The organism is Mesorhizobium humile (assembly GCF_033977215.1).
GTDB lineage: Bacteria > Pseudomonadota > Alphaproteobacteria > Rhizobiales > Rhizobiaceae > Mesorhizobium > Mesorhizobium humile.
This window is the reverse complement of the sequence record NZ_JAVIIV010000001.1, coordinates 110,080-222,665: the sequence shown is the minus strand read 5'-3', so window position 1 is coordinate 222,665 and position 112,586 is coordinate 110,080. Positions and strand designations below refer to the sequence as shown.

Sequence of the window (112,586 nt, the reverse complement as noted above, 5' to 3'; positions counted from 1 at the left end):
AGCGCCGACCCAGTCAGGCTACCTTTGCTGCCGATGTTACAGATCACCCGGCGCCTATGCAGCAGTTGCGCCGTCGTTTAGCCTAAGCTCATCAATGGGAGGCTCCGATGACGTCCACCTTCACCGTCCATGCGGCATCCGGTTACGAGCAGCTCATGGGGCGCTGGAGCCGCAGGCTCGCGCCCAAGTTCATCGACTTCGCCGGTCTGGCCGGTGGCGAAAAAATCCTCGATGTCGGCTGCGGCACCGGCAGCCTGACCTTCGAGCTGGCAAAATCGGCCGATCTTGCCGAGATCCAGGCCATCGACTTTTCGCCGGTGTTCGTCGAGGCGGCTAAGGAGAAAAACAGCGATCCGCGCGTCACCATCAGCCAGGCCGACGCCACGGCGCTGCCTTTCCCGGACAACGCATTCGACCGCGCGCTGGCGCTGCTGGTGCTGCACTTCGTGCCGGAGGCCGACAAGGCGGTGGCCGAGATGCGCCGCGTCGTGCGACCGGGAGGCGTGATCGCGGCCGTGGTCTGGGATCACTATGGCGGCATGACCGGCATGCGCATGATGATCGATACAGTGGCGGCGCTCAGCGAAAGCGGGCGCCAGATGCGCAGCCGCTATTGCTTCCAGCCGATGATGCAGCCGGGCGAGATGAAGCGGGCCTTTGCCGAGCAAGGCCTGGCCGACGTCAGCGAAGCCGAATTGATGATCCGCATGGATTACCAGAATTTCGACGACTTCTGGGCGCCGATCGGCGCTGGGGAAGGCCCGCTCGGCAGATATATGACATTGGATGCCACCGAGCGGGACCGCATCGAGGCCGCCGTCCGCGATGCCTATCAGGCCGGCCGGCCCGACGGCCCGCGATCCTTCGCCAATGTCGCCTGGGCCTGTCGCGGCATCGTGCCCTGAAATCCACGTCGAGTGTGCGGCGCACTGCATCGCGAAGCCGGCAAAGCGTCAGTTGCCGGCGGCCGAGGCATTGATCTCCCAGCCGTCGACCCATACCTGCCGCAGCCGGTCGCCCTCACCCTTGAACCACTGGCCCGCCGGCCGGCAGTCTTCGATACGGTCGCTGCGGAAATTGCGGATCGCCTGACGCAATTCGCACCAGGCGACGATGTTGGCGGTCTCGGCATAGTAGATCAGCGCGACCGGACGGATGATGCGGTCTGTCGCCCGTCCCGACTCATCGCGATAGGAAAGGTCGAGCTTCTCCTCGTCGCGAATGGCGCGGCGGACCAGCGCAAGATCGACAGCGGCGGCTGACGGCGGCGCAAAGCCCCAGGCATGGATTGCGTTGGCATCGAGGGTCTGCCGCAAAGGCGGCGGCACGGCGCCGGCGATCTTGGCGCCGACGCGCTTCGCGGCCTGCTTGAGCTCGTCGTCGCCGGTGCGTTCAAGCAGCGCCAGCGACAGCACGATCGCTTCCATCTCCTCGATGGAAAACATCAGCGGCGGCAGGTCGAAGCCGGGGCGCAGGATGTAGCCGATGCCGCGCTCGCCCTCGATCGGGACGCGCATCGCCTGCAGCGCCGCAATATCGCGATAGACCGAGCGCACCGTCACCTCCAGTTGTCCGGCCATAGCGGCTGCGGTCACCGGCTTTCTGGCCAGACGCAGGATCTGGATGATTTCGAACAGGCGCGAAGCCTTGCGCATTTTTCCATCCGACCGAAACGCAACTGACACATCCCCGTCAGTTGGGGTGACCTATAGGGCCGCCTACCCGCTTGAAAATCAACAGATTCCTTTTTGCGCGAGCGGGTCATGCGACGGGCAACTGACATGAGCTATGCTGAAAACCTCTGGCTGTTCTTCGTGCTTCTGTTCGGCATCATCGCCGTGCCGGGCATGGACATGTTGTTCGTGCTCGCCAACGCGCTGACCGGCGGCAGCAACCGAGGCCTGGCGGCGACCGCCGGCATCATGCTGGGCGGCGCGGTGCATACGCTGAACGGGGCGATCGGCGTCGGCCTGCTCATGCATTTCGTGCCGATGCTGTTCACGCCGCTGCTGCTCGCCGGCGCCGCTTATATGGCCTATATCGGCATTTCGCTGATGCGCAGCTCGATCACCGTCGGCGACAACGGACCCGCGGGGAGCCGCTCGGCCTGGAAGGCCTTTCGGCAAGGCATGATCACCTGCCTGATCAATCCCAAGGCCTATCTCTTCATCCTTGCCGTCTATCCGCAATTCCTGAAGCCGGCTTACGGTCCGATCTGGATGCAGGCGACCATCATGGGATTGCTGACCGTCGCCACCCAGGCCGCGGTCTATGGCGGACTTGCCGTCACGGCCGGGCGCAGCCGGGGGCTGTTGGTCGACAATCCGCAAGCGACCATACTCGCAGGCCGCGCGGCGGGCTTGCTGCTGTTCGCGGTTTCGGTATTCACGGCCTGGGAAGGATTGAGGGCGGCGTGAGCGCCGCCCTCTCGATTTTGTTCAGGCCGCGCCCTGCCGGCTGGCGAGCAGCTCGCGCTTCACCGACCGGCGCCATTCGACGGCGCCGGCAAGGCCGTGCAGCACGGTCTCGGTGGTCGCCCAGTCGATGCAGCCGTCGGTGATGCTCTGGCCGTAGGTGAGCGGCTTGCCGGGCACGACATCCTGCCGGCCGGCGACGAGATTGCTCTCGATCATGACGCCGATGATGCGCTCGTCCCCCGCCGCCACCTGCCCCGCCACGTCATGCGCGACCTTGGGCTGGTTTTCAGGCTTCTTGGCGCTGTTGGCGTGGCTGACATCGATCATCAGCCGCGGCGCAACACCAATGCGGCCGAGCTCGGCAGCCGCGGCCTCGACGCTTGCCGCATCGTAGTTCGGCGTGATGCCGCCGCGCAGGATGACGTGGCAATCCTCATTGCCGGTGGTCGCCGCGATGGCGCTGCGGCCGTCCTTGGTCACCGCCATGAAATGATGCGGCTGGGCGGCCGACTTCACGGCTTCGCCGGCGATCCGAAGATTGCCGTCGGTGCCGTTCTTGAAGCCGACCGGGCAGGAGAGACCCGAGGCCAGCTCGCGATGGATCTGGCTTTCGGTGGTGCGCGCGCCGATGGCGCCCCAGGCGACGAGGTCGGCGATGTATTGCGGCGTGGTCATGTCGAGGAATTCGGTCGCTGCCGGCAGGCCGAGATTGTTGACGGCCGACAAAACGTTGCGCGCCATGCGCAAGCCCTTGTCGATGTTGAAGCTGCCGTCGAGGTCGGGATCGTTGATGAGACCCTTCCAGCCGACCGTGGTGCGCGGCTTCTCAAAATAGACGCGCATGACGATCTCGAGCCGGTCGGCCAGGGCCTCGCGCAGCGCCGCCAGACGGCTGGCGTAGTCCACGGCGGCGACCGGATCGTGGATGGAACAAGGGCCGACGATGACTACCAGTCGATCGTCGGCCCCCGTGAGGATGGAATGGATGGCGTTGCGCGAAGCGGCAACGGTGCGTGTCGCCGTAAGCGAGCGCGGGATCTCGCGCATCACCTCGTCCGGCGTGCTCAGGACTTTGAGTTCTCTGACCCGAAGGTCGTCTGTGGTGGTCAACACGGCTTTCTGCTCCTGGTTAGGAGACCTGCCGGCTGAAACAAAAAAGCCGCCAGGTCTGGCGGCTTGTCGGATTTTGATCTGGAATTTTCAGATCGAGCGCAATCCTCCCGCCGCCAGCGAGCTACCGTAGCTAAAGTACCAAAACGAGGCGGTCAGGTGGATCATGCGGCTCATATAGTCGATGCGGAGATGTTTGTCACTCTCTCTTTGCTTGGCGCAATTCCGAACGGAAAACCGCTTCACACTTTTCCTGAAATTGCTCACTCGCCAATCACGCCAGCGATGTTCTGGTCGTAATCGACCAGCGAGCCGGTCATGACGCCAGCCTGAGGGCTGACCATATAGGTGATCAGCCGGGCAAGCTGGGCGGGCTTGACCAACTGGCCCATGGGCTGCGCGGCCTCGGCCTTTGCCAGCCAGTCGTCGGGCGCATCGTGCCACTTCTTCTGCACGATATCCTCGCCCTCGGTGTCCATCCAGCCGGGCAGCACGGCGTTGCAGCGGATGCGGTTCTTCCGGTAGGAGCTCGCGACATTCTTGGTCAGCGTCATCAGCGCGCCCTTGCTGGTCGAATAGGGCGTCAGGAAGGACTGGCCGGCGTGCGCCGACATCGACAGCACATTGACGATCGAGCCCGGCGCCTTGCGCTCAAGGAGATGCGCGACGAGGCCCTGCATGAGGAAGAACGGCCCGCGCACATTGGTGTCGAATATCTGGTCGAAAAGCTCTTCCGACGTCTCGACCAGCGATCCGCGCGCCGAGGTGGCGGCGGCATTGACCAGCGCGTTCAGCGTGCCGAAATGCTTGATCGCCGTCTCGACGGCACGCTTGCAGTCGGCAACCTTGGCGACATCGGCGCTGATGAAGATGGCGTCGACGCCACTCTTCTTGAGCACTGCAACCGCCTTGTCGCCCTTCTCCTGCGAGCGGCCGATCAGCGCCAGCGCGCGGCAGCCCTCATCCGCCAAGGCCTCGGCAACCGCGAAGCCGATGCCCTGCGCGCCGCCGGTGACGATGGCGCGCGTTTGTGAATTGCGACCGGCCAAACCGCTCATCGCTGTGCTCCTGTGTTTTTGACTACCAATGCATTTTCAAGATTCATTGAGGTTCCGATCGGTTGCCCGATGTCTTGCCGCAACGTCGTTAACTTGGTCGAAGCGTCCTCAACTTCGTCATCCTAGGGCGGAGCAGGAGCGGAGCTCCGTCGCGAAGACCCGAGGATCCATGCCGTGACCCGGCGGAAGAACCCGGCGGAGCAGAATTCTGCACCGTTAACACCGCTCCGATGTAACGGCATGGATCCTCGGGTCTGCGCGCGTCGCTTCGCTCCTGCTCCGCCCGTGGATGACGACCTGATAAGCGTTCCGGCTAATCGCCAACCGTTAGAGACAGACAATCCGACCGCCATCGAAATACCTGCCTCGTCGGGTCAATCGATACGGACGGTCTTGCCCGTCTTGGCCGATTTCAGCGCCGCGTCGGCCAGCTTCAGCGCGATCAGCCCGTCCTTGCCGCTCGGCGCCGCCTTCTTGCCCGCGGTTGCCGCGGCGATGAAGGAGGCGATCTCGTTGGCATAGGCGTCGATGTAGCGGGTCATGAAGAAGTCGTGCAGCGGCGGGCGGGTGTAGCCCTTGTCGTTGGCGAGCTCGATCGACACCGGCCGCTGGTTCTCGGCCGCGACCATGCCCTTGGAGCCATGCACCTCGATGCGCTGGTCATAGCCATAGGTGGCGCGGCGCGAATTGGAGATGACGGCCTGCTTGCCGGAGGCGGTTTCGAGGATGACGCTGACCGAGTCGAAATCGCCGGCTTCGCCAATCTTCTTGTCGACCAGCACCGAGGCGTGGGCGCTCACCGCAACCGGCTCCTCGCCGAGCAGGAAGCGCGCCATGTCGAAATCATGGATGGTCATATCGCGGAAAATGCCGCCGGACCTGGCGATGTAGTCGAGCGGCGGAGCGCCGGGATCGCGCGACGTGATGGTGACCATCTCGACCGTGCCGACGGCGCCGTCGTCGATCGCCTTGCGCACGGCGGCGAAATGCGGGTCGAAGCGGCGGTTGAAGCCGACCATCAGCGTGGCCTTGGTCTTCTCGACCACCGCCAGGCATTTTTCGACGCGCTTGACAGAGAGATCGATCGGCTTCTCGCAGAAGATCGCCTTGCCGGCCTTGGCAAAGCGCTCGATCAGATCGGCATGGGTGTCGGTCGGCGTGCAGATGATGACGGCGTCGATGTCCTCGGACTTCTCGATGGCATCGATGGTGCGCACCTCGGCGCCATAGGCGGAGGCCAGTTCCATCGCCGCTTTCTCGAAGGCATCCGCCACGGCGACCAGTTTGGCCTGCGGATTTGAGCCGACGGCGCGGGCATGCACCTTGCCGATGCGGCCGGCGCCGAGAAGAGCGAAGCGGAGTGTCATGGAATGTCCTTTGAGGGCGGTTCTGAAAGATGTCCGCGCCTTTTGGCGCGGATGATTGGTAATCCCGTCGCGGCGCCCGTCAGGCGGCCTGAAGCTCCGCCTGCCCGGTCTTGGCGCCGGTGATGTAGGCGACGATGTCGTTGCCGTCGGTGTCCTGCTTGCGCAGGTTGGCGACGATCTTGCCGCGGCGGAAGACGACGATGCGGTCGACCAGGTCGAACACCTGGCGCATGTTGTGGCTGACCAGGATCAGCGGCTCGCCGTTTTCCTTCAGCGTGCGGATGATGTTTTCGACCTGCGCCGTCTCCTGCACGCCGAGTGCCGCCGTCGGCTCGTCCATGATGATCAGCTTGGAGGCGAAGGTCGCGGTCCTGGCGATCGCCACGCACTGGCGCTGACCGCCGGACATGTGGCGGATGGTGCTGGAGAGGTTCGGGATCTTCACCGCCGTGCGGACAAGTGCCGCCTCCGTCGCCTTGCGCATCGCCTTGCGGTCGAGGATCGAAAAGGGCCCGAGATTGAAAAGCACCTTCTCGCGGCCGAGGAACAGGTTCGACGGCACGTCGAGATCGTCGGCCAGCGCGAGGTTCTGGAACACGGTCTCGATGCCCGCCTCGCGCGCCTCGATCGGGCCGGCGAAGTTCACTTCCTTGCCGTCGAACCAGATCTTGCCGTCTGTGCGCTGCTCGACGCCGGTGATCTGGCGCACGAAGGTCGATTTGCCGGCGCCGTTGTCGCCCATGATGGCAACATGCTCGCCCTTGCGCAGCTCGAAATTCGCCTCCTGCAGCGCGTGCACGCCGCCATAATGCTTGGTGAGGTTTTCGGTCTTCAGAACGATGTCGGACATGGTCAAGCTCCTATCGCGCGGCGGCGCTGGCGCCATTGATCGAGAACGACCGCGCCGACGATGATCACGCCCTTGACCATCTCCTGATAGTAGGCATCGAGGCGCAGGAAGGTGAAGCCGGAAATGATGACGCCGAAGATCAGCGAGCCGATCACGGTGCCGATGATCGAGCCGCGGCCGCCCGACAGCGAAACGCCGCCGATGACCGCCATGGCGATGGCGTCGAGCTCATACATCACGCCCATGCCGGATTGGGCGGTGAGGTTCTTGGAACAGAGCACCACTGCCGCGAGCGAGGCGAGGATGGCAGCGATGACGTAGACCAGCACCTTGTGGTTGGCGATCTTGATGCCCGACATGCGCGCGGCATCCTCGTTGGAGCCGATGGCGTAGCAGTGCTTGCCGTATTTGGTGTAGGTCAGGATCAGCTGGAACAGGATTGCCAGCGAAATGAAGATGACGACCGGCATCAGGCCCTTGCCGATTGCCGCGAAGCTTTCGGTCGGAAACGAGATCGGCTCGCCCTTGGACCACCACTTCGCTATGCCGCGCGCGGTGACCATCATGCCCAGCGTGGCGATGAAGGGCGGGATGCGCGTGTAGGCGATCAGCAGGCCGTTGACCAGGCCGGCGATGAGGCCGCAGCCTATCGCGACCAGCAACGGCACGATGACCGGAAGGTCGATCCAGCCATACGACAGGAACATGGCCTTGGGGTTGGGGTTGCCGTTGACCGTCGCCACCTGGGCGAAGCTCATGGCGATCATGGCGGTGGCTCCGACGACCGAGCCGGAGGACAGGTCGATGCCGCCGCAGATGATGACCTGCGTGACGCCGATGGCGATGATGCCGACAATCGACACCTGCAGGATGATGATCTGCAGGCGCTGCTCGTTGAAGATCGCGTCGACGTTCGGACGCGTGTTGAACAGAAAGCTGTCGCCGAGGAAGACCCGGCCAATCAGTTCGAACAGCCCTACCAGGATGACGAGCGCCAGGAGAACGTTGAACTCGGGCGGCCAAGGGCGCTTCTTGGCATCATAGGTGAGCCCACCAACGCCATGCGATGTCTGTGCCACGATTTTCTCCTCCTTGGGCCGCGTTCGCCCACCCGCCCGAGAGGGCGGGTGGAAGCGAGGAGCGGCACTGTTCTTCGTGTATCGGCTTCGGACGCCTGGTTCGGCCCGCCATCCTGAAGCGCCGCTCCTTATGAACCGGCCCGTGGCCTCAGTTCTTCTTCAGGAACTTGTCGATATTCGCCGGCGTGACGAGCTGGAACGGAATGTAGACCTTGTGGTCCACCTTCTCGCCCTTGGCGAGCTTCAGCGCCGCGTCGAGCGCGCCAGCACCCTGGCCGGCCGCATCCTGGAATACGGTCACCTTGAGGTCGCCTGCTTGCATCGAGGCCAACGCGTCCTGCGTGGCGTCGACGCCGCCGACGATCATGGTCTTCATGTCGATATTGGCGGCCTTCATCGCCTGGATGGCGCCGATGGCGCTTTCGTCGTTGTTGGCGATGACACCGTCGAACGGCTTGGCGGTCGACAGCCAGTTGGTCATCAGGTTCTGCGCCTGGTCGCGCTGCCAGTTCGAGGTCTGCTTGTCGATGATCTTGATGAAACTGCACTCCGGCGTGGCGATCACGTTGTCGATGTCCTTGGTCCGCTGCACCGCGGCCTGGTTGGAAAGCTCGCCCATGATCACATAGACATTGGCTTCCTTCTTGCCGGCTTCCTTGAAGAGGCGGCAGACTTCCTTGGTCTCGAGAGTGCCGGAATCGGCCTCGTTCGAAGCGACGAAGGCCTGGTTGTCCGGCAGCGAGTTGACGTTGACCGGCTCGCGGTTGACGTAGACCAGCGGGATCTTGGCAGCGGCGGCCGCGTCCGACATCGCCTGCGTGGCCGAGGTGTCGACCGGGTTTACGATGATGGCGTCGACGCCGGAGGCGGCGAAGTTCTTGATCTGGTCGAGTTGCTTGGCCACATCGTTCTGCGCGTCCTCGACCTGAAGCTCGACGCCGCTCATGCCCTTGGCCTGCGCGATCATGCCGTTGCGCAGCACGGTCAGGAAATTATCGTCGAAGCGCGCCATCGAGACGCCGATCTTGGCGGCGAAGGCGGATGAACACATCAGCGCCGAAAGCGCGACGCCCAAAAGCAGTTTCTTCATTTTATCTCTCCTCCACTTGGTGTCCGGCTGCACCCATTTTGAACCGGAATCCCCGGTTTGCCCGGGGAATCTCTCCCTGCGGCCATGCGGCGCTGCCAATTCGATGGAGCGCCTCGTCCTCCGTTCGAAACAGACGCTTCGGAACGAAAGAACCAAAAAGCCTAGCTAGTGAAATATTTATTCCATTTCGCTTGGAAACGTCAAGGGTGATTCCGACCGAGGCGGCCGGTTTTTCGATCACTATCGACGTGACGAAGACCATGATGGGCTGGAATCGCCGCAAACCGCCATGAAAGAATCCATCAGTCTGATGGATTCTTTCACATTGCTCCGGGGTCAGTTCCCAGACGCAGGGATTTTTGAAAGGTTGCCGTTTGTCTTGGTGCAAGATTTTTCGTTCATTTCCGTGAAATCAGCGCAAACGCCGGGGATTGGCTGAAGCCGCCCCAACCTCGTCATTCTATGGCGGAGCAAGGAGCGAAGCGACGCGGCGCAGACCATAGAATCCATGCCGTGACTTGGATGCGCCGCCACTGTGCAGAATTTTGCTCCGTTGCACGCCTTGGCCAAGGTAACGGCATGGATTCTAGGGTCTTCGCAACGGAGCTTCGCTCCTGCTCCGCCCTAGAATGACGATCGCGATGGGCGTTTCGGCCAATCTCCAAGGAATGCCGCCTGCCAACGCAAACAGAGCCGACCGATCAAAACCCCTGTGCTGGAGACCTAGATGTTTTCAGGCAGGTAGATGTCGAAGGGCAGGAAGGTCTGTCCGGGCGCATTGGCCGCGCCGCTTTCGATGGCATGCGCCATCAGCCCGACGAGTTCCCGGCAGAGCGCCGCGAGCGGCGTCGAGATCACCATGGTGAGGATGTTGTCGGCGAGCGCCGCGCGCGAGACGGCGTTGATCTCGTTGCAGATGACGACCGGCATCTCGGCCGGGCGCGCCGTCCTCAGCGCCGAGACGGCGCCTTCCATGCCACCGCCGGCGACGTAGCAACCGGCAAGATCGGGATGGCGCGCCAGAAGATCGAGCATGGCGTCATGCGTCACGTCATTGGCCTCGAGGTTGACCAGCGTCTCCATCACGGTGAAATCCGGCGCGTGCTCGCGGAAATAGGAGCGGAAGCCGATCTCACGCAGTTCATGGCCGTGGAAGCGGTGGCTGCCGACGAAGAGCGCGACCTTGCCCGGTTTCCTGGCCGCCTTGGCGATCATCCACGCGGCGCTGCGCCCGACCTTGCGGTTGTCGAGACCGACATAACCCTCACGGATGCCGGCGGCGAAATCAGACAGCAGCGAGAAGACCGGCTGCCCCCTCGCCTTCAGCGCCTCCACGACCGCCGTCAGCGTCGGGTGATCCGGGCCGACGACGGCGACGGCTCTCGATTTGGCCGCCAGTTTGCGCATCTGGTCGGCGATCTCATCGGGCGCCAGCGACGTGGCGAAGTCGATCGCAGCGGTGCCGCGGAAACGTTGCGACTGCGAAACCGCCAGCTCGAGCTCCCTGGCGAAATCGCCATAGAAGACATCATTGCCCCTCAGCAGCAGGAAACCGAGCCGGTATTCCGGCAATTCCTGGCGCATGCGCTGCTTGATCAGCCCGGCCGCATGATAGCCGATCTCGGTGGCCGCCTCGTAGACCCGGCGCGCCGTTTCCTCGCGCACCCGCAGGCGGCTGTTCAGCACTCTGTCGACGGTGGCGACGCTGACGCCCGAGACGCGCGCGAGATCGGTAATGGTCGGCCGCTTTGCCATGAATGCTCCATCGCTTATCCGGCTCAGGATAGCTCAATCTGATAGGAAATGATAGAAACTATCTTCCTGATGTTGAGACTATCATAGGCTGGCGGTATGTTGAGGTGGAAGCCGGCTATGGACGAGCCCGGACTTGCGGGAGCCGTTCGCCAGGCGCTGTTGGAGGAACCTCAATGACGGCCATGACGTCTTCGGCGGCGTCGCCGCGCGACTACAGCCTGACCGGCCGCGATGCAAAACGCGCGGTCGAGAACGGGCTGGCGGCGGCCGAGTGGTACCACACCGAGATCCCGCGCAAGCAGATGAAGGAGCTGATGCAGCGCTCCGACCAGCCGGCGATCCGCGACACCATCACCTGGCTGGCCGCCTTCATCGTCAGCGCCGCGGGCGGCATCTGGTTCTGGGGCAGCTGGTGGTGCGTGCCGTTCCTGTTCGTCTATGGCACGCTCTACGGCTCCTCGACCGATTCCCGCTGGCACGAATGCGGCCATGGCACGGCCTTCCGCACGCAGTGGATGAACGACGCCGTCTACCAGCTCGCCTGCTTCATGATCATGCGCAACCCGGTGACCTGGCGCTGGAGCCACACGCGCCACCATACCGATACCATCATCATCGGCCGCGACCCCGAGATCGCCGTCATGCGGCCGCCGGACCTTGCGCGCGTGGTGCTGAATTTCTTCGGCATTCTCGACGCCTGGCACGCGATGGTCGACATGGTGCGCAACGCCGCCGGCGTCATCAGCGCCGCCGAAAAAACATTCATTCCCGAGCAGGAGCAGCCGAAGGCGATCCGCGTGGCCCGCATATGGCTCGCCATCTACATCGCGACCATCGCCCTGGCCCTCTACCTGCACTCCTGGCTGCCACTGATGCTGATCGGCCTGCCCCGGCTCTATGGCGCCTGGCACCACGTCTTGACCGGCCTGCTGCAGCATGGCGGGCTTGCCGAGAACGTCACCGATCACCGGCTGAACAGCCGCACCGTTTACATGAATCCGATCAGCCGGTTCATCTACTGGAACATGAACTACCATGTGGAACATCACATGTTCCCGATGGTGCCCTATCATGCGCTGCCGAAGCTGCATGCGATGATCAAGCACGACCTGCCGGCGCCGACGCCTTCGATCCTGGCCGGCTATCGCGAGATGATCCCGGCCTTCCTGCGCCAGCTGCGCAACGAGGACTATTTCCTCAAGCGGGCGCTGCCGCCGACGGCGAAGCCCTATCGCGAGGAACTGCATAACGACATTCCGATGGCTGCCGCCGCGGAGTGAGGCCGAAGGAAATTCAAGGATATTCGCTGGAGGACGAGATGAGCGACTGGGTCGAGGCCTGCGCGGCCGGAGACATCGATGAAGAGGACGTGATGCGGTTCGACCATGCCGGCCACACCTTTGCCATCTACCGCAGCCCGGACGACGAATATTTCGCGACCGACGGCCTGTGCACGCATGAAAAGGTGCATCTGGCCGACGGGCTGGTGATGGACGACATCATCGAGTGCCCCAAGCACAATGGCCGCTTCAACTACAAGACCGGCGACGCGCGTGGCGCGCCGGTCTGCGTCAACCTCAAGACCTATCCGGTCAAGGTCGACGCCGGCAAAGTCCTGGTCCAGATCGGGTGACGACGATGGCGGGGATGCTGATCATCGGCGCCGGCGAATGCGGCGGCCGCGCCGCGCTGGCGCTGCGCGATCTCGGTTATGAAGGGCCGGTGACGCTGGTGGGCGACGAGCCGCATCTGCCTTATGAGCGGCCGCCGCTGTCGAAGGAAGCGATGACCGGCGAGGCGCCGGCCATCAAGGCGATCGCCAGCGACGCGCTCTTCGCGGAACGCTCGATCCGGCACATCCATTCCGTCCGGGCCGTCGCGATCGACCGCGCCGCGCATCTCGTGCAGCTGTCGGACGGATCCTCCCTTTCCTACGACAAGCTGCTGCTGGCGACCGGGTCCGTGCCGCGCAAGCTGCCGATGCCGGGCCTGGGCGGCCGCTGCGTCTATCTCAGGACCTTCAACGATGCTTTGGCCATCCGTGCGCATCTCAGCGCTGGCAACCGTGTCGCCATCATCGGCGGCGGGTTCATCGGTCTCGAGCTTGGCGCTGCGGCGCGCAGGCTTGGCGCCGCGGTCACGGTCATCGAGGCGCAGCCGCGCATCCTGATGCGCGGCGTGCCGGCCGAGATCGCCGAAATCATCCACAAGGCGCATGAAGCCGAAGGCGTGAAGGTCCTCACCGGCCAGGTCATCACGGCGATTGCCGATGACGGCAAGGAGGTTCGCATCGCGCTTGCCGACGGGCAGGAGGTCGTCGCCGATCTCGCGGTGATCGGCATCGGTGCGGTGCCAGTGACGGCGCTCGCCGCCGAGGCAGGACTTGCGGTCGACAACGGCATCGCCGTGGACGAACATTTGCGCAGCGCCGACCCGGATATCTTCGCCGCCGGCGATTGCTGTTCCTTCCCGCTTGCGGTCTATGGCGGGCGGCGGGTTCGGCTGGAAGCCTGGCGCAACGCGCAGGAGCAGGGCGCACTCGCCGCAAAGAACATGCTGGGCGCCAATGAGCCCCATGCCGCCGTGCCATGGTTCTGGTCCGATCAGTACGAGTTGACGCTGCAGATCGCCGGGCTGTCGGACGAAGGCCGCTCGACGGTGAGGCGCGATCTCGATGACGGCGCCTTCATCCTGTTCCACCTTGCCGAGGACGGCAGGCTGGTCGCGGCCAGCGGCATCGGCCCCGGCAATGCGGTGGCGCGCGATATCCGCCTGGCGGAAATGCTGATCGCCAAGCGGGCCTGCCCGGCGCCGGAGGCGCTCGGCTCGCAGGCGGTCAAGCTGAAGTCGCTGCTGGCGGCGTAAGCTGTCGCGCCAACTGTTGATCTCGGCGCTGCCCCTCGTCTGCCTGCAGGTATCTTCTCCCCGGCGTGACAATTGCATACGCGGTGCCAACATCTTGGAGATATCGTCAAAGGTCGACAGGGGGGCGCCGTGGGTAAGGCGGCGACCTATCCTTCGTCATTCTGGGGCGGAGCAAGCAGCGAAGCGACGCGCGCAGACCCTAGAATGACGAAGGAAAGGTTGGCGGGACAGCGCAAACACGGTTGAATTGAGCTCAAACCTGGCTTCCCTCCCTAAGCCTGACGCTCTAAAACAGCGCCTTCAGCTCATCCAGCTTGTCGTTGACCAGCCAGCCGTAATAGTTCTCTTCGGGCAGCTTTTCCGGTTCACCGGCAGCGCGGCGTTTTTCGTTCTCGGCCTTCAGCGCATAGGCGCGCTGCTCGGGGTTGCCGACATTGTAGAGCGTGGCGGTCAGGCCCGGATTTTTAGAGATGTCGAAGCCGGCGATGTTGCGGTAAGCGTCGATCGACTTCTTGATGGTGGCAGCGACGTAGGGCAGCGTCAGATCCGGGTCCATGATGGTCTTGTAGACCGTGTTGGGATCGCCGACGTCGAGCCTGGGCAGGCCCGAGACCTTGTGCACCAGGTCGCTCATCTGCAACGCCGTCAGCGGGTTCAACTGGCCGAGGCCGAAGGTCTGGCCGGCATAATAAGGCTGGAAGAAAGTGGCTCCGAAGCGGTCGTTGGGGAAATCCTCGCCGCCGACGGTCTTGCCGCGGAAGGAGCGGTTCCAGACCTGCTCGCGGCATTCCCAAAGGTCGTAGCTGTCGTCCGTGCCGGCGCATTTCTTGAATTCCGGCCGCTGGACGAAATCGCTGACATCCTCGCCGTCATAGGCAAAGGTGAGCTTGCTCGACAGATACGACATCGCCTTGACGTAATAGGTCTGCAGCCGGTCATAGGCGTCGACATTGTAGGTGTGCTCGCCGACGATGGCGCCGACGATATGCATAGGATCGATGCCGTAAGCCGCAGCCACCTTCCTGATCTTACCGCGCAGCTCGGCATCGTTCTGCAGCAGCGCGTAGACCTTGCGGTACTTGGCCTGGAAGGTGGTGTTGGTGGCCTGGGTGCGCCGGCTGGAGGCGCCCGGAATATCCGGCTGCACCGCGTTGCGGTTGCCCGGCGGCACCATGGTCGCGGCATCGGCGATCGCCACCGCCGCCGCCAGCGCAAGACCAACAAGGAGAAACAGGTACTTCTTCATTCGCCGCCGCCTTGGGGCGGCTCGGCTATCGCCGATCCACCCCAACCATTTGATTGAACGCAATTTCAGACGGAAAACCGCTTTCTTGAAATTGCTTTCGGAATGCGCGGCAACCTAGGTAAAGCGCCCGCCAGAGTCGAGAGAAGGCTGCCGACGGCGACCAAAAATGGTGGCCAGATGCTTCCATTTGGCCACACCTTGATGGTGTGCGCGTTTTTCGGGCCAGCTCGAAGGCCAGCCCGAAATCGGCACCAGGCTTAAAGGATGAACCGCGACAGGTCGGTGTTGCGCGACAGGTCGCCGACATGCTTCTCGACATAGGCGGCGTCGATGGTGACGGCGGTGCCATTGCGGTCCGGGGCGTCGTAGGAAATCTCGTCCAGCACGCGCTCCATCACGGTCTGCAGGCGCCGCGCGCCGATATTCTCGACGCTGGCATTGAGGTCGACGGCGATGCCGGCAAGCGAATCGATGGCGTCGTCGGTGAAGGTCAGCTCGACGCCTTCGGTCTTCATCAGCGCGATATACTGCTTGATGAGGCTCGCTTCCGTCTCGGTGAGGATGCGGATGAAATCCGCCTTCTCCAGCGCGCGCAGCTCGACACGGATCGGCAGGCGGCCCTGCAGCTCCGGCAAAAGGTCGGACGGCTTGGAGACGTGGAAGGCGCCCGAAGCTATGAACAGGATATGGTCGGTCTTGATCGGCCCATATTTGGTCGCAACCGTGGTGCCTTCGACCAGCGGCAGCAGGTCGCGCTGCACGCCTTCGCGTGACGGGCCGCCCGAAATGTCGCTCCTGGCCGCGATCTTGTCGATCTCGTCGAGGAAGACGATGCCGTCATTCTCGGCCGATTCCAGCGCCCTGCGCACCACCTCGTCCTGGTCCAGCAGCTTGTCGGACTCGTCATTGACCAAGAGCGCGTAGGAATCGCGCACCGTGGTCTTGCGGGTCTTGGTCTTGCGACCGCCCATCGCCTTCGACAGCATGTCGTTGATGTTGAGCACGCCGACATTGGCGCCCGGCATGCCGGGGATCTCGAAGCCGGGCATGCCGCCGGTGCCGGTGTCGGCCACCTCGATCTCGATCTCCTTGTCGTCGAGCTCGCCGTCGCGCAGCTTCTTGCGGAAGCTGTCGCGGGTGGCCGGGCTCGCCGTCTTGCCGACGAGGGCTTCCAGCACGCGTTCCTCGGCGTTGACCTGGGCGCGCGCGCCGACGTCCCCGCGCATTTTTTCGCGCGCCAGGCCGATGGCGACCTCGACGAGGTCGCGCACGATCTGCTCGACATCGCGGCCGACATAGCCGACCTCGGTGAACTTGGTGGCCTCCACCTTGACGAAGGGCGCGCCGGCCAGCCGCGCCAGGCGGCGCGAGATCTCGGTCTTGCCGACGCCGGTCGGGCCGATCATCAGGATGTTCTTCGGCATCACCTCTTCGCGCATCTGGCCTTCCAGCTGCTGGCGGCGCCAGCGGTTGCGCAAGGCGATCGCCACGGCGCGCTTGGCGTCCTTCTGGCCGATGATGAAGCGGTCGAGTTCCGAAACGATTTCGCGGGGAGAAAAGGTGCTCATAAGACTCAAATTCCACTCTGCCACTGCCTGATGGACTCGAACGGATGCAGCAGCATGATCACGTTGAGCGTCAGATTGTCCCGGATGATGTAGCCCGTGCCGAGCTCGAAGATGAGCGCCAGGGCCACGATCACCCATATAGGTAGCTTTCGCGCCATCACAAATCCCAGCGCCATGAACAGCGTGTCGGACACCGAGTTGATGATCGAATCGCCGTAATAGTTGAGCGAGATCGTGCCGGCGCGGTAGCGGTCGATGATGAAGGGGCTGTTTTCCAGGATCTCCCAGCCGCCCTCGATGAGGACGGCGAAAGCCAGCCTCAGCCCGACCGGCGAACGCGGAAACAGGAATGTCGCCAGCGCGTAGAACAGGAAGCCGTGGATGATATGCGAGAAGGTGTACCAGTCGGCGATGTGCTGGGAATTCTCCGAGCTGTTGACCACACCGTGCCAGAGTTTCACGTAGCCGCAGGTGCAGATCGGCGGATGGCCCATGCCGTAGAGCACGCCGGCCTGGAAAACGACCAGGGCGAGCACCAGCAGCAGGCCCATGCGCCAGCTGTCTTCGTAAGCGGAAAGCGTCTTGTCCCCTTCAGGCGCGATCATCCAGTCAGTCCCCCAGATTTTCGTCGTCGTCATCGGCGTCGACGGCCATCAGCACGACGTCCCCATATTGCGATTGCCTGCGGCCGATCGGCCTGAAGCCCGCCTTCTCATAGGCGCGGATGGCGCGGCCATTGTCGGGATGCGGATCGATGATGACACGCGGCGCGCCTTCCTCGAAAAGCTCCTCGACGAACTGGCGCACGATGGCCGAGCCATGGCCGATGCCGACCAGCTCCGGCGGACCGATCGTGAGGTCGATGCCCAGCGTGCCGAAGGGCTGGTCCGCATAGGGATGATCGTCCTCCATATGCGGATCGTAGCTCTGCAGGTAGGCGATCGGCCTGCCGTCCAGCTCGACGATCAGCGGCTCCACCGAGACCGAATCCATATGCTCTCTGATTTCGGCGATCTCCTTGCCGGGATCGTCCCACCACTGGGCGACATGCGGCTCGCGCAGCCACCGGGCAATCGTCGGCAAGTCTTCTTCGGTCACCGGCCGAAATTCGTAGCTATGTTCCTGATTGACCATGATCTCTTCCGAAAACCCGTGACCACTTTTCGGGATCATAGCCGCTCAAGCGGCATCGAGCGTTTCGACGACAAAATTGTTGTTGGTGTAGACGCAGATGTCGGACGCGATCTGCATGGCCTTGCGGGCGATCTCCTCGGCATCCTTGTCGGTGTCGATGAGGGCACGGGCCGCGGCCAGCGCGTAATTGCCGCCGGAGCCGATGGCCATGACGCCATGCTCGGGCTCCAGCACGTCGCCATTGCCGGTCAGCGCCAGCGAGACCGACTTGTCGGCGACCAGCATCATGGCTTCCAGGCGGCGCAGATAGCGGTCGGTGCGCCAGTCCTTGGCGAGCTCGACGCAGGCGCGCGTCAGCTGGTCGGGATATTGTTCGAGCTTGGCCTCAAGCCGCTCGAGCAGGGTGAAGGCGTCGGCGGTAGCGCCGGCGAAGCCGGCAATGACGCTGCCGCCCTTGCCGATGCGGCGTACCTTGCGGGCATTGCCCTTCATGATCGTCTGGCCGAGGCTGACCTGGCCGTCGCCGGCGATCACCACCTTGTTGCCCTTGCGCACGCTGATGATGGTCGTGGCGTGCATGGTGAGTTCATTCGACATTTTCTGCTCCGATTCGCGCTATCCCTTGAAGGCGATTGGCGCGGTACGAGTGAGTTTTGATCGGCCATATGTATGCATAGGGCGAACGATTGCAAACCGCCGTCCGGCAAGGGCGATAACGACCGGAATGGCAACTGGCAATCGCCGGATCATGCTGATAGAAGGCTCTCGTTTTCAAGCCCCCGGGGCTCCGAACGGGCAACAAGGACAGAGCGATGACGCGTTCCGCCGAAGTCAGCCGCAAGACCAAGGAAACCGAGATTTCGGTCTCGGTCCATGTCGACGGCAAGGGCAAAGCCGATATTTCGACCGGCGTCGGCTTCTTCGACCATATGCTCGACCAGCTGTCGCGGCATTCGCTGATCGATATGAAGATCAAGGCCAAGGGCGACCTGCATATCGACGACCACCACACGGTCGAGGACACCGGGATCGCGGTCGGCCAGGCGCTGAGCAAGGCGCTGGGCGAGCGGCGCGGCATCATGCGCTATGCCTCGATCGAGCTTGCCATGGACGAGACGCTGACCAGGGCGGCGATAGACGTCTCCGGCCGGCCCTTCCTGGTCTGGAGCGTCGCCTTCACGTCGCCGAAGATCGGCACGTTCGACACCGAACTGGTGCGCGAGTTCTTCCAGGCGCTGGCGCAGAATGCCGGCATCACGCTGCATGTGACCAATCATTACGGTGCCAACAACCACCATATCGCCGAAACCTGCTTCAAGGCGGTGGCGCGGGCGCTGCGCGCAGCACTGGAGCCCGATCCGCGCCAGCCCGACGCGGTGCCGTCCACCAAGGGATCCCTGAAAGGCTAGCCCTATGGCGATCTATGTCGTGATGCAGCCGCCGGCCGGCGACAACAAAGCCAGGGACGCAATTTTCGTGCGCGACAGCTTCACCTGGCTGGGCTTCCTGGCGGCGCCGCTCTGGCTCGCCTGGCACCGTCTGTGGATCGAGGCGGCCCTGACCTTCGTCGTCATGGCGATCCTGTCGGTGACCGGCGAGAAGCTCGGACTCGAAGGGGCCGGGTCGTTGCTGTCGCTGCTGGTCTCGCTCTATATCGGGTTCGAAGGCCAGGCCCTGCGCATCGCGGCGCTGCGGCGGCGCGGCTGGCGGGAATGGGGCGTCGTCGAGGCCGGCAATCTTGGCGATGCCGAGACGCGCCATGCGCTGGAAACCGGCGAGGATGGCGAGGAGGCGGCACCGATGCCGCGCATCGTGCCGGACGCATCGCTCGCCCGTCCGCCGCAAACCGGCATGGCGCTGGGGCTGACCCATACGCCTGGAAGGCCCTGACATGCGGGTAGCCATCATCGATTACGGCTCGGGCAATCTGCGCTCGGCCACCAAGGCCTTCGAGCGCGCCGCGCAGGAGGCGGGTCTTGCCGCGACCATCGAGCTGACGGCCGACGCGGAGCGCGTGCGTTCCGCCGACCGCATCGTTTTGCCGGGTGTCGGCGCCTATGCCGACTGCGCCGCCGGCCTGCACGCGGTGCCGGGCATGTGGGAGGCGGTGGAGGAGGCGGCCATCGCCAAGGGGCGGCCTTTCCTCGGCATCTGCGTCGGCATGCAGCTGATGTCGGAACGCGGCCTCGAAAAGACCGTCACCAGGGGCCTCGGCTGGATCGCCGGCGACGTCAAGGAGATCACGCCGTCGGATCCGGCGCTGAAGATCCCGCAGATCGGCTGGAACACGATCGACGTTACCCGCCCGCATCCGCTGTTTTCCGGCATCGAGACCGGCGCGAAGGGATTGCATGCCTATTTTGTCCATTCCTATCATCTCGAAGCGAAGAATCCCGCCGAAGTGCTGGCGACCGCCGACTATGGCGGGCCGGTGACGGCCGCCGTTGCCCGCGACAACCTTGCCGGCACGCAATTCCATCCCGAGAAGAGCCAGGCGCTCGGCCTGGCTCTGATCACCAATTTCCTGAAATGGAGGCCCTAGAGATGAGCAAGAAGGGCTATTGGATCGCGCTGATCGATGTCCACGATCCAGACGTCTACAGGCAATACATCGAGGCCAATGGGAAGGCCTTCGCCAAGTATGGCGCGAAGTTCCCGGTCCGGCCCGGTCGTTACACCAGTCCGGAGGGGCCGACAGGCAACCGCCATGTGGTGGTGGAATTCGAGTCCTATGAGACGGCGCTCGCTTGCTACGAGTCGCCCGAATACCAGGAAGCCTCAAAATTCCGGCTCGCCGCTTCGACCGGCCATTTCGTCATCGTCGAGGGCGCCTGATCCATGATCCTGTTTCCGGCGATAGACCTCAAGGACGGCCAATGCGTGCGCCTTAAGCACGGCGATATGGCCACCGCCACCATCTACAATGACGATCCCGCCGCGCAGGCGAAGGCCTTCGAGGACCAAGGTTTCGAGTGGCTGCATGTCGTCGACCTCAACGGCGCCTTCAAGGGCCAGAGCGTCAACTCCGCCGCGGTTGGCGCCATCCTCAAGGCGACGAAGAACCCGGTACAGCTCGGCGGCGGCATCCGTACCCTGCCGCAGATCGAGGATTGGCTGGATCGCGGTCTCGCCCGCGTCATCCTCGGCACGGTCGCGGTGCGCGAACCTGAGCTGGTGAAGCAAGCATGCAAGGCTTTCCCGGGCAAGGTCGCCGTCGGCATCGACGCCAAGGGCGGCAAGGTCGCGGTGGAAGGCTGGGCCGAAGCCTCCGAGCTCGGCGTCGTCGAACTGGCGAAGAAATTCGAGGGGGCCGGCGTCGCCGCCATCGTCTACACCGATATCGATCGCGACGGCGTGCTGACCGGCATCAACTGGGATTCGACCATCGACCTCGCCGAGGCGGTGTCCATTCCGGTGATCGCATCCGGCGGCCTCGCCTCGATCGCCGACATCGTGCGCATGACCATGCCCGACGCGAAGAAACTGGAAGGCGCGATCTCTGGCCGCGCCCTATATGACGGACGTATCGACCCGGCCGAGGCGCTGGCGATCCTGCGCGGCGAGCGGGCGGAGGCAAGAGCGTGAACATTTCCATCATCCTGGCCTCCTATGACAGCGGCCATTTCCACGGTGGCTGCGGCCAGGGCCCGGACGCGCTGATCTCAGGCGGACTGGCCGAGGCGCTGAAGCTCGCCGGCCATGACGTCGAGGTGCATGACATCGGCAAGGTGGTCGAGGACGAAGACGAGCGCGAGATCAGCACCGGATTCGCCGTCTGCAACGCCGTTTCCGGCCAGGTCCGCATTGCGCTGGACAGGAAGCGGTTTCCGATCGTGCTGGCGGGCAACTGCCTGACTGCCGCGGGCGCCGTGGCCGGCGCCGGCGCCGACGCCATCATCTGGGCCGACCAGCATGGCGACCTCAACACGCCGGAAACCACCACGACGGGCTTTCTCGACGGCATGGCGCTGGCTGTCGCGCTGGGCCTGTGCTGGCGGCCGATGGCCAACCAGATCCCCGGCTTCAAGCCGGTCGATCCATCACGCTGCGTTCTGGTCAATGCGCGCGACCTCGACGAAGCCGAAAAGGCGCTGTTGAAGACGCTGCCCGTAATCCGGACCGAGTGCCCGGACTGGAAGGCTGCTGCGCAACGGCTGAAGGTCGACGGCGCAACCCGGGTGCATATGCATGTCGACCTCGACGTGCACGACCCCGAAAAGCTGCAAGCCAACCGCTACACCACGCCCGGCGGCCCGGCGCCGGAGCAGATGCGCATGGCGATGTGCGGCCTCGCCGGGCCGCTCGCCATCGCCGGGCTGACCATTTCCGCCTACGATCCGGCCTTCGACCCCAAGGGCGACGTGCCGCCGCTGGTCGGCGAGCTGGTGGTCGACCTGCTCTCGACCCTGGAAGGCAAGTGATGCTCAAGGCCCGCGTCATCCCCTGCCTCGACGTCAAGAACGGCCGCGTGGTCAAGGGCGTCAATTTCGTCGATCTGATCGATGCCGGCGACCCGGTCGAGGCCGCCAAGGCGTACGACGCGGCCGGCGCCGACGAGCTCTGCTTCCTCGACATCACCGCCTCGTCCGACAATCGCGAGACGATCTTCGACGTGGTCGCCAGGACGGCCGAGCAGTGCTTCATGCCGCTCACCGTCGGCGGCGGCGTGCGCCAGGTGGCCGACATCCGCAAGCTGCTTCTGGCCGGCGCCGACAAGGTATCGATCAACACGGCGGCGGTGAAGAATCCGAACTTCGTCGCGGAAGCCGCCGACAAGTTCGGCAACCAGTGCATCGTCGTGGCGATCGACGCCAAGAAGGTCTCCGCGCAAGGCGAGACCGACCGCTGGGAGATATTCACCCATGGCGGGCGCGAGAAGACGGGCATCGACGCGGTTGAATTCGCCAAGACGATGGTCGATCGCGGCGCCGGCGAGATCCTGCTGACCTCGATGGACCGCGACGGCACCAAGGCCGGCTACGACCTTGCGCTCACGCGCGCGATCGCCGATGCCGTGCGCGCGCCGGTGATCGCTTCCGGCGGCGTCGGAACGCTCGATCACCTGGTCGAAGGCATCCGCGACGGCCATGCCGGCGCGGTGCTTGCCGCCTCGATCTTCCATTTCGGCACTTACACGATCGCCGAGGCCAAGGCGCATATGGCCAAAGCCGGCCTGCCGATGCGGCTGGACTCGGCCGCCCATCGGACTTAAACCACTGCTATGGCTCAATTTTCGCTCGCCGAGCTGGAAACGATCATCCATCAGCGCGCCCATTCCGGCGACGCTGACTCATGGACGGCGAAACTGTTCGCCAAGGGCATGGACAAGGCGGCGCAGAAGCTCGGCGAAGAAGCGGTCGAGACCGTGATCGCCGCCATCCGTGGCGACAGGCAGGCGCTCGTTTCGGAAAGTGCCGATCTTCTGTATCATTGGCTGGTCGTCCTCGGCATAGCGGGCATTCCGTTGGACGACGTGCTGAAAGAGCTCGAAGGCCGCACCAGCCGCTCGGGCATTGTCGAAAAGGCGTCCCGGTCAAAGGGCTGACCGGTAAGAGGGTAGGAAACCCGATGGACCAGTTGGCTCCGACCGAGAAGTATTCCCCCTATCGTTTCTTCTCCGCCGAGCAATGGTCGCAATTCCGCGCCGACACGCCGCTGACGCTGACGGAAGACGAGATCGACCGGCTGCGCTCGCTCAACGACCCGGTCGACCTCGAAGAGGTCAAGCGCATCTACCTCTCGCTGTCGCGGCTGCTCTCGGCCCATGTCGAGGCAAGCCAGTTGCTGTTTCGGCAGCGCCAGGCCTTCTTCAAGGCGCAGGACGTCGTCAAGACGCCCTTCATCATCGGCATTGCCGGCTCGGTCGCGGTCGGCAAGTCGACCACGGCGCGCGTGCTGAAGGAGCTTCTGGCGCGCTGGCCGTCGAGCCCGAAGGTCGACCTCATCACCACCGACGGTTTCCTCTTGCCCAACGAGATCCTGCGCCGCGAGAACCTCATGGAGCGCAAAGGGTTCCCCGAGAGCTACGACGTCGGCGCGCTGCTCAGGTTCCTGTCCGGCATCAAGTCGGCGCAAAGCAGCGTCATCGCGCCGGTCTATTCACACCTGACCTATGACGTCATCCCCGGCGAGTTCGTCACCATCGACCGTCCGGATATATTGATCTTCGAAGGCATCAACGTCTTGCAGCCGGGAAAGCTGCCGAAGGACGGCAAGATCGTGCCGTTCCTGTCCGACTTCTTCGATTTCGCCATCTATATCGATGCCGACGAGAAGCTGATCCATCAGTGGTATATCCAGCGCTTCATGCGCCTGCGCGAAACCGCCTTCCGCAACCCGGACTCCTTCTTCCATCGCTATTCGCAGCTTTCGCAGGATGCCGCGCGGGCCATCGCCGAAGGGCTCTGGGCCAACATCAACCTGAAGAACCTGCGCGAGAACATCCTGCCGACCAGGGCGCGCGCCGATCTCATCCTGCGCAAAGGCGCCAACCACCTGATCGAGGAAGTGGCGTTAAGGAAATTGTGACCCGCTTAACGGCGTCTTAGGCAATCCCGACTAGCTTCGCCAGCCGGACTCCAACTGGGAGACGGTGCTGGCGCTGGCTTCCATCCTGGTGCCGGTGCTGAACGTCGCAAGTTTGTCTTCACGGGAAGCGGTCCCATGAGCTCCAGCAGTTCCCCCTGCACCAAAGGAAGGAGCCGATGACCGCCGTTCTGGACAGCTCATCTGCGGACGCGCCAATCGGCGAAGCGCGCAAGACGCGGACATGGACGGTGGTTCTTTGCTTGCTGGTGCTGGCAGCCGCCGTTCCCTGGCAGATGCGATGGGGCGTCATACCCGACACGAGCTGGGTAATCACCTTGTGCGAGAAGATGCTTGCCGGGTCACGGCTCTATGTCGACATTTTCGAAGTCAATCCGCCTTTCACGCCTTGGATGTTCATGCCGGCCGTGGCGCTCGCGCACAAGATCGGTATCTCGCCGGAAATCGCGGTTCATGTCTACAGCTATGCGATCTGCCTGGCAGGATTGGGCCTTGCCGCATGGATCGCCAGGCAGGCCGGTCTTGCCGAGAACCGCGCTCTGTTTGCGATGTTGCCCCTGTTTCTGGCGCTGCTGGTCATCTTCCCCGGCAATGCCTTCAGCGAGCGGGAGCATCTTGGGATCGCGCTGTATTTGCCGTTGCTCATGTTGACGGCCTGGCGCGCGGCGCCAATTGACGGTCGAACACCCAGCCTGCCGGTGGCCCTCCTTGCCGGATTGAGCGGCAGCATCCTGGTTCTGGTGAAGCCCTATTATGCACTGGTCGTGCTCGTTCCGGCTCTCTACGCAGCGTGGAGCCGCCGGTCGATCCGGACGCTTTTCGCCGTTGAGTACTGGGTGATCGGCCTGGTGTGCGTCGCGTATGTCGTCGCCGTGCAGTATTTCCATCCGGAATTCCTGAGCGTCATCTACCCGGTGCTGGCCGACACCTATATGCGGATGCAGAAAATGTATGCGTTGCTGACGACCTATGTGCCGATCTATGTGGTCGCGCTCGTGGCGCTGCGCTTCGTTCGGCCGGGATTGCCTTTGTCGCCTCTGGTCAGCGTATTCACGCTTGCTTCGCTGGCTGCGACCGTGCCGCTGATCTACCAGGCAAAAGGCTGGGCCTATCACGCATTTCCGGCCTTCAGCCTGATTCTGGCGGCGCTCCTGTTGAGGATGGCGCAAGCGGCCCCGGCAACCTACAAGTCGCCGGGGACGGCAATGGAACTGGGGTGCAAGACGCTGCTGGCTGCCATCATTGCCGCCGCCGCCATCCCGTTCATGCAAACACAGAAGCTCAATGCCGAGTTTGTCGCCAAGATCGAGGCGGCGACCGATCGGCCGACTGTCGCGCTTGTCGGCGCCGACATCTCGGGGGGCCATCCACTTACCCGCATGCTCGGCGGGACGTGGATTTCACGCGATTGCAGCGATTGGCTGGGTTATTCGGCGCGTTATCTTTCGGGCCTCGCAACCCTGGAGGGCGACAGGGAGACGGCATCGCACTACCGGCAGATCGTCGATCGCTACGTCGAGGGCAAGCTCGCCGAACTCGAAACCAAACAGCCCGCCGTGATCATCATCGAGAAAAAAGACAGGGGCTGGATTGCGGAGCTTGTCCGGCGGCAGGACTACGTTAACTTCCTGCGCGGCTACCAGCAGATTGCCGAGAATGACGACCTTCAGGTGCTGCTGCGCAATCCAGGAACTGGCCAGGCCGAGTGATCCGTTGCCGCCCTTTTTTGGGTAGGTCGCGAGGAAAAGTATGAGCGGTCAGTCTCGGCAACTTCACCGAAGCGACGCGGGCGCGGCGACCTCATCCTTCGCAAGGGCGCCAACCACCTGGTCGAAGAGGTAGCGCTGCGGAAGGTTTAAAGCGCGTCGCGCTGAGACGGATTCAGGCGACGCGTCTAAAGTGCGTCGCGTGAAAACGGATTCACACAACGCGCTTTAGGTGTTTGTTTGATGCACGTCGTCATCGCAAAACCGAGGTCACTTTTGCGCGCACGCGACCTGCTCTAAGTTTTTGATGTTAAGCATGTCTTTGTCCCGAAACCGGGTTCACTTACGGGAGACATGCTTTAATTCCCGCGGCGGACGGAAGGCTGCGGCGAAGTCGCCGAGCCCGTCGCTGCGCACGTATCCTGGAATGCTTTAGGCCAGGGACGGTTCTCCCGAGAGTTCAGCCTTGTGGCCTGTCGTCCATATCGAATGCAGCATCCACGCGGCAACAAACAGCGGGATCAGGACGGCGACGCAATATCCGCCCCAGGTGAAAAAATGCACGACGAAAGGCCCGAGCCAGCAAATCGCCAGGATCAGTCGAGGCGGCCTCGAAACCATCGCGGCGAGCATCGCGACCGCTACGGCCACACCGATCGTGTCGTAGGTGTACCCATAGGGCGTGGCAAGGATCGCAAGGACAGCGGTAAGCACCACGCGTTCCTGATGCGAGACCAGGCGCCGCGGCCACCAGAGCCAGATCGCCGCGGCGATGGAAGCGATGGTCGCGACAGCCTGGATGCCATAGGCGGGGGGCAGCCCGAGCCCGACAGCCCTTGCCGTGAAGAACACCGTTATGGCGTTGTACTGATAGGGTTGCGGATATGGCGCCTGCATGATCGCCGTCATCAAGGGACGGGTTTCGGTCAGGAACAGACGCCAGACATCAAAGCCGAAGAACAGGCCGGTGGCGACGGCGATCACGACCGCGGTCCCGATGGCCGCGAAAATGGCGCGCCAGTTGCCGCTGGCGAGCAGGCAGAAGGGCACAAGGATGCCGAGATGCGGCTTGATCGTCAGCAGGCCGAACAGGATCCCGGCCAGCAGCGGACGCCTGGGCGCCACGGCGAGGCCGCCGATCAACAGCGCGGTGGTCAGCGCGCCGTTCTGGCCGAATACCGAGTTCCAGATCACCGCGGGGCTCAAGACAATCGCCAGTTCGAGGGCCGCTCCGAGCTTCAGCGGCCGGATCGCCAACCACAGACAAAGTACGGTCCCGACCGTCCAGACCAGGTAGGCAGGCAAGATCGGCAAGGTGGCAAGCGGAACGCCGAGCAACAGGATGTTCGGCGGATAGCTCCATTCCTGATTGGGAAGATCGGGCGAGAGCATGGCGCGCAGCGCCGCGCGGTAGGCGTCCACATCGAAGAGGGTAGCAACATGGCCGTCGATGGCCATGCGCGAACCAGCCCAGAGATTGGTGAAGTCCCAATAGGGAAGCCTGTGCGAAAGTTCGGAAAATCCTTTGCTGTTCAGGGTCCACAAACTGCTCAGGTAAACCTCGGTCATCCAAAGCGCGACGATCGACACCACCGTGACGATGGCTACGTCCAAGAGGCTTCTGGTCCTGATCCAGTCCGGCTGCATGGCGACCTCGATTTCGCAACCGACCTTTTAGTCGCGGTGTCCTTAAGATCGCGTTGCCTCGGCGCCAAGCAGCTCAGGCCGGGACCGTCACCCGGCGCAGCGTCAGGTTGATGCGGCCGCCATTCTTCAGAAGCGCCGACGTCGCGGGATAGATGCGGTCGACGCCGTGGAAGGCGAGGCGTCCTTCATCGCCGAGCACGACGACGTCGCCACTCTTCAGCCTGAACGACTTCGTGCCGTCTTCGCGCCTGTCCTGGCCGACCCGGAACAGGCAGTCGTCGCCCAGCGAGACCGACACCACGGGCGCGGCGAAATCCTGCTCGTCGCGATCCTGATGCAGGCCCATTCTGGCGTCCGCCGAATAGAAGTTGACCAGGCATGCCTCGGGCGGATGCGGATAGGCCGAGACCTCGCGCCACAGTTGCAGCAAGGCTTCCGGGATCGGCGGCCAAGGCTCGCCCGTCACCGGATGCGTGGGCTGGTAGCGATAGCCGCGCTCCTTGTCGGTCACCCAGCCAAGCGCGCCGCAATTGGTCATGCGCACGCTCATCTCCTTGCCGGTGCGCGGCATGGCCGGCACGTAGAGGGGCGCCGCCTGCACGACGCGCCTGATCTCCTCGACCAGCATTTCCTGGGCCGGGCGGGTAATGTAGCCCGGCATATGGCGAACGCCTTTGGGCAGAACGAGCATGGATCGATCCGATCAATTGGCCAGAGAGCATGCCACCGAAGAAACAGCTCCGCGACCCGAAAACGGCCGCTCGCTTGCCGGTATGCCGGCCTCAGTCGCTGTCGACCCGGCCGCGCAGCTTCTTCACCGTCGATCGGCCCGCCTTGCTCTTGAGGCGGCGCTCCACGGCGCCCTTGGACGGCCTGGTCTTCTTGCGCGGCGGCGGTGGCGGCTCGGCCGCCTTGGCGATCAACGCCGTCAGCCGCGTCCGCGCGTCGGCCCGGTTCTGCTCCTGGGTGCGGAAGCGGCCGGCCTCGATGACGATGACGCCGTCCTTGGTGGCGCGCTGGCCGGCAAGCCTGATGGCACGCGCGCGCACCCGCTCGGACAGGCCGGAAGCGTTCGCCGCGTCGAAGCGCAGCTGCACGGCGGTGGCTACCTTGTTGACGTTCTGGCCGCCCGGGCCGGACGAGCGGATGAAGTCCTCATGCAAGTCGCCCGCACGGATGACCGCTTCGCCGGAGATGATGATGTCGTCGTCGCTCGCCATGCCTGCACTCATGACGCGGCTCCGGCAAAAAGAAAAGGCCCGGCGCCAGAGCGGTTCACCGCCTCACGGAAACGGTGACCTCTCTGGCTTTCTCTGTTGACGCAATTCCGGACGGAAAACCGTTTCACACTTTTCCTGGAATTGCGCTGGCCGGGCCCTGGAGGAAGGATGCCTGAGACGGCGACCTATTCCGCTGCTTCCTGCAGGCGCGGCGCGGCGCCCAGGATGGTGGCGTCGACGTGGCGTTCGAACTTCTCGAAATTGGTCGCGAACATGTTGACCAGCTTCGCGGCCTGGCGGTCGTAACCGGCCTTGTCCGCCCAGGTCGAGCGCGGGTCGAGAATGGCGCTCTCGACACCCGGGACCGCCACCGGCACCTCGAAGCCGAAATTGGCGTCGGTGCGGAACTCGGCCGAGTTCAGCGAGCCGTCGAGCGCGGCGCCCAGCAAGGCGCGCGTCACCTTGATGGGCATGCGGCGGCCGGTGCCATAGGCGCCGCCGGTCCAGCCGGTGTTGACCAGCCAGCAGTCGACGCCATGGCTGGCGATCAGGTCGCGCAGCAGATTGCCGTATTCGGACGGGTGGCGCGGCATGAACGGGGCGCCGAAGCAGGTCGAGAAGGTCGCCTCCGGCTCGGTGACGCCCTTTTCCGTGCCGGCAACCTTCGCGGTATAGCCCGACAGGAAGTGGTACATCGCCTGCGCCGGCGTCAGCCTGGCGATCGGCGGCATGACGCCAAAGGCGTCGGCGGTCAGCATGATGATGTTCTTCGGATGACCGGCGCGGCCGGTCTTCGAGGCGTTGGGGATAAAGTCCAGCGGATAGGCGCAGCGCGTGTTTTCGGTCAGGCTGCCATCGTTGAAATCCGGAACGCGACCGGCGTCGAGCACCACGTTCTCCAACACCGTGCCGAAGCGCTGCGTGGTGGCGAAGATCTCCGGTTCGGCCTCGGCCGACAGCCTGATCGTCTTGGCGTAGCAGCCGCCCTCAAAATTGAAGATGCCGTGCGGACCCCAGCCATGCTCGTCGTCGCCGATCAGCGTGAGCGACGGATCCGCGGAAAGCGTCGTCTTGCCGGTGCCGGACAGGCCGAAGAAGACGGCCGTGTCGCCGTCCGGACCTTCATTGGCGGAGCAATGCATCGGCATGACGCCCTTTGCCGGCAGCAGATAGTTCAGCATGGTGAACACCGACTTCTTCATCTCGCCGGCATAGGAGGTGCCGCCGATCAGCACGATCTTGCGGGTGAGGTCGACCGCGATCACCGTTTCCGTGCGGGTGCCGTGACGTACCGGATCGGCGCGGAAGGAGGGCAGATCGATGATGGTCATGCGCGGCGCGAAGCGCTCGAGCTCCGCGGCGTCGGGGCGGATCAGGAGGTTGCGGATGAACAGCGAATGCCAGGCGAATTCGGTGATGACCCGGGTCGGCAGGTTCAGATCGGCGTCGGCACCGCCGACGAGGTCCTGGACATAGAGGTCCTTGTCCGCCGCGTGGGCGCGGAAGTCGGAAAGCAGCGCCTCGAACTGGGCGGGCGAGATCGCCTTGTTGTTGTCCCACCAGACATGCGGCTCGGTCGCTCCGTCGCGCACGACGAATTTGTCCTTCGGGGAACGGCCGGTGTGCTGGCCGGTCTCGGCGACCAGCGCGCCCTGCGCGGTCAGCCTCGCCTCGCCACGCCGGATCGCTTCCTCATAGAGTTCGGCCGCGCCGAAATTGTAGCGGACCATGCCCGTGGTGTTCAGGCCGATCGCGTCAATGGCGCAGTCGGGGTTGCGTTTGCCGGCTTCCGACATCAAATTTCCTCTCTGGATTGGCCGCATCTGACGGGTGATTTCCCGGAGCCCGCGCTGGGGCCGCCAGGTTCAGAACCAGAAAAGGCGAATGATATCAAATCATTAATCGATTTAAAAAATTTGAAAGTTGTTTAAATCGTTTATATGTGCAAAAAACCGCAGAGGTTGCCCAAAGGATTGGCAGGCTTGGTTCGTCCAATCCCAATATGGGTGCGATGGCGTGTGACGGCAGGCCGAGCGTGACTTCGGACAAGGCCCGTGCCACATTTTGTACCCAATTTGTCCTGCAAAAGCCCCTTCTCGACGACAGAAGGGACAGCTCATGAGGGAGCCGCTTGAAATGGCAACAATCGCGCTTGTCGACGACGACCGCAACATTCTGACCTCGGTGTCGATCGCGCTCGAGTCCGAGGGCTATCGGGTCGAAACCTACACCGACGGCGCGTCGGCGCTGGAAGGCCTGGCGGCGCGGCCGCCGAATCTCGCCATCCTCGACATCAAGATGCCGCGCATGGACGGCATGGAGCTGTTGCGCCGCATGCGCCAGAAGTCGGATCTGCCGGTCATCTTCCTGACCTCGAAGGACGACGAGATCGACGAATTGTTCGGCCTCAAGATGGGCGCCGACGACTTCATCCGCAAACCCTTCTCGCAGCGCCTTCTGGTCGAACGCGTGCGCGCGGTGCTGCGCCGCACCAGCGCCCGCGAGGCGGCGGCCAAGGCGCCGAGCCAGCAGGCCCGCTCGCTCGAACGCGGCCAGCTGGTGATGGACCAGGAACGCCACACCTGCACCTGGAAGGGCGAGCCGGTGACGCTGACAGTGACCGAGTTCCTCATCCTGCATTCGCTGGCGCAGCGCCCCGGCGTGGTAAAAAGCCGTGATGCGCTGATGGATTCAGCCTATGATGAACAGGTCTATGTCGACGACCGCACCATCGACAGCCACATCAAACGGCTGCGCAAGAAGTTCAAGGCTGTCGACGACGACTTCGAGATGATCGAAACCCTTTACGGAGTCGGGTACCGGTTCCGGGAAGCATGAGATAGGCAGTAGGCAGTAGGGAATAGTCAGTAGTCAGTTTTGAATGATGCGAGCGGCCACTCATAGCCGCAGTCAGCCAACCTATTCCCTACTGCCTACTCACTACTCACTAACTAAGCAGGGCCTGCTATTCGATGGCAGTGGAAGTAGAGCGAGGCAGACGGGCGGGCGCGGCAAGGCGCCCGTCGCGGATCGTGCCCGCCTTCGTGTCGAAGGTCACGGTGCCGATGCGCCGGTTTCTCGGCCATCACATCTTCTCCAGCCTGACGCGGCGCATCCTGTTCCTCAACCTGGCCGGCCTTGCCGTACTGGTGACAGGCATCCTTTATCTCAACACCTTCCGCGACGGGCTGATCGACGCGCGCGTCGAGAGCCTGATGACGCAGGGCGAGATCATCGCCGGCGCGATCGCGGCCTCGGCGACGGTCGAGACCGATTCGATCAGCATCGACCCGGAAAAGCTGCTGGAGCTGCAGGCCGGCGAGAGCCTTGGGCCGGGTTCCGACCAGCTCGACAACCTCGATTTCCCGATCAATCCGGAGCGCGTCGCGCCGGTGCTGAGGCGCCTGATCTCGCCGACGCGCACCCGCGCCCGCATCTATGACCGCGACGCCAACCTGCTGCTCGATTCGCGCCATCTCTATTCGCGCGGCCAGATCCTGCGCTACGACCTGCCGCCGGTCGAGGACGAACAGCCGGACCTCCTGGAACGGGTCGAGAAATTCGTCTTCGACTTCTTCCGCAACAAGGACCTGCCCGTCTACCACGAGCAGCCCGGTGGCAATGGCGCGGCCTTCCCGGAAGTGGTCAAGGCGCTGACCGGCAGCCCCTCGACCATCGTGCGGGTGAGCGAGCAAGGCGAGCAGATCGTCTCCGTCGCGGTGCCGATCCAGCGTTTCCGCGCCGTGCTCGGTGTGTTGATGCTGTCCACCGAAGGCGGCGACATCGACAAGATCGTGGCGGCCGAGCGCAAGGCGATCCTGCGCGTGTTCGGAGTGGCGGCTCTGGTCACCGCGATCCTGTCGATGCTTCTGGCATCCACCATCGCCAATCCGCTGCGCCGGCTTTCCGCGGCCGCCGTCAGGGTGCGGCGCGGCGTCAAGAGCCGCGAGGAAATCCCCGATTTCTCCGACCGCCAGGACGAGATCGGCAATTTGTCCATTGCCGTGCGCGACATGACGAATGCGCTGTACGCGAGAATCGAGGCGATCGAGAGTTTCGCCGCCGACGTGTCGCATGAATTGAAGAACCCGCTGACGTCGCTGCGCAGCGCCGTCGAGACATTACCTTTGGCGAAAAACGATGCTTCTCGCGCGCGTCTGATGGAAATCATCCAGCACGATGTGAGGCGGCTCGACCGGCTGATAACCGACATCTCCGACGCCTCCCGCCTCGACGCCGAGTTGGCGCGCGAGGATGCCGGCACCGTGGATTTGAAGAAGTTCATCACCGACCTCGTCGCCGTGTCACGCGAGACGACGCGCAACAAGAAGGCAGTCGAGATCGAGTTCAAGGTGGCAAAGCTGCCGGCCGGCGCAAAAGGCTTCTTCGTCGTCGGCCATGACCTCAGGATCGGCCAGGTCATCACCAACCTGATCGAGAACGCACGCTCCTTCGTGCCCGACGAGCACGGCCACATCGCCATTTCGCTGGCGCGCGCGGGCAAGTTCAACATCATCACCGTCGACGACAACGGCCCGGGTATCCGGGCCGAGAACATCGACCGCATCTTCGAGCGCTTCTACACCGACCGGCCGGCCGGCGAGGCGTTCGGCCAGAACTCCGGGCTCGGGCTGTCGATCAGCCGCCAGATCGTCGAGGCGCATGGCGGCACGCTGACGGCCGAGAACATCCCCGGCACCAAGCCCGGCGAGATCAAGGGCGCGCGTTTCGTGGTGACGCTGCCGGCCGAAGGCTGAGCCCAGGCGCCGACCCGATGATGTCCGACCCCGCCGCGAAGCCTGAAAACATCCATGGAACCGCAATCCTGATCGGCGATCGCGGCATCCTTATCACCGGGCCGTCCGGCGCCGGCAAAACGACGCTGGCGCTGACCCTCCTGGACCATTGCCGCACGCGCGAGCTGTTCTCGCGGCTGATCGGCGACGACAGAGTGCTTGCCGTGGCCCATGCCGGCCGGCTTGTCTGCCGCGTGCCGACGACGATAGCGGGCCTCGCCGAAGTGCCAGGTTTCATGCCGCGCCGGCTGCCGTTCGAACCGGGCGGCGTAATCGACCTCAATGTGCGGCTGGTGCCGAAGACGGAGATGTCCCGTTTCCAGGAGGAAACCAGCGAGCCGGTGGCAGGCTGCCCGGTGCCGCGTATCGACCTTGCCGAACGCAACGCAGCCACCGCCTTGCCGGCGATAATGGCGCGGTTGTCGATCCAGCCTTTTTCGTGATCGGGCCGGGGTTTTTTTGTTGCGATGCGTCAAAATGGCCCGGGCTGCCGCAATTTTGGGCTTGTCAACCGGCCGCGCGTCGACAAGATAGCGCTCCCGCCGCCTGGAATGGCCGGCGAACATAAGATACGCCTGTGAAGCGGCGATGACGGGAGCCACCAGAGAATGATCGGACTCGTGCTCGTGACGCACGGTCAACTCGCCACCGAGTTCCGGCATGCAGTCGAGCATGTCGTCGGGCCGCAAGACAATTTCGAAACCGTGGCGATCGGCGCCGATGACGACATGGAGCGGCGCCGGGCCGACATTGTCGACGCCGTGGCGCGCGTCGACACAGGCACCGGCGTCATCGTGCTCACCGACATGTTCGGCGGCACGCCCTCCAACCTCGCCATCTCGGTGATGGAATCCGGCCGCACCGAGGTCATCGCCGGCATGAACCTGCCGATGCTGATCAAGCTCTCCTCGATCCGCAAGGGCGACAACATGGCCGCCGCGCTCGACGAAGCGCAGGCGGCGGGCCGCAAATACATCAACGTCGCCAGCCAGCTCCTGAGCAGCAAATGAACGTATCGGCGTCGCAGACGGACGAGGTGGTGCGGGAGTTCCCGATCATCAATCAGCGCGGTCTGCACGCGCGCGCTTCGGCCAAGTTCGTCCAGGTCGCCAGCGGCTTCGACGCCACCATCCACGTCGAGAAGGACGGCGTGAAGGTCGGCGGCACCTCGATCATGGGCCTGATGATGCTGGCGGCGAGCCCGGGCTATTCGATCCGCGTCATCGCCAGCGGCCCCGAAGCCGTGCCGGCGATGGACGCGCTGGAGCGGCTTGTTGCCTCGCGCTTCGGCGAGGAAATCTAGTTTCTCAGCACAGGATTTTGACCGGCCGGCTCTTTTTGCTTTGGCAGGTGGCATGCGTTGGAGATTGGTCGAAACGTCCATCGCGATTGTCATTCTAAAGCGCGTCGCGCTGAAACGGATTCAGGCGACGCGCTTTAGGTCCTTTGTTTGATGCATGTCGTTGCCGCAAAACCGAGGTCACTTTTGCGCGACATGCATTAGGGCGGAGCAGGAGCGAAGCTCCGTCGCGGAGACCCTGGAATCCATGCCGTTACCTTCGCCAAAGAGTGTAGCGGAGCAAAATTCTGCAACCCTGGCGGCGCTTCGAAAGCACGACACGGATTCTATGGTCTGCGCCGCGTCGCTTCGCTCCTTGCTCCGCCATAGAATGACGAGGGTTGGGGCGGCTTCAGCCAATCCCCAGCGTTTGCGCTGATTGCCCTCCCAAGACATGCGCGCATAAAGATTTCTTTATATCCCATTGTCGTGTCACGGCCGATCTGCTAGTCAGGCCGGCAATCGCGCCCTCCCATGCGCCTCCCGGCGTTGGCGCGCCTTTGAGAAAAAATCACACCGGAGCACTGCCATGACGGGTAGCAAGGACTATGTGGTCGCCGACATCTCGCTTGCCGGCTGGGGCCGCAAGGAGATCGAGATCGCCGAAACCGAAATGCCGGGCCTGATGGCCTGCCGCGAGGAGTTCGGCGCCAAGAAGCCGCTGAAGGGCGCGCGCATCACCGGCTCGCTGCACATGACCATCCAGACGGCGGTGCTGATAGAGACGCTGAAGGCGCTTGGCGCCGACATCCGCTGGGCCTCGTGCAATATCTTCTCGACACAGGACCACGCGGCCGCCGCGATCGCCGAGGCCGGCATCCCGGTCTTCGCCATCAAGGGCGAGTCGCTCGAGGACTACTGGAACTACACCGATCGCATCTTCCAGTGGACCGACGGCGGCACCTCCAACATGATCCTGGACGACGGCGGCGACGCTACCATGTACATCCTGCTCGGCGCCCGCGCCGAGGCCGGCGAGGACGTGCTGTCCAATCCCGGCAGCGAGGAGGAAGAAATCCTGTTCGCCCAGATCAAGAAGCGTCTGAAGGCCTCACCCGGCTTCTTCACCAAGCAGCGCGAAGCGATCCGCGGCGTCACCGAGGAGACCACCACCGGCGTCAACCGCCTCTACCAGCTGCAGAAGAAGGGCCTGCTGCCCTTCCCGGCGATCAACGTCAACGATTCCGTCACCAAGTCGAAATTCGACAACAAGTATGGCTGCAAGGAATCGCTGGTCGACGGCATCCGCCGCGGCACCGACACGATGATGGCCGGCAAGGTCGCGGTGGTCTGCGGCTATGGCGACGTCGGCAAGGGCTCGTCGGCTTCGCTGCGCGGCGCCGGCGCCCGCGTCAAGGTCACCGAGGTCGACCCGATCTGCGCGCTGCAGGCGGCGATGGACGGCTTTGAAGTGGTGACGCTGGAAGACGCGGCCCCCACCGCCGACATCGTCATCACCACCACCGGCAACAAGGATGTCGTCACGCTCGACCATATGCGGTCGATGAAGGACATGGTGATCGTCGGCAATATCGGCCACTTCGACAACGAGATTCAGGTGGCGTCGCTGCGCAATTTGAAATGGACAAACGTCAAGCCGCAGGTCGACCTGATCACCTTCCCGGACGGCAAGCGGATGATCCTTCTGTCCGAGGGACGCCTGCTCAACCTCGGCAACGCCACCGGACATCCGAGCTTCGTCATGTCGGCCTCGTTCACCAACCAGGTGCTGGCGCAGATCGAGCTTTTCAGCAAGCACGGCCAGTATGAGAACCAGGTCTATGTGCTGCCCAAGCACCTCGACGAGAAGGTGGCGCGGCTGCATCTCGACAAGCTCGGCGCCAAGCTCACCGAGCTGTCGGGCGAACAGGCCGCCTATATCGGCGTGACGCCGCAGGGACCGTACAAGCCGGAACACTACCGCTATTAACCAAAGCGAAATTATCTACCAGATATTGAAGCCGGGCGGTTGACTTTCCGCCCGGCTTATTTTTTGCGCCAATGATTCTTCACGCCGATTCCGGCAGGCGTTATTGTTGTGATTCGCGGTCCGGGGACATGTTGGGCCGGGGACGCATTCAGGGCGGTCTTGCATTCAAGCGGCGAAGAGGACCAAGACATGCCGGGGGATTACCCGCTACGCGCGGGAAAGGCCGTTTCCGGCGGCCATGAGGATTCGAACGAGGCCGGCCCCGCCGTGAGCGGCGGCGGTTTTCGTGGCGGCTTGCGGCTGGCCTCGCTGCTTGCCACCTCGGCGCTCGCCAGCCCGCTGCTCGCGTTTGCCGCGCACGCCGAGACAAGCCTTCCAGGAAAAGCCACGGCGCCGGTCAGCACCGTCGAGGTCATGCAGCTCGCCATGTTCGTCGGTGTCATGGGCGCGGCACTTGTCTCGGCCATCTTCCTGATCCGCGAGCGCGCGCGCACCGCCGCGCAAAATGTCCAGCTCAGGGGCCGCATCGCGGACGTCAACGCGGCGCTGCAGCGTTCCGAGGCTCTGCTCAACCTGCGCGACCAGCGGCTGATCGTCTGGGCAATGGACAACAAGAAACCCGAACTCATCGGCAACCTGCCGCTGGAAAGCGGCGCGCCCGACGACAGGTCGGCCTTCCTCGCCTTCGGCCGCTGGCTGATGCCACGCTCGGCGGCGGCTTTGGAACACGCGGTTGCGGCGCTGCGCGAACAGTCGAAGGCCTTCGACCTGGTCATCGAAACGCAGGCCGGCGTGCCGCTGGAAGTGCATGGCCGCAAGAGCGCGGCGCATGTCTTGGTGCGTTTCGTCTCGTTGTCGGAGACACTGCGCAACCAGGCCAGGCTCAAGATCGAGAACCAGCGGCTTAGCGCCGACCACGACACGCTGGTCGGCCTGCTCGACGCGTTGAAAATGCCGGCATGGTTGCGCGGCGCGGACGGGCGATTGCAATGGGTCAACCGCGCCTATGCCGAGGCGGTGGAAGCCGAAAGCCCGGCCGCCGCCCTGCGCGACGCCAAGGAATTCCTCGGCGGCCAGGCGCGCGAGCAGATCGCCGAGCAGCACAAGACGCGCGCAGTCTTCGAACAGACGCTTTCCACCGTGATCGAGGGCGACCGCCGCATGTTCGCGGTCACCGACTTTGCCGGCGCCGACGGCTCGGCGGGTCTTGCCTGCGACACCAGCGCGGTCGAGACGATCCGCGCCGAATATGAGCGGACCGTCCGCAGCCATGCCGACACGCTCGACCAGTTGAACACCGCGGTGGCGATCTTCGACACCGAGGAAAAGCTGCGCTTCTTCAACCAGGCCTTCCAGAAGCTGTGGGGTCTCGACCCGGGCTTCCTGCTCAGCGCTCCCTCCAACACGCTGCTGCTCGACCGGCTGCGCTCAGAAGGCAGGATTGCCGAGCAGCCGGAATGGCGGCGCTGGAAGGAAAACCTGCTCAGCGCCTACCGCGCCGTCGAATCGCAGGAGCATTGGTGGCACCTGCCGGACGGCAAGACGATCCGCGTCGTGGCGAACCCGCAGCCGAAGGGCGGCGTCACCTGGGTGTTCGAGAACCTGACCGAGAAGATGGACCTCGAAAGCCGCTACCAGACCGCCGTGCGGGTGCAGGGCGAGACGCTGGACAACCTCGCCGAAGGCGTGGTCGTGTTCGGTCCGGACGGCCGGCTGCGCCTTTCCAATCCGGCCTTCGTCGCGCTGTGGGGCCTGACGGTGGAAGCGGTCAAGCCGAACGTCCATGTCTCGGCGATCCGCGACCTGTGCAACCAGCGCGCCGCGAACAGCCCGTGGGGCGGCTTCGTCGCCGCGATCACCGGCTTCGACGACGAGCGCCGCGACCGCCGCGGCCAGATCGAACTCGTCGACGGCACGGTGCTGAGCTACGCGGTGATCCACCTGCCCAACGGCCAGGTGATGATCACCTTCGTCGACGTCACCGACACCGTCAATGTCGAGCGGGCGCTGAAGGACAGGAACGAGGCGCTGGAGAAATCCGACCAGCTGAAGAACGAATTCGTGCAGCATGTGTCCTATGAGCTGCGCTCGCCGCTGACCAACATCATCGGCTTCACCGAGCTTCTGTCGCTGCCCGCGACAGGGCCACTGACACCGAAGCAGCGCGAATATGTCGAGCATGTCGGCTCGTCGTCGTCGGTGCTGCTCACCATCGTCAACGATATCCTCGACCTGGCCACCGTCGATGCCGGCATCATGCAGCTCGACATCTCCGAAATGAACATCGACCGGACCATCGCCGCGGCCGCCGAGCTGGTCGCCGACAGGCTGGACGAGCACCGGATCAAGCTCGATATCGATGCGGCGGAGGCGCCGGCGAGCTTCCATGGCGATGAGATCCGTATCCGCCAGATCCTCTACAACCTGCTTAGTAACGCGGCGAACTACGCGCCGGAGGCAAGCACGATCACGCTTACCTGCCGCCGGTTGGCCGACAGCGTCGAGTTCTCGGTGCATGACGACGGCCCCGGCATGCCGCCGGACGTGCTGGAATCGGTCTTCCGCCGCTTCGAGCCGCGCGCCAATGGCGGACGGCGGCGCGGCGCCGGGCTTGGACTCTCGATCGTCAAGAGCTTCGTCGAATTGCATGGCGGAACCGTGCGCATCGAGACCGGCGAGGACAGGGGCACCACGGTGATCTGCACCTTCCCGGACAAGCCTTCCGGAATCCCGGATACGCCGGCGGGCATCCGCGACGCGGCCGAGTAGCGCGGCCCGATGGCAGGAACGGTGCTGGAGCGTTTTCTCGCCGACGAGGCGGCAACGGCAAGGCTTGGCGAGGACCTCGCCATGGCTTTGCGCGCCGGCGACGCGATCGCGCTCAACGGCGATCTCGGCGCCGGCAAGTCGACGCTGGCCCGCGCGCTGATCCGGACGCTTGCCGACGATACCGGCCTCGAAGTGCCGAGCCCGACCTTCACGCTGGTGCAGAGCTACGAGACGCGCGTTCCGGTGCATCATTTCGACCTCTACCGCCTCTCCTCACCGGACGAGCTCGACGAGCTCGGCCTCGACGATGCGCTCAGCCAAGGCGCGGCGCTGGTCGAATGGCCGGAACGGGCCGCAGACCGATTGCCGGCAAGCGCGCTGTGGGTCGACCTTGCCGAACATGGCGAGGGCCGCGTGGCAAGGCTGTCGGGGCAGGGGCCGGTCTACGAACGCGTCGCTCGATCGCTGGCCATGCGCGATTTCCTGGCCTCGGCCGGATGGGGCGAAGCCAGCCGCCGCCATTTCGTCGGCGATGCCTCCGCCCGCTCCTACGAGATCGTCTCGTTGCCCGGCAAGGCGCCGCGCGTGCTGATGAACTCGCCGCGCCTCGTGCTCGGGCCGCCGGTGCGCGACGGCAAGCCCTATGCCGTGATCGCCCATACGGCCCAGTCCGTCACCGCCTTCGTCGCCATCGACCGGGCGCTGCTTGCGGCCGGCGTCAGCGTGCCGGCGATCCATGCCCAGGACCTCGACCAGGGCTTTCTGCTCATCGAACATCTCGGCTCGGAAGGTTTCCTCGGCCGCGACGGCCAGCCCATCGCGAAGCGCTACGAAGCGGCGGCGGAACTGCTGGCCATGATGCATGGCAAGGCTTGGCCCACGCGCATGGAAGCGGCACCGGGCGTATTCCACGATGTGCCGCCTTTCGATCGGGAAGCCATGCTGATCGAGGCCGACCTTTTGGTCGACTGGTATGTGCCATGGATCACCGGCGATCCGGCAAACGACGCTTTGCGGGCCGGCTACCACCAGGTATGGAATGCCCTTCTCGACCGCCTTGCCGGCAGCGAATACACGCTGATGCTGCGCGACTTCCATTCGCCCAACATCATCTGGCGGGCGGAGCGGTCCGGCCTCGACCGGCTCGGCATCGTCGACGTGCAGGATGCGCTGATCGGGCCGGCGGCCTATGACGTCGCCTCCTTGGCCATGGATGCGCGCGTTACCGTCTCGCCCGAGATCGAGCGACGGACGGTCGCGGCCTATGTCGCGGCCCGGCACGCGGCCGGCGCGTTCGACGAGGCCGGCTTCGCCGAGGCGTATGCGATCATGGCGGCGCAGCGCAATTCGAAGATCCTCGGTATCTTCGTGCGGCTCGAAAAGCGCGACGGCAAGCCTTACTATCTGAAACACCTGCCGCGCATCCGCGACTATCTGAGGCGGGCTCTGGCGCATCCGGCGCTGGCTGGCCTGAAGGATTTCTACATGGCCCACGGCCTGCTCGAGGAACGGGTCCCATGAAGCCGACGACCGCGATGGTGCTGGCGGCCGGGCTTGGCAAGCGCATGCGGCCGATCACCGACACGATGCCGAAGCCGTTGGTGAAGATCGCCGGCAAGACCTTGCTCGACTGGGGGCTGGACAGCCTGGAGGCCGCCGGCATCGCCAAGGCGATCGTCAACGTGCACTACCTGCCTGAGCAGATCGTCGCCCATGTCGCCGCTCGGCGCGCACCGAAGATCGTCATCTCCGACGAGCGCGAGGCGCTGCTGGAATCGGCGGGCGGCATCGTCAAGGCGCTGCCGCTACTGGGCAGCGAACCGTTCTACATCATCAATGCCGACACCTTCTGGATCGACAGCGGCCAACCCAGCCTCGAGCGTCTTGCCCTTGCATGGGACGCCGCCAGAATGGATATTCTGCTGATGCTTACCGATCTCGACTCAGCCACCGGGCATTGCGTCGGCACCGATTTCCTGGCGGCGCCGGACGGTGCGCTCACGCGCTCGAAAGGCGACCCCGCCGGCCTGATCTATGCCGGCGCCGCCATCATCCATCCGCGCATCTTCAAGGATGCACCCTCCGGCTCGCATTCGCTCAATGTCTATTTCGACAAGGCGATCGGCGCCGGGCGCCTGTTCGGCATAAAGATGAACGGGCGCTGGATCACCGTCGGCACGCCGGACGCGATCCCCGCCGCCGAAGCGGCGGTGGCCGGCGCGCTCGCGAAAGCGGTATGAGCGGCGCGCGCCGCGTTCTTTCCATCCCGCCCGGAGCGCCGTTCCTGCCGACGCTGGCCGGAGCATTGCTCGACGGGCGTCTGATCCCCGGCTTCCGCTTCGACGGCGATCCGCTGGAGCTCGCCGACGCCACCATCTATGTGCCGACGCGCCGCGCGGCGCGGGCGCTGCGCGGCGCCTTCGTCGACATTCTCTCTGAAATGGACGGGGGAAAACGCTCGGCCATCCTGCCGACGGTGCGGCCGCTCGGCGAGTTCGACGAGGACGAGGCGGCCTTCGACGCCGAGGCGGCACCTGCAATAGAGCTTGCGCCGCCGATCGCCGCGCAGGAGCGGCTGTTGTTGCTGGCGCCGCTGGTGCGCGCCTGGAAGGAAAACCTGCCGGCGCATGTCAGAGAGCGGTTCAACGAGGAATTCGTGGTGCCGACCTCGGCCGCCGACGCCATCTGGCTGGCGCGCGACCTCGCCCGGCTGATGGACGAGATCGAGACCGAAGGCACGGACTGGGCGAAGCTCGCGACGCTGGTCACCGGCAATCTCGCCGGCTGGTGGCAGGTGACGCTCGATTTCCTCGGCATCGTCACCGACAACTGGCCGGACCTGCTCAAGGAGCGCGACCGCTCCAATCCGGCCGCGCATCGCAGCGCGCTGATCCGGCTGGAAGCGGCGCGGCTGAAGCGCAATCCACCGGCCGGACCGGTGATCGCCGCCGGTTCGACGGGCTCGATCCCCGCCACCGCCGAACTGCTTGGCGTGATCGCCGGACTGCCCAATGGCGCGGTCGTGCTGCCCGGGCTCGACCGCGAGCTGGACGACGCATCCTTTGCGGCGATCACCGCACCCGGCGCGCGCCCGGCAACGCTCGGCCATCCGCAATACGGCCTCGCCAAGCTGATCGGCGGCATTGGCATTGCGCGCCGCGATGTCGAGGACGTCGCCGCCGCGCCGCCGCCGCTTGCGCTGCGCGCGGCCCTTGTCGGCGAGGCGCTGCGGCCGGCCGAAACCACCGAATATTGGACCGAGACGCGGCCCCGCTTCACGGCACACGACATCGAACGGGCGCTTGCCGGCGTAACGTTGGTGGAAGCGGCGAACGAACGCGACGAGGCGGCGGCAATCGCCATCGCGTTGAAGCGCGCCGTGGAGATCCCGGGCAGGCGCGCCGCACTCGTCACCGGCGACCGGGCGCTGGCGCGGCGGGTTTCGGCCGAGCTTCTGCGTTTCGGTGTCGTTGCCGACGATTCCGGCGGCGCGCCGCTCATCAACACGCCGGCCGCCAGCCTGCTCAGGCTCGCGCTGAGCGCGGCGTTCCGGCCCGGCGATCCGGTAAGCCTGCTGTCCTTGCTCAAGCATCCGCTGCTTGGGCTCGGTTTGGAACGCGAGATCGTGCGCAAGGCGGCCGAACTCGTCGAACTGGTCGCGCTGCGCGGCGGCACCGGCCGGCCCGATGTCGCCTCGCTCGGCGCGCTTTTCGAGACACGGCTCGCCGAGCTGAGCGGCGACACAAGGCAGCCTTTCTGGTTTTCGCGCCTGACCGTGCGCGGCATCGAGCAGGCGCGCGGCATGCTTAGCCGCCTTACAGATGCGCTGTTGCCGCTCACCGCGATGCGCGACGAGAACGGCGCCGACATCGCGACGCTGACGCAGGCGAGCGTCGTCGCGCTGGAGGATTTGGGCCGCACGGCCGATGGCGGTCTGGCCGGCCTCTATGCCGGCGATGCCGGCGACAAGCTGGCCGAGTTGCTGCGCGGACTGGTGGCGGCGGCCTCGCCCTTCACCTTCGCCGCTTCGGAATGGCCCGACGTGATGGAGGCGCTGATCGCGCCGGAGACGGTGAAGCCGGCGCAAGGCACGGACCGCAACATCGCCATCTGGGGCGCGCTGGAAGCCCGATTGCAGAACGTCGACGCGCTGATCATCGGCGGGCTCAACGAAGGCATCTGGCCGCGCAAGCCCGAGAGCGACCGCTTCATGTCGCGGCTGATGAAGACCGGCATCGACCTCGAGCCGCCGGAACGGCGCATCGGCCTTGCCGCGCATGATTTCCAGATGGCGACGGGCGCCGGCGAAGTGGTGCTGACGCGGTCGGCCCGTTCGGGCGACGCGCCGGCGGTGCCGTCACGCTGGCTGCAGCGCATCCTGACCTTCATCGGCAAGGAACCGGCGGCAGCGCTGCGCGGGCGTGGCGACGCGCTGCTTGGCTGGGCGCGCGCTCTCGATGCCGGCGAGAAGAAGGATTTTGCCCCTCGACCGCAGCCCAAGCCGCCGCTCAGCATGCGCCCGCAGCATTTTTCGGTCACCGAGATCGAGACGCTGCGCCGCGACCCCTACGCGGTCTACGCGCGGCGCATCCTGGGGCTTTCGCCGCTCGAGCCATTGATCCGCGATCCAGGCGCCGCCGAGCGTGGAACGCTGTTCCACGAGATTCTGCATCTGTTCTCCCGGCGGGTCGAGGATCCAAGGGCACCGAATGCACTGGCAAGCCTTATCGAAGCCGGACGGATTTGCTTTGCCGACGCAAAGCTTCCGCCTGATATCGAGGCTGTCTGGTGGCCGCGTTTCGAAAAGCTCGCCGAAAACATCATCGAATGGGAGCATGGCCGCGCCGATGCGGTCACGCGACGCTACGCCGAGGAACGTGCCGACAAGACGGTGGTCGGCCGCACCGGCGTGACGCTGTCCGGCTATGCCGACCGCGTCGACCTGCTTGCCGGCGGCATGGCCGACATACTCGACTACAAGACCGGCTCCTCGCCCTCGAAGGCGCAGGCGCATACGCTGCTGGCGCCGCAGCTTGCGTTGGAAGGCGCCTTGCTCAGGCGCGGCGCCTTCAAGGAGCTCGGCATTCGCGAGCCATCGCAGCTTGCCTTCGTGCGGCTGAAGCCGAATGGCGAGGTGTTCGAGGAATCGATCCTCGAATACAACCGCAAGCCCCGCACTGCCAACGATCTGTCCGAGGAAGCCTGGGCGCGGCTGGAGCGGCTGCTGTTCCATTATGCCGACCCGACCACCGGCTACCTGTCGCGCGCGCTGCCGTTCCGCGAGGGCGAGGCGGACGGCGACTACGACCATCTGGCGCGCGTGCTGGAATGGTCGGCCGGTGGGGCCAGCGAAGACGAGGCGGACGGATGAAATATCCGATCCCCTCCGATACCGCCGCCAGCCAGGCGCGCGCCTCGGATCCCGCCTACTCCGCCTGGGTGTCGGCCAACGCCGGCTCTGGCAAGACGCATGTCTTGGCGCAGCGCGTCATCCGGCTTCTGCTCAACGGCACCGATCCGTCGAAGATCCTGTGCCTGACCTATACGCGGGCGGCCGCCGCCAACATGTCGAACCGCGTGTTCTCGACCCTGTCGGAATGGACGGCGCTGCCGGATGCGGAGCTGGCGATCAGGATCGCGGCGCTGGACAGCCACGGCGCCGACCGCGACATGATGCGGCGCGCACGGCGATTGTTCGCGGAGGCGCTGGAAACGCCGGGTGGGCTGAAGATCCAGACCATCCATGCCTTCTGCGAATCCGTGCTGCACCAGTTCCCGCTCGAAGCCAACATCCCGGCGCATTTCGAGATGCTCGATCCGCAGATGGAAGCCTCGCTGTTCGGCGATGCCCGCCGCGACATGATCTCGGGGGCGGGCGCCGGCGTCGAGGGCCTGGCGGAGGCCTTCGCCACCGTGCTGGAACGCGGCGGCGAGTTCGGGCTCGACACGCTGCTTGGCGAAATCGTCGGCAAGCGCGACGAGCTGCGCGATTTCATCGCCAAGCTCGGCAAGGATCGGGATTTCCGGCCGCTGTTCGCCGAATTCAACTTCAGGCCCGGACAGACCGCCGACGACATCGCCGCTTCGCTGTGGCCGCTGCCTGGCTTTGGCCCCGGCCAGTTCGCCGAATTCACCCAGGCCGCCGAGGCCGCCGACGCGCGGCAGGTGCTGAACAATGTCATCCCCTATGCGCGGGGAGCGTTCGCCGAAGCCGACCCGATCCGGCGGTTGCGGCTGCTGGCGAAGGCCTTTCTCAAGGCCGACGGCGACCCCTATGAGCCGCCCAAGATCTTCAAGAAGGCGCTTGTCGACCGGCTGCCGGATCTGCCGGACCGCTATCTGGCCGCGGCCAAGGCGATCCTCGAGGTAACCGACCGGCTGGCGCTGTTCCGCATGCTGGAAGGGACTGCCGCGGCGCTGACCGTCGCCGGCTGGCTGATCGCGCGCTACGAGCAGCTGAAGCGTGGGCGGGGCTTCCTCGACTTCAACGATCTCATCACCCGCACCGTCAGCCTCCTGTCGCGGCCCGATGCCGGCCCCTGGGTGCAGTTCAAGCTCGACCAGGGCATCGACCACATCCTGCTCGACGAGGCGCAGGACACCAGCCCGGACCAGTGGGAGGTCGTGAAGAAGCTGACGGAAGAGTTCTTTGCCGGGCTCGGCCAGCGCGAGGCGGTGACGCGCACGATCTTTGCCGTGGGCGACGAGAAGCAGTCGATCTATTCCTTCCAGGGCGCGGCGCCGGATTCCTTTGCCGAAAGCCGGCTTTTGTTTGCCGGGCGCGTGCGCGATGCAGAAGCCGCCTTCGCCAATCTCAAGCTCACCTGGTCGTTCCGGTCGAGCGACGACGTGCTGGCCGCGGTCGACCGTGTCTTCGCCGAACCGGGTGTCAGGCGCGGCATCAGTCACGACCCTGACCCTTTGAGCCATAAGGCGATCCGCAATGACGCGCCGGGCTATGTCGAGGTGTGGCCCTCGGTCGGCGCCGAAATGGTCGAGGAGCCTGACGACTGGACCTTGCCGGTCAACCATGCCAGCGCGCCGGCCGTGCGCGTCGCCGAGCATGTCGCGACGACCATCCAGAACTGGCTGCGCAATGGCGAGGTCATCGAAGGCAAGGGCAGGAAACTGACCGCCGGCGACATACTCGTCCTGGTGCGCAAGCGCGACCGCTTCGTCCATGCGCTGTCGCGCAGCCTCAAGAACCGGCAGATCCCGGTCGCCGGCGCCGACCGGCTGAGCCTGCCCGGCCATATCGCCGTGCAGGACCTGATCGCGCTCGGGCATTTCCTGATCCAGCCGGAAGACGATCTTTCCTTGGCCGCGGTGCTGCGCAGCCCGATCCTCGAGGTTCCTGAGGAAACGCTGCTGGCGCTCGCCGGCTCGAGGCCGAAAGGCCAGTCACTGATCGCATCGCTGCGGCAGCACGCGGCCGAGGATGTGGCCCTCGCCGCTGTCGTTAGCCGGCTCGATGGCTGGGCGAGCGAAGTGGCGTTCAAGCCGGTGTTCGAATTCTATGCCGCGATGCTGGCGCGTGACGGCTTGCGCCGCAAGATGACGGCGCGGCTCGGACCCGAAGCCGGCGACATCCTCGACGAGTTCCTGAGTTTTTGCCTGGCCGAGGAACGCACCGGACTGCCGGGGCTGGAATCCTTCCTGTCGACGCTGGAGAATGCCGGCCCCGAGATCAAGCGCGAGATGGACCAGACGCGCGACGAGGTCCGGGTCATGACCGTGCATGCCGCCAAGGGCCTGGAGGCGCCGGTGGTTTTCCTGGTCGATGGCGGCTCGGCGCCGTTCAGCGACCAGCACCTGCCGCGGCTGATGCCGTTCGAGAGCTCGGGCGGGCAATGGAAAGGCAAGGGCTATCTGTGGCGCTCGGCCAGTGACGTCGCCAACGGCATCTCGAGGGCGGCTTCGGTCCGAGCGCGCGAACTGGCGGACGACGAATACCGGCGGCTGCTCTATGTCGGCATGACACGCGCCGAGGACCGGCTGATCGTCTGCGGCTACCACGGCAAGCGTCAGCCCAGCCCCGGCACCTGGCATTCGATCGTCAGCCGCGCGTTGCTCGGTGCGCCCGAGAGTTCCGAGCGACGGCATCCCGCGACGGCCGAGGTGACGGTGCATCGCTTCCACATGACCAGATTGCCGCCGGTGGCGCCGACCGGCGTCGACAAGGCTGGACTGTTCGAGCACGCCGCGCCGCTGCCGGACGGCCTGTTTCGGCCGCTGCCGCCCTATGAGGAGTTGCCGCGACCGCTTTCGCCTTCCGGCGCCTCGGCACTGATCGACGAAGCGAAGGACGCCGTCCCCGACACACGCTCGCCGGTGCTCGATGCCGCCGCCGAACCCGGCTTCGCGGTCATGCGCGGCCTTGCCCTGCACAAATTGCTGCAGATGCTGCCCGGCATCGCCGAGGCGGATAGGCGGAGCGCGGCCGAACGCTATCTGGCGCGCGCCGGCGCCGGCTGGCCCGACGGCGAGCGCGACAAGGCGCTGGAAGCGGTGCTGTCGATCCTGTCCGATAGCCGCTTCGGCACGCTGTTCTCGCCGTCCTCGCGCGCGGAAGTCGCGGTGATGGGCAGCCTCGAGGTGAAGGGCAAGCTGCGCTCGATCTCCGGCAAGATCGACCGGCTGGCCGTCACGCCGCAAAAAGTGTCGATCGTCGACTACAAGACCAACCGGCCTGCGCCGACCAGTCTGGCCGAAGTACCACCGGCCTATATGCTGCAGCTTGCGCTCTACCGCGCGCTGCTTCAGCCGCTCTATCCGGGCCGCGAGGTGACGGCGGCGCTGCTGTTCACCGAGGCGCCACGCCTGATCGAGCTGCCGGCGGCGGCCATGGACGACGCCCTTGCCCGACTCACGGGAGCGTGACACAAGAACTGCTTGAACATCGCCACCACAACCACCACATTTGGTGCAACCCGAGTTTTCGAAAGGATTTCAGCATGGCCACCGTCAAGGTCGACAAGGGCAATTTCCAGGCCGATGTGCTCAACGCCAAGGAGCCGGTCGTGGTGGATTTCTGGGCCGAGTGGTGCGGTCCGTGCAAGATGATCGGTCCGTCGCTGGAAGAGATCGCCAACGAGCTCGGCTCCAAGGTCAAGATCGCCAAGCTCAACATCGACGAGAATCCCGAGCTTGCCGCCCAATTTGGCGTGCGCTCGATTCCGACGCTGATGATCTTCAAGGGCGGCGAATTGGCCGACATGAAGGTGGGCGCCGCGCCGAAGACCGCGCTGTCGCACTGGATCAACGGCAACCTCGCCTGAGCCAATCCGAATATTCAATGAACGAGCCCGGCCGTCGCGCCGGGCTTTTCTTTGGCGCCATCGCTCATGGCGCTCTGGCCCTCGCACGCAGGCACGTCATACTCTCTGCTTCAGAAAAAAAGGAGAGCGCCATGACCGGGACAGCCAAGGCCACAGTTCACGTCGACAATGAGCGCGTCATCGTCACCGAGTACCGGTTCGCGCCGGGCGCCAACACCGGCTGGCACCGCCATGGCCACGACTATGTCGTCGTGCCGTTGATGGACGGCAAGGTGAGGCTGGTGACCAAGGACGGCGAATCCTTTGCCGAGATGAAGCAGGGGGCGCCCTATTTCCGCCGGGAGGGCGTCGAGCACGACGTCATCAACGCCAATGACGGCGAATACGCATTCATCGAGATCGAGCTGAAATAGCTGTCGCTCACCAGTCGGCGATGCGATCGCCGCCGGTGAATTGGGCGCTTCTGTCCGTATACTCGAACAGCTCGATCTTCACGCCGTTGGGGTCGCGGACCCAGGCCTGGTAGGTGTCGTCGCAGGCGAACTTCTTCGGCGTGACCTCGACGCCTTTCGATCGGAAATGGGCGATGGCTGCATCGATGTCTTCCACCTCAAGGCACAAGTGATTGATCTGGTTCGCCTCGCTGTAGCGGGCCTCGCTCTTCTCGAACACCTCGACATGGCTGCGGCCGCCGCAATCGAGATAGAAGCCGAAGATCCTGCCGTCGCGCAGGAAATTGAACCGTGTGTCCATGCCGAGCACGTCGCTGTAGAAGCGTCGCGTCGCCTCCAGGTCATGCGCGAAAATGCAGACATGGGCGAGCTGCTTCACCTTGATCATGGCCGGTTCCTTTCGGCCCCCGCCGAATCCGCAGCGCTATCTTGAATTGGCTTTAAGTCGGCGGCGTGCCGTTCTCGGCCAGCACGGCGCCGGCAAAATAGAGCGAGCCGCCGATCAGGATGCGCGGCGCCGGGCCGTCCCAAGAGTCGCGCAACAGCATCAGCGCGCTGGCGACCGAGCTGACCGGCTCGGCCGACAGGCCGGCCTCTTCTGCGCGCAAGGCCAGCTCGTCATTCGGCACGCCGGCATCGCTGCTGGTCACCGGCACAGTATAGACATGGCGGGCGAGGCCCTTGAAGGCGCTGAAATAGCCGGTCTGGTCCTTGGTGTTGATCATGCCGGAGATCAGCACCAGCGGCCTCGGGTTCTTTTCCTCCTGCTCGGCCAGGGCCTCGGCGATGACGATGCCGGCGCCTGGATTGTGGCCGCCGTCCAGCCAGATCTCCGCGCCCTTCGGCGCGAGGTCCACCAGTTTGCCCTGCGTCAGCTTCTGCATGCGCGCCGGCCAGGCGACATGGGTCATCGCCCGTTCGGCGGCGCGATGGCTGATCTCGAAGCCGGCCGCCTTGACGGCGGCGATCGCCGCCGCCGCGTTGGCGTATTGATGGCGCCCGGGCAAGCGCGGCGAGGGCAGGTCCATCAGCCCATCCTCGTCCTGATAGACCATGCGGCCATTCTCCTCGAAGGCGAGGAAATCCTGGCCATAGACCACGGTCGGGCAATCCAGCCGCTCGGCCGTCTCGATCAGCACCTGGAGCGCGACATCGCTTTCCTGGGCGCCGATCACCACCGGGCAGCCGCGTTTCATGATGCCGGCCTTCTCGGCGGCGATCAGCTCGACGCGGTCGCCGAGATAGGCTTCGTGGTCCATCGATATCGGCATGATCACCGAAACCGCTGGCTGCCTGATGACGTTGGTGGCATCGAAACGGCCGCCAAGGCCGACCTCGACGATCGCCGCCTCCGCTGGATGCTCCGAGAACAGGATGAAGGTGACGGCGGTGAGGATCTCGAAGACGGTGATCTTCTGGCCGCCATTGGCCTCGGCGACGCGCGCGATGGCCTCGGCGAAGACGTCGTCGTCGACGAGCTTGCCGCCGCCTTCGGCCGCCAGCCTGTAGCGCTCGTGCCAGTTCACCAGATGCGGCGAAGTATGGACGTGGACGAGATGGCCGGCCGCTTCCAGCAGCGCGCGGGAGAAGGCGGCGCAGGAGCCCTTGCCGTTGGTGCCGGCGATGTGGATGACCGGCGGCAGCCGGTCCTGCGGATTGCCGAGGCGTTCGAGAAGCCGCGTGACGCGATCCAGCGAAAGGTCGAAGCCTTTCGGATGCAACGTCATCAGATGTTCGATTTCGCGTTCGGCGGAAAGCGTTGTCATGGCGGAATCCTAGAGCGGTTCATCATTTCATGGAATGCAGAACCGCTCTCTCTTTTTGTTGACGCAATTCCGAACGGAAAACCGTTTCACACTTTTCCTGGAATTGCTTTGGCGCACGGCCTCGAAACCGGGAATCGGTTTCGGAACGGCCATGCGCAAATCAGAGGCTACAGCACAGAACGGACGGCGCAAATCGCGGTTCGCGGCGAGCGATGTCGCGTCAGACCGATATCGCGTCAGGCTTGCGGCCGCGCCTCGGCATTGACGATCGCCGGCGGCAGGATCTCCGGCTCCAGCGGCTTCTCGGCCTCCGGCATCTTGAGCAGCATCTTCAACAGCCGGGAAATGGTCTGGCGCATTTCGAGCCGCGAGACGACCATGTCGACCATGCCGTGCTCCATCAGATACTCGGCGCGCTGAAAACCGTCGGGCAATTTCTCGCGGATGGTCTGCTCGATGACGCGCGGGCCGGCAAAGCCGATCAGCGCGCCGGGCTCGGCGATCTGGACATCGCCCAACATGGCGTAGGAGGCGGTGACGCCGCCGGTGGTCGGGTTGGTGAGCACGACGATATAGGGCAGGCCGGCTTCCTTCAGCCGGTCGACGCCGACCGTGGTGCGCGGCAATTGCATCAGCGACAGGATGCCTTCCTGCATGCGGGCGCCGCCGGAGGCGGCGAACAGGATCAGCGGCCGCTTGCGCTGCAGCGCAACCTCGAAGGCATGCACGATTGCTTCGCCCGCGGCCATGCCGAGCGAGCCGCCCATGAAGGCGAAGTCCTGCACGGTGACGATGACCGGCAGCCCGTCGATGGTGCCGGCGCCGTTGAGGATCGCATCCTCGAGGCTGGTCTTGGCCTTGGCCTCCTTCAGGCGATCGGTGTAGCGCTTCTCGTCGCGGAACTTCAGCGGATCCTGGACGACCTTGGGGTTTTCCAGCACCTCGTATTTGCCGTCGTCGAAGAAGTATTTCAGCCGTTCCTTGGCCGAGATCTTCATGTGGTGGCCGGACGCCGGGATGACGAACTGGTTGGATTCGAGATCCTTGTGGAAGATCATTTCGCCGGTCTCGGGATCCTTGATCCAGAGGTTTTCCGGCATATCGGTGCGCCGGCCGAGCATCGAATTGATCTTCGGGCGGACGTAATTGGTGATCCAGTTCATGGCTTCGGCTCCTGTCCTGGAAAGGACTTCAAGCAATTCCAGGAAAAGTCTGTGGCGGTTTTCCGGCCGGAATTGCTTGAGAACAAATAGTCAGGCTATTCGGCGGCAGCAAGGCGGGCCGAGCGGACGCCCTGGGCGAGGCCGCTGACCAAAGTGGCGACGGCCTCCGCCGGATCGGCTGTTTTCTCGCCTTTCGGCCCCAGCACATTGGCGATCGCATTGACGATCGCCGTGCCGACCACGACGCCGTCGGCCGAGGCGCCTATGACACGCGCCTGCTCGGCGGTCTTGACGCCGAAGCCGACGCAGACCGGAAGTGCGGTATGGCCCTTGATGCGCGTGACCGCCGCCGAGACCTTGGTGGTGTCGGCGAGGGCCGAGCCGGTGATGCCGGTCATCGAGACGTAGTAGACGAAGCCGGAGGTGTTTTCCAAAACCTTGGGGAGGCGCTTGTCGTCGGTGGTCGGCGTCGCCAGGCGGATGAAGTTGACGCCGGCTTTCAGCGCCGGAATGCAAAGCTCCTCATCCATCTCCGGCGGCAGGTCGACGACGATCAGGCCGTCGATGCCGCTTGCCTTGGCATCCGTGAGGAAGCGGTCGACCCCATAGATGTAGATCGGATTGTAGTAGCCCATCAAAACGATCGGCGTCTCGTCGTCGCCGGCGCGGAATTCGGACGCCATCTTCAGCGTCTTGGCCAGCGTCTGGCCGCCCTTCAGCGCCCGAAGACCCGCCGCCTGAATCGCCGGACCATCGGCCATCGGATCGGAGAAGGGCATGCCGAGCTCGATGACGTCGGAGCCTGCGCCCGGCAGAGCCTTCATGATGGCCAAGGCGGTGTCGTAATCCGGGTCGCCGCCCATGAAATAGGTGACCAAGGCCGGGCGGCCTTCGGCCTTGAGCTTGGCCATGCGGCGGTCGATGCGGGTGGTCATTGTCAGATCTCCATGCCCAGCATGTTCGCCACCGTGTGCACGTCCTTGTCGCCGCGACCGGACAAATTGACGATGACGATCTGGTCCTTGTCCATCTTCGGCACGATCTTCACCGCATGGGCGATGGCATGCGCCGATTCCAGCGCCGGAATGATGCCTTCGACCCGGGTGGTGAGCTGGAAGGCTTCCAGCGCCTCGTCGTCGAGGATCGGCACATATTCGACGCGGCCGCTGTCGCGCAGCCAGGAATGCTCCGGACCGACGCCCGGATAATCGAGGCCGGCCGAGATCGAATGACCGTCGAGGATCTGGCCGTCGGCATTCTGCAGGAGATAGGTGCGGTTGCCATGCAGCACGCCCGGCTTGCCGGCGTTCATCGAGGCGCAATGCTCGACGCCGTCGAGGCCGCGCCCGCCGGCTTCGATGCCGATGATGCGGACGTCCTTGTCGTCGAGGAAGGGATGGAACAGGCCGATGGCATTGGAGCCGCCGCCGACGGCGGCGATGATGACATCCGGCAGCCGGCCCTCCTGCTCCAGTATCTGGGCGCGGGCTTCCGTGCCGATCACCGACTGGAAGTCGCGCACCAGCTCCGGATAGGGATGCGGGCCGGCGGCGGTGCCGATCAGGTAATAGGTGTCCTCGACATTGGTGACCCAGTCGCGCAGGGCCTCGTTCATGGCATCCTTCAGCGTGCCGTGACCGGCGGTGACCGGCCGCACTTCGGCGCCGAGCAGCTTCATGCGGAACACGTTGGGGCTCTGGCGGGCGACGTCGGTGGCGCCCATGTAGACCACGCAAGGATAGCCGAAGCGCGCCGCCACAGTGGCCGAGGCGACGCCATGCTGGCCGGCGCCGGTCTCGGCGATGATGCGCTTCTTGCCCATGCGCTTGGCGAGCAGGATCTGGCCGAGGCAATTGTTGATCTTGTGCGAGCCGGTGTGGTTCAGGTCCTCGCGCTTGAAATAGACCTTGGCGCCGCCCCCGAGGCCCTTCGCCGAGGAAACGTCACGAAGATGTTTCGTCAGGCCCTCGGCGAAATAGAGTTTTGACGGCCGCCCGGCATAGTGGGTCGACAGGTTCTGCAGCTCGGCCTTGAACTCGGGATCGGTTTTGGCCTTGTTCCACTGGTCCTCCAGATCGAGGATCAGCGGCATCAGCGTCTCGGCGACGAAGCGGCCGCCAAAAATGCCGAACATGCCCTGCTCGTCGGGTCCGGTGCGGAAGGAATTGGGCATTGCCGGCTTGTTCATCGCCGATCTCCTAAATCTTGACTTGCGAGCCTGTCCTTGTCGGAAAACCGGTTCCCACTTTTCCGGGGCATGCTCGGGTTCGAAAACTCCTCAGGCAGCGCGATTATCCCGCGCGGCTCCGACGGCCCGGAAAAACTGCTCGATCAGCGCCGGATCCTTGACGCCCGGAGCGCTTTCCACGCCGGACGAGATGTCTATTCCGGGCGGATTGGCCTGTCTCAGGGCGTCGCCGATATTGGCGGCGTTGAGCCCCCCGGAAAGCATGTAATCGACGCCGGCGTCAAGGCCGGCAAGGACGCGCCAGTCGAAGGCGACGCCGTTGCCGCCCGGCAGTTGCGATCCCTTCGGCGGCTTGGAATCCAGAAGGAAGCGATCGGCAATGCCGACGAAGGGCTTTATGCGGTCGAGATCCGCCCCTTCGCTGACGGACAGCGCCTTCATCACTGGCAGGCCGTAGCGCGCCTTGATCCCGGCCACACGCCCGGGCGTCTCCGAACCATGCAGCTGCAGCATATCGGGCTGCATTTTCGCGACGATCTCGTCGAGAAAGGCATCGTCGGCATCGACGGTGACGGAGACTGCCTTGGCCTTGCCGCGCGCCGCTTCGCGCAAGCGCCCGGCCTCGACAGGCTCGACATAGCGCGGGCTCTTGGCGAAGAAAATAAAGCCGACATGGCTGGCGCCGCCGGCAAGCGCGGCGGCCATCGCGGCGTCGGTCTTCAATCCGCAGATCTTGATGTCGGGCGTCATGGCGCGGGATTGGCACGAAACGGGGAAAGAGTCGAGAAAAAGCATGCTGTTGCCGGCTCTGCGGAAAACACTACGTTGATATAGGAACCACAGGCGGGAGCACGATAAGCATGGCCGACCAGACCGTCGCCGAACTCAGGCAGAAGATCGCGCAGGCGCGCGAGGTGATCGCGCATCTGATGGACAAGGCCGCCTACAATGGCGCCGAGGCGCACCGGGCGCTGGATTATTTCGGCAGCGATGCCTTCGACCGGAATTTTTTGCCCTGGCCGCATTCGGAGGAAGGATTGCGGCCGGAGGAACTGAACGCGGCGAATGACGATTGAGGGGTTACGCAGGGCGAGGCAACCACGCTGTCGTCATCCTCGGGCTTGACCCGAGGATCCTACCTCGGCCGGCGACACGGCGGTGGAGAATATTTGCCTTTTTCGTTCAATGGCATAGCCACTTTTTGAACGGTTGCGGTGCTCACGCGTCACGGCATGGATTCTAGGGTCTGCGCGCGTCGCTTCGCTCCTTGCTCCGCCCTAGAATGACGATGCTGAGATGGCCCGGCTAATCTCCAGCGTTGCTCGGCTAGCGGGGGTGCCCCGTTCGGCAGACACCCTACTCGAACACAATCGCCTGCAGGGCGCCGCCGTTGCGTTTCAGCCAGTCCTTGCAGCGGTCGGTGTCCGGGCAGAGCTTTTCGCACAGCTTCCAGAATTTCGGGCCGTGGTTCATCTCCTTCAGATGCGCCACCTCATGCGCCACCAGGTAGTTTATCACCGCCGGCGGCGCCATCATGATGCGCCAGGAGAAGGAGAGATTGCCCTCCGAGGTGCATGACCCCCAGCGGCTGGAGGTATCTTTGTACCTTATTGCCTTGGCACGCTTGCCGATCGCCTCGGTGTGCTTGACCACCAGCCTCTCGATCTCCTTCTTGGCCTCGCGCTTGAGGTGGTCGGCGATGCGGCGCGGCAAATGGATGCGCTCGCCATGGATGATCAGGAGCGGGCCGCGCTCGTCGCGCGCGACGGTGACGGTGCCGCGCTTCGAAGGCTCATGCACGATGCGGTGCGGCACGCCGCGGATCGGGATCCTGATGCCCGGCCGCACCTGCGGCCTGGTCGGCACCTTGGCCAGCCGCTGTTCCAGCCAGTCCTGGTGGCGGTCGAGGAATTTCTCCACCTCGCCCCGGCGCAGACCGGGCGGCACGGTGATGCGCAGGCCCTGGCCGCCGGAATCGATGCGCAGCGTAAGCCGCCGGGCGCGGGCGCTTTCGACGATTTTCAGCGGCAGCGTGCGGCCGGCGACGCAATGTTCGCGCTCCACGACAGGCGCGGCCTTGGGCTTGGTCAGGTTGCGAAAGAAGCCGAGGGTCATGGCTGGACGATACGCGATTCGAAAAAAACGGCCAGTGGAGGGAAGCTACAAAGAGAACAAAAAAGAAACGGCGCCGCTAGACGCGACGCCGCATATCATGCCGAGACCTGTCCCTGCAGCGCCGCGCGTCCTTTGGACGCGCAAAGGACGCTGCAGCACTTTGAGTTTGCGCATGACCTTTTCCGAAAATCGGCATCGATTTTCGGGGTCATGCGCGTGGTCTCAGTCGTCGAGCAGGTTCGAGCCCTTGCCGCGCTTCGGGGTCGCCGGCTTGGACGACTCCGTGGTCGTCGGGGCCGTCGACTTGTTGCGGTTCGCCATGAAGCGGTCGAACTCGTCCTGGTCCTTGGCGCGGCGCAGTTCGCGAGCGTAATCGTCGAACTCGCTCAGCATCTCGTCAAGCTTGCGTCGCTCCTCGGCGAGGCGCTCGAGTTCCTTCTCGCGCCAGTCGTCGAAAGCGACGTTGCCGGTGCGGGCCGAGCCGTGGCCCCAGCGGGCCGCCTTGTCGGAACCGCGGCGGCAGCCGGCGAAGATGCCGTCCGTGGCGCGGTTGACGTCGCGCTTGAAGCCTTCCAGCCGGTCGCCCCAGATGATGTAGGCGAGCATGGCGAAGCCGAGCGGCCAGAACACCATGAAGCCGATGACCATCAGCGCGATGGTGGCCGGCGTCCAGGCCGGACGGATCAATGCACTCGTATTCATTTCTCCCAATCCTTCCGTTGGAGACAGCCAAACCGGCTGCGTGGAATCGAAATGGGAAGGCGAAATCGGCGATTCAAGGCAAATCCCGCCAAAACCGGCGAAGCGCCTGAAATGATTATCGCTTTTTGAGTTTCTCGAGGAAAAGCACTGCCATTCCAGCAACCAGCCCCCAAAATGCCGCGCCGACGCCGAAGAGTGTGAGCCCCGAAGCCGTCACGGCGAAGGTGACGGTGGCCGGCATGCGCTCGGCCTCGTCCTTCAGCGCGATCGACAGCGCGTTGGCCAGAGGCGCCGTCAAGGCGAGCCCGGCGACCAGCACGATCAGGCTTTGCGGCAGGACGGCGAAGATCGCCACCAGCGAGGCGCCGAAGATCGCGAAGACCAGATAGGCGAGCGCGTAGAACGGCCCGGTCTTCCAGCGTTCGGCCGGGTCGGGATGGACATCGGGGCCGGTGCAGATAGCGGCTGAGATCGCCGCAAGATTGGTGGTGGCGGCACCGAACGGCGCCGAGAGCAGCGAAAACAGCCCGGTGACGCCGATCAGCGGACCGGGTTCCGGATGGTAGCCCGCGGCGCGCAGCACAGCGAGACCGGAAAGGTTCTGGGAAGCCATGGTGACCAGATAGAGCGGGAGGGCAAGGCCAACGATCGCCGATGCAGTGAATTGCGGCGCGATGAACGTCAATGTCGACAGTTCCGGCGCCGGCAGGCTGCCGACGCGGCCGGTGAGGAAAGCGGCGAGACCGCCGCCGATCAGCACCACCAGCACCGACAAAGCCGGATTGAACAGGCGGATGACGAAGAAGGCGGCGATCAGCGGCAGGATCAGCCAGGGATCGGCGGGAATGGCCTTCACCGCATTGACGGCGAAACTGACCAGAATGCCGGCCAGCATGCCGGACGCGACCGAGGTCGGGATCTGCGCGATCAGCCGGGTCAGCGGCTTGAACAGGCCGGTGGCGACCAAAAGGATGCCGGTGACCATGAAAGCGCCGACGGCCTGCGGCATCGTGAAACCGCTGGAGGCCCCGATCAGCGCCAGGCCGGGCGTCGACCAGGCGGTGATGACCGGCATCTTGGTGCGCCAGGAGAGCCACAGGCATTCAACGACCATGGCCAGGCAGATCGCCGTCACGCCGCTTGCGGTCTCGATCTGCGTGGCGCCGACCGCCTTGGCGGCAGCGATGACGAGGGCCAGCGTGCCGCCGAAACCGACAATCGCCGCGACGAAGGCGGATACCGGGATGGAGATGCGCATTATGCGGTAGCCCGCTTGACCATGTCGCCGACAGCTCGCTTGAGCAGATCGAGATCCTCGGGGCGGGACAGGCGATGGTCGCCGTCCGGGATAAGCGACAGCGTCACGTCGTCGGCGGGCAGCATCGCAGCCAGCTTCAGCGCGTGGCCCGAAGGCACGTCTGGATCGGCCAAGCCCTGCAGGATATGCACCGGGCAATGCGTGTCGATCGGCCCGGTCATGACCCGGTTGGCACGGCCGTCCTCGATCAGCGCGCGCGTGTAGATATAGGGCTCGTCCGAATAGTCCGACGGCTCGGCGAAGAAGCCTTTTTCTTCAAGATCGCGGCGCTGCGCGTCGGTCAGCACCGGCTCGATCAGCTCGACGGTGAAGTCCGGCGCCGGGGCGAGCAGCACCAGGCCCGCAACCCTTGTGTCGCCCGCCTTGCGCAGTTCCTGCGCCATGCGCAGCGCGATCCACGCCCCCATCGAGGAGCCGACCAGGATCTGCTTGCCCTTGCTGAACCGGCTGAAGACGGCAAGGCTTTCGGCCAGCCATCTGGAGATCGTGCCGTCGGCGAAGGCACCGCCAGATTCGCCATGGCCGGAATAATCGTGACGCAGATAGGCTCGGCCTTCGCCGCTGGCCCAGGCGGCTAGCGTCTCCGCCTTCGTGCCCAGCATGTCGGACTTGTAGCCGCCGAGCCAGACGATGCCGGGCGCCGCGCCCGCTATCTGCCTGACGGCGATGTTCGACCCGTCCACATCGATGAAAACCGGAGCGCTGGCGGCCATGAACTTGTCCTTCCCCGCCGGTCTTTTGGCACAGGCGGGGGTTCAACGAAAAGTGCTCGCGGCGTTTGATTGCTTGGTGCAGACAATTGCCAAGCGGCAGGTGATTTTGCGGCGCGGCTATGCTATTGACTCCCGCCCCGCGCTCACCACATAGGCGCGTCCACGTATTTTTGTCTAACGAAACCCTGAACGAAACGGCCGAGGAGACCACGACCATTCGCAGACCTTTCAAAGCAGCGGCACCCACCAAGGACGGGCCGCGCTCCAACCGAGACATCCGGGTGCCCCGGGTCCAGCTTATCGACGCCGAGGGCCAGAACCGAGGCGATGTTTCCATCAACGACGCATTGCTGCTCGCCGAAGAGGCCGGGCTCGATCTGGTCGAGATATCGCCCAATGCGGTGCCGCCTGTCGTCAAGATCCTCGATCTCGGCAAGCTGAAATACGCCAACCAGAAGAAGGCGGCCGAAGCGCGCAAGAACCAGAAGGTCATCGAGATCAAGGAGATCAAGATGCGCCCGAACATCGACAGCCATGACTACGAGACCAAGATGAAGGCCGTGCGGCGCTTCTTCGAGGAAGGCGACAAGGTCAAGCTGACGCTGCGCTTCCGCGGCCGCGAGATGGCGCATATGGAACTCGGCATGCAGCTTCTGAACAAGGTGCGCGAGGAAGTGGCGACGATCGCCAAGGTCGAGGCGGAGCCGAAGCTCGAAGGCCGCCAGATGATGATGGTTCTGGCGCCGCGCTAAAATCCCGCCAAAATCATGGTGAAAGGCGTCCCGACGATCGGCGGGGCGCCTGTTTTCTATCCGATCGCCAGTAACCTCGACGATCGGGGCCTCCCGATCGCGAGCCAATCGACGATCGCTTCGCGATCGCGAACAAATCGACGATCGGATGGGTCATGGCCGATGAAGTGAAGTCCCAGCCCACCGGGCAAACGGAAGGCCTTGGCGGCTATCAGCACATGCGCCGGATTGTGCTGGCGGTGCTGATCGTGGTGCTGTTCTGCGCCCTTCTGTTCGGTCAGTCTTCCTTTCCGCCGAACACGCCCGTGCATGAGTCGATCGAGATGTTCGGCGTGCTCCTGATCTTCCTCGGCATTGTCGGACGGCTGTGGTCGACGCTCTATATTGGCGGGCGCAAATCGGCCGAAGTGGTCACCGGCGGGCCCTATTCGATCACCCGCAACCCGCTCTATGTGTTCTCGACGGTGGCCGCCGCCGGCGTCGGCGCGCAGATCGGTTCGTTCTCCGGTATCATCCTGTTCGCGCTGCTGTGCGCCGGCGCCTTCCATATCGTCATCCTGCGCGAGGAGCGTTACCTCAAGGAACTGCTCGGCGCGCCTTATGCGGCCTACCTGGCCGCCGTGCCACGTTTCTTCCCGAACCTCAGGCTCTACCAGGAAGGCGATACCGGCAGCTTCAAGCCGCGCCTGCTCTTGAACACGCTGCTCGACGGGCTGGTGTTCCTGGTGGCGCTGCCGGCCTTCGAGCTTATCGACGGCATGCAGCAATCGGGGATGCTGCCGGTGTGGTTCACGCTGCCCTGAACGAGAGCGTCGCATGGCCGGTAGTGCCTCAGTTTGAAATTGAACTGGTCCCGCGCGGCGCGAAGAAGCACGTCCAGCGCATCCTGTATCTGCCAACTCGAAACGTCGGGTATAGCGTTTCGCAGATATGATACTGATCATCCGGCGCAGCCTGAACGCGATCTCTTGGGATAAACCACTCTCCGGTTGGCGGATCGTTGCGGGAATAGGGCTTCGGTTGTCTGACGTAGTAGCCCTCTACAGTCGATCTGACATCATTGGAATTGACAGGATGGCAATCGTGATCGCCGCAGCATTTGAGATGAAGCATAGGATCGGTCTTGCCCGTGTACCAACCGTGAGCGCACGCATCACCAGCCAATACAAGGCACATAACGGCTAAGTTCGGTTGAACCCAAGACATGGATTAGACCCCTCGATCTATGCTTATAGCATATTAGGTACCTCTAATTCTTATGCCTAAGGTCGTACCCGCAAACGCATAGGTCCGGCTGGCCACGATCATTGGCAATTGCTTCTTGTTGAGGGTCGCCGGGCTTCGGCGCAACGACCTGGCCTGGGGTGTTGCGCCCGCGCCGTCTTTGATCTATAGGACCGCCGTTCCGCGTATCGGCCCGGAAGTCATCCCTGATTTACGGAAAGCACGATACGCAGAGCAAAAAACAAAAACCGCCCGGCAGGGCATGCCGTGGCGGTTTCATTTGCTTTTCGGGCTTTGGTCGGCCCGAAGCGAGAAAAGAAGCGCGATGGTGCGCCACCAATACGGAGTAGCAAAATGCCCAAGATGAAGACCAAATCGGCCGCCAAGAAGCGGTTCAAGATTACTGCCACCGGCAAGGTGCTGTCGGCTGCCGCCGGCAAGCGCCACGGCATGATCAAGCGTTCCAACAAGTTCATTCGCGATGCCCGCGGCACGATGGTTCTGGCTGAACCGGACGGCAAGAAGGTCATCAAGAATTTTCTGCCGAACGGCCTCTGAGCATTCGGTTCCGGAACAGCGTTTTTAAGGAGATCATGACATGGCACGCGTAAAGAGAGGCGTTACCGCCCACGCCAAGCACAAGAAGGTCCTGAAAGCCGCCAAGGGCTTCTACGGCCGCCGCAAGAACACCATCCGCATCGCCAAGCAGGCGGTGGAGAAGTCGCTGCAGTACGCCTACCGCGACCGCAAGAACCGCAAGCGCTCGTTCCGCGCGCTGTGGATCCAGCGCATCAACGCGGCGACCCACGAGCACGGCCTGACCTATGGCCGCTTCATCGACGGTCTCAACAAGGCCGGCATCGAGATCGACCGCAAGGTCCTTTCGGACATGGCCATCCACGAGCCGCAGGCTTTCGCCGCGCTGGTCGCCAAGGCCAAGGTCGCGCTCGAATACCTGAAGAACACCACGCCGAATGCTTTTGAGAGCGCTGTCGCCTAGAGCATGATGCCAAAAAGTTTCTGACTTTTTGGACAACATCATGCTCCAGGGGAATTTAGCGAGGAGCGCGATCTTTTCCGAAAAGTCTGCAACTTTTCGGGATCGGGCTCCGAGCCCAGCGCTTCCCAAGCATTTTTAGTACTGATTTGGGGAACCCGCGCTGGCACGGCTGGCGCGGGTTTTTCTTATGCCTGATGTAACCAAAATGGCACCCGCGTAACCAAAATGGTGACGCACTCTGCAATGCCAGTCATCCAATCGAGAGAGTTTCGCCGTGAACGCCACCGCTGGAAATCTTGAAACCCTTGAAGCTTCGCTGATGGCCGAAATCGCGGCCGCGGCCGACGAGGCCGCGATCGAGGCGGTGCGCGTCTCGGCGCTGGGCAAGAAGGGCTCGGTCTCCGAAATGCTGAAGACGCTGGGCGCCATGAGCGCCGAGGAGCGCCAGGTGAAGGGCCCGGCGATCAACGGCCTGAAGAACCGCGTCACCGAGGCGCTCACCGCGCGCAAGGCGGAGCTGAAGGATGTGGCGATCGCCGCCCGGCTCGCGGCCGAGAAGGTCGACGTCACGCTGCCCGTTCGCCAGTCGCCGGCCGAGCGCGGCCGCATCCATCCGATCAGCCAGGTGATCGATGAGATCGCCGCGATCTTCGGCGACCTCGGCTTCTCGATCGCCGAAGGTCCGGACATCGAGACCGACTATTACAATTTCACGGCGCTCAATTTCCCCGAAGGGCATCCGGCGCGCGAGATGCACGACACCTTCTTCTTCCAGCCGGACGAGAAGGGTGAGCGTAAGCTGTTGCGCACGCACACCTCGCCCGTGCAGATCCGCACCATGGAGCGGCAGAAGCCGCCGATCCGCATCGTCATCCCCGGCAAAACCTACCGGCAGGATTCCGACGCCACCCACTCGCCGATGTTCCATCAGGTCGAGGGGCTCGTGGTCGATAAGACCGCGAACGTCGCCAACATGAAGTGGGTGCTGGAGGAGTTCTGCAAGGCCTTCTTCGAGGTGCCGAGCGTCAAGATGCGCTTCCGCCCGTCCTTCTTCCCGTTCACCGAGCCCAGCCTCGAGGTCGACATCCAGTGCGACCGCTCGCGCCCGGGCGAAGTGCGCTTCGGCGAAGGCTCCGACTGGATGGAGATCCTGGGCTGCGGCATGGTGCATCCGAACGTGCTGCGCGCCGGCGGGCTCGATCCCGACGAATATCAGGGCTTTGCGTGGGGCATGGGCATCGACCGCATCGCCATGCTGAAATACGGCATGCCGGACCTGCGCGCCTTCTTCGACGCGGATGTGCGCTGGCTGTCGCATTACGGCTTCAGGCCGCTCGACCTGCCGACGCTGTTCGGGGGCCTCTCTGCATGACGGCACCTCACACCGGCGGCTGCCGTTGCGGCGCGGTGCGGTTCGAGGCATCAGCCGAGCCGCACCACATCAGCTATTGCCATTGCGGCGATTGCCGGCGCGCCAGCGGCGCGCCGGTGTCGGCCTTTGTCGGCTTCCTGGCCGACCAGGCCGCGCTCAATGGCAAATCGCTGAAAAGCTACCGCAACGGTCCGGTGGAGCGCAGCTTCTGCGGTATCTGCGGCTCGCCGATCGCCTATACCGACAAGCGGCTCGACAACCAGATCTATTTCATGCTCGGCGCCATGGACATGCCGGCTTATTTCAAGCCGACGCTGCATGCCTATGTGCGTGAGCAATTGCCCTTCCTGCACATGCCGGACGATCTGCCCAGACATCTGAAGACCAGCGTACCCCGGCCCGAAGAACAAAGACCCGACGGAAGACAGTCATGAAATTCACCTTCTCCTGGCTCAAGGACCATCTCGAGACCGACGCCTCGCTTGCCGAGATCGTCGAGCGGTTGACCGCGATCGGCCTCGAAGTCGAACATGTCGACGACAAGGCCGGCCTGAAGCCCTTCGTCATCGCCAAAGTGCTGACGGCGGTGCAGCACCCCGACGCCGACCGGCTGCGCGTGCTGACCGTCGACACCGGCGACGGCACGCCGCCTGTTCAAGTCGTATGCGGGGCGCCGAATGCCCGCGCGGGCCTGATCGGCGCCTTCGCTGCGCCCGGCACCTATGTTCCCGGCATCGACGTGACGCTCTCGGTCGGCAAGATACGCGGCGTCGAAAGCCATGGCATGATGTGCTCGGAGCGCGAGCTGGAAATCTCCGACGAGCATAACGGCATCATCGACCTACCCGAAGACGCGCCGGTCGGCACCAGCTTCGCTGCCTACGCGCATCTCGACGATCCGGTGATCGAGATCAACCTGACGCCGAACCGGCCGGATGCGACCAGCGTCTACGGCATCGCGCGCGACCTCGCGGCAAGCGGGCTCGGCCGGCTTATCGGCGGCGGGATCATGCCGCATGCCGGCGAAGGCCTCTGCCCGATCAAGGTCACGATCGAGGCGCCGGAACTCTGCCCGGGCTTCGCGCTGGCATTGGTGACGGGCGTGAAGAACGGCCCGTCGCCGAAATGGCTGCAGCAGCGGCTGATCGCCATCGGGCTCAGGCCGATCAGCGCGTTGGTCGACATCACCAACTACGTCACCTTCGATCGCGGCCGGCCGCTGCATGTGTTCGACGCGAAGAAGGTCGCCGGCAACGTCGTGGTGCGCCGGGCGAAGGACGGCGAGACCGTGCTGGCGCTCGATGGGCGCGAATACACGCTGACGCCGGAGATGTGCGTCATCGCCGACGACAATGGCGTGGAATCGATCGCGGGCATCATGGGCGGCGAGCATTCGGGCTGCGACGAGAACACCACCGACGTGCTGATCGAATCGGCGCTCTGGGACCCGATCACCACGGCCCGCACCGGCCGCGCGCTCGGCATCATCACCGACGCGCGCTACCGCTTCGAGCGCGGCGTCGATCCCGAATTCATGGTGCCGGGCATCGAGCTGGCGACCAAGCTGGTGCTCGATTTCTGCGGCGGCACGCCGAGCGAAATCGAGGTGGCTGGCTATACCGGCCACAAGCCGAAGGTCGTCACCTTCCCGCTGTCGGAAGTGAAGCGGCTGACCGGCATCGAGGTGCCGAAGGCCGAGGCGCTGCGCATCCTGACCCGCCTCGGCTTCGAGCCGCAGGGCTCGGGCGACACGGTCAAGGTGAAGGTGCCGTCCTGGCGGCCGGATGTCGACGGCAAGGCAGACCTGGTCGAAGAGGTGATGCGCATCCATGGCGTCGACAACATCTTGGCCCAGCCGCTGACCTCGCATGACGCGGTCAACGGCAAGATCCTGACCACGCTGCAGGTGCGCACCCGCGCGGCCAAGCGCGCGCTTGCCGTGCGCGGCATGATGGAGGCCGTCACCTGGTCGTTCATTCCGGCGAAACACGCCGAGCTGTTCGGCGGCGGCCAGGCGGCGCTGAAGCTCGCCAACCCGATTGCCGCCGACATGTCCGACATGCGGCCTTCGCTGCTGCCGGGGCTGATCGCGGCCGCGCAGCGCAATGCCGACAAGGGCATCGGCGACGTGGCGCTGTTCGAGGTTTCGGGCACCTATGAAGGCAACGGCGCCGACCAGCAGCGGCGTGTCGCCGCCGGCGTGCGGCGCGGCACCGCCAAGCTCGATGGTTCCGGCCGCAGTTGGGCCGGCAATGCCGGGCCTGTCGGCGTGTTCGACGCCAAGGCGGACGCGATCGCGGCGCTTGAAGCCTGCGGCGCGCCGGTCGACCGGCTGCAGATCGAGCCCGGCGGCCCGGCCTGGTATCATCCGGGCCGCTCCGGCACGATCAAGCTCGGACCGAAGACGGTGCTCGGCACATTCGGCGAGTTCCATCCGAAGACGCTGGACGGGCTCGACGCGTCGGGTCCGATCTGCGGCTTCGAGGTTTTCGTGGACGCCGTGCCGGAGCCGAAGGCCAAGCCGACGCGCACCAAGCCGAAGCTGGAGCTGTCGCCCTTCCAGGCGGTGAAGCGCGACTTCGCCTTCGTCGTCGACCGGACGGTCGAGGCCGGCACGCTGGTGCGGGCAGCCTTGGCCGCCGACAAGAAGCTGGTCACCGGCGTTTCGGTGTTCGACGTCTTCGAGGGCGCGGCACTGGGCGCGGCCAAGAAGTCGATCGCCATCGAAGTGTCGATCCAGCCGGTCGAAAAGACGCTGACCGACGAGGATTTCGAGGCGCTGGCCAAGCGGATCGTCGAGAACGTCAACAAACAGACGGGCGGCGTGCTGCGCGCTTAGAGCGGCTCAACGCCGCTCAAAGCATGTCTTAGGCAATTCCGTACGGAAAACCGCTCGACACTTTTCCTGGAATTGCTTTGGCAGATTGCGGAGCGATGGCGAATCGCCCTCCAAAGGGCGATGGACCATCTCCGCTATTCCGGCCTTCCCTTCGAAGCACAGCGCGCGGCGTTCTTAAGGATCGTCGCGGCCGATCCGCTGCTAGCCGAGACGCTTGCGCGCGTACGGAAGCTTGCGCTGCCGGATTGGCTGGTGGTGTCCGGCGCGCTTTACAACAGCATCTGGAACCATCTGACCGGCAAGCCGCCGGGATACGGCATCAAGGATGTCGACCTGTTCTATTTCGACGATGCCGATTTGTCCTACGAGGCCGAGGATGCGGTGATCCGCCGGGCGGCGAGGCATTTCGAGGGATTGAAGCTGCCGGTCGAGGTGCGCAACCAGGCGCGGGTGCATCTGTGGTATCCGGTGAAGTTCGGGCAGGAATGCCCGAGATACGCGAGTTCCAGCGAGTCGGTGAGCTATTTTGCGTCGAAGACGCATGCGGTCGGGGTGCGGTTCGATTCCAGCGGGTATCTTGATCTGGTGGCGCCGTTCGGGCTCGACGATATTTTTTCGTTCCGCATCACGCCGAACCGGGCTCTGGATAATCAGCGGACGCATGAGGTGAAGGGGAAGCGGGCGCGGGAGTATTGGCCGGAGATTAGGGTGGTGGCCTGGTAGCGGTGCGGAGATAAGATAGGTCGGCGCGAGGCCCCCCTCTCTGTCCTGCCGGACATCTCCCCCTCAAGGGGGGAGATCGATGTCGCGGTCGCTTTCGCCAATCACCGGCGTTGCAAGGGGAGCGCCGTCATCGAAACTGCCAATCTCCCCCCTTGAGGGGGAGATGTCCGGCAGGACAGAGAGGGGGGCCTCGCGCCGACCATTCAACAAAAGGGGCGCCAAAGCGCCCCTTCATTTCAGCGTGCGGCGTGCTCACCCATTCACCAGCGCCAGCAATTCCTCCGTATAGCGCTTGCCGACCACCTTGTCGGGCGACAGCGCATCACCAATCGCCGCGACCTCCGCCACGCTCAGCTCAATCCCGGCTGCCGCCGTGTTCTGCTCCAGGTGTCGTATCTTCCTTGCGCCGGGGATCGGCACGATGAAATCGCCCTGGTGCAGCACCCAGGCGAGCGCCAGTTGCGCCGGTGTCACGCCCTTTTCGGCCGCCATCTTCTCCAGCATCGCGATGACGGCGTTGTTGGCTGCCATCGCCTCGGCCTGGAAGCGCGGCAAGGTGAGGCGCCAGTCGTCGGCGCCGAGCGCGTCGGGCTTGGCGATCGCGCCGGTGAGCAGGCCGCGGCCGAGCGGGCTGTAGGGCACGAAACCGATGCCGAGCTCGCGGCAAACGGCGATGACTTCGTCTTCCGGATCGCGGCTCCACAGCGAATATTCGCTCTGCACAGCGGCGATCGGGTGCACGGCGTGGGCCCGGCGCAGCGTCGCGCCGCTCACTTCCGACAGGCCGAGCGCGCGCACCTTGCCTTCCCGCACCAGCTCGGCCATCGCGCCAACCGTGTCCTCGATCGGCACGTTCGGATCGATGCGATGCTGGTAGTAGAGGTCGATCACATCGGTATCGAGCCGCTTCAGCGAGGCTTCCGCTACCGCCTTGACGTGCTCGGGGCGGCTGTCGACGCCGACCATGCGGTCGATGCCCGAGCCGTGCTCGGAAATCTTGAAGCCAAACTTGGTGGCGATCGTGACATGATCGCGCACCGGCTTCAGGGCTTTGCCGAGCAGGATTTCGTTCTCGAATGGGCCATAGACTTCGGCCGTGTCGAAGAAGGTGACGCCGATCTCGACGGCGCGGCGCAGCGTGGCGATGGCTTCCGCTTCCGGCTGGCCGCCATAGGCGAAGCTCATGCCCATGCAGCCGAGGCCAACGGGGAAGACTTCGAGTTCAGTTCCGAGTTTGCGGGTTTTCATCACGCATCTCCTTGTTGCGATGACAAGGAGATAGCCTCTTGCACTCCGTTCGATAATCGGTTCTCTTTCGCACGGCTTGCTCTATAAAATAGAACAATGAACCGAACCAATCTTTCGCAGCTCGCGGTCCTCGCCACCGTCGCCCAATGCGCCAGCTTTCGCGGCGCCGCGCGCGAGCTCGGCATCGCGCCGTCGGCGGTCAGCCACGCGGTCTCCAGCCTGGAGGCGCGGCTCGGCGTGCGGTTGCTTGCCCGCAGCACGCGCAGCGTCGCGCCGACCGAGGAGGGCGCGCAGCTGCTGGAACGGCTGCGGCCGGCATTGTCCGAAATCGACCTGGCGCTGGAAACGGCGGTCGAGGCGCGCGACCGGCCGGCCGGCAATCTGCGGCTGACCGTGCCGCGCACGGCTGCGCATCTGACGCTGACGCCACGGCTCGGCTCCTTTGCCGCCGCCTATCCCGAGATCGTGCTGGAGATCGTCATCGAGGACCGCTTCACCGACGTGGTCGAAGGCGGTTTCGACGCCGGCGTGCGGCTCGGCGAAAGCCTGCAGCGCGACATGATCGCGGTACGCATCGGCCCCGATCTTCGCGGCGCGGTGGTCGCGGCGCCATCCTATTTCGCTTTTATGCCAAAGCCTCGCCATCCGCGCGAGCTGGCGGACCATCGCTGCATCCGCTTCCGTTTCTCCAGCGGCATCCTCTACCGCTGGGAGTTCGAGAAGGACGGCGAGGAGATCGAGATCGCCGCGCAAGGGCCGCTGATCCTCGACGAGGACCATCTGATCGCCCAGGCGGCGGTCGACGGCGCCGGGCTTGCTTTCGTCTTCGAGCCCTATGTGCGGGCGCCGCTCGCCGACGGTAGGCTGATCCGCGTGCTGGAGGACTGGTGCCCGTCCTTCGACGGCTTTTTCGTCTACTATCCGAGCCGCCGGCAAATGCGGCCGGCGCTGAGGGCGTTCGTGGATTTCTTCAAGGTGAGTGGTTAGCTCGCGGCGGGACTATTGCCTAAGGGCTGATCCGCAACTTGCAGCCGGCATTGAGAGGATTTCCTCTCCGAATTAAATTCGAGGATAGGCAGGGTGTGATCTCAGCCGGAAGAAAGCCGGCGCCGGCTTCGTTCGCCTCGCATGCAATCCCTCGCCAACACCCCAACCCGCTATGGCTGGGCGATGATCGTCCTCCACTGGCTGATCGGTATCGTCTTCATCGGCCAGTTCGTGCTCGGCTTCGTCATGGTGCGCACGACAAGCCAGCGGACGTCCTTCGAGCTGATCCAGCTGCACAAATCCTTCGGCTTCCTGCTGCTCGGGCTGATCGTCCTGCGCATCGCCTGGCGGCTCGGCAATGCGCCGCCGCCTCTGCCGCGCTCTGTCGGAACGCTGGAGCGCCGGACCGCGCCCCTCGCCCACTTCGCGCTCTATGCTTTCCAGATCGCGCTGCCCTTATCCGGCTGGGCGCTGGTCTCGGTGTCGACGCTGGAGATCCCGACCATGCCGTTCGACCTGTTCGTGATGCCCAATTTGCCGCTGGCCGAATCCGATGCCGCGGAAAGCTTCTGGTCGGCCGCGCATTGGTATCTCGCCTATGCCGGCATCGCGCTGGTCGCGTTGCACGTGGCGGCGGCGCTGCGCCACCATTTCCTGCTGCGCGACAGCGTGCTCAGGCGCATGATCACACCTTCGTCAGGCGGGGAATAGAACCGCCCCGTCCTTCGTTGGTGGGGCGAGAACGCAGAAGAAGCGTATCTGCGGAAGGAAGAAACCAATGAAAATGCGCATCCTTGGATTGGCGGCTTTTGCCGCTTGCCTTGTCATGCCTGTCTATGCGGCGGTGGCGCTCAGCGACGCCGCCGGCAGCTACACGATCAGCCCGTCGGGCTCCTCGATCCGCTTCACCATCGGCAAGGCCGGCGGCGGTGGCTTCGACGGCGCCTTCGGCCGCTTCAAGGGCACGATCCGCATCGACAATGGCGATGTCGGCCGCTCGAAGGTCGACCTCACCATCTATCCCGAAAGCGTCGGCACCGGACAGGGCCGCATCGACGCCTTCCTGCGCTCCGACGCGGTGTTCGACGCCGCCAACAATCCGGAAATCCAGTTCCGCTCGACCAGCGTCACCCGCACCGGCGACACGACGGCGCTGGTGACCGGCCGGCTGACGGCGCGCGGCAAGACGTTTCCTGAAAAATTCACCGCCGAGTTGGGTGGATTGAAAGGCGGAACCATCAAGTTCCATGTCACCGGCAAGGTGCTGCGGTCGCGCTACGGCATGGATGTCGGCACGCCGCTCTATTCCAACGTCGTCGACTTCGACATGACGCTGATGGGTAAGAGGGGGTAGCTCGGCCTGATTTCCTCGCCCCCGCGAAGGCGGGGGAGAGGTGGCTCGGGCGAAACCCGAGACGGAGCGGGGGACGCCCTTCGCGACCGCAGAGCCGTCAGAGAAGTTGGCAGCTATCAGCAACTTCGACTTCGAAGCAAGTCCTCTACGAACACCCCTCTCCGTCCCGGCTTCGCCGGGCCACCTCTCCCCACTGCGTGGGGCGAGGAAGTACCGCGCATTGGCTTTTCCGTCGATTTCGGGCAAACCTCGTCGCCTGAAAAACCGACATGGAGAAGCGTGATGTTCCGATGGGGTGTTCTGTCGACGGCGAAGATCGGCCGCGAGCAGCTTTTGCCGGCAATCGTGGAGTCGGAGAACGGCATCCTGTCGGCGATCGCCAGCCGCGACCTGGCGAAGGCCAAGGCATTGGGTGAGCGGTTCGGCGCCCGGCATGCCTTTGGCTCCTATGAGGAACTGCTCGCCTCCAAGGAGGTCGACGGCGTCTATATCCCGCTGCCCACATCGCAGCATGTCGAGTGGGCGGCGAAGGCGATCGAGGCGGGAAAACACGTGCTGGTCGAGAAGCCTCTCGCGCTCGACGCCAAGGACATCCCGCCGCTGATCAAGCTGCGCGACGAAAAGAAGGTGCTGGTCTGCGAGGCCTTCATGGTCGTCTACCACCCGCAATGGATCAAGGTACGCGACCTCATCGCCGGCGGCGCCATCGGCCGGCTGCGCCACGTGCAGGGCGCGTTCTCCTATTACAATGTCGACCCCAAGAACATGCGCAACCAGCTCGACCTCGGCGGCGGCGCGCTGCCCGACATCGGCGTCTATCCGACCGTGTCGACGCGCTTTTCGACCGGCAAGGAGCCACTCCGCGTCCAGGCGACGATCGAGCGCGACAAGACCTTCGGCACCGACATCTATTCCTCGATCCGCGCCGATTTCGGCGACTTCGAACTATCCTTCTATCTCTCGACGCAGATGGCGGCGCGGCAGTCTATGGTGTTCCACGGCGAGAAGGGCTTCATCGAGGTCTTCGCCCCGTTCAATGCCGGGCTCTACGACCACCACCGCATCGAGCTGCACAACCAGAACCACACCGAGGCGCAGGTGTTCCGCTTCCCCGGCACGCAGCAATACCGGCTGGAGTGCGAGGCCTTCGTGCGCGCCGCCCAGGGCAGCAAGGACCGCGTCTTCACGCTGGAGGAATCGGTGCTCAACCAGAAGGTCATCGACGCTATCTTCCGCGCCGGCGAAAAGGACGGCTGGGAGCCCGTCTGAGTTTTCGCAACAAGCTGCCGGCTAATTTCTGGGAGGAATAGATGGCTGACGCGGACCTGATCATTGTCGGCGCGGGGCTGGCCGGCCTCGTCGCCGCGGCCGAACTGGCCGACGCCGGCAAGAAAATCATCATCGTCGACCAGGAGCCGGAGCAGTCGCTGGGCGGCCAGGCCTTCTGGTCGTTCGGCGGGTTGTTCCTGGTCGATTCGCCGGAGCAGCGGCGCATGCGCATCCGTGATTCCCACGACCTCGCGCTCGAGGACTGGATGGGTACGGCCGCCTTCGACAGGCCGGAAGATTTCTGGCCGCGCAAATGGGCTGAGGCCTATGTCGGCTTCGCAGCCGGCGAGAAACGTGCCTGGCTGATGGAACGCGGCTTGAAATTCTTCCCCGTGGTCGGCTGGGCCGAACGCGGCGGCGGCAATGCGACCGGCCACGGCAATTCTGTGCCGCGCTTCCACATCACCTGGGGTACAGGGCCCGGCGTGCTCGAACCGTTCGTGCTGCGCGTGCTCGAGGCGCAGAGGCGCGGGCTGGTCCAGTTCAAATTCCGCCACCGGGTCAACGAGATCATCCGCGCCGGCGATACCGTGACCGGCGTGCGCGGCGATGTGCTCGAAGCCAGCAGCGCCGAGCGCGGCCGCAAGAGCTCGCGGGAAGTCGTCGGAGACTTCGAGCTCCATGCGCAGGCGGTGATCGTGGCTTCCGGCGGCATTGGCGGCAATCACGAGCTGGTGCGCCAAAACTGGCCGCAGCGCCTGGGCGTGCCGCCGAAGCGGATGATCACCGGCGTGCCGGACCATGTCGACGGCCGCATGCTGGCGATCACCGAACAGGCCGGGGGCTCGATCATCAACCGCGACCGCATGTGGCATTATGTCGAGGGCATCAAGAACTGGGCGCCGATCTGGACCGAGCATGCGATCCGCATCCTGCCCGGCCCGTCCTCGCTCTGGCTCGACGCGCGCGGCAAAAGGCTGCCGGTGCCGCTCTATCCGGGCTTCGACACTCTAGCCACGCTCAGCCACGTCATGGGCACCGGCTTCGATTATTCCTGGTTCATCCTGACCAGGAAGATCATCCAGAAGGAGTTCGCGCTGTCGGGCTCCGAGCAGAACCCGGACCTCACCGGCAAAAGCTGGCGGCAGGTGCTGGGCCGCGCGACATCGGGCATTCCCGGCCCGGTGAAAGCCTTCATGGAAAAGGGCGAGGATTTTATTGTCGAGGCCAATCTCTCGAAGCTGGTGGCGCGCATGAACGCTCTGGCCGGCGGCGAGCCGCTTCTCGAGGTCGCCCAGGTCGAGCGCGAGATCCGCGCCCGCGACAGGCAACTCGACAATCCGTTCTCCAAGGATGCGCAGGTCACCGCGCTGCGCGGCGCGCGCGCCTATCTCGGCGACAGGCTGATCCGCACGGCCAAGCCGCACAAGATGCTCGATCCGGCCAACGGCCCGCTGATCGCCGTGCGTCTCAACATCCTCACCCGCAAGACGCTGGGCGGCCTGCAGACCGACCTCGACAGCCGCGTGCTCGATGCCGCCGGACAAGCGGTGCCGGGACTCTACGCCGTGGGCGAGGCCGCCGGCTTCGGCGGCGGCGGCGTGCATGGCTATGCGGCGCTGGAAGGCACCTTCCTCGGCGGATGCATTTTTTCGGGGCGCGGCGCGGGACGGGCGGCAGCGGCCACGATTGCGTGAATGGAGGGTACGGGTGATCGCCGGTTGAGCGACAACGCTGTAGGCTTTTTCGATCAACTGCTGTCGACCGAAGTCCCAATCAAAACGAGAATAGAATGCGCATCATCGTCTATGGCATTGGCGCAATCGGCGGCGCCATCGCGGCCCAGCTGAGCTTTTCCGGACATGAAGTCATCGGCATTGCCCGCGGCAGGCAGCTCGACGCCATTCGCGCCTCGGGGCTGACGCTTTCCACCCCGCAAGGCACCAGGACCGCGCGCTTTCCCGTCCATGCCGACCCGGCGGAGATTTCCTTCAGGCCGGACGATGTGGTGCTCCTGACGATGAAGACCCCCGATACGCTCGGCGCGCTGCAGCGGCTCAACGCCGCCGGTGCGGCGGCGCTGCCGGTGTTCTGTTTCCAGAACGGCGTCGCCAACGAGCCGCTAGCCTTGCGTTTCTTCGCCAATGTCTATGGCGCGACAGTCATGCTGCCGGCCGATTACGACACGCCCGGCGAGGTCGCTGCCTATTTCGCGCCCAAGATCGGCGCCTTCGACATCGGCCGCTATCCGTCCGGAACCGACGACACCGTCGAGAAACTGTGCGGGGTTCTCAAGGCGTCCGGTTTCATCGTCGACCCCAGGGACAATGTGATGAGCAGCAAATACCGCAAGTTGCTGGCCAACCTTCGAAACATCATCGACGCGGCGCTGGGCGACACCGAGCTTCAGCGGAAATGGTATGCGAAGGCACGCGCCGAGGCCGAGGCCGTGCTAAGCGCGGCCGGGATCGACTGGGACAAGACCGATGCCATGGCCCGTGAAGAATTGACCATAACCGCCATCTCGGGTCGAACGCGCGTGGGTTCCTCGACGCTGCAAAGCATCGTGCGCGGGACCGGCTCCCTCGAAACAGACTTCCTCAATGGCGAGATCGTCCTTCTCGGGCGGTTTCACGGCATGGCTACGCCCGTCAACTCGGCCCTATGCAAACTGTCGGTCGAGCTGGCCAGCGGCCGGATGCGACCGCAATCGGCCGGCGACGACATGATCGTCTCCATGATCGGCGGACCCGGCTGATAGCTGGAGACGATCAAAAAGATCGACCCGATCCCGAGAATCCTTTCGAGCCCGTGGAACGTCTTCCTCAAGCAGATCCGCAAACAGGAGACGACCATGACCTACAATCTCATCCGCTACGGCGTGAAGGATGCCGGCATCGCCGAGAACCGGGCGCTGGTGGCAAAGGTGTTCGAAGCGCTGGACGAAACGCAGCCGCAATCCGTGCGCTATCTGGTGCTCGAACTGGAGAATGGCGAGTTCGTCCACCTTGTCGGCTACGACAGGGATAGTTCGGCGCTGACCGAACTCGACGCTTTCAAGGTTTTCGGCGCCAATCACGCCGATCGGCGGTCGACACCGCTAGCTAGGTCGCCGGCGAAGATCATCGGCAATTATCGTATGCTGGCCAAGGCCGATGAAGCCGTGCCCGCCTGACCGAGGCACGGCTTGTGATCGGCGAGGCGAGAAAGAGGACGATGAGCTCAGCAGGGTTCGGCCGAGCGGAACTTGAAGCCATGCTCGTCGGCCTGCGGCCGAAACTGCACCGCTATGCCGCCCGCATGGCCGGCTCGGCGATCGAGGGCGAGGACATCGTGCAGGAAGCAGTGGTGAAGGCGCTTGCCGCATATGACGGCGGCGCTCAGGTCGAGCGACCGGAGCAGTGGCTATTCCGCATCGCCCACAATGCGGCGCAGGATCATCTGCGCCGCCGCCAGCGGGAGCGTTCGCGAATGAGCGAGGCCGACATGACCGCGATAGCGGACCTCTCCGCCAGCGCCGAGACGAGGCTCGCGACTGCCTCGAGCCTGCGCAGCTTCATGCGGCTGACGCCGGCGCAGCGCAGCGCCGTGATCCTGGTCGACGTGCTCGGCCTTAGCCTGCATGAAACCTGCGAGGTGACGGGCGCGACTTTAGCCGCCAGCAAGGCGGCGCTGCATCGCGGCCGGACGGAGTTGAAGGCGTTGGCGGCTTTGCCCGACGACATGACCATGCCGAAGCTCGACCTTGAGGAGGAGCGCCGGCTGCGCCGCTATGTCGACCTGTTCAATGCACGCGATTTCGACGGTGTCAGGATGCTGATCGCCGAAGACATCCAGGTCGACGTCGTCAACCGCGCCCGCCTCAGCGGCAAGAAGGAAGCCTCGACCTATTTCGGCAACTACGACCGTATGAACGACTGGACGCTGGCGCTGGGCTTCGTCGAGGACCGGCCGGCGATCCTGATCCGCAACCCGCAAGCGGACAATGCCTTGGGCGGCTTCGTGCTGATCGACTGGCGCGGCGAAGAGGTCGTGCGCATCCGCGATTTCCGCCATGTGCCTTATTGTGCGGCTGACGCGGATATTCGTTTTGCCGATTGACCCAAGCGGCACCCTCGCTGCCAGCATTCACCGCGCACAGCATTGGACGGAACACCAGAGCTTCGTCCCGTAACGAATTGAGCGCCAGACTCGCGGTCGTTCGCCATCAACATACATGTTTCAGACATCAATCCTTGACGATAGAACATTTTAATGTAGGCTACAGCACCGAGACCTCATATCTCAGAACTGAACGAGAGAGTCCTCGGTGATAACCGCACCGCAATTGCGCGCCGCCCGATCGCTGCTCGGCATCGATCAACGCCGGCTTGCCGAATTGTCCGGCCTGTCGGTACCAACAATCCAGCGCATGGAAGCCAGCGGCTCGATCATCCGGGGCAATGTCGATTCGCTGATGAAGCTGATCGCCGCGCTCGAGGTGGCCGGCATCGAGCTGATCGGCGAAGGCGCGGTCAGCCAGGGCGGCGGACGCGGGGTGAGGCTGAAGACCGGATTCGATCCGGCCCGGGCATCCAATGCCGGCGATGCCGCGCCCGGTGGGAGCCTGTCGTGATCCCGATCGTGGCGCTTCTGCTGTGCGGTCCTGCCGCGCTTCTGGCAACAGCCATCCTGGCCGCAGCCTTCAGCCGGCACACCGCCGCGACGCGTCTTGTCTATGGCGCCGCGTTCGTCATTTCAGCCGCCTTGCTCGCGATCGTTGCCGGCCATCTCGTCGGCAATCCCGGCGAGGCGTCCGCCAGCTTGCCGCTCGGCCTGCCCTGGACCGGCGCCCGGTTCCGCCTCGACGGCCTGTCGGCGTTCTTCCTCATCGTCGTCAATCTGGGCGGCACCATCACCAGCCTTTATGCTCTTGGCTACGGCCGGCACGAATCCCAGCCGCATCGCGTGCTGCCGTTCTATCCGGCGTTCCTCGCCGGCATGAACCTCGTCGTGTTGGCCAACGACGCCTTCAGCTTCCTTTTGTCCTGGGAATTCATGTCGCTCGCCTCGTGGGCGCTGGTCATGGCGCACCACCGCGACGAGGCCAACCGACGCGCAGGTTACATCTACCTGGTGATGGCGAGCTTCGGCACGATGGCGCTGCTGCTTGCCTTCGGCCTGCTGGCGGGACCGGCGGGAACCTATGCGTTCGACGCGATGCGGATGGCGCATCCCGGCCCGCTCGCGGCCGGCGCGGTGCTCGTTCTCATGTTGCTCGGCGCCGGCTCCAAGGCCGGCCTCGTGCCGCTGCATGCCTGGCTGCCGCTTGCCCATCCGGCCGCACCCAGCCACGTCTCGGCGCTGATGAGCGGCATCATGACCAAGGTCGCCATCTACGGCTTCATCCGCGTGGTGTTCGACCTGCTTGGCGCGCCGGCATGGTGGTCGGGCGTCGCCGTGCTCCTCATCGGCGGCGTGACGGCGGTGCTCGGCATCCTGCATGCGCTGATGGAAAAAGACCTGAAGCGGCTGCTCGCCTATTCGACCATCGAGAATATCGGCGTCATCTTCGCCAGCCTTGGCCTTGCACTGGCCTTCAAGGCGAACGCGATGCCCTCGGCCGCGGCGCTGGCCTTCACGGCGGCGCTCTTCCACGTGCTCAACCATTCCTTCTTCAAGAGCCTGCTGTTCTTCGGCGCCGGCGCGGTGCTGACGTCGACCGGCGAACGCGACATGGAAAAGCTCGGCGGCCTCATCCATCGCCTGCCGGTCACCAGCTTCGTCTTTCTCGTCGGCTGCGTCTCGATCTCGGCGCTGCCGCCCTTCAACGGCTTCGCCTCCGAATGGCTGGTCTTCCAGGCCATATTGCGCAGCCCCGAGCTGCCGCAATGGGGGCTGAAGGTCATCGTGCCGGCGGTCGGCGGCATGCTGGCGCTGGCGGCAGCGCTGGCCGCGGCCTGCTTCGTCAAGGCCTTCGGCATCACCTTCCTTGGCCGGGCGCGATCGGCGGTGGTGGAACGCGCGCATGAGGTCGACCGCTGGTCGCTGGCGGCAATGGCCGTGCTTGCCGCCTTCTGCCTGCTCGCCGGCATCCTGCCCGGCTTCATCCTCGACGGCCTGTCGCCGGTGACGCTTTCGCTCATCGGCGACCGCATGCCGGTGCAGATGGCTGAGCCCTGGCTGTCGATCGTGCCGATCGCCGAGAGCCGCAGCTCCTATAACGGCCTGCTGGTCTTCGCCTTCATCGCCATTTCGGCGTCGCTCGCGGCCTTCTTCATCCACCGCTTCGCCTCGCACGCGCTGCGCCGGGGCATTGCATGGGGGTGCGGCTTCGCCGACGCAGTACCGGCCGCGCAATACACGGCGGTCAGCTTCGCGCAGCCCATCCGCCGCGTCTTCGGTGGCTTCGCGTTCCGCGCCCGCGAAACCGTCGAGATGCCGGCGCCGGGCTCCCTCGAGCCGGCGCGCCTCAAGGTGGATATGCATGACGTGGCCTGGGAGATCTTCTATCAGCCGATCACCGGCGCGATCGATTTCGCCACCGAGCGACTGAACCACCTGCAGTTCCTGACCATCCGCCGCTACCTGACGCTGGTCTTCCTCTACCTCGTCACCCTGCTCCTGGTGCTTGCGCTATGGCCGTGATCCTGGATCTCGCCGTGCAGGGCGCCCAGATGTTTTCGGTGCTTTTGCTGGCGCCGCTTCTGATCGGCTTCGTGCGCAAGGTGAAGGCGAGGCTGGTCAGGCGGCAGGGACCCTCGGTGATCCAGCCCTATCGCGATCTGGTCAGGCTGATGCGCAAGGAGGTCGTGCTGGCGGACAACGCGTCCTGGCTGTTCCGCGTCACGCCCTACCTGATCTTCGCCGCCACATGGGTCGCGGCGGCGCTGGTTCCAACCTTCGCCGCCGGCCTCCAGTTCAGCTGGGCCGCCGATCTCATCGTCATCGTGGCGCTGCTCGGCAGCGCGCGCTTCTTCCAGGCGCTGGCCGGAATGGATATCGGCACCAGCTTCGGCGGCATCGGCGCCAGCCGCGAGGTGATGATCGCCTCGCTCGCCGAACCCGCGATGCTGCTCATCGTCTTCAGCCTGGCGCTGGTGGCCGGCGCCACGCAGCTTTCGACGGTCGCCGCCTTCATGGGCTCGCCGCAGGTCGGATTGCGCGTGTCGCTCGGCATGTCGCTGATCGCGCTGGTGATGGTGGCGATCGCCGAGAATGCGCGCATACCGGTCGACAATCCCGCCACGCATCTGGAGCTCACCATGGTGCATGAGGCGATGATCCTGGAATATTCCGGCCGCCATCTGGCGATGATCGAGCTCGCCAGCTTCATCAAGCTGCTGCTCTACATGTCGCTGATCTCCTGCGTCTTCCTGCCCTGGGGGCTGGCGGGCGCTGGCACAGGGCCGCGATCGCTGGCCATCGGCGCGGCCGCCTATCTCGGCAAGCTCGCGGTGCTCGCCATCCTGCTTGCCGTGTTCGAGACGGCGGTCGCCAAGATGCGCGTCTTCCGCGTGCCGGACTTCCTGGGTGCGGCGCTGATGCTGGCGCTGCTCGGCACGCTCCTGCTGTTCGTCTCGCGGAGCCTGTGATGAACGGTCTCACCTTCGACATCGCCCATCTGCTCGCCGGCAGCCTGGTGCTGATCTCCTTCATGATGCTCTACCAGGACCGGCTGTTCGCGCTGATCAACGTCTTTGCGCTGCATGCGGTCGTGCTTGCGCTGTCGGTGGCGTGGCAGGCCTATATCCAGGACGCGCACCACCTCTACATCACCGCCGGCATCGCTCTGGTCTTCAAGGCGATCGTCATTCCCGTCGGGCTGCATCGCATCATCCAGCGGCTCGGCATCCACCGCGACATCGAGACCGCCGTCGGCATCGGCCCGACCATGCTCGCCGGCATCGGGCTGGTGACGCTTTCCATGGTGCTGATGCTTCGGGTGACGCCCGAGGCCGACCCGCTCGCCCGAGAGGATCTCGCCTTCGCGCTGTCGATCATCCTGCTGGGGTTGCTGGTGATGGTGACCAGGCGCAACGCGGTCAGCCAGGTCGTCGGCTTCATGTCGCTGGAGAACGGCCTGGTGCTGGCCGCCACCGGCGCCAAGGGCATGCCGCTGGTGGTCGAGATCAGCGTCGCCTTCTCGATCCTGATCGCCTTCATCGTCATCGGCGTCTTCCTGTTCCGCATCCGCGAACGCTTCGATTCGGTCGATGTCGGCGCGCTCGACGACTATCGGGGAGAACGCCGGTGAGCGGGTTCTCCTTCGACGCCGTGGCCGCGATCCTTTTCATCCCGGCGGGCGCCGCGGCCATCCTGGCGGCGCTGCCGAATTACAAGATATCGTCCGTCGTCAACGTCATCGCCAGCCTGCTCACCTTGCTCGCGGCGCTGTCATTGTTCGTCACCGACCGGCCGGCGCCGGGGCAATATCTCATCGTCGACGATCTCAACATCGTCTTCATCGTGCTCAACACATTCGTCGGCTTCACCACCAGCGTGTTCAGCGCGTCCTATATCGCGCATGAGCTGGAAACCGGGCGGCTGACCGCGCCGAACCTGCGGTTCTACCACGCGATGTACCAGATCATGATGTTCGGCATGAACCTGGCCTTCGTGTCGAACAATATCGGCCTGATGTGGGTCGCGGTCGAGCTCGCCACGCTGACCACCGTGCTGATGGTCGGCATCTACCGCACGCATGAGGCGCTGGAGGCGGCCTGGAAATATTTCATCCTCGGCAGCGTCGGCATCGCGCTCGCGCTGTTCGGCACCATCCTCGTCTACATGGCCGCGCAGCCGGTCGTCGGCGAGGGCACCAACGCCATGGTCTGGTCGGTGCTGATCGAGAAGGCGGCGCATTTCGACCCGGCGCTGCTCAGCGTCGCCTTCATCTTCCTGCTGCTCGGCTACGGCACCAAGGTCGGTCTCGCGCCGCTGCATGCCTGGCTGCCCGACGCGCATGCCGAAGGCCCGACGCCGATCTCGGCGGTGCTGTCGGGCCTGCTGCTCAACGTCGCGCTCTACGCCGTGCTGCGCTTCAAGCTTTTGCTCGCGGCGAGCCCGCAGGCGATCGGGCCCGGACCGCTGATGGTCACGATGGGCCTCACCTCGCTGATCTTCGCGGCCTTCATGCTCTACCGCCGCCGCGACATCAAACGCCTGTTCGCCTATTCCTCGATCGAGCATATGGGCATCATCGTCTTCGCCTTCGGCATGGGCGGCCCGCTCGCCAACTTCGCCGGCCTTTTGCACATGGTCATGCACAGCCTGACCAAGTCGGCGATCTTCTTCGCCGTCGGCCATATCGCGCAGGTCAAGGGCACGCAGAAGATCTCCGAGATCAGAGGGCTGACGGAAAGCCATCCCGGGCTCGGCTGGGCGCTGGTCATCGGCGTCGTGGCGATCGCCGGCCTGCCGCCGCTCGGCATCTTCATGAGCGAGTTCCTGGTCGTCAGCTCGACCTTCGCCAGGCATTCGTGGCTGGCGATCCCGCTGGTGTTCGGGCTGCTCATCGCCTTCGGGGCGCTATTGCTGCGGCTGAGCGGCCTTGCCTTCGGCGAGCCGCGCGGCGGCATGGCGCCGGTCGAGGCATCCTATGTGCCGATGTATTCACACCTCGCCCTCGTCTTCGCCGCCGGCATCTACCTGCCGGCGCCGCTGGTGGCGTGGTTCCAGCATGTCGCCGGAATATTGGGGTGATGCGCATGGCGAGGAAGAACATGCCCGCGCTCGCCGATCTCATCGAAGCCGGCCGCCGGATCGAGCGTCACGCCCCCTGGCGGCGCGCCGTGGTGGCCCCGAAGGCCTGGAATATCGCCGTCGAGCAGCTCGCCGGCGGCCGCTGGAGCCTGCTCGACCTGTGGGGGGAGCCGGAAAAGGTGCACATGGCGCTTCTCGACGACGCGCTCGACATCGGCGTCATCAGCCTGGAGTGCCGCGGCGGCCGCTACCCGTCGGTCGGCCAATACCATCCGCCGGCCCTGCGGCTGGAGCGCGCCGCCGCGGACCTGTTCGGACTGGCGCCGCAAGGCCTTCCCGACACCCGCCGCTGGCTCGACCATGGCCAATGGGGCGTCTCGCATCCGCTGGCCGCGCGGCCTGGCGGGCCGGCGGCCGCCTCCTCCTACCGGTTCCTCGCGGCGGAGGGCGAAAGCCTGCACCAGATCGCGGTCGGGCCGGTGCATGCCGGCATTATCGAGCCGGGGCATTTCCGTTTCACGGCCGGCGGCGAGACGGTGGTGCGGCTGGAAGAGCGGCTGGGCTATGTGCACAAGGGCATCGAAGGCCTGATGGCCGGCGCGCCGATTGACCGCGCCGCAAAACTCGCGGGCAGGACGTCGGGCGACAGCACGGTCGCCTATTCGCTGGCCTTTGCCCGCGCCGTCGAAGCCGCGCTCGGGATCGAGGTTCCCGCGCGCGCAATCTGGCTGCGGGCGCTGATGGCCGAACTGGAGCGCCTTGCCAATCATCTCGGCGACATCGGCGCCATCTGCAACGATGCCGCCTTCGCGATCATGCACGCGCATTGCGGCGTGCTGCGCGAGCGCGTCCTGCGCGCCGCCGACGCCGCCTTCGGCCATCGCCTGATGCGCGACCGCATCCTGCCCGGCGGCACGGCAAGCGATCTGAGCGAGGCGGGGACCAGCGCCATCCGATCGCTGGTCGCGGAGATCAGGCGGCGCTTCCCGCATCTGGTGGAACTCTACGACAACACCGCCTCGCTGCAGGACCGCACGGTGGCGACCGGCCGGCTCAAGGTCGAGCTTGCCCGGCAATATGCCGCCGGCGGCTTTGTCGGGCGGGCGTCGGGCCGCGATTTCGATGCGCGCCGCGCCCCGGGCTACGCGCCTTATGACGAACTCACCTTCGACGTGCCGGTCCTCCAGGAAGGCGACGTCAACGCGCGCGTCTGGATCCGCGTGCGCGAGGTCGAGCAGAGCCTGTCGCTGGTCGAACAAATCCTCGGGCGGCTGCCCGCCGGCCCGATCCGCGTCGACATCGCTGCGCCGGAAGGGCCGCGCGAGGGCATGGCGCTGGTCGAGGGTTTTCGCGGCGACATACTGGTCTGGCTGCGCATCGGCGAGGACGGCTCGATCGAGCGCTGCCACCTGCGCGACCCTTCATGGTTCCAGTGGCCGCTCTTGGAAGCGGCGATCGAAGGCAACATCGTCGCCGACTTCCCGCTCTGCAACAAATCGTTCAACTGCTCCTATTCCGGCCATGATCTCTAGAGCAATTCCAGGAAAAGTGCGCAGCGGTTTTCCGTCCGGAATTGCGCGAAAACAAAGAGTTGGAGCAGGTCGGCGATTCTATCAGACGCTGAACTGCTCCAAACCGGGCCAAGGCACACCGCCATGCGAAAACTGCTCTTCGAAAGCCTGATCCGCCCGCCCTTGACCGAGCGTCCGCCGCAAGCGAGCAATGCTGCCGTCGACGAGCTGGCGCGCGCGCTCGACGGACTTGCCCGCAAGCGGCTCGGCCGGAGCCTGTCGATCCGCGCGGTCGACGCCGGCTCCTGCAATGGCTGCGAGCTCGAGATGCACGCGCTCAACAACGCCTTCTACGACATCGAGCGCTTCGGTTTCCGCTTCGTCGCCTCGCCGCGCCATGCCGATGTGCTTCTGGTCACTGGGCCAGTGACGAAAAACATGCGGGAGGCGCTGAAGCGGACATTCGACGCAACGCCCAACCCGAAATGGGTGGTGGCGCTCGGCGGCTGCGCCAAGGACGGCGGCTGCTTCGCCGGCAGCTACGCCGTCGTGGGCGGCGTGTCCGACGTGGTGCCGGTCGACCTGCACATCCCAGGCTGCCCGCCTCCGCCGATCGACATCCTCAAGGGATTGATCGCACTGCTCGATGGGGCGAATGGGAAGGCGGGCACCGCCAAGGGCTGAGCAGAGAGCGTCGTGAAACCCTCCTTGGCTCTGAAGTGTCGCACTGGCGGCGACCCATGATGCATGTCGTCTGCCAGAAATCGCCGCGCACTTTCGGGCGACGACATCAAAGCGCACCGCATCTCAATTCGGCCGCAAAGGCGGATCAACTGGCCCAATATCACAGCTTATTGTCTTTTCGCCGATGGCGGCATAGTGCGAGCGAATACGAGCTCGCGGGAATCTCCAATGTCTCTCAATGAAGCAAGCAAGCCCGCCAGGCAAAGCTCTCGCACCGCCAAAGCAGCAGCGAACTCACCGGCGCGCGACCAGGTTCTTGTCGGCCCCGATTTCATTCACAAGGGTGAGCCGAACGAGAGGCTCGACCGTTTCTTCGGCGACCTGGCGAGCCGCTTCGACGCCGCGACCGCAGTCATTTCCGACGGCCGTGCCTGGTCCTATCGCGAGATGAACAACCGCGCCAACCAGTTCGCGCATCTCTTGATCGAGCGCGGCGTGAAGCCGGGCGACCGGATCGGCCTTTTGCTCGACCGCTCCGCCGAAACCTATATCGCCGTGCTTGCCGTGATGAAGGCCGGAGCGGCATTCGTGCCTCTGGCCACGGCGTTCCCGGAAGATCGCATGGTGATGATCATCGAGGACGCAAGCGTCACGATGGTGATCAGCGTTTCCAGCTATGCGGCGCGTGTGGCGCGCCTGCCAGTTCCGCATATCTCGATCGATTCGGCGGAGTCCGAAATCGCGCTGCAGCCAGAAACGGCGCCCTTGCCGGACGGCGACCAGGATCAGACCTGCTATATCCTCTACACCTCGGGCACGACGGGCAAGCCCAAGGGCGTGGTGATCACCCATCCGAGCTTCTGCAACTTCATCCGTGTCGCGGCGGCGTCCTATGGCTATCAGCCAGGCGACCGCGTGTACCAGGGCATGACGATCGCCTTCGATTTCTCCTCGGAGGAGATCTGGGTGCCATTCGCCGCCGGCGCCACAGTCGTGCCGGCGCCGGGCCAGCAACCGCTGGTCGGCGAGGAACTGGCGAGCTTCCTGCGCGAGCATAACATCACCTGCATGGCCTGCAGCCCGACGCTGCTGTCATCGATCGAGAGCGATGCGCCAAGCCTGCGCGCGATTCTGGTCGGCGGCGAAGCCTGCTCGCAGAAGCTCGTCACCCGCTGGGCAAAGCCGGGCCGCAAGATTCTCAATACCTACGGACCAACCGAGGCGACGGTCACTGCCACGATGGCCTTGCTGACCCCCGACGAGCCGGTGACCATCGGCAAGCCATTGCCCACCTATTCGATCGCCATTCTCGATCCCGAAAAGCCGGAGGTGCTGGCCGGCGACCAGTTGGGCGAGGTCTGCATCGGCGGCATGGGCGTGGCGGTCGGCTACCTCAACCGGCCGGAACTCACCGAACAGCGGTTCATCGAGGATTTCATCGGCCTGCCGAACAATCCCAGCGGCCGCATCTATCGGACCGGCGACCTTGGCCGCATCAACGACAATGGTGATATCGAATATCACGGCCGCATCGACACGCAGGTGAAGATCCGCGGCTACCGCATCGAGCTGGGCGAGATCGAAGCCGTGCTTCTGGATCAGCCGGGTATCGCGCAGGCGGCGGTCACGACATGGGAGATCGAGCCCGAGCGCACCGAGCTGGTCGGTTATTATGCCCCCAAGAGCGGCGGCGATGGCGTGGACCGCACCGTGCTGGTGCAGGAGCTCAAGCGGCGGCTGCCCGACTACATGGTTCCGGCCTATCTGGAACAGCTGCCTGCAATCCCGATGACCGTTTCCAACAAGGTCGATTTGCGGAAGCTGCCTAAGCCGACGAGCGCCCGCGTCGCCGCCGGTCATGCGATGATCGACCCGCGCAACGACGACGAGAAGTTCCTCGTCGACACGCTGCAGGATGTGCTGAAGTTCGACGATATCTCGATCGAGGATCACTTCTTCGACGATCTCGGCGCGAACTCGCTGTTGATGGCCAGGTTCTGCGCGCGCATCCGCTCGCGCAAGGCCTGGTCGACGACTTCGATGCGCGACATCTACCTGCACCCGACGGTGGCGAAGCTCGCCGACTACCTGCGGGCGCCGCAGATGGCCGCGGTTGTCGCGAGCGAGCCCATGCTGACGCATCGGGCCTCCAATCTTGCCATCTGGGCAACGGGGTTCGGCCAATTGCTATTCTATGCGGCCTACAGCTATCTCGCGCTGTGGGCGATCAATGACGGCCTCAGCTGGGTCTATGACGCCCTGGACGACCCGGCGTCTCTCTATCTGCGCTGCGTACTTCTGTCCGCCGGCGTGTTCTTCGGGTTGAGCGGCTTCGCCATCGTCGCCAAATGGCTGCTGGTCGGCCGCTGGAAGGCCGAATCCTTTCCGATCTGGGGCTGGCGCTACTACCGCTTCTGGATCGTCAAGACACTGGTGCGCAGCGCTCCGGTGGTGCTGTTCCGCGGCAGTCCGCTTTACAGTCTCTATCTGCGCCTGCTCGGCGCGCGGCTCGGGAGCCGTGCGGTCGTCGAGTGCCGGGCCGTTCCGGTCTGCACCGACCTGATTGCCATCGGCGACAACTCGATCCTGCGCAAGGATTCGACGATCCTCGGTTTCCGCGCGCAGGCGGGCTACATCCATACCGGCCCCGTCGACATCGGCAACAACGCTTTCGTCGGTGTCGGATCGACGCTCGACATCGACACCCGCATGGGCGACGGCTCCCAGCTCGGCCATGCCTCGTCGCTGCATCGCGGGCAGTCGATCCCGGCCGGCGAGCGCTGGCACGGATCGCCGGCGATCCCGACCGAGGCGAATTATTGCACCGTCCCCAACGTGCCGCTGTCGCGGGCGCGCCGCGTCATCTACGAGACGATCCAGCTCTTCATCCTGTTCGCCATCGTCACGCCATTCCCGCTTCTGTTCCACAGCTACTGGGAAAATCTCGGCGACGACTATGACGAGACCATCGGCATCGTGGCGATCGGCACGACGGTCACAGTGGTCGGCTTCATCATCGGCGGCGTGCTCCTGGCTGCGATCGTGCCGCGGCTGTTCAACCTCGTGCTGAAGCCCGGCCGGAACTATTCGCTCTACGGCTTCCACTACTGGCTGCAGACGATGTTGGAGCTGGTCAGCAATGTGCGGCTGCTCAACGTGCTGTTCGGCGACAGCTCGGCCGTCGTCTACTATCTGCGCGCCATCGGCTGGAAGCTGAACAAGGTGGACCAGACCGGGTCGAATTTCGGCACCAACCAGCGGCACGAAAACCCGCAACTGAGCGAGATCGGCTCGCACACGATGGTGTCCGACGGACTGTTCATGGTCAACATGCAAAAGTCGGCCAATTCTTTCCGCCTCGAGCACACGCGGGTCGGCGAACGCAACTTCTTCGGCAACAACATCGTCTATTCGCCGGATTCGCGAGCCGGCGACAACTGCCTTCTCGGCACCAAGGTGCACGTTCCGGTGGACGGACCGATGCGTGAGAATGTCGGGCTTCTCGGCTCCCCACCCTTCGAAATTCCGCGCATGGTCAATCGCGACAAGGAGCTTCTCGGATTGATCTCCGACAAGGAGCGCAACCGCCGCCTGCCGCTGAAGAACCTGCACAATCTCGTCACAGCGCTGATGTTCGTGGCCGCGCAGTGGCTGATCCTCTTCCTGACGCTCGCCATTTGGGACCGGGCGCTCAACTACTATACCGAATGGGGGGCGACGGCCCTATTCGTTGCGGTGATGCTGACGACCGCGATCGGTCTCCCATTCTACATCTTCCTCGAGCGCGCCAGCCTCGGCTTCAGCCGGCTGAAGCCAAGGATGGCCACGATCTACGACCCGGTCTTCTGGCGGCATGAGCGGCACTGGAAGCTGTCCGATTCTCCGATCATGGGCCTGTTCACCGGCACGCCGTTCCGGCCGATCATCCTGCGCATGCTGGGCGTGAAGGTCGGGCTTCGCCTCTATGACGGCGGCTGCATCATAACCGAGCGCTCGCTGGTGGAGATCGGCGACGATGTAACGCTGAACGAGGGCTGCGTGATCCAGCCGCACTCGCTGGAGGAAGGCGCGTTCAAGTCCGACTACATCCGTATTGGCAATGGCTGCACGCTGGCGCCTTCCTCTTTCGTCCACTACGCGGTGGTGATGGGCGAGGGATCCGTGGCCGACGTCGACTGCTTCGTCATGAAGGGCGAGGTGCTCGAGCCGAACACGGTCTGGCGCGGCAATCCGGCGAAGCTCTATGGCGTGGTGACGCCGATCGATGTCCGCGCGATGGAAATCGGGCATGCCCCGTGACGCGCGCCGCCGGCATGAGTGACCAGCCGGTTGCCCTGGAGCCAGTCGGCAAGGGCAACCGTGCGGCAATCCTGGCGCTGAAGCTCGCGCCCGACCAACAAAGCTTCGTCGCCTCCAACGCAGAATCGCTGGCCGAGGCTCGCCAGGATGACGAGGCCGTCCCTCGCGCCGTGGTCGCTGCTGGGCGCGTCGTCGGATTCCTGATGTACAGCGCACCCGAAGACGATGACGAGGCGATCATCTATCGTTTCATGATCGATCGCCGCGAACAGGGCAAAGGCCTCGGCCGCGCCGCTGTCGCCAAGGTACTGGAAGAGATTGCGCGCCTTAGCCACATAAGCCGCGTTTCGATCTGCTATGAGCCGGGAAACGAGGCGGCGCGTCGCCTTTATGCAAGCTTCGGTTTCATCGAGCAGGGGTTGGACGAGGACGACGAGATGATCGCCGCGCTCGAATTGAGCCGATAACGCGTTGCACACCCGGCCGGACAGCTCCCCCCCAGCGATCGAGACTACCCTTGATCGGGCGCTGATCGGCCTTGCTCCACCCGGCCTGCTGTCCGGCTGCCGCCGCATTCAGGTCGGAGACGAACAATTTCTTCTTCCAGCCGAGCGCGCTTCCATCGCCACGCGCGAACACAGGGCGCGCGACGCCAGTGGGGCGGGTCGCAGGATCGCACATGAATTGCTGCAGCGTCTGGGGTGGGCGGATCTCGCCGTAACGAGAGGCCGGATGGGAGACCCGGTTTGGCCGGCAGATGTCGTCGGTTCAATCGCGCATGACGACGAACTGGCCGTGGCGGCCGTCGCGCGAATAGATGCGGTGAGAAGCGTCGGCGTGGACATCGAGCCTGTCTTGCCATTGCCGACCGACCTACGACCCATCGTGATCACGCCGCAAGATCGTCTGGGCGACCTCGATTCGGACATAGGTGGCCGCATTCTGTTCGCGGCGAAGGAGGCCGCCTACAAGGCATCGTTTCCGCTCGACGGTCTGGTGCTTGGCTTTGAAGACATCGCCGTCGATTTCAAATCGGGCGAAGCAGTGACGTCATTCGGCCGTCGTCTGACGGTGCGCTTTTCCGTCTCCGCGAGAATTCTGGCGCTGGCCTATACGGCATGAGAGTGCCGAATTCTGCCTGAGCCGTCGCCCCGCGGTTACCGGTCGACGACCAGGCGCAGCACCCTTGACGCCGGCGAAAGCCGCACCTGCCTGCCCCAGTCGAAGGCGATGAAGTCCTGTTCGATGCCGTCGGCGAAAATGACGCCGCCATCATTCATGCGCGAGGTGATGAAGAGCGGTTTTTCGGTGATCTTGCCGGCTCGCAATTTCGTGGCGGTGGCGATGCTGGGGAACGGCTCGCGCACCCAGAAGCCGACCGCGTGCTCCTCGCGGCCGAGCGACAGTTCCAGATGCGTGGCTTCCATGATCGAGCGCGCCCATCCGGTCGCGCCGGTGCCGGAGGCGACGATGAGCCCGCTGGAGGAATGGTCCTCCGCCTCGCCTTCCGCCTCGATGCGGTAGCGGGCCGACTGGTGGCTGCGGTGGCCGACGAAGATCTCGTTGAGCGCAAGCAGCGTCTCGCCCTCCCCCAGCTCGGCCTGGACCATCGTGCGCGCTTCCATGCCGACATCGCCGGCGGTGCTGGCGACAAGCAGCCTGGCCAGCTTGTCGACGCCGATGCGCACCAGGACACCGTCGTAGAGATCCGGGGCCGGATTGACGCCGAGCACCGGCTGGCCGTTCAGATATTTGGCGACATTGGCGACCAGGCCATCCTGCCCGACGGCGACAACGACATCGTCGGACGCGAACAGGAAGCGGTTGAGGTCGGCGCGGCTCACCAGGGTCTGGCGCCAGTCGGCCGGCACCGCTGCGCGGGCGGTGCCCAACACCGTGTGGAAGCGGTCATGCCGGGCCTCGACGTCTTCCAGCCGCTGGCCGCGCGTCTCGAGGAAGAAGCGAGCCTGACCGCGCGTCGCGTGATGCGCGATCAGAAGCTCGTAGTCGGTCTCGCGCGTCACGAACACCGCGCGGGGACGGTTCGCGGCCATCGTTACCCCCTCAGCGCTGCTCGATCACCGCCGGGCCTTTGCGGAATTCACCGAGCACCGTGGCAAGCAGGTCGGGCGTGACATTGACGTGCTCGATCTTGTCCAGCTTGCCGGCGAGCTGCTGGGCAGCAAGGCCGAGCAGGATCGCGGGCGGCAGGTCGCGATAGATGGCGATATGCTGCCTTTCGGTCTCGGCCTTGGCGCCCTCGATGGTGCGGATGCGCTCGGCCTCGGCGCCGGCCTCGATGTGCTGCGCTTCGGCCGCGCCGGTAGCGCGGTTGCGAGCATTCTCGGCCTCCTCGGCGATGAGCAGCTTCTCGCGCCGAGCCAGCTCGGTCTTGTTCGCCAGCTCGTTCTCGGCGATGGCGCGCTCCTTCTCGACGGCCAGAGCGCGCCTCTGGAAGGTCGCCTCGTCGGCCTTCTGCTGCAGGGCCTCGAAGGTCGGCGTCTGCAGCGCCCGCTCGAGCTCGCTGGTCGGCGTCAGATTGGTGAGACGCACGGCAACGGCGGCGACGCCGATATCGGTCAGCGCGGGATCGGCCGCGACCAGCGCCTGCAACCGCTCGCGCAAGGGCGCCGGGCCGGCATCCAGCAGCGCGCGCACCGGCGCCTGGCCGAGATATTGCTGCACCGCCTGGTTGGCGATGCCGGCAATGCGCGCCTGGATCTTTTCGATCGGCTCGCCGCGCAGCTTGCCGTTCCCAAGATCGATGCTGAAGTCGACCCGCTCGGCAAGCCGCGCCGGGTCTACCACATGCCAGCCGATGGTGCCCTGCACGGCGACGGTCTGGAAATCCTGGCTGCGGCCCTTGACGAACAAGGTCATCTCGCGGTCGTCCATCGGCAGCTCGGCAATGCTGGCGGTCTCCTGCACGAACCAGAAGACCAGGCCGCGGCCGCTCTGCACGGCACGGCCGTTGCGGTAGCGGATGACGTGGCTGCTTGCCTCGCTGCGAAGCTGGGCGATGAAGCCGAAACTGCGAATGGTGGCCATGGTGGTCTCTCCCTCAATCGGCCGTGGAAGGCTGGAAACGATAAAGCTCAGCCGGGCGGAAGGCGGCGCCCGATTCATAGGCGCCGGTCGGCGCCAGCCAGCCTCTGTCGAGCTGGCGCCGGCGGAAGGCCGGCTTGTTGAGCCCGGCGCCGAGGATGGCCTCGTGCACATCCTGCAGCTGCCGCAATGTGAAGAGCTCGGGCAGCAGCGCGAAGGCGACGTCGGAATAATCGAGCTTGCCGCGCAGCCTCCGCATCGCCGTCGCCAGGATGCCGGCATGGTCGAAGGCAAGCGCCAGCTTTTCGTTTTCCGGTGAGAGCGCGTCGACAGGGCCGCCGACCTCGCCGGCCCAAGGCACCTCGATCGCGGCCGGCAGCAGCATCGGCATCGCGCGCAGCGCGGCTTCGAAGGCCTGCTCGGTGAGCAGCGCCAGATAAGCGACGCTGATGATGCGCATGCGCGGATCGCGGTCCACCGCGCCGAAAGTGTAAAGCTGTTCGAGATGCGCATGCGCCATGCCGGCCTTTTCGCGCAGCACCCGCGCGGCCGCGGCATCCAGCGATTCATCGATGCCGACAAAGCCGCCCGGCAGCGCCCAGCGGCCAGCATGCGGGTGCTGGTCGCGCTTGAGGAGCAGCACAGCCGGCCGACCATCGCGAATTCCCAGCAGAACGAGGTCGACCGCCACCGACGGGCGCTGGAATGCGCTGGGGTCGTAGTCCTTGAGGAAATCGGTCTCGTTCATCGATATGCGCCTTACTAATATGCGCACTACATATATCTATACTGAATATATGTCAACGAGAGAATCATCGACGCCATGCCATTGGGTTTCGCTGCGAGATGGCCCTTCCCGCCGCTTGGGGTCCAAGCCCCCTGTTCCTCTGCGATTTCGACCCAAGGGCCGCAAGATCAGGCGGGGACGTAAGTCAACCTGATCACATCCTCGTCGATCCGATCATGCGCCACGAGGCGGAGCGGCGGCCGGGGTCCTGCGAAATATGGCTTGCCGTGACCTAGCACCACGGGATGCAGGTAGATCCGATATTCATCGATCAAGCCCAGTTCGGTGAGGCTTTGCGCCAGATCCGGGCCGGCGACTGCGATCTCGCCGTCGCGCTCGGCCTTCAGCTTGCGCACCGCGCCCTCGATATCGTCTTCGACGAGAGTGGCGTTGGGACCTACAGACGGCAATGAGCGCGAGACGACCCATTTCGGCTGGTTTCGCCATGCCGCCGCGAAGGCCTGCCGGTCGGCATCCCATTCAGGATGCTCGTCGTCCCAGTAGCGCATGATCTCATACATGCGCCGACCGTAGATGCTGCCGGCCTGCCCCCGCGCCTCCTCGATGAAGTGGCGGAAGAGCGTGGGGCTTGGCCCAAACTTCGTATGGTCGACATAGCCGTCCAGCGACTGGTTCATTCCGAAGACGAGCCTGGCCATCGCCTGTTCCTCAAATGGCATGTGCGCCATCTGATTGCGTTATGCAATCGGTTCAGGTTAGGTCGACCGATTTTGTTTTGCAATTGGTTTTTGGAATCATGAACGCCGTCGGCGGTGCTTCGATCGCGGTTTTCCTATTCATGCGCCGATATAGGCCGCCAGCTCATCCGGCGTCCCCTTGGGAAAGGCCTGTTTTAGATAATCGAGGAATGCCGATACGCGAGCGCTCAGCAGGCGCCTGGAGGGGTAAAGCGTCCACAGGGCAATGTCGGGTCCGTCGATATCTCCCCAGTGGACCAGAGCGCCATTGGCCAGATCGTGGCTCACCAGCGATATGGGGAGACGGCCGGCGCCAACGCCCGCCCGGACCGCATCGCGGACCATGAGGAGCGATGACAGGGCAAGAACCGGCTTGATCGCAATTGTCGACAGGCCAGTAGGCGTCTTCACGTCCCAGGCCAGCCGATCGCCTTCCGAGCGCACAATAGCGGGCACAGCGAGGTCCGCGGCCGGCCGGACAAGGTCAGGACTTGCCACGGCCACCAGCCGGTCACGGAGAAAGATTCGTCCGACCAGGCCGTCATCCGGATCCGGATTGACCCGGATCACCAGATCAAATCCCTCCTCGATCATATCGACGGCCCGGTCTTCCGTCGTGACCTCGAGCCTTACCTCCGGATACTTCAAGGCGAACCCGGCGGCCAGCTTACCCATCGCGGTCTGAGAGAAAAGCAGGGGCGCGCTGATCCGCAACCTGCCTCGCGGCTTTTCTCCGCCCGAGGCGATTGCCGCCGCCGTCTCTTCGAGCTCGGTAAGCAATGCCCCCGTTCGTTCATGGAGCGCACGCCCCTCCTCGGTGAGTCTGAGCGCACGCGCGCCGCGCTCCAGCAGACGCAGGTTGAGCGAGGCTTCAAGTTCCGTGACCCGGCGGGACAGGGTCGCCTTTGGGCGCCCAGTTGCGCGAGCGGCCCGTCCGAACCCCCCGTGTCGGGCGACGAGATTGAAATCGGCGAGAGCAAGCAGGTCCATATGTTCCACCAGTGAGACGGCCTGTCCAAATATACCGCCTATCGGGATGAATGTGGATCACTAACTTACAGGGTGTCTTTTGACCCCAACCAGGAGTGACTCTTATGACTATCCTTGTTACCGGCGCTACCGGCCGTGTCGGCCGCCATGTCGTCGATCAACTCGTCAAGCGCGGCGCCAATGTGCGCGTGCTCACCCGCGATGCCTCGAAGGCCGATTTTCCGGCCGGTGTGGAGGTCGCGCAAGGCGACCTGCTCGACATCGACTCGCTGCGCAGCGCATTCACCGGCGTCAGCACGCTGTTCCTGCTCAATGCGGTCGCGGGCGACGAATTCACGCAAGCGATCATCACCCTGAACGTCGCGCGTGAAACCGGCGTCGAACGGGTCGTCTATCTGTCGGTGATCCATGCCGATCGCTTCGTCAACGTGCCGCACTTCGCGGTGAAGTCAGGGGCCGAGCGAATGATCCAGCAGATGGGCTTCAGCGCCACGATCCTGCGTCCGTCCTACTTCATCGACAATGAGCACATGATCAAGGACGTCATCTTCAACTATGGCGTCTATCCGATGCCGATCGGCAGCAAGGGTGTCGCCATGGTCGACGCCCGCGACATCGCCGAGGTCGCGGCGATCGAGCTGATCCGTCGCGAGCAGGCGCCGGGCAAGCTGCCGCTGGAAACCATCAACCTGGTCGGTCCCGACACGCTCACGGGTCCGGACGTGGCCGCGATCTGGTCGGATGTGCTGGGCCGCCCGGTCAACTACGGCGGCGATGACCCCACCGGGTTCGAGCAGAATCTGGCGACCTTCATGCCGAAGTGGATGGCCTACGAGATGCGCCTGATGGCCGAACGCTATGTCAGCGACGGCATGATCCCGGAGGTCGGCGACGTCGAGCGTCTGACCAAGGTCCTGGGCCGCCCGCTGCACTCATATCGCAACTTCGCGACCGAGATCGCGACCGCGGCCTAACGGCCTGGGCTGTCCCGTTGAACCGGAAGGCGAAACCTGGCTGGCCCGCGCGAAGCTTGGACCAGCCGGCAACTCGAGGCCCGCGTCGCCCGTCAACTTCCCGGCCTCTGCCCCCTGCGGCTTCCGGTTGCCGCGAAGGCTTGGCATGCCCGTAACGTAGGAATGACACCTCACGGGACGAAAGCGACAATTATGTCCACTCCACAACCCTATGAAATGACGGCCCTAAGGGGGCGTGATGGCTGGCCTTGTCGGCGAGCCGCAAGGCGCGCAAAATGAGAGAGCCAGAAGTCAGATCCCTGCGCCCAGGCAAACCCAGGCAATGACTTCGGCGCGGGCGCGGTGCGAGAAGAACGATGTCTCACAAGGCGATCCTCCTTCCTGGCGGAGTCTTGCCGGCCCAGCCGGCCTATGCGGCACTCCTTTCGGCGCTCGGCAATGACGTCGACGCCCATGCCAAGGACTTGGAGGTCTATGCTGAAGCGGCACCGCCGAGCGACTATTCGCTTGACGTCGAGGTCGACGGAATAGCGCGCTATGCCGACCGGCTCGGCTTCGAAAAATTCCATCTCGTGGGCTATTCGGGCGGCGGCGCCGCGAGCCTGGCATTCGTGTGCGCCCATCCCGAGCGCGTATCGAGCCTCACTCTCATGGAGCCCGCTTGGGCTGGCAACGAAGGCCTGAGCGCCGAGGAGCTTGCGGTACGGCAGATCTTTCGCCGACTCGAAGGGCTACCGCCGCCCGAGTTCATGGCTGGATTTGTGCGGGCCCACTTGAGGGAAGGCGTCTCGCCGCCTCCATCCCCCGAGGGACCGACGCCACCCTGGATGGCGAAGCGACCAGGCGGGCTGAACGCTTTGGCGAAAGCGTTCAGCCGCGCGAAACTCGATCTTCGCCGCCTCAGGACTTTCCAGCGTCCGGTACTGTATTTGCTGGGCGGACTGAGCAACCCTGACTACTTCGCCCGGATGGCCGACCGGCTTGCGACGGTCTTTCCCGACTTTTCGATCGAAACCTATGCCGACCGGCATCATTTCGATCCCCCGCACCGGGTTGAGCCGGAGCGGGTGGCCACCATGCTGCGCGAATTCTGGAAGCGCGCCGAGGCCGCACCCTAAAGCGCGTCGCGCTGAAACGGATTCAGGCGACATGCTTTAAGTCTTTGTTTTGATGCATGTCGTTGTCCCAGAACCGCTGCGCACTTCTGGGCGACATGCATTAAAAGCGCGTCGCGTCGAAACGAATTGCCAGCCGCCATGGTTTCGGAGCGACGCCGCCTAAAGCGCGTCGCGTCGAAACGGATTCACGCGACGCGCTTTAGCGCTTTGCTTGATGCATGTCGTTGCCGCAAACCGAGGTCACTTTTGCGCGACATGCATTAGCGCGATGCGCGCCCGGCGTATCGACCGCCTGTCAGAGCTTCTGGAATGGGGCGTTGCCGCCGATCGGCTATCGTATCGTCGAATGCCCGAGCAACGCGGATATTGGACCAAGAAGACGCTTGAAGGCGCAAAACGACAGGTTTTGGTGTGCCCAGTTCTGTAGCGAAATGGCGCGCCCGAAGAGATTCGAACTCCTGACCCCCAGATTCGTAGTCTGGTGCTCTATCCAGCTGAGCTACGGGCGCGCAACAGGCCGTGTGTGACACAAGCCCCGCGATCCGGTCGAGACGGCCGGCCGCGATGTGGAGTGTTCCCTAACGACTGAATTTGCGAAAAGCAAGTCGATCCGGCAAAAGTTTTGTCGCAGGTGGTTTTGGCGGTGCTGATCGAGGCGCGCCGCTACCGACAGGCGGCTCAGCCGAAGGGTGGTGGCCTCAAGCCGGGCGGCGCAGGCCGTTGCGGGCCTGATCGAGCCGCACCGGCTGGTCGGGGATGGTGACGGCGAAGACGGTGCGGCCGCCGATCGATTCGACGAGCTCGACCGTGCCGCCATGGGCGCGGATCAGCTCGTGCGCGATCGCCAGGCCAAGTCCGGTGCCGCCGCTGCGCGCCGAGCCGCGGAAAGCGGCGAAGAGATTCTCTCGCGCCTTGGGCGGCAGGCCGGGGCCGGTGTCGGTGACGATGATGCGGCTGACGCTGCCGTGGCGCTCGGCCGCGACCGCCAGCCGGCGCACCACCGCGCTTTCGGTATCGGCGGCCATCGCCTGCACGGAGTTGCGGCACAGATTGGTGAGCACCCGGAACAGCTGGTCGGAATCGGCGTCGACCTCGAAGGCGGTCTCGACGCCGTTTATGAACTCGATGCCGTCCTCGATGTCGAGCAGGCCGTGCACGTCGTCGACCAGCTGGCGCAGCCGCACACGGCGGCGCGACGGCGCCGGCTCCTGCGTGCGGCCATAGTGAAGCACGCCTTCGGAATAGGCGACGGCGCGGTCGAGGGCGCGCAAGAGCTTCGGCGCGAAGGTCTGGACGGTCGGGTCCTTCACCTGGCGCAGGCGATCCGACATCAGCTGCGCGGACGCCAGGATGTTGCGCATGTCGTGGTTGATCTTCGAGACGGCCAGGCCGAGGTCAGCGAGATGCTTCTGTTCCGACAGCATCTTCTGCAGCCGGTCCTGCATCTGCGACAGCTCGCGCTCAGCCACCCCGATCTCGTCGGCGCGGTCGGCGGGCCGGATGACGCGGCCGGGATCGTCGGGCGCCTCGGAGAAGGCCAGGATCGAGCGCGTCATGGTGCGGATCGGCCCGATCATGATCAGGTCGATCGCCGCGTAAACCAGCATGGCGGTGAACAGCGAAATCAGCAGCGAGACGACGGCGACGTTGCGCGAATATCGAAGCATGGCGTCGCGCAGCCGGTAGTCCGGCATGATCAGCTCGAATTCCTTGTCGCTGTCGCCGACCGGGCCGAAGACGCGCAGCATGTGCTTGCCGCCGAAGAACAGCGTGTCGAGCGCGCCGGTCATGCCGTTGACCAGGCCGACATCGGCGATGTCGATATGCTCGTCGACCTGGGGCGGCATGTCGGAAACGACAAGCAGCCGCGACACCCCGCCGTCGCGCACGGCGATCGCCTTGGCGCCGATCGCCATCAGCACGTCGTTCTGGGCATTGTGCGACAGCGAGTTGGGCTCGCCCTGCAAGAGCACGATCGACACGGCGGCGGCGGTGCTCAGCCGCTCCTTCAGCCAGTTGACCCGGTAGCTGGCGATCCAGGGCAGGAAGATCAGGATTTCAGCCAGAAGCACGAAGGCGATGGTGAGGAAGAGAAGCTTGGTGGACAGGCCGCGCGACAGCGGCACCCGGCGCGTCGAATTCGCCGCCGGCCTTGCCTTCTCGTTCGTGGGCAGAGTTTCACTCGTCATTGACGCGCATTCACAAAGGCTTGATCGGCCAAGATTATGCGATTTGCGGCTTTTTTGCCAATTTCAACCTTGGACCAGCAAAAAAAGCCCTCGCGAGCACCCCGGATTGACTTCCAAAAACCTTCTTTCTATAAGCCGCTCACGCTCGGGCCATTCGTCCCGGCGCGGTTTCGATCGCGCCTAAGCCGGCCCGGCAAAGCTCCTGTTACAGAGTGACAGAATCAAGAAGGGCCGCACCCCGCGGTATTAAAACAAATGAAGCGTACCTACCAACCGTCCAAGCTCGTCCGTAAGCGCCGGCATGGTTTCCGTGCCCGCATGGCCACCAAGGGTGGCCGTGGCGTCGTTGCCGCCCGCCGCAATCGCGGCCGCAAGCGGCTCAGCGCCTGAACGAAAGACGAGATCGTTGCCCGCAACCGGCAAGCCAAAGGGGAAAACTCCCGGGCGGCTTCTGAAACGCGCGGAATTCCTGGCTGTGCGCGGCGGCGAGAAACGCCGCGGACGGCTTTTTCTCGTTGAAGTTCTCGACCGCGGCGATGACCTCGCGCCGCGCGTCGGCTACACCGTCACCAAGAAGGTTGGCAACGCCGTGGTGCGCAACCGCGTCCGGCGGCGGCTGAGGGAAGCCGTGCGCGTTCATGCCGCCGATGACATGGCGCCCGGCAACGACTATGTCATCGTCGGGCGTGAAGACGTGCTTGCCATTCCGTTCGGCCAGTTGAAGGCCGAGCTTTCCCGCCGGCTGCGCGGAACACGATAGGCCAAGGGCTTTCGATGGAAAACAACCGCAATTTCTTCATCACCATCGCTTTGTCGGTGCTGATCCTGACGCTCTGGCAGGTGTTCTACATGAACCCGCGGATGGAGCAGCAACGCGAGCAGGCCCGTATCGAGCAGCAGCGCGTCGAAGCGCAGAAGAAGGAAGCGGGCGGCGGCGCCAATTCCGGCGCGGCCGGAACGCCGGCGCCGACCGCCGGCAGCGTTCCCGGCGCGCCCGGTGGCGATACCGTGACGGCGGCCAGCCGCGACCAGGCGATCGCCGCGACCAAGCGCGTCAAGATCGACACGCCGAGCCTCGAAGGCTCGATCAACCTGACCGGCGCCCGCCTCGACGACCTGAAGCTCAAGCACTACACCGAGACGGTCGACAAGAACTCGCCCGAGATCGAGCTGCTCAACCCCTCGTCGCTGCCCAATGGCTATTTCGCCGAGATCGGCTTCGTCGGCAACGACGCCACCGGCACTGTTCCCGGCGCGGACACGGTGTGGAGCGTCGACGGCAATTCGACGCTGACGCCGTCGAGCCCGGTGACGCTGACCTTCACCAACGACAAGGGCCTGACGTTCAAGCGCACCATCTCGATCGACAACGAATACATGTTCACCGTTTCCGACACGGTGCAGAATTCGGGAACGGCCGCCGTCTCGCTTTACAATTATGGGCGCGTCACGCGTTTCGACAAGCCGGCCGTCGCCAGCACCTATGTGCTGCATGAGGGCCTGATCGGCGTGACCGGCAGCGAAGGGCTGCAGGAATACAAATACGCCAAGATCGAGAAGGACAAGGAATACACGCCCAGCAAGTCGACCAATGGCTGGCTCGGCATCACCGACAAATACTGGGCCGTGACGCTCATCCCGTCGGAAAAGCAGCCTTTCCAGCCGAAATTCTCCTATTTCGAGTTCAAGGACGGACCGCACAGCCACAGCTACCAGTCCGACTACCTGTCCGACGCGATCAGCGTCGCGCCCGGCCAGTCGACGACGGTCGAGTCCGAAATCTTCGCCGGAGCGAAGGAAGTCTCGACCATCAACGCCTATGAAAAGGACCGGCAAATCCGCCAGTTCAGCCTGATGATCGACTGGGGCTGGTTCTATTTCATCACCAAGCCGATGTTCTGGCTCATCGACACGCTCTACAAATTCTTCGGCAATTTCGGCCTGGCGATCCTCGCCACCACCGTCATCGTCAAGGCGATCTTCTTCCCGTTGGCCAACAAATCCTACGCTTCGATGGCGAACATGAAGAAGGTGCAGCCGAAGATGGTCGAGATCCGCGAGAAATACGCGGACGACAAGATGAAGCAGCAGCAGGCGATGATGGAGCTCTACAAGACCGAGAAGATCAATCCGCTCGCCGGCTGCTGGCCGGTGGCGCTGCAGATCCCGGTCTTCTTCTCGCTCTACAAGGTGCTCTACATCACCATCGAGATGCGGCATGCGCCGTTCTTCGGCTGGATCCACGACCTTGCGGCGCCCGATCCGACGTCGATTTTCAACCTGTTCGGCCTGCTGCCGTTCGCGGCGCCCGCCTTCCTGCCGCATATGGGCGCCTGGGCGGTGGTGATGGGCATCACCATGTTCCTGCAGATGCGCATGAACCCGGCGCCGCCGGACCCGACGCAGGCGGCGATCTTCACCTGGATGCCGGTGATCTTCACCTTCATGATGGGTTCTTTCCCGGCCGGCCTCGTCATCTACTGGGCCTGGAACAACACGCTGTCGATCCTGCAGCAGGGCGTGATCATGAAGCGCCAGGGCGCCAAGATCGAATTGTGGGACAATCTGGCGGCGCTATTCCGCAAGAAACCATCGCCGGCGGAATAGAAGGCTCCGCGAGCTCCAAACCAAAAACCCGGCCTCGGCCGGGTTTTTTGTTGGAGATGCCAACGAGACAGCGCCAACATTCGCGATTGGCCGTGGCCTACACCCCGGTCGTCATGCCAGGGCGGAGCAAGGAGCGGAGCGACGCGCGCAGACCCTGGAATCCATGCCGTTACGCTAAGGCATTGCGACGGTTACAGAATTCTGCGCCGTCACACTCTGCGGCAGAGGTCACGGAATGGATCCTCGGGTCAAGCCCGAGGATGACGACGTCCCGGGGGATTTCGGCCAATCTCCAACGTCGGCGCCATTCGGGCAAGGTGATCGCGTACGGCTTTCCGCGTTCAGATAGCCGGCATGCCTTGATCGGCGTTGGGCCGCCGATAAACCCATACGTTATTGCCTTCGATGCACTGGGGCGAGAATGCTTTTCGGGAAATTATTCGGAATTCCTGAAACTCCGCGCCAGCTAGCCTCGTATCATTCTGGTCCTCCCCAAAAAGGCCGGATGGCTTCCGGCGCAATGACGCCGGTGTTTGGGAGGCTGTCCGGCAGGCCGGGGTCCCGCGGCGGGACCCCGGTCCTCTCCGCGGATCGATGTCTGATATCTGTGAATGATGCATTGCCAAACAAGTCGGCGGCTGCGTCGCAGGTCCGGCAAGCCACAGGCGAGGGAACAGAAATCCGAAATCGCAACAGCCATCGAAGCTGCAATGAAAAATGGCACGCGGCGGTCGAATATAACAGCAGACCTCGCACGTCAGGAGCGATACTCTAAATCGCAACAGCCGGTGCTTCAGCCGGCATAGAGCGGCTCAACAGGGAGATGAACATGTCTTCGATGCCGCGCGCCGCCGGATTGCCCCGATCCGCGTGGCGCTTCGCTGCTGTCGGTGCGGTTATCGTGGGTGCGCTTTTGTCCCCGGCTGCTCAAGCCTCCGACATATGTCAGGCCGGGGACCCTGCCAATGCCGGCTTGGGGTTGGCGGAGGTCAAACCTTCGAAGGGCATCGATCTGCGCAAGACAGAAGCGCCCTGCCCCGATGACAGCGGCCTGTGCAAGTCGTCGTTACATCTCAAGAAAAACGAACTGGTGCTCACGACGAGCCGTATCAGCGGCCCCTATGTCTGCGTTTATGTTGCCGGCTCGAGCATGGATGTCGGCGGCTATGTCAAACAGACCGACATCGCGCCGCGCCCGCCGCTGCCGCTTAAGGCGTGGAAAGGCAAATGGCGCGAAGCATTCGGCAACTGGATCAAGCTGCGCGTCGAAGGCGATGCCCTTGGAGCCGAGGGCGAAGCATTTTATCCCTCGGCGCACCCGTCCAAAGAAGAAGCTCCCGGCGGTCCCAATACCGGCGACATGCCGCCCGGGCCGGCGGCGCCGCACAACAACGTCGCCGTGTTTGCGTATCCTGATGATCATGGTCCTGACAGTTGCCGCGTCATCGTGGCGTTGGACAATGCGGCCGTCGTCGTGAGCGACAACGTCGCGGACGGCGGCATTTGCGGCGGCGCGAATGTCAGATTCTCCGGTGATTATTACAAATGAAGCGGCCCATGCCGCAGGCATCCGCGCCGCCGCGCGCAGGCGGCGGCTGATACGGTTCCGAGCCTTATTCCATGACGGCGCTGTGATCGACCTTGGCCGGCGTGCCCGGCTTGCGCAGCAAAAGCACCAGCGGGATGGCGGCCAAGGACAGGATCATCATCAGCTTGAAGTCGTCGACATAGGAGATAATCGTCGCCTGCAGCGTGACCAGGCCGTCGAGCGCGGCGCGGCCGGCGGCGGTGTAGGGGCTCAGCGCCTGCGAGACCGCCGGATCGCTGAAGGCCGGGTTGTACGGCGTCACATAGGTGGCGATGTTGGCGTGGTTGATCTGCTGGTTCTGCGTCAGAAGCGCGGAGACCACCGAGATGCCGACGCTGGAGCCGATGTTGCGCGACAGATTGTAGAGACCAGTGCCTTCCGAGCGCCGCTCCGGCGCCAGCGTGGCGAAGGTGATGGTGGTGAGCGGCACGAACAGGAAGCCCAAGCCGGCGCCCTGGATGAAGCCGGTGCTGATGATCGTCCATTGCGAGACGTCCGGCGTCCAGCCGGTCATGTCGTACATCGCCCAGGCGGTGATCGCCAAGCCGATGAACAGCAGCCAGCGCGTGTCGATCTTGCCGACCAGCCGGCCGACGACGAACATGCAGGCCATGGTGCCGAGGCCGCGCGGGCCCATGACGATGCCGGCCGTCACCACGGGATAGCCCATCAGCGTCTGCAGATAGGGCGTCATCAGCGCCAGCGAGGCGAGATAGGTGATGCCGATGATGAAGATGAACACCATGCCGACGGCGAAGTTGCGGTCGAGGAACAGCCGTGGATTCACGAAAGTATCGCGCGCGGTGAAGGTGTGGACGATGAAGATGTAGAAGGCCGACGCGCAGACCAGGGCCTCGACGATGATCTCGGCCGATGAGAACCAGTTGAGCTGCTCGCCGCGGTCGAGGAACATCTGCAGCGAGGCGATGGCGATCGAGAGCATGCCGAAGCCCAGCCAGTCCAGCCTGGCCTTCAAGTCGAGCTTGGTTTCCTGGACGAACATCGAGACGCCGATGAAAGCCAGCGCGCCGATCGGCACGTTGATGTAGAAGACCCAGCGCCAGGAGACGTTCTCGGTCAGCCAGCCGCCGATGACCGGGCCAAGCACCGGACCGACCATGACCGAAACACCGAACAGCGCCATGGCCGAGCCGCGCTCCTCGACGCTGTAGATATCGAGCAGGATCGACTGCGACAGCGGCACGAGTGCCGCGCCGAACAGCCCCTGCAGCAGGCGGAAGCCGACGATCTGCGGCAGCGACTGGGCGAAGCCGCACAGCACCGAGGCGACCACGAAGCCGGTGATCGCCACCAAAAGGATGCGCTTGCGGCCGAAGCGGTTGGCGAGATAGCCGGATGGCGGCGTCATCACCGCGGCGGCGACGATATAGGAGGTGAGCACCCAGTTGATCTGGTCGGCGCTCGCCGAGACGCTGCCCTGGATATAGGGCAGCGCCACATTGGCGATGGTGGTGTCCAGCGCCTGCATGATGACCGCCAGGATCACGCAAGCGGTGATGGCGCCGCGATTGGCGACCGCGGGCGCGCCTGTCGCGGAAGCCGTTGTCATGACTTTGGTCCGGATTGCTTGAAGAGGTCGGCGATGAAGTCCGGCAGGCCGCGGGCGTGGCCTGTGTCGATGCTGACGACGGCGCTCATGCCCCCGCGCAGCGGCGGCTTGCCTTGGGGATCGTCGATCGTCACCCGCATCGGGATGCGCTGCACGACCTTGACCCAGTTGCCGCTGGTGTTCTGTGCCGGCAGCAGCGAGAAGCTGGACGAGGAAGCCGGGCTGATCGAGCCGACGGTGCCGTGCCAGACCTCGCCCGGATAGCCGTCGATGCTGATCGTCGCGGTCTGGCCGGGCCGCACATAGGTGAGCTCGGTTTCCTTGGGCTCGGCCGCGATCCAGATGTCGCTCGACGACACCAGGCTGAAGGCTGGCTGCGAGGCCGGCAGGTACTTGCCGACCTGCAGCGCGTCGACATTGGTGGCGATGCCGTCGAACGGCGCCTTGACTACGGAGTCGGTGAGGTTGCGCTGTGCGTCGTCAACCGCCGACTGGGCCTGCAGGTAGAACGGGTTCCGCTCGACCGGCTGGCTGGCGTCGCCGCCAAGCTGGGCAAGCATCGCCTGCGCCTGCGCCTTGGCGACGGTGACCTTCTGGCGGGCCGCGACGAGGTCGTGCTGGGCGCTGTCGAAGGTCGCCTTGGAGGCGGTCGAGGTCTTGAGCAGGTCCTGCTGACGCTGGAAGGCCGACTCGTAATAGGGGATGTCCGCTTGCGCCTGGTCGATCGATGCCAGCGACTGCTGGTAGCTCGCCTGCAGCGTCAGCACCTGGTTGCGCACCGTGCCGAGCTGCGCCTTGGCGCCCGCCAGCGCGGTTTCGAAGGAGGCAGGCCGCAGCCGGAAGAGCACATCGCCCCTCTTCACCGCCTGGTTGTCCTGCACGTCGATCTCCTGCACGGTGCCGGAGACATCGGTCGAAACGCCGAGCGACTGCGCCTGGATATAGGCGTTGTCGGTGGTCATGATCTGGCCGCCGACGACGTAGTAGTAGCCGCCGGCCACCAGCGCGACCGGCAGCAGCGCAAACAGGACCGGCCGTGTCAGGCTGCGGCGCGGCCTGGCGGGAGCGGGCGAAGCCACCGTGACGGCGGCCGGCTTCGGCTGGGCCGAGGGAGCCTCGGCTACCGGCTCCGGCGCTACGGGCGCTTCCAGCTCATCGTCTTCGACGACAGGCGGATTGGCGCGCCTCTGCTCGCGCTGGCTGTCCAGGCGGATGACCTGGTCGCTTGCTCTTTCGCCGGCATTTTCTCCGTCGGCGGACTTTCTGGGTGAGGTTCCTTCAGACATGGACTTTCTCCCGGTCGACGGCCGGCTGGGTGCAGGCCTCGAGCAGATTGGATTTGATCAAGCGTGTCCTGAAAAGGCGCGCGACGTCGTGCAGCACGAAGCTGATATTGGGCGAACTGGACATAGGGAGGGCTTCGGAGTCGGCGGACAAACTTTCATGAGCATGCTTATTATCATCATGCACATAATCCGGCTGGACGCCGAGCGCAAGACCGACTAAGGCGCTTGGTAAAAATATCGCATAGGCCACAACCCGGCCGGACCGGCCTGGTTTGCGGCAAGGACAAGACGATGAACCGGCTCAAGATCATCATGCTGGCGCTGCTCATGGGATACGCTTTTCCGGCCGCCGCGAAGGACGCGGTGAGTTGCGGCGGGGCGGCGATGCTGGGCGGCGCGCAGCTCAACTGCAGCCACGTGCAACCCAAGGCGCCGCCGCAGTTCTGCACCTTCAGCTGGGCGCTGCACACGACGGCCGGCGACCAGAAAATCGTCGAGGGCAGCTTCTCGCTGCCGCCCGGGGCATCGAACGTCCAGGTCTATCAGGGCAGCGGCTTCGACAGCGCCCTTTCCAATCCGATCGTGATCTGCCGCGGCGGCCATTGAACGGTTGGTGCTATAGAAGGATCACGTTAGTTTGATCGGGCGCGGGCGTGCCGGCCGCGCCCAGAACATGCCTATAGAACCATGGAGGGACGGCGATGACCGGGCCCAATCCCAACATCAAGCATCCTGTCGCGATGCATCCGCGTGTCGGCTTCCTGAAGGGGCTGGTGACGTCGCCCAACATCGAGATCGGCGACTTCACCTATTACGACGACCCCGACGGCCCCGACAAATTCGCCGAGAAATGCGTGCTGCATCACTATGACTTCATCGGCGACCGGCTGGTGATCGGCAAGTTCTGCGCCATCGCCGAAGGCGCGCGCTTTATCATGAACGGCGCCAACCACGCCATGTCCGGCTTCTCGACCTATCCGTTCAATATCTTCGGCCATGGCTGGGAGGAAGGCTTCGACCCGCAGACGTGGTCGAAGGAGATCCGCGGCGATACCATCATCGGAAATGACGTGTGGATCGGCATGGATGCGGTGATCATGCCGGGCGTGACGGTGGGCGACGGCGCCATCGTGGCGGCGAAATCGGTTGTCACGCACGACGTGCCGCCTTATGCGATCGTCGCCGGCAATGCGGCCAAGGTGGTGAAGATGCGCTTCGACGAATTCACGGTGCGGCGGCTGCTCAAGGCGGCCTGGTGGGACTGGCCGGTCGATAAGATCAGCCGCAACCTCAATGCCATTCGCGGCGCCGATATTTCCAGGCTGGAGGCAGCGGTTTGAACGCGTCGGACAAGACCCCGAACGAAACTGCGGTAAGCCCGGAGCTGTTCACCCGTGGCTGGATCTTCATCCGCGGCGTGCCGTCGATGAAGTTCCTGCCGCCGGAAGGACCGCCGGAGATCGCTTTTGCCGGCCGCTCCAATGTCGGCAAGTCGTCGCTGATCAATGCGCTGGTCGGGCACAAGGGCCTGGCGCGCACGTCGAACACGCCGGGCCGCACGCAGGAGCTCAACTATTTCGTGCCCGACGGCTTTTCCGGCGAGGGCGCCGACCTGCCGCCGATGGCGCTGGTCGACATGCCGGGCTACGGCTACGCCAGCGCGCCGAAGGACAAGGTCGATGAGTGGACGAAACTCATCTACGAGTATCTGCAGGGTCGCGTGACGCTGAAGCGCGTCTATGTGCTGATCGATGCGCGCCACGGCATCAAGGCCAAGGACGAGGAAGTGCTGACCCTGCTCGACAAGGCAGCGGTGTCCTACCAGGTGGTGCTGACCAAGACAGACAAGATCAAGGCCGCCGGCGTGCCGAGGCTGATCGAGGAAACGCTGGCCAAGATCAAGAAGCGGCCAGCGGCGTTTCCGGTCGTGCTGGCCACCTCATCGGAGAAAGCCGCAGGGCTGGACGAGTTGCGCGCGGCCATCGCCCTGGTGGCGAACGGCGGCTGAAGCAGTTGTCGCCTTGGAGCGGAGGCAGCCGCGTATGGCGCTCCCCTCACCCAGCCTCCGCTTCGCTCGGCTGACCTCTCCCCGAGGGGAGAGGAGGCGGTCGGCGCCGGCGCCAATCTCTTCTCCCCTCGGGGAGAAGGTGGCCGCGAAGCGGCCGGATGAGGGGGCTGGCGCGGCCCGCTCAATCCGTCTCCTCGCGTTCGGGCTCACGATCGCGCCGGCCGGTGAGGATTTCGCGCTTGCCGACATGGTTGGGGGCGCCGACCAGCCCTTCCTTTTCCATGCGCTCGACCAACGAGGCGGCGCGGTTGTAGCCGACGCCGAGGCGCCGCTGGATGTAGGAGGTCGAGCATTTCTTGTCGCGCTTGACCACCTTGACGGCTTCCTCGTAGAGCGCGTCGCCATCCTCCTCGGCGATCGAACTCTTGTCGAAGACGGGGCCGGCTTCAGCCGTTTCCTCAACCTCTTCCTCGTCGGCGGTGACGGTGTCGAGATATTCGGGACGCCCCTGCGCCTTCAGGTGCGCCACGACCTGCTCGACCTCCAGGTCGGACACGAAGGGACCATGCACGCGCGAAATGCGCCCGCCGCCGGCCATGTGCAGCATGTCGCCCTGGCCGAGCAGCTGCTCGGCGCCCTGCTCGCCAAGGATGGTGCGGCTGTCGATCTTGGACGTCACCTGGAAGGAGATGCGGGTCGGGAAATTGGCCTTGATGGTGCCGGTGATGACGTCGACCGACGGGCGCTGTGTGGCCATGATCAGATGGATGCCGGCGGCGCGGGCCATCTGCGCCAGGCGCTGGATGGCGCCCTCGATCTCCTTGCCGGCCACCATCATCAGGTCGGCCATCTCGTCGACGATGATGACGATATAGGGCATGGACGCGAGGTCGATCACGCGCTCCTCGAACAGCGGCTCGCCGGTGCTCCTCTCGAAGCCTGCCTGCACCTGCATGGTCACGACCTCGCCCTTGTCGCGGGCGCTTGCCGCGCGCTGGTTGTAGCCGTCGATGTTGCGCACGCCGAGGCGCGCCATCTTGCGGTAGCGGTCCTCCATCTCGCGCACCGCCCATTTGAGCGCCGTGACGGCCTTCTTGGGATCGGTGACGACCGGCGTCAGGAGATGCGGGATGCCGTCGTAGACGGAGAGCTCCAGCATCTTGGGGTCGACCATGATGAGGCGGCATTCCTCCGGCTTCATCCTATAAAGCAGCGACAGGATCATGGTGTTGATGGCGACCGACTTGCCGGAGCCGGTGGTGCCGGCCACCAGCAGATGCGGCATCTTGGCAAGCTCGGCGATGACCGGCTCGCCGCCGATCGTCTTGCCGAGGCCGAGCGCCAGCTTGCAGGAGGTGTTGCGGAAGCCGGCCGATCCGATCAGCTCGCGGAAATAGACGGTCTCGCGTGTCTCGTTGGGCAATTCGATGCCGATGACATTGCGGCCCGGGACCACGGCGACACGCGCCGAGATGGCCGACATCGAGCGGGCGATGTCGTCGGCGAGGCCAATGACGCGGCTGGATTTCACGCCCGGCGCCGGCTCGAACTCGTAGAGCGTGACGACCGGACCGGGGCGGACATGGATGATCTCGCCCTTGACGCCGAAATCCTCGAGCACGCTTTCGAGCAGGTCGGCGTTCTGCTCCATCCGCTCCTGCGACATGTAGAAGCCCTGGCCTTCCGGCGGCATCTGCAAAAGGTCCTCGGAGGGCAGCTCGTAGCCGACCATCGCCGATAGCGGCATGACCTCGCCGGCCATCGGCAGCGAAGGCGCCTGCCTGGCCGTCCTTACGCTCGGCGGGGCGGAAACCGGTGGCTCGACCGGCGTCGGCTGGACGGCTGCCGGGGCCGGCGTCGAAGCAGGGCCGGTGTTCGCCACGTTGGAGCGCCATTCGATGACCCGGTAAAACGAGGTCGCCTCGCTCATGAAGGGGGCTTGGCTTGACTGGGCCGCCGGACGATGCGCCGGCATCGGCTTGACCTGCGGTTGCGCCGGAACGGCGGGCGCCTGACCGGCTTCGTTCAAACGCGCCCGCGCCAGGCGCTCGGCGAGGAAGGGCATGCCGAATTCGAAAAAGGCGTGGTCGGAAAGATAGGACCAGCGCAATCCGCTTGGTCGCGGCCTGGGCGCCGCAGCGGCGGCAACCTGGGAGGGCGCGGCTGGAGAGGCCGAGAGCGCAGCTGGAGCGACCATGGAAGGTGCGCGGACCGGTCTGGCCTGCGCCGGCGCAGCGGCGCGAGCCGCGGACGCTGCGGGAATCGCACGGACTGGATTGGCAACCGCGGGGGCCGGCGGCGCGGGCCGGACGGGTTCGGATGCGGATGCATTGCCCTGCGTGACATCTTCCGCATGAGAGGCAGTGCGCTTGAGGTCGGTGTCCGGCGTGCGCGTGAAACGCACATTGGGCGCAAGGAAGAAATAGTTCTGCCAGGCGGGACGGTTGAATTCGCCGCTATCGGCCGATTCGGACGACCCAGCGCGAGCCGCGTCCGATCCGCCTGCCGGGACAGCGCGCAAGGCGACCACCTGCCCCGGTTGCGCCTGCGGCTGCGAGACCCCGCCACGGCGCCCGACATCCTCCGCGCGGTGATCGTCTTCGGCGGAAGCGCCGGAAAGATTGGCACGGGGAAAACGCATGGATCTCATTCTCGAGACTCGCCGATTGAACGTCTCCCGAGACATAGGAAGCGATGGTTAACAGGTCCTTCCGAAAGCGCATGCCGCAGCGATGCCGATCGATATTTTCAGAGGGGTCGGCGGACGATCTCGACGAACGTCACAAAGACGGGCCGAGGCCTTTCAGCCTTGCTTTCGCACGCTTTGGGATTCAAGTGCCCGGGGCAGTCAGGCCGATTGCAACGCCTTTTCCTCGGCGAGGAATTTTTCCGTGGCGTAGGCCTTGAGGAAGACGTCGACGCCCGACCGCACTACATGCTCGATCTCGGCCTGGCTCGGCGCCTTGGTGCGGTAGGAAAAGATACACTGGCGGAAGAGGCCGGCGAGGCAGAGCTCGGTGAACTGATAGGCGGCGAGATCAACGTCATCGATCTGCAAGAGGCCGCGCCCGACGGCTTCATCGAGGAAGACCATCATCCTGTCGTGGCCGCGCTTCGGACCGCGCTCGTAGAAGCGCGCGCCAAGCTCGGGAATCCGGTCGGCGGCGCCGACTACGGTTCGCTGCGCCTGGATGACCTTGACCGAGGTGATCTTCACCGAAAGCGCTATGCCAAACTTCACCAGCGTCTTGCGCAAGTCGTCGAAGTGATCGAGCACCTCATACAAGTTCTTGAAGATGGTGCCGCGCTCTTCCTCGATGAGAGCCTCGAACAGCTCTTCCTTGTTTTCGAAATAAACGTAGATCGTGCCCTTCGAGACCCCGGCCTCGCGGGTGATGTCATTCATCGAGGCGGCCTCGAAACCCTTGTCTATGAAGACGCGGCGGGCGCCCTCGATGATCTGGGCGCGCTTGACCGGGTCCTGTCCGGCGGCCGGACGGCCCTTGCGTAAGTCGAGCAGATCGCTATCGGCTGTCGTTTCGACCATGGAAGTCATTCCTTAGAAAATATTTCGAACCGCTCGGTTCGATTTCCTCTTGATATGGTCCTCTTTCCGCGCTATGTCAATCACCAATTCGAACCGAACGGTTCAGTCTGACTGACATTCCAGAGAGATCGCCATGTCCTCGAACGCGCCCGCCACCGCCGAAGTCCGCACGTTTCCCAACGCCAAGGTCCAACCCTCGACCGAAGCGCCGGAAATTCCCGTACAGCCCGCCACCCCGGTAGCGCCGCCGGCGGCCGAAGCGCCTGCCAAGAAGAAGCGTTCGGTGCGCTCTTTCCTTTTGCCGATCATTGGCCTTGCCCTGCTCGGCGCCGGCTCCTGGTATGGGTATAACTATTGGACCGACGGCCGCTTCATGATCTCCACCGACGACGCCTATGTCCAGGCCGATATGTCGTTCGTGTCGCCGAAAATATCCGGTTATATCGACAAGGTGCTGGTGAGCGAGAACCAGCAGGTCAAGGCCGGCGATCCGCTCTTCGCCATCGACAATGGCGACTACAGAATAGCAGTCGCCCAGGCCGAGGCGCAGATCGCCACATTGGCGAAGACGCTCGACCGCATCGACGCCCAGACAAAGGCGGCCCAGGCCTCGCTGTCGCAGGCCGAGGCGCAGAAGCTCGCGGACCAGGCCGCAGCCGACAATGCGGCGCGCGCGCAGGACCGCGCCGCGCAGCTGCTCAAGACCCATGTCGGCACGCAGGCCCAGCTCGACGACGCCCAGACCGCGCTCGACCAGGCCAAGGCGGCGCTTGTCGGCGCCGATGCGCAGATCGCCGCGGCGCAGGCCAATATCGGCGTTCTGGAAGCGCAGCGCGCGGAATCGGCCTCGACGCTCGCCTCGCTGCAGCTCACCCGCGACAAGGCGCAGCGCGACCTGTCCTTCACCGTGCTGAAGGCGCCCTATGACGGCGTCGTCGGCAACCGTTCTGTCGAACAGGGCGACCTCGTCAGCCCCGGACAGAAGCTCGCCGTCGTCGTGCCGATGGACAAGCTCTACATCGTCGGCAACTTCAAGGAGACGCAGCTCGGCCGCATGGTGCCCGGTGAGAAGGTCCGCATCACCGTCGACGCGATCGACGGCCAGACCTTCGAGGGCACGGTCTCCTCGCTGGCGCCGGCTTCGGGGGCGGTGTTCTCGCTGCTGCCGCCGGAAAATGCCACCGGCAACTTCACCAAGGTGGTGCAGCGCGTGCCCGTGCGCATCGACGTGCCGGCCGACGTGCTGAAGACCGGCAAGCTGCGCGCCGGCTTGAGCGTCGTCGTCGCGGTCGACAGCCGCACCGCGCCGGCCTCGACGACCAACTAATTGGGGGGCGGTTCGGTGGCCAATCGAGCGCCGAGCCGCCCAGCCTGCCTTATCCGTTTCGACGCAATTCGGGACCGCCAAGCGCGCTGTGCCAAGAATTGCTTAGGGAGCCCATGACATGGCAACCGCAACCATCACCGCAGGATCAGCGCCGGGACGCTCCGTCGCTGCCGCCGCGCCGGCCCTGCCCGCGGACCATATGCCGGTGCGCCGCGTCGTCGCCTTCCTGGCGATGGTGTTCGGCATGTTCATGGCGATCCTCGACATCCAGATCGTCTCGGCCTCGCTGTCGGAAATCCAGGCGGGGCTGAGCGCCAGCTCCGACGAGATCCCGTGGGTGCAGACCGCTTACCTGATCGCCGAGGTGGTGATGATCCCGCTGTCGGGCTTCCTCAGCCGCATGCTGTCGACGCGCGTGCTGTTCACCACCGCGGCGGCCGGCTTCACCGCGGCCAGCGCGCTGGCCGCCACCGCCACCAATATCGACCAGATGATCGTCTACCGCGCCATCCAGGGTTTCATCGGCGGCGGCATGATCCCCAGCGTGTTCGCGGCCGCCTTCACCATCTTCCCACCCTCCAGGCGCGCCGTCGTCTCGCCGATGATCGGCCTGGTGGCGACGCTGGCGCCGACGATCGGCCCGACGGTGGGCGGCTATATCAGCCACGCCATGTCCTGGCACTGGCTGTTCCTGATCAATGTCGTGCCCGGCATCCTGG

The 112,586-nt window shown here is 64.5% G+C and carries 106 protein-coding genes and 1 tRNA gene (1 of these 107 running past the window's edge); 67 read left to right on the top strand and 40 right to left on the bottom strand.

Features of this window, described 5'->3' with window-relative positions; all coding sequences use genetic code 11:
* Positions 1 to 107 precede the first annotated feature (107 nt).
* Positions 108 to 905: a class I SAM-dependent methyltransferase gene (locus tag RFM52_RS01100; protein WP_320294014.1), complete on the top strand. Its 798-nt coding sequence runs from the start codon at positions 108 to 110 to the stop codon at positions 903 to 905.
* 48 nt (positions 906 to 953) lie between these two features.
* On the opposite strand, the gene RFM52_RS01095 is transcribed toward RFM52_RS01100, so the two are convergent.
* On the bottom strand, positions 954 to 1,655 hold the full coding sequence (locus tag RFM52_RS01095) for a helix-turn-helix transcriptional regulator (protein ID WP_320294013.1): 702 nt from the start codon (positions 1,653 to 1,655) through the stop codon (positions 954 to 956).
* 126 nt (positions 1,656 to 1,781) lie between these two features.
* Between RFM52_RS01095 and RFM52_RS01090 the strand changes: the two genes are divergently transcribed.
* Positions 1,782 to 2,417, top strand: coding sequence for a LysE family translocator (locus RFM52_RS01090; protein ID WP_320294012.1), 636 nt, complete (start codon positions 1,782 to 1,784; stop codon positions 2,415 to 2,417).
* Between the two features lie 21 nt (positions 2,418 to 2,438).
* On the opposite strand, the gene RFM52_RS01085 is transcribed toward RFM52_RS01090, so the two are convergent.
* The 6 genes from RFM52_RS01085 to RFM52_RS01060 form a co-directional block, all read right to left on the bottom strand.
* On the bottom strand, positions 2,439 to 3,530 hold the full coding sequence (locus RFM52_RS01085) for a 3-deoxy-7-phosphoheptulonate synthase (protein WP_320294011.1): 1,092 nt from the start codon (positions 3,528 to 3,530) through the stop codon (positions 2,439 to 2,441).
* Between the two features lie 260 nt (positions 3,531 to 3,790).
* Positions 3,791 to 4,585, bottom strand: a complete 795-nt coding sequence (locus RFM52_RS01080; RefSeq protein WP_320294010.1) for an SDR family oxidoreductase — start codon at positions 4,583 to 4,585, stop codon at positions 3,791 to 3,793.
* 374 nt (positions 4,586 to 4,959) lie between these two features.
* Complete coding sequence (gene iolG, locus RFM52_RS01075; protein ID WP_320294009.1) at positions 4,960 to 5,952, bottom strand: inositol 2-dehydrogenase; 993 nt, start codon at positions 5,950 to 5,952, stop codon at positions 4,960 to 4,962.
* A 79-nt stretch (positions 5,953 to 6,031) separates the two neighbouring features.
* A complete protein-coding gene (locus RFM52_RS01070; RefSeq protein WP_140641685.1) occupies positions 6,032 to 6,802 on the bottom strand; it encodes an ATP-binding cassette domain-containing protein in 771 nt (256 codons plus the stop codon).
* Positions 6,803 to 6,804: 2 nt separating this feature from the next.
* On the bottom strand, positions 6,805 to 7,881 hold the full coding sequence (locus RFM52_RS01065) for an ABC transporter permease (RefSeq protein ID WP_320294008.1): 1,077 nt from the start codon (positions 7,879 to 7,881) through the stop codon (positions 6,805 to 6,807).
* 148 nt (positions 7,882 to 8,029) lie between these two features.
* Positions 8,030 to 8,971, bottom strand: a complete 942-nt coding sequence (locus RFM52_RS01060; RefSeq protein WP_320294007.1) for a sugar ABC transporter substrate-binding protein — start codon at positions 8,969 to 8,971, stop codon at positions 8,030 to 8,032.
* Between the two features lie 289 nt (positions 8,972 to 9,260).
* Here RFM52_RS01060 and RFM52_RS01055 point away from each other — a divergent pair, with 289 nt between their 5' ends.
* Positions 9,261 to 9,410 (top strand): hypothetical protein, encoded by a 150-nt coding sequence (locus tag RFM52_RS01055; RefSeq protein ID WP_320294006.1) that lies wholly within the window; start codon positions 9,261 to 9,263, stop codon positions 9,408 to 9,410.
* Positions 9,411 to 9,694: 284 nt separating this feature from the next.
* Here RFM52_RS01055 and RFM52_RS01050 read toward each other — a convergent pair whose 3' ends face one another.
* Positions 9,695 to 10,726, bottom strand: coding sequence for a LacI family DNA-binding transcriptional regulator (locus tag RFM52_RS01050; RefSeq protein WP_320294005.1), 1,032 nt, complete (start codon positions 10,724 to 10,726; stop codon positions 9,695 to 9,697).
* 182 nt (positions 10,727 to 10,908) lie between these two features.
* Here RFM52_RS01050 and RFM52_RS01045 point away from each other — a divergent pair, with 182 nt between their 5' ends.
* From RFM52_RS01045 to RFM52_RS01035, 3 genes are read left to right on the top strand one after another with little or no spacing between them, the layout of a single operon-like run.
* The gene (locus RFM52_RS01045) at positions 10,909 to 12,006 is read left to right on the top strand and encodes a fatty acid desaturase family protein (RefSeq protein WP_320294450.1); all 1,098 of its coding nucleotides are present in this window, start codon (positions 10,909 to 10,911) and stop codon (positions 12,004 to 12,006) included.
* Positions 12,007 to 12,044: 38 nt separating this feature from the next.
* Positions 12,045 to 12,359, top strand: coding sequence for a MocE family 2Fe-2S type ferredoxin (locus tag RFM52_RS01040; protein WP_320294004.1), 315 nt, complete (start codon positions 12,045 to 12,047; stop codon positions 12,357 to 12,359).
* Between the two features lie 5 nt (positions 12,360 to 12,364).
* Positions 12,365 to 13,591: an NAD(P)/FAD-dependent oxidoreductase gene (locus RFM52_RS01035; RefSeq protein ID WP_320294003.1), complete on the top strand. Its 1,227-nt coding sequence runs from the start codon at positions 12,365 to 12,367 to the stop codon at positions 13,589 to 13,591.
* A gap of 286 nt (positions 13,592 to 13,877) precedes the next feature.
* On the opposite strand, the gene RFM52_RS01030 is transcribed toward RFM52_RS01035, so the two are convergent.
* From RFM52_RS01030 to hslV, 5 genes are all read right to left on the bottom strand, one after another.
* A complete protein-coding gene (locus RFM52_RS01030) occupies positions 13,878 to 14,837 on the bottom strand; it encodes a DUF1402 family protein (RefSeq protein WP_320294002.1) in 960 nt (319 codons plus the stop codon).
* A gap of 257 nt (positions 14,838 to 15,094) precedes the next feature.
* Positions 15,095 to 16,405, bottom strand: a complete 1,311-nt coding sequence (hslU, locus tag RFM52_RS01025; protein WP_320294001.1) for an ATP-dependent protease ATPase subunit HslU — start codon at positions 16,403 to 16,405, stop codon at positions 15,095 to 15,097.
* A gap of 5 nt (positions 16,406 to 16,410) precedes the next feature.
* On the bottom strand, positions 16,411 to 17,010 hold the full coding sequence (locus RFM52_RS01020; protein WP_320294449.1) for a DUF2585 domain-containing protein: 600 nt from the start codon (positions 17,008 to 17,010) through the stop codon (positions 16,411 to 16,413).
* A gap of 4 nt (positions 17,011 to 17,014) precedes the next feature.
* Complete coding sequence (locus RFM52_RS01015) at positions 17,015 to 17,539, bottom strand: GNAT family N-acetyltransferase (protein ID WP_320294000.1); 525 nt, start codon at positions 17,537 to 17,539, stop codon at positions 17,015 to 17,017.
* Between the two features lie 45 nt (positions 17,540 to 17,584).
* Entirely contained in the window at positions 17,585 to 18,136 is a 552-nt protein-coding gene (gene hslV / locus RFM52_RS01010; protein WP_040986886.1) for an ATP-dependent protease subunit HslV, read from the bottom strand.
* Between the two features lie 215 nt (positions 18,137 to 18,351).
* Between hslV and hisB the strand changes: the two genes are divergently transcribed.
* From hisB to RFM52_RS00960, 10 genes are all read left to right on the top strand, one after another.
* Positions 18,352 to 18,948: an imidazoleglycerol-phosphate dehydratase HisB gene (gene hisB / locus RFM52_RS01005; RefSeq protein WP_320293999.1), complete on the top strand. Its 597-nt coding sequence runs from the start codon at positions 18,352 to 18,354 to the stop codon at positions 18,946 to 18,948.
* 4 nt (positions 18,949 to 18,952) lie between these two features.
* The gene (locus tag RFM52_RS01000; protein ID WP_320293998.1) at positions 18,953 to 19,429 is read left to right on the top strand and encodes a DUF2628 domain-containing protein; all 477 of its coding nucleotides are present in this window, start codon (positions 18,953 to 18,955) and stop codon (positions 19,427 to 19,429) included.
* A 1-nt stretch (position 19,430) separates the two neighbouring features.
* Positions 19,431 to 20,081 (top strand): imidazole glycerol phosphate synthase subunit HisH, encoded by a 651-nt coding sequence (hisH, locus tag RFM52_RS00995; protein WP_320293997.1) that lies wholly within the window; start codon positions 19,431 to 19,433, stop codon positions 20,079 to 20,081.
* 2 nt (positions 20,082 to 20,083) lie between these two features.
* Complete coding sequence (locus tag RFM52_RS00990) at positions 20,084 to 20,374, top strand: DUF1330 domain-containing protein (RefSeq protein ID WP_320293996.1); 291 nt, start codon at positions 20,084 to 20,086, stop codon at positions 20,372 to 20,374.
* A gap of 3 nt (positions 20,375 to 20,377) precedes the next feature.
* Positions 20,378 to 21,124, top strand: a complete 747-nt coding sequence (gene hisA / locus RFM52_RS00985; protein ID WP_320293995.1) for a 1-(5-phosphoribosyl)-5-[(5-phosphoribosylamino)methylideneamino]imidazole-4-carboxamide isomerase — start codon at positions 20,378 to 20,380, stop codon at positions 21,122 to 21,124.
* Complete coding sequence (locus tag RFM52_RS00980) at positions 21,121 to 21,960, top strand: arginase family protein (RefSeq protein ID WP_320293994.1); 840 nt, start codon at positions 21,121 to 21,123, stop codon at positions 21,958 to 21,960. Before hisA ends, RFM52_RS00980 begins: the two co-directional genes overlap by 4 nt.
* Complete coding sequence (hisF, locus tag RFM52_RS00975) at positions 21,957 to 22,751, top strand: imidazole glycerol phosphate synthase subunit HisF (protein ID WP_320293993.1); 795 nt, start codon at positions 21,957 to 21,959, stop codon at positions 22,749 to 22,751. Before RFM52_RS00980 ends, hisF begins: the two co-directional genes overlap by 4 nt.
* Positions 22,752 to 22,760: 9 nt before the next feature.
* On the top strand, positions 22,761 to 23,084 hold the full coding sequence (locus RFM52_RS00970) for a phosphoribosyl-ATP diphosphatase (RefSeq protein ID WP_320293992.1): 324 nt from the start codon (positions 22,761 to 22,763) through the stop codon (positions 23,082 to 23,084).
* 23 nt (positions 23,085 to 23,107) lie between these two features.
* A complete protein-coding gene (gene coaA / locus RFM52_RS00965) occupies positions 23,108 to 24,067 on the top strand; it encodes a type I pantothenate kinase (RefSeq protein WP_140801608.1) in 960 nt (319 codons plus the stop codon).
* 176 nt (positions 24,068 to 24,243) lie between these two features.
* On the top strand, positions 24,244 to 25,794 hold the full coding sequence (locus RFM52_RS00960) for a hypothetical protein (RefSeq protein WP_320293991.1): 1,551 nt from the start codon (positions 24,244 to 24,246) through the stop codon (positions 25,792 to 25,794).
* 429 nt (positions 25,795 to 26,223) lie between these two features.
* Here RFM52_RS00960 and RFM52_RS00955 read toward each other — a convergent pair whose 3' ends face one another.
* From RFM52_RS00955 to RFM52_RS00940, 4 genes are all read right to left on the bottom strand, one after another.
* Entirely contained in the window at positions 26,224 to 27,381 is a 1,158-nt protein-coding gene (locus RFM52_RS00955) for a glycosyltransferase family 87 protein (protein WP_320293990.1), read from the bottom strand.
* A 130-nt stretch (positions 27,382 to 27,511) separates the two neighbouring features.
* A complete protein-coding gene (locus RFM52_RS00950; protein ID WP_320293989.1) occupies positions 27,512 to 28,129 on the bottom strand; it encodes an alpha-ketoglutarate-dependent dioxygenase AlkB family protein in 618 nt (205 codons plus the stop codon).
* Positions 28,130 to 28,220: 91 nt separating this feature from the next.
* The gene (gene arfB / locus RFM52_RS00945; protein ID WP_320294448.1) at positions 28,221 to 28,658 is read right to left on the bottom strand and encodes an alternative ribosome rescue aminoacyl-tRNA hydrolase ArfB; all 438 of its coding nucleotides are present in this window, start codon (positions 28,656 to 28,658) and stop codon (positions 28,221 to 28,223) included.
* Between the two features lie 185 nt (positions 28,659 to 28,843).
* Positions 28,844 to 30,454 (bottom strand): phosphoenolpyruvate carboxykinase, encoded by a 1,611-nt coding sequence (locus RFM52_RS00940; protein ID WP_320293988.1) that lies wholly within the window; start codon positions 30,452 to 30,454, stop codon positions 28,844 to 28,846.
* A 340-nt stretch (positions 30,455 to 30,794) separates the two neighbouring features.
* Between RFM52_RS00940 and RFM52_RS00935 the strand changes: the two genes are divergently transcribed.
* The 13 genes from RFM52_RS00935 (at position 30,795) to RFM52_RS00875 (ending at position 49,183) form a co-directional block, all read left to right on the top strand.
* The gene (locus RFM52_RS00935; protein WP_006201274.1) at positions 30,795 to 31,496 is read left to right on the top strand and encodes a response regulator transcription factor; all 702 of its coding nucleotides are present in this window, start codon (positions 30,795 to 30,797) and stop codon (positions 31,494 to 31,496) included.
* 134 nt (positions 31,497 to 31,630) lie between these two features.
* On the top strand, positions 31,631 to 33,415 hold the full coding sequence (locus tag RFM52_RS00930) for a sensor histidine kinase (RefSeq protein WP_320293987.1): 1,785 nt from the start codon (positions 31,631 to 31,633) through the stop codon (positions 33,413 to 33,415).
* A gap of 20 nt (positions 33,416 to 33,435) precedes the next feature.
* The gene (locus tag RFM52_RS00925) at positions 33,436 to 33,897 is read left to right on the top strand and encodes an HPr kinase/phosphorylase (protein WP_320327830.1); all 462 of its coding nucleotides are present in this window, start codon (positions 33,436 to 33,438) and stop codon (positions 33,895 to 33,897) included.
* Positions 33,898 to 34,062: 165 nt separating this feature from the next.
* Positions 34,063 to 34,464, top strand: coding sequence for a PTS sugar transporter subunit IIA (locus tag RFM52_RS00920; RefSeq protein ID WP_320293986.1), 402 nt, complete (start codon positions 34,063 to 34,065; stop codon positions 34,462 to 34,464).
* The gene (locus RFM52_RS00915) at positions 34,461 to 34,757 is read left to right on the top strand and encodes an HPr family phosphocarrier protein (RefSeq protein ID WP_320293985.1); all 297 of its coding nucleotides are present in this window, start codon (positions 34,461 to 34,463) and stop codon (positions 34,755 to 34,757) included. Before RFM52_RS00920 ends, RFM52_RS00915 begins: the two co-directional genes overlap by 4 nt.
* A gap of 565 nt (positions 34,758 to 35,322) precedes the next feature.
* The gene (gene ahcY / locus RFM52_RS00910; protein WP_320293984.1) at positions 35,323 to 36,723 is read left to right on the top strand and encodes an adenosylhomocysteinase; all 1,401 of its coding nucleotides are present in this window, start codon (positions 35,323 to 35,325) and stop codon (positions 36,721 to 36,723) included.
* Between the two features lie 189 nt (positions 36,724 to 36,912).
* Positions 36,913 to 39,492 carry a sensor histidine kinase gene (locus tag RFM52_RS00905; protein ID WP_320293983.1) on the top strand — a complete coding sequence of 860 codons (2,580 nt, stop codon included), beginning with the start codon at positions 36,913 to 36,915 and terminating at the stop codon, positions 39,490 to 39,492.
* Between the two features lie 9 nt (positions 39,493 to 39,501).
* Positions 39,502 to 41,013 carry a tRNA (adenosine(37)-N6)-threonylcarbamoyltransferase complex ATPase subunit type 1 TsaE gene (tsaE, locus tag RFM52_RS00900; protein ID WP_320293982.1) on the top strand — a complete coding sequence of 504 codons (1,512 nt, stop codon included), beginning with the start codon at positions 39,502 to 39,504 and terminating at the stop codon, positions 41,011 to 41,013.
* A complete protein-coding gene (locus RFM52_RS00895) occupies positions 41,010 to 41,732 on the top strand; it encodes a nucleotidyltransferase family protein (protein ID WP_320293981.1) in 723 nt (240 codons plus the stop codon). The genes tsaE and RFM52_RS00895 overlap by 4 nt, the downstream gene beginning before the upstream one ends.
* A complete protein-coding gene (gene addB, locus RFM52_RS00890; RefSeq protein WP_320293980.1) occupies positions 41,729 to 44,863 on the top strand; it encodes a double-strand break repair protein AddB in 3,135 nt (1,044 codons plus the stop codon). Before RFM52_RS00895 ends, addB begins: the two co-directional genes overlap by 4 nt.
* Entirely contained in the window at positions 44,860 to 48,372 is a 3,513-nt protein-coding gene (addA, locus tag RFM52_RS00885) for a double-strand break repair helicase AddA (protein ID WP_320293979.1), read from the top strand. The genes addB and addA overlap by 4 nt, the downstream gene beginning before the upstream one ends.
* Positions 48,373 to 48,446: 74 nt before the next feature.
* Positions 48,447 to 48,770 carry a thioredoxin gene (gene trxA, locus RFM52_RS00880; RefSeq protein ID WP_320293978.1) on the top strand — a complete coding sequence of 108 codons (324 nt, stop codon included), beginning with the start codon at positions 48,447 to 48,449 and terminating at the stop codon, positions 48,768 to 48,770.
* A gap of 131 nt (positions 48,771 to 48,901) precedes the next feature.
* Positions 48,902 to 49,183: a cupin domain-containing protein gene (locus RFM52_RS00875; protein WP_320293977.1), complete on the top strand. Its 282-nt coding sequence runs from the start codon at positions 48,902 to 48,904 to the stop codon at positions 49,181 to 49,183.
* Positions 49,184 to 49,190: 7 nt separating this feature from the next.
* Here the strand turns inward: RFM52_RS00875 and RFM52_RS00870 are convergent, their stop codons facing one another.
* From RFM52_RS00870 to RFM52_RS00845, 6 genes are all read right to left on the bottom strand, one after another.
* Entirely contained in the window at positions 49,191 to 49,610 is a 420-nt protein-coding gene (locus RFM52_RS00870) for a VOC family protein (RefSeq protein WP_320293976.1), read from the bottom strand.
* A gap of 52 nt (positions 49,611 to 49,662) precedes the next feature.
* Positions 49,663 to 50,988, bottom strand: a complete 1,326-nt coding sequence (locus tag RFM52_RS00865; protein ID WP_320293975.1) for a bifunctional folylpolyglutamate synthase/dihydrofolate synthase — start codon at positions 50,986 to 50,988, stop codon at positions 49,663 to 49,665.
* A gap of 236 nt (positions 50,989 to 51,224) precedes the next feature.
* A complete protein-coding gene (gene accD, locus RFM52_RS00860) occupies positions 51,225 to 52,151 on the bottom strand; it encodes an acetyl-CoA carboxylase, carboxyltransferase subunit beta (RefSeq protein ID WP_320293974.1) in 927 nt (308 codons plus the stop codon).
* A 95-nt stretch (positions 52,152 to 52,246) separates the two neighbouring features.
* Positions 52,247 to 53,086: a tryptophan synthase subunit alpha gene (gene trpA, locus RFM52_RS00855; protein WP_320293973.1), complete on the bottom strand. Its 840-nt coding sequence runs from the start codon at positions 53,084 to 53,086 to the stop codon at positions 52,247 to 52,249.
* A gap of 2 nt (positions 53,087 to 53,088) precedes the next feature.
* Complete coding sequence (trpB, locus tag RFM52_RS00850) at positions 53,089 to 54,339, bottom strand: tryptophan synthase subunit beta (protein ID WP_320293972.1); 1,251 nt, start codon at positions 54,337 to 54,339, stop codon at positions 53,089 to 53,091.
* 90 nt (positions 54,340 to 54,429) lie between these two features.
* Positions 54,430 to 55,089, bottom strand: coding sequence for a phosphoribosylanthranilate isomerase (locus RFM52_RS00845; protein WP_320294446.1), 660 nt, complete (start codon positions 55,087 to 55,089; stop codon positions 54,430 to 54,432).
* Positions 55,090 to 55,199: 110 nt separating this feature from the next.
* On the opposite strand from RFM52_RS00845, the gene RFM52_RS00840 reads away from it, so the two are divergent.
* Positions 55,200 to 55,415 (top strand): hypothetical protein, encoded by a 216-nt coding sequence (locus RFM52_RS00840; RefSeq protein ID WP_320214843.1) that lies wholly within the window; start codon positions 55,200 to 55,202, stop codon positions 55,413 to 55,415.
* A gap of 280 nt (positions 55,416 to 55,695) precedes the next feature.
* On the opposite strand, the gene RFM52_RS00835 is transcribed toward RFM52_RS00840, so the two are convergent.
* The 4 genes from RFM52_RS00835 to RFM52_RS00820 form a co-directional block, all read right to left on the bottom strand.
* Positions 55,696 to 56,454: a M48 family metallopeptidase gene (locus RFM52_RS00835; RefSeq protein WP_320293971.1), complete on the bottom strand. Its 759-nt coding sequence runs from the start codon at positions 56,452 to 56,454 to the stop codon at positions 55,696 to 55,698.
* A gap of 222 nt (positions 56,455 to 56,676) precedes the next feature.
* On the bottom strand, positions 56,677 to 57,156 hold the full coding sequence (locus tag RFM52_RS00830; RefSeq protein WP_320293970.1) for a DUF2852 domain-containing protein: 480 nt from the start codon (positions 57,154 to 57,156) through the stop codon (positions 56,677 to 56,679).
* A gap of 115 nt (positions 57,157 to 57,271) precedes the next feature.
* Positions 57,272 to 58,414 carry a benzoate/H(+) symporter BenE family transporter gene (locus RFM52_RS00825; protein ID WP_320293969.1) on the bottom strand — a complete coding sequence of 381 codons (1,143 nt, stop codon included), beginning with the start codon at positions 58,412 to 58,414 and terminating at the stop codon, positions 57,272 to 57,274.
* Complete coding sequence (locus RFM52_RS00820) at positions 58,414 to 59,187, bottom strand: alpha/beta hydrolase (protein WP_320293968.1); 774 nt, start codon at positions 59,185 to 59,187, stop codon at positions 58,414 to 58,416. The genes RFM52_RS00825 and RFM52_RS00820 overlap by 1 nt, the downstream gene beginning before the upstream one ends.
* Positions 59,188 to 59,402: 215 nt before the next feature.
* On the opposite strand from RFM52_RS00820, the gene infC reads away from it, so the two are divergent.
* From infC to RFM52_RS00780, 8 genes are all read left to right on the top strand, one after another.
* Positions 59,403 to 59,939 carry a translation initiation factor IF-3 gene (infC, locus tag RFM52_RS00815; RefSeq protein ID WP_010912915.1) on the top strand — a complete coding sequence of 179 codons (537 nt, stop codon included), beginning with the start codon at positions 59,403 to 59,405 and terminating at the stop codon, positions 59,937 to 59,939.
* A gap of 155 nt (positions 59,940 to 60,094) precedes the next feature.
* On the top strand, positions 60,095 to 60,742 hold the full coding sequence (locus RFM52_RS00810) for a methyltransferase family protein (protein ID WP_320293967.1): 648 nt from the start codon (positions 60,095 to 60,097) through the stop codon (positions 60,740 to 60,742).
* Positions 60,743 to 61,517: 775 nt separating this feature from the next.
* Positions 61,518 to 61,721 carry a 50S ribosomal protein L35 gene (gene rpmI, locus RFM52_RS00805; RefSeq protein WP_027166935.1) on the top strand — a complete coding sequence of 68 codons (204 nt, stop codon included), beginning with the start codon at positions 61,518 to 61,520 and terminating at the stop codon, positions 61,719 to 61,721.
* 40 nt (positions 61,722 to 61,761) lie between these two features.
* A complete protein-coding gene (rplT, locus tag RFM52_RS00800) occupies positions 61,762 to 62,163 on the top strand; it encodes a 50S ribosomal protein L20 (RefSeq protein WP_042637600.1) in 402 nt (133 codons plus the stop codon).
* A 319-nt stretch (positions 62,164 to 62,482) separates the two neighbouring features.
* A complete protein-coding gene (gene pheS, locus RFM52_RS00795; RefSeq protein WP_320293965.1) occupies positions 62,483 to 63,535 on the top strand; it encodes a phenylalanine--tRNA ligase subunit alpha in 1,053 nt (350 codons plus the stop codon).
* Positions 63,532 to 63,969, top strand: a complete 438-nt coding sequence (locus RFM52_RS00790; RefSeq protein ID WP_320293964.1) for a GFA family protein — start codon at positions 63,532 to 63,534, stop codon at positions 63,967 to 63,969. Before pheS ends, RFM52_RS00790 begins: the two co-directional genes overlap by 4 nt.
* Positions 63,966 to 66,374 carry a phenylalanine--tRNA ligase subunit beta gene (gene pheT, locus RFM52_RS00785; protein WP_320293963.1) on the top strand — a complete coding sequence of 803 codons (2,409 nt, stop codon included), beginning with the start codon at positions 63,966 to 63,968 and terminating at the stop codon, positions 66,372 to 66,374. The genes RFM52_RS00790 and pheT overlap by 4 nt, the downstream gene beginning before the upstream one ends.
* 120 nt (positions 66,375 to 66,494) lie before the next feature.
* The gene (locus RFM52_RS00780; protein ID WP_320293962.1) at positions 66,495 to 67,097 is read left to right on the top strand and encodes a nucleotidyltransferase family protein; all 603 of its coding nucleotides are present in this window, start codon (positions 66,495 to 66,497) and stop codon (positions 67,095 to 67,097) included.
* Positions 67,098 to 67,349: 252 nt separating this feature from the next.
* Here RFM52_RS00780 and RFM52_RS00775 read toward each other — a convergent pair whose 3' ends face one another.
* On the bottom strand, positions 67,350 to 68,345 hold the full coding sequence (locus tag RFM52_RS00775; RefSeq protein ID WP_320293961.1) for an aldo/keto reductase: 996 nt from the start codon (positions 68,343 to 68,345) through the stop codon (positions 67,350 to 67,352).
* A gap of 96 nt (positions 68,346 to 68,441) precedes the next feature.
* On the opposite strand from RFM52_RS00775, the gene RFM52_RS00770 reads away from it, so the two are divergent.
* The 18 genes from RFM52_RS00770 (at position 68,442) to RFM52_RS00685 (ending at position 89,255) form a co-directional block, all read left to right on the top strand.
* Positions 68,442 to 69,332: a LysR family transcriptional regulator gene (locus RFM52_RS00770; RefSeq protein ID WP_320293960.1), complete on the top strand. Its 891-nt coding sequence runs from the start codon at positions 68,442 to 68,444 to the stop codon at positions 69,330 to 69,332.
* A 141-nt stretch (positions 69,333 to 69,473) separates the two neighbouring features.
* The gene (locus tag RFM52_RS00765) at positions 69,474 to 70,043 is read left to right on the top strand and encodes a cytochrome b (RefSeq protein WP_320293959.1); all 570 of its coding nucleotides are present in this window, start codon (positions 69,474 to 69,476) and stop codon (positions 70,041 to 70,043) included.
* A gap of 67 nt (positions 70,044 to 70,110) precedes the next feature.
* Positions 70,111 to 70,686, top strand: coding sequence for a YceI family protein (locus RFM52_RS00760; RefSeq protein ID WP_320293958.1), 576 nt, complete (start codon positions 70,111 to 70,113; stop codon positions 70,684 to 70,686).
* A gap of 282 nt (positions 70,687 to 70,968) precedes the next feature.
* Positions 70,969 to 71,955, top strand: a complete 987-nt coding sequence (locus tag RFM52_RS00755) for a Gfo/Idh/MocA family protein (protein WP_320293957.1) — start codon at positions 70,969 to 70,971, stop codon at positions 71,953 to 71,955.
* Positions 71,956 to 71,996: 41 nt separating this feature from the next.
* A complete protein-coding gene (locus RFM52_RS00750) occupies positions 71,997 to 73,652 on the top strand; it encodes an FAD-binding dehydrogenase (protein ID WP_320293956.1) in 1,656 nt (551 codons plus the stop codon).
* Positions 73,653 to 73,747: 95 nt separating this feature from the next.
* Positions 73,748 to 74,713, top strand: a complete 966-nt coding sequence (locus RFM52_RS00745; protein WP_320293955.1) for a ketopantoate reductase family protein — start codon at positions 73,748 to 73,750, stop codon at positions 74,711 to 74,713.
* A gap of 96 nt (positions 74,714 to 74,809) precedes the next feature.
* Positions 74,810 to 75,130 (top strand): hypothetical protein, encoded by a 321-nt coding sequence (locus RFM52_RS00740; protein ID WP_320293954.1) that lies wholly within the window; start codon positions 74,810 to 74,812, stop codon positions 75,128 to 75,130.
* Positions 75,131 to 75,171: 41 nt separating this feature from the next.
* Positions 75,172 to 76,056: an RNA polymerase sigma factor gene (locus tag RFM52_RS00735; RefSeq protein ID WP_320293953.1), complete on the top strand. Its 885-nt coding sequence runs from the start codon at positions 75,172 to 75,174 to the stop codon at positions 76,054 to 76,056.
* 208 nt (positions 76,057 to 76,264) lie between these two features.
* Complete coding sequence (locus tag RFM52_RS00730) at positions 76,265 to 76,570, top strand: helix-turn-helix domain-containing protein (protein WP_320293952.1); 306 nt, start codon at positions 76,265 to 76,267, stop codon at positions 76,568 to 76,570.
* Positions 76,567 to 78,582, top strand: coding sequence for a hydrogenase 4 subunit B (hyfB, locus tag RFM52_RS00725; RefSeq protein ID WP_320293951.1), 2,016 nt, complete (start codon positions 76,567 to 76,569; stop codon positions 78,580 to 78,582). The genes RFM52_RS00730 and hyfB overlap by 4 nt, the downstream gene beginning before the upstream one ends.
* Positions 78,573 to 79,529, top strand: a complete 957-nt coding sequence (locus RFM52_RS00720; protein ID WP_320293950.1) for a respiratory chain complex I subunit 1 family protein — start codon at positions 78,573 to 78,575, stop codon at positions 79,527 to 79,529. The genes hyfB and RFM52_RS00720 overlap by 10 nt, the downstream gene beginning before the upstream one ends.
* Positions 79,529 to 80,191, top strand: a complete 663-nt coding sequence (locus RFM52_RS00715; RefSeq protein WP_112098328.1) for a hydrogenase-4 component E — start codon at positions 79,529 to 79,531, stop codon at positions 80,189 to 80,191. The genes RFM52_RS00720 and RFM52_RS00715 overlap by 1 nt, the downstream gene beginning before the upstream one ends.
* Positions 80,188 to 81,639 (top strand): hydrogenase 4 subunit F, encoded by a 1,452-nt coding sequence (locus tag RFM52_RS00710; protein ID WP_320293949.1) that lies wholly within the window; start codon positions 80,188 to 80,190, stop codon positions 81,637 to 81,639. Before RFM52_RS00715 ends, RFM52_RS00710 begins: the two co-directional genes overlap by 4 nt.
* 20 nt (positions 81,640 to 81,659) lie before the next feature.
* On the top strand, positions 81,660 to 83,171 hold the full coding sequence (locus RFM52_RS00705) for a hydrogenase large subunit (protein WP_320294445.1): 1,512 nt from the start codon (positions 81,660 to 81,662) through the stop codon (positions 83,169 to 83,171).
* Positions 83,172 to 83,294: 123 nt separating this feature from the next.
* Positions 83,295 to 83,834 (top strand): NADH-quinone oxidoreductase subunit B family protein, encoded by a 540-nt coding sequence (locus tag RFM52_RS00700; protein WP_320293948.1) that lies wholly within the window; start codon positions 83,295 to 83,297, stop codon positions 83,832 to 83,834.
* A gap of 228 nt (positions 83,835 to 84,062) precedes the next feature.
* On the top strand, positions 84,063 to 88,133 hold the full coding sequence (locus RFM52_RS00695; RefSeq protein ID WP_320293947.1) for a Pls/PosA family non-ribosomal peptide synthetase: 4,071 nt from the start codon (positions 84,063 to 84,065) through the stop codon (positions 88,131 to 88,133).
* Positions 88,130 to 88,600, top strand: coding sequence for a GNAT family N-acetyltransferase (locus tag RFM52_RS00690; protein WP_320293946.1), 471 nt, complete (start codon positions 88,130 to 88,132; stop codon positions 88,598 to 88,600). Before RFM52_RS00695 ends, RFM52_RS00690 begins: the two co-directional genes overlap by 4 nt.
* A gap of 4 nt (positions 88,601 to 88,604) precedes the next feature.
* Positions 88,605 to 89,255 (top strand): 4'-phosphopantetheinyl transferase family protein, encoded by a 651-nt coding sequence (locus RFM52_RS00685; RefSeq protein ID WP_320293945.1) that lies wholly within the window; start codon positions 88,605 to 88,607, stop codon positions 89,253 to 89,255.
* Between the two features lie 35 nt (positions 89,256 to 89,290).
* Here RFM52_RS00685 and RFM52_RS00680 read toward each other — a convergent pair whose 3' ends face one another.
* The 5 genes from RFM52_RS00680 to RFM52_RS00660 form a co-directional block, all read right to left on the bottom strand.
* Positions 89,291 to 90,187 carry a diacylglycerol kinase catalytic domain-containing protein gene (locus tag RFM52_RS00680; protein ID WP_320293944.1) on the bottom strand — a complete coding sequence of 299 codons (897 nt, stop codon included), beginning with the start codon at positions 90,185 to 90,187 and terminating at the stop codon, positions 89,291 to 89,293.
* A 10-nt stretch (positions 90,188 to 90,197) separates the two neighbouring features.
* The gene (locus RFM52_RS00675) at positions 90,198 to 91,181 is read right to left on the bottom strand and encodes an SPFH domain-containing protein (protein WP_320293943.1); all 984 of its coding nucleotides are present in this window, start codon (positions 91,179 to 91,181) and stop codon (positions 90,198 to 90,200) included.
* A 13-nt stretch (positions 91,182 to 91,194) separates the two neighbouring features.
* Positions 91,195 to 91,926, bottom strand: a complete 732-nt coding sequence (locus RFM52_RS00670) for an NUDIX hydrolase (protein WP_320293942.1) — start codon at positions 91,924 to 91,926, stop codon at positions 91,195 to 91,197.
* A gap of 167 nt (positions 91,927 to 92,093) precedes the next feature.
* A complete protein-coding gene (locus RFM52_RS00665; protein WP_320293941.1) occupies positions 92,094 to 92,624 on the bottom strand; it encodes a dihydrofolate reductase family protein in 531 nt (176 codons plus the stop codon).
* Between the two features lie 138 nt (positions 92,625 to 92,762).
* The gene (locus RFM52_RS00660; RefSeq protein ID WP_320293940.1) at positions 92,763 to 93,653 is read right to left on the bottom strand and encodes a LysR family transcriptional regulator; all 891 of its coding nucleotides are present in this window, start codon (positions 93,651 to 93,653) and stop codon (positions 92,763 to 92,765) included.
* Positions 93,654 to 93,757: 104 nt separating this feature from the next.
* On the opposite strand from RFM52_RS00660, the gene RFM52_RS00655 reads away from it, so the two are divergent.
* Together RFM52_RS00655 and RFM52_RS00650 are read left to right on the top strand one after the other, a co-directional pair.
* Positions 93,758 to 94,627 (top strand): SDR family oxidoreductase, encoded by an 870-nt coding sequence (locus RFM52_RS00655; protein WP_320293939.1) that lies wholly within the window; start codon positions 93,758 to 93,760, stop codon positions 94,625 to 94,627.
* Positions 94,628 to 94,983: 356 nt separating this feature from the next.
* On the top strand, positions 94,984 to 95,745 hold the full coding sequence (locus RFM52_RS00650) for an alpha/beta fold hydrolase (protein ID WP_320293938.1): 762 nt from the start codon (positions 94,984 to 94,986) through the stop codon (positions 95,743 to 95,745).
* A 432-nt stretch (positions 95,746 to 96,177) separates the two neighbouring features.
* Here RFM52_RS00650 and RFM52_RS00645 read toward each other — a convergent pair.
* Positions 96,178 to 96,254 (bottom strand) — tRNA-Arg (locus tag RFM52_RS00645).
* A gap of 189 nt (positions 96,255 to 96,443) precedes the next feature.
* On the bottom strand, positions 96,444 to 97,934 hold the full coding sequence (locus RFM52_RS00640) for a HAMP domain-containing sensor histidine kinase (protein ID WP_320293937.1): 1,491 nt from the start codon (positions 97,932 to 97,934) through the stop codon (positions 96,444 to 96,446).
* Positions 97,935 to 98,189: 255 nt separating this feature from the next.
* On the opposite strand from RFM52_RS00640, the gene rpmH reads away from it, so the two are divergent.
* The 4 genes from rpmH (at position 98,190) to RFM52_RS00620 (ending at position 102,090) form a co-directional block, all read left to right on the top strand.
* Positions 98,190 to 98,324 (top strand): 50S ribosomal protein L34, encoded by a 135-nt coding sequence (gene rpmH, locus RFM52_RS00635; protein WP_008833937.1) that lies wholly within the window; start codon positions 98,190 to 98,192, stop codon positions 98,322 to 98,324.
* Positions 98,325 to 98,340: 16 nt separating this feature from the next.
* Complete coding sequence (gene rnpA / locus RFM52_RS00630; protein WP_140708569.1) at positions 98,341 to 98,694, top strand: ribonuclease P protein component; 354 nt, start codon at positions 98,341 to 98,343, stop codon at positions 98,692 to 98,694.
* 14 nt (positions 98,695 to 98,708) lie between these two features.
* Positions 98,709 to 100,541 carry a membrane protein insertase YidC gene (gene yidC, locus RFM52_RS00625; protein WP_320293936.1) on the top strand — a complete coding sequence of 611 codons (1,833 nt, stop codon included), beginning with the start codon at positions 98,709 to 98,711 and terminating at the stop codon, positions 100,539 to 100,541.
* An 829-nt stretch (positions 100,542 to 101,370) separates the two neighbouring features.
* Positions 101,371 to 102,090: a hypothetical protein gene (locus tag RFM52_RS00620; protein WP_320293935.1), complete on the top strand. Its 720-nt coding sequence runs from the start codon at positions 101,371 to 101,373 to the stop codon at positions 102,088 to 102,090.
* A gap of 64 nt (positions 102,091 to 102,154) precedes the next feature.
* Here the strand turns inward: RFM52_RS00620 and RFM52_RS00615 are convergent, their stop codons facing one another.
* The 3 genes from RFM52_RS00615 to RFM52_RS00605 are packed head-to-tail and all read right to left on the bottom strand — an operon-like array spanning position 102,155 to position 105,109.
* Positions 102,155 to 103,699: a DHA2 family efflux MFS transporter permease subunit gene (locus RFM52_RS00615; RefSeq protein WP_320293934.1), complete on the bottom strand. Its 1,545-nt coding sequence runs from the start codon at positions 103,697 to 103,699 to the stop codon at positions 102,155 to 102,157.
* On the bottom strand, positions 103,696 to 104,985 hold the full coding sequence (locus RFM52_RS00610) for an efflux RND transporter periplasmic adaptor subunit (protein ID WP_320293933.1): 1,290 nt from the start codon (positions 104,983 to 104,985) through the stop codon (positions 103,696 to 103,698). The genes RFM52_RS00615 and RFM52_RS00610 overlap by 4 nt, the downstream gene beginning before the upstream one ends.
* Complete coding sequence (locus tag RFM52_RS00605) at positions 104,978 to 105,109, bottom strand: hypothetical protein (RefSeq protein WP_320327827.1); 132 nt, start codon at positions 105,107 to 105,109, stop codon at positions 104,978 to 104,980. Before RFM52_RS00605 ends, RFM52_RS00610 begins: the two co-directional genes overlap by 8 nt.
* A 167-nt stretch (positions 105,110 to 105,276) precedes the next feature.
* Between RFM52_RS00605 and RFM52_RS00600 the strand changes: the two genes are divergently transcribed.
* From RFM52_RS00600 to yihA, 3 genes are all read left to right on the top strand, one after another.
* Positions 105,277 to 105,591, top strand: coding sequence for a hypothetical protein (locus RFM52_RS00600; RefSeq protein WP_320293931.1), 315 nt, complete (start codon positions 105,277 to 105,279; stop codon positions 105,589 to 105,591).
* A gap of 95 nt (positions 105,592 to 105,686) precedes the next feature.
* Positions 105,687 to 106,325 carry a CatB-related O-acetyltransferase gene (locus tag RFM52_RS00595; protein ID WP_320293930.1) on the top strand — a complete coding sequence of 213 codons (639 nt, stop codon included), beginning with the start codon at positions 105,687 to 105,689 and terminating at the stop codon, positions 106,323 to 106,325.
* On the top strand, positions 106,322 to 106,993 hold the full coding sequence (gene yihA / locus RFM52_RS00590; RefSeq protein WP_430699223.1) for a ribosome biogenesis GTP-binding protein YihA/YsxC: 672 nt from the start codon (positions 106,322 to 106,324) through the stop codon (positions 106,991 to 106,993). Before RFM52_RS00595 ends, yihA begins: the two co-directional genes overlap by 4 nt.
* 181 nt (positions 106,994 to 107,174) lie before the next feature.
* Here yihA and RFM52_RS00585 read toward each other — a convergent pair whose 3' ends face one another.
* Together RFM52_RS00585 and RFM52_RS00580 are read right to left on the bottom strand one after the other, a co-directional pair.
* Positions 107,175 to 109,634 (bottom strand): DNA translocase FtsK, encoded by a 2,460-nt coding sequence (locus RFM52_RS00585; RefSeq protein ID WP_320293929.1) that lies wholly within the window; start codon positions 109,632 to 109,634, stop codon positions 107,175 to 107,177.
* Between the two features lie 207 nt (positions 109,635 to 109,841).
* A complete protein-coding gene (locus tag RFM52_RS00580) occupies positions 109,842 to 110,540 on the bottom strand; it encodes a TetR/AcrR family transcriptional regulator (protein WP_320293928.1) in 699 nt (232 codons plus the stop codon).
* A 133-nt stretch (positions 110,541 to 110,673) separates the two neighbouring features.
* On the opposite strand from RFM52_RS00580, the gene RFM52_RS00575 reads away from it, so the two are divergent.
* A complete protein-coding gene (locus tag RFM52_RS00575; RefSeq protein ID WP_320293927.1) occupies positions 110,674 to 111,867 on the top strand; it encodes an HlyD family secretion protein in 1,194 nt (397 codons plus the stop codon).
* Positions 111,868 to 111,985: 118 nt separating this feature from the next.
* On the top strand, positions 111,986 to 112,586 hold the 5' end (the start) of the coding sequence (locus RFM52_RS00570) for a DHA2 family efflux MFS transporter permease subunit (protein ID WP_320293926.1). Its footprint extends 1,016 nt past the window's final position; only the first 601 of its 1,617 coding nucleotides appear in the window; its start codon is at positions 111,986 to 111,988; its stop codon lies off the right edge, out of view.

What these genes read in the sequence shown, in the direction of transcription:
- RFM52_RS01100 (WP_320294014.1), top strand. Translation starts at nt 108, where the DNA reads ATGACGTCCACCTTCACCGTCCATGCGGCATCCGGTTACGAGCAGCTC.
- RFM52_RS01095 (WP_320294013.1), bottom strand. Translation starts at nt 1,655, where the DNA reads ATGCGCAAGGCTTCGCGCCTGTTCGAAATCATCCAGATCCTGCGTCTG.
- RFM52_RS01090 (WP_320294012.1), top strand. Translation starts at nt 1,782, where the DNA reads ATGAGCTATGCTGAAAACCTCTGGCTGTTCTTCGTGCTTCTGTTCGGC.
- RFM52_RS01080 (WP_320294010.1), bottom strand. Translation starts at nt 4,585, where the DNA reads ATGAGCGGTTTGGCCGGTCGCAATTCACAAACGCGCGCCATCGTCACC.
- iolG (WP_320294009.1), bottom strand. Translation starts at nt 5,952, where the DNA reads ATGACACTCCGCTTCGCTCTTCTCGGCGCCGGCCGCATCGGCAAGGTG.
- RFM52_RS01070 (WP_140641685.1), bottom strand. Translation starts at nt 6,802, where the DNA reads ATGTCCGACATCGTTCTGAAGACCGAAAACCTCACCAAGCATTATGGC.
- RFM52_RS01060 (WP_320294007.1), bottom strand. Translation starts at nt 8,971, where the DNA reads ATGAAGAAACTGCTTTTGGGCGTCGCGCTTTCGGCGCTGATGTGTTCA.
- RFM52_RS01055 (WP_320294006.1), top strand. Translation starts at nt 9,261, where the DNA reads ATGAAAGAATCCATCAGTCTGATGGATTCTTTCACATTGCTCCGGGGT.
- RFM52_RS01050 (WP_320294005.1), bottom strand. Translation starts at nt 10,726, where the DNA reads ATGGCAAAGCGGCCGACCATTACCGATCTCGCGCGCGTCTCGGGCGTC.
- RFM52_RS01045 (WP_320294450.1), top strand. Translation starts at nt 10,909, where the DNA reads ATGACGTCTTCGGCGGCGTCGCCGCGCGACTACAGCCTGACCGGCCGC.
- RFM52_RS01040 (WP_320294004.1), top strand. Translation starts at nt 12,045, where the DNA reads ATGAGCGACTGGGTCGAGGCCTGCGCGGCCGGAGACATCGATGAAGAG.
- RFM52_RS01035 (WP_320294003.1), top strand. Translation starts at nt 12,365, where the DNA reads ATGGCGGGGATGCTGATCATCGGCGCCGGCGAATGCGGCGGCCGCGCC.
- RFM52_RS01030 (WP_320294002.1), bottom strand. Translation starts at nt 14,837, where the DNA reads ATGAAGAAGTACCTGTTTCTCCTTGTTGGTCTTGCGCTGGCGGCGGCG.
- hslU (WP_320294001.1), bottom strand. Translation starts at nt 16,405, where the DNA reads ATGAGCACCTTTTCTCCCCGCGAAATCGTTTCGGAACTCGACCGCTTC.
- RFM52_RS01020 (WP_320294449.1), bottom strand. Translation starts at nt 17,010, where the DNA reads ATGATCGCGCCTGAAGGGGACAAGACGCTTTCCGCTTACGAAGACAGC.
- RFM52_RS01015 (WP_320294000.1), bottom strand. Translation starts at nt 17,539, where the DNA reads ATGGTCAATCAGGAACATAGCTACGAATTTCGGCCGGTGACCGAAGAA.
- hslV (WP_040986886.1), bottom strand. Translation starts at nt 18,136, where the DNA reads ATGTCGAATGAACTCACCATGCACGCCACGACCATCATCAGCGTGCGC.
- hisB (WP_320293999.1), top strand. Translation starts at nt 18,352, where the DNA reads ATGACGCGTTCCGCCGAAGTCAGCCGCAAGACCAAGGAAACCGAGATT.
- RFM52_RS01000 (WP_320293998.1), top strand. Translation starts at nt 18,953, where the DNA reads ATGGCGATCTATGTCGTGATGCAGCCGCCGGCCGGCGACAACAAAGCC.
- hisH (WP_320293997.1), top strand. Translation starts at nt 19,431, where the DNA reads ATGCGGGTAGCCATCATCGATTACGGCTCGGGCAATCTGCGCTCGGCC.
- RFM52_RS00990 (WP_320293996.1), top strand. Translation starts at nt 20,084, where the DNA reads ATGAGCAAGAAGGGCTATTGGATCGCGCTGATCGATGTCCACGATCCA.
- hisA (WP_320293995.1), top strand. Translation starts at nt 20,378, where the DNA reads ATGATCCTGTTTCCGGCGATAGACCTCAAGGACGGCCAATGCGTGCGC.
- RFM52_RS00970 (WP_320293992.1), top strand. Translation starts at nt 22,761, where the DNA reads ATGGCTCAATTTTCGCTCGCCGAGCTGGAAACGATCATCCATCAGCGC.
- coaA (WP_140801608.1), top strand. Translation starts at nt 23,108, where the DNA reads ATGGACCAGTTGGCTCCGACCGAGAAGTATTCCCCCTATCGTTTCTTC.
- RFM52_RS00960 (WP_320293991.1), top strand. Translation starts at nt 24,244, where the DNA reads ATGACCGCCGTTCTGGACAGCTCATCTGCGGACGCGCCAATCGGCGAA.
- RFM52_RS00950 (WP_320293989.1), bottom strand. Translation starts at nt 28,129, where the DNA reads ATGCTCGTTCTGCCCAAAGGCGTTCGCCATATGCCGGGCTACATTACC.
- arfB (WP_320294448.1), bottom strand. Translation starts at nt 28,658, where the DNA reads ATGGCGAGCGACGACGACATCATCATCTCCGGCGAAGCGGTCATCCGT.
- RFM52_RS00940 (WP_320293988.1), bottom strand. Translation starts at nt 30,454, where the DNA reads ATGTCGGAAGCCGGCAAACGCAACCCCGACTGCGCCATTGACGCGATC.
- RFM52_RS00935 (WP_006201274.1), top strand. Translation starts at nt 30,795, where the DNA reads ATGGCAACAATCGCGCTTGTCGACGACGACCGCAACATTCTGACCTCG.
- RFM52_RS00930 (WP_320293987.1), top strand. Translation starts at nt 31,631, where the DNA reads ATGGCAGTGGAAGTAGAGCGAGGCAGACGGGCGGGCGCGGCAAGGCGC.
- RFM52_RS00925 (WP_320327830.1), top strand. Translation starts at nt 33,436, where the DNA reads ATGTCCGACCCCGCCGCGAAGCCTGAAAACATCCATGGAACCGCAATC.
- RFM52_RS00920 (WP_320293986.1), top strand. Translation starts at nt 34,063, where the DNA reads ATGATCGGACTCGTGCTCGTGACGCACGGTCAACTCGCCACCGAGTTC.
- RFM52_RS00915 (WP_320293985.1), top strand. Translation starts at nt 34,461, where the DNA reads ATGAACGTATCGGCGTCGCAGACGGACGAGGTGGTGCGGGAGTTCCCG.
- ahcY (WP_320293984.1), top strand. Translation starts at nt 35,323, where the DNA reads ATGACGGGTAGCAAGGACTATGTGGTCGCCGACATCTCGCTTGCCGGC.
- RFM52_RS00905 (WP_320293983.1), top strand. Translation starts at nt 36,913, where the DNA reads ATGCCGGGGGATTACCCGCTACGCGCGGGAAAGGCCGTTTCCGGCGGC.
- tsaE (WP_320293982.1), top strand. Translation starts at nt 39,502, where the DNA reads ATGGCAGGAACGGTGCTGGAGCGTTTTCTCGCCGACGAGGCGGCAACG.
- RFM52_RS00895 (WP_320293981.1), top strand. Translation starts at nt 41,010, where the DNA reads ATGAAGCCGACGACCGCGATGGTGCTGGCGGCCGGGCTTGGCAAGCGC.
- addB (WP_320293980.1), top strand. Translation starts at nt 41,729, where the DNA reads ATGAGCGGCGCGCGCCGCGTTCTTTCCATCCCGCCCGGAGCGCCGTTC.
- addA (WP_320293979.1), top strand. Translation starts at nt 44,860, where the DNA reads ATGAAATATCCGATCCCCTCCGATACCGCCGCCAGCCAGGCGCGCGCC.
- trxA (WP_320293978.1), top strand. Translation starts at nt 48,447, where the DNA reads ATGGCCACCGTCAAGGTCGACAAGGGCAATTTCCAGGCCGATGTGCTC.
- RFM52_RS00875 (WP_320293977.1), top strand. Translation starts at nt 48,902, where the DNA reads ATGACCGGGACAGCCAAGGCCACAGTTCACGTCGACAATGAGCGCGTC.
- RFM52_RS00870 (WP_320293976.1), bottom strand. Translation starts at nt 49,610, where the DNA reads ATGATCAAGGTGAAGCAGCTCGCCCATGTCTGCATTTTCGCGCATGAC.
- RFM52_RS00865 (WP_320293975.1), bottom strand. Translation starts at nt 50,988, where the DNA reads ATGACAACGCTTTCCGCCGAACGCGAAATCGAACATCTGATGACGTTG.
- accD (WP_320293974.1), bottom strand. Translation starts at nt 52,151, where the DNA reads ATGAACTGGATCACCAATTACGTCCGCCCGAAGATCAATTCGATGCTC.
- trpA (WP_320293973.1), bottom strand. Translation starts at nt 53,086, where the DNA reads ATGACCACCCGCATCGACCGCCGCATGGCCAAGCTCAAGGCCGAAGGC.
- trpB (WP_320293972.1), bottom strand. Translation starts at nt 54,339, where the DNA reads ATGAACAAGCCGGCAATGCCCAATTCCTTCCGCACCGGACCCGACGAG.
- RFM52_RS00845 (WP_320294446.1), bottom strand. Translation starts at nt 55,089, where the DNA reads ATGACGCCCGACATCAAGATCTGCGGATTGAAGACCGACGCCGCGATG.
- RFM52_RS00840 (WP_320214843.1), top strand. Translation starts at nt 55,200, where the DNA reads ATGGCCGACCAGACCGTCGCCGAACTCAGGCAGAAGATCGCGCAGGCG.
- RFM52_RS00835 (WP_320293971.1), bottom strand. Translation starts at nt 56,454, where the DNA reads ATGACCCTCGGCTTCTTTCGCAACCTGACCAAGCCCAAGGCCGCGCCT.
- RFM52_RS00830 (WP_320293970.1), bottom strand. Translation starts at nt 57,156, where the DNA reads ATGAATACGAGTGCATTGATCCGTCCGGCCTGGACGCCGGCCACCATC.
- RFM52_RS00825 (WP_320293969.1), bottom strand. Translation starts at nt 58,414, where the DNA reads ATGCGCATCTCCATCCCGGTATCCGCCTTCGTCGCGGCGATTGTCGGT.
- RFM52_RS00820 (WP_320293968.1), bottom strand. Translation starts at nt 59,187, where the DNA reads ATGGCCGCCAGCGCTCCGGTTTTCATCGATGTGGACGGGTCGAACATC.
- RFM52_RS00810 (WP_320293967.1), top strand. Translation starts at nt 60,095, where the DNA reads ATGGCCGATGAAGTGAAGTCCCAGCCCACCGGGCAAACGGAAGGCCTT.
- rpmI (WP_027166935.1), top strand. Translation starts at nt 61,518, where the DNA reads ATGCCCAAGATGAAGACCAAATCGGCCGCCAAGAAGCGGTTCAAGATT.
- rplT (WP_042637600.1), top strand. Translation starts at nt 61,762, where the DNA reads ATGGCACGCGTAAAGAGAGGCGTTACCGCCCACGCCAAGCACAAGAAG.
- pheS (WP_320293965.1), top strand. Translation starts at nt 62,483, where the DNA reads ATGGCCGAAATCGCGGCCGCGGCCGACGAGGCCGCGATCGAGGCGGTG.
- RFM52_RS00790 (WP_320293964.1), top strand. Translation starts at nt 63,532, where the DNA reads ATGACGGCACCTCACACCGGCGGCTGCCGTTGCGGCGCGGTGCGGTTC.
- pheT (WP_320293963.1), top strand. Translation starts at nt 63,966, where the DNA reads ATGAAATTCACCTTCTCCTGGCTCAAGGACCATCTCGAGACCGACGCC.
- RFM52_RS00780 (WP_320293962.1), top strand. Translation starts at nt 66,495, where the DNA reads ATGGACCATCTCCGCTATTCCGGCCTTCCCTTCGAAGCACAGCGCGCG.
- RFM52_RS00775 (WP_320293961.1), bottom strand. Translation starts at nt 68,345, where the DNA reads ATGAAAACCCGCAAACTCGGAACTGAACTCGAAGTCTTCCCCGTTGGC.
- RFM52_RS00770 (WP_320293960.1), top strand. Translation starts at nt 68,442, where the DNA reads ATGAACCGAACCAATCTTTCGCAGCTCGCGGTCCTCGCCACCGTCGCC.
- RFM52_RS00765 (WP_320293959.1), top strand. Translation starts at nt 69,474, where the DNA reads ATGCAATCCCTCGCCAACACCCCAACCCGCTATGGCTGGGCGATGATC.
- RFM52_RS00760 (WP_320293958.1), top strand. Translation starts at nt 70,111, where the DNA reads ATGAAAATGCGCATCCTTGGATTGGCGGCTTTTGCCGCTTGCCTTGTC.
- RFM52_RS00755 (WP_320293957.1), top strand. Translation starts at nt 70,969, where the DNA reads ATGTTCCGATGGGGTGTTCTGTCGACGGCGAAGATCGGCCGCGAGCAG.
- RFM52_RS00750 (WP_320293956.1), top strand. Translation starts at nt 71,997, where the DNA reads ATGGCTGACGCGGACCTGATCATTGTCGGCGCGGGGCTGGCCGGCCTC.
- RFM52_RS00745 (WP_320293955.1), top strand. Translation starts at nt 73,748, where the DNA reads ATGCGCATCATCGTCTATGGCATTGGCGCAATCGGCGGCGCCATCGCG.
- RFM52_RS00740 (WP_320293954.1), top strand. Translation starts at nt 74,810, where the DNA reads ATGACCTACAATCTCATCCGCTACGGCGTGAAGGATGCCGGCATCGCC.
- RFM52_RS00735 (WP_320293953.1), top strand. Translation starts at nt 75,172, where the DNA reads ATGAGCTCAGCAGGGTTCGGCCGAGCGGAACTTGAAGCCATGCTCGTC.
- RFM52_RS00720 (WP_320293950.1), top strand. Translation starts at nt 78,573, where the DNA reads ATGGCCGTGATCCTGGATCTCGCCGTGCAGGGCGCCCAGATGTTTTCG.
- RFM52_RS00715 (WP_112098328.1), top strand. Translation starts at nt 79,529, where the DNA reads ATGAACGGTCTCACCTTCGACATCGCCCATCTGCTCGCCGGCAGCCTG.
- RFM52_RS00705 (WP_320294445.1), top strand. Translation starts at nt 81,660, where the DNA reads ATGCCCGCGCTCGCCGATCTCATCGAAGCCGGCCGCCGGATCGAGCGT.
- RFM52_RS00700 (WP_320293948.1), top strand. Translation starts at nt 83,295, where the DNA reads ATGCGAAAACTGCTCTTCGAAAGCCTGATCCGCCCGCCCTTGACCGAG.
- RFM52_RS00695 (WP_320293947.1), top strand. Translation starts at nt 84,063, where the DNA reads ATGTCTCTCAATGAAGCAAGCAAGCCCGCCAGGCAAAGCTCTCGCACC.
- RFM52_RS00680 (WP_320293944.1), bottom strand. Translation starts at nt 90,187, where the DNA reads ATGGCCGCGAACCGTCCCCGCGCGGTGTTCGTGACGCGCGAGACCGAC.
- RFM52_RS00675 (WP_320293943.1), bottom strand. Translation starts at nt 91,181, where the DNA reads ATGGCCACCATTCGCAGTTTCGGCTTCATCGCCCAGCTTCGCAGCGAG.
- RFM52_RS00670 (WP_320293942.1), bottom strand. Translation starts at nt 91,926, where the DNA reads ATGAACGAGACCGATTTCCTCAAGGACTACGACCCCAGCGCATTCCAG.
- RFM52_RS00665 (WP_320293941.1), bottom strand. Translation starts at nt 92,624, where the DNA reads ATGGCCAGGCTCGTCTTCGGAATGAACCAGTCGCTGGACGGCTATGTC.
- RFM52_RS00660 (WP_320293940.1), bottom strand. Translation starts at nt 93,653, where the DNA reads ATGGACCTGCTTGCTCTCGCCGATTTCAATCTCGTCGCCCGACACGGG.
- RFM52_RS00655 (WP_320293939.1), top strand. Translation starts at nt 93,758, where the DNA reads ATGACTATCCTTGTTACCGGCGCTACCGGCCGTGTCGGCCGCCATGTC.
- RFM52_RS00650 (WP_320293938.1), top strand. Translation starts at nt 94,984, where the DNA reads ATGTCTCACAAGGCGATCCTCCTTCCTGGCGGAGTCTTGCCGGCCCAG.
- RFM52_RS00640 (WP_320293937.1), bottom strand. Translation starts at nt 97,934, where the DNA reads ATGACGAGTGAAACTCTGCCCACGAACGAGAAGGCAAGGCCGGCGGCG.
- rpmH (WP_008833937.1), top strand. Translation starts at nt 98,190, where the DNA reads ATGAAGCGTACCTACCAACCGTCCAAGCTCGTCCGTAAGCGCCGGCAT.
- yidC (WP_320293936.1), top strand. Translation starts at nt 98,709, where the DNA reads ATGGAAAACAACCGCAATTTCTTCATCACCATCGCTTTGTCGGTGCTG.
- RFM52_RS00620 (WP_320293935.1), top strand. Translation starts at nt 101,371, where the DNA reads ATGTCTTCGATGCCGCGCGCCGCCGGATTGCCCCGATCCGCGTGGCGC.
- RFM52_RS00615 (WP_320293934.1), bottom strand. Translation starts at nt 103,699, where the DNA reads ATGACAACGGCTTCCGCGACAGGCGCGCCCGCGGTCGCCAATCGCGGC.
- RFM52_RS00610 (WP_320293933.1), bottom strand. Translation starts at nt 104,985, where the DNA reads ATGTCTGAAGGAACCTCACCCAGAAAGTCCGCCGACGGAGAAAATGCC.
- RFM52_RS00605 (WP_320327827.1), bottom strand. Translation starts at nt 105,109, where the DNA reads ATGTCCAGTTCGCCCAATATCAGCTTCGTGCTGCACGACGTCGCGCGC.
- RFM52_RS00600 (WP_320293931.1), top strand. Translation starts at nt 105,277, where the DNA reads ATGAACCGGCTCAAGATCATCATGCTGGCGCTGCTCATGGGATACGCT.
- RFM52_RS00595 (WP_320293930.1), top strand. Translation starts at nt 105,687, where the DNA reads ATGACCGGGCCCAATCCCAACATCAAGCATCCTGTCGCGATGCATCCG.
- RFM52_RS00585 (WP_320293929.1), bottom strand. Translation starts at nt 109,634, where the DNA reads ATGCGTTTTCCCCGTGCCAATCTTTCCGGCGCTTCCGCCGAAGACGAT.
- RFM52_RS00580 (WP_320293928.1), bottom strand. Translation starts at nt 110,540, where the DNA reads ATGGTCGAAACGACAGCCGATAGCGATCTGCTCGACTTACGCAAGGGC.
- RFM52_RS00575 (WP_320293927.1), top strand. Translation starts at nt 110,674, where the DNA reads ATGTCCTCGAACGCGCCCGCCACCGCCGAAGTCCGCACGTTTCCCAAC.